At 27.0% G+C, this 97,320-nt stretch carries 86 protein-coding genes and 1 other annotated feature; of the genes, 73 read left to right on the top strand and 13 right to left on the bottom strand.

Annotation, left to right across the window (positions count from 1 at the left end; all coding sequences use genetic code 11):
* Positions 1-290: 290 nt before the first annotated feature.
* The 5 genes from RGC78_RS04715 to RGC78_RS04695 all read left to right on the top strand — a co-directional run bounded on the left by RGC78_RS04715 (position 291) and on the right by RGC78_RS04695 (position 7,639).
* The gene (locus tag RGC78_RS04715; RefSeq protein ID WP_252213165.1) at positions 291-902 is read left to right on the top strand and encodes a hypothetical protein; all 612 of its coding nucleotides are present in this window, start codon (positions 291-293) and stop codon (positions 900-902) included.
* 256 nt (positions 903-1,158) lie between these two features.
* Positions 1,159-2,121 (top strand): UV DNA damage repair endonuclease UvsE, encoded by a 963-nt coding sequence (uvsE, locus tag RGC78_RS04710; protein ID WP_309556130.1) that lies wholly within the window; start codon positions 1,159-1,161, stop codon positions 2,119-2,121.
* 267 nt (positions 2,122-2,388) lie between these two features.
* Positions 2,389-5,607, top strand: a complete 3,219-nt coding sequence (locus RGC78_RS04705) for a ligand-binding sensor domain-containing protein (protein ID WP_309556129.1) — start codon at positions 2,389-2,391, stop codon at positions 5,605-5,607.
* 43 nt (positions 5,608-5,650) lie between these two features.
* Positions 5,651-6,334: an RNA pseudouridine synthase gene (locus tag RGC78_RS04700; protein WP_252226120.1), complete on the top strand. Its 684-nt coding sequence runs from the start codon at positions 5,651-5,653 to the stop codon at positions 6,332-6,334.
* 141 nt (positions 6,335-6,475) lie between these two features.
* Complete coding sequence (locus RGC78_RS04695; protein ID WP_252226119.1) at positions 6,476-7,639, top strand: iron-containing alcohol dehydrogenase; 1,164 nt, start codon at positions 6,476-6,478, stop codon at positions 7,637-7,639.
* 115 nt (positions 7,640-7,754) lie between these two features.
* Here RGC78_RS04695 and RGC78_RS04690 read toward each other — a convergent pair whose 3' ends face one another.
* A complete protein-coding gene (locus RGC78_RS04690; protein ID WP_252213170.1) occupies positions 7,755-8,153 on the bottom strand; it encodes a GtrA family protein in 399 nt (132 codons plus the stop codon).
* A gap of 9 nt (positions 8,154-8,162) precedes the next feature.
* Positions 8,163-9,134: a glycosyltransferase family 2 protein gene (locus tag RGC78_RS04685; protein ID WP_252226117.1), complete on the bottom strand. Its 972-nt coding sequence runs from the start codon at positions 9,132-9,134 to the stop codon at positions 8,163-8,165.
* A gap of 234 nt (positions 9,135-9,368) precedes the next feature.
* Here RGC78_RS04685 and RGC78_RS04680 point away from each other — a divergent pair, with 234 nt between their 5' ends.
* The 6 genes from RGC78_RS04680 (at position 9,369) to RGC78_RS04655 (ending at position 18,182) form a co-directional block, all read left to right on the top strand.
* A complete protein-coding gene (locus tag RGC78_RS04680; RefSeq protein ID WP_309556128.1) occupies positions 9,369-10,229 on the top strand; it encodes a S66 family peptidase in 861 nt (286 codons plus the stop codon).
* 211 nt (positions 10,230-10,440) lie between these two features.
* On the top strand, positions 10,441-10,797 hold the full coding sequence (locus RGC78_RS04675) for a nucleotidyltransferase family protein (RefSeq protein WP_252213173.1): 357 nt from the start codon (positions 10,441-10,443) through the stop codon (positions 10,795-10,797).
* Positions 10,798-11,372: 575 nt separating this feature from the next.
* The gene (locus RGC78_RS04670) at positions 11,373-14,015 is read left to right on the top strand and encodes a valine--tRNA ligase (RefSeq protein ID WP_252213174.1); all 2,643 of its coding nucleotides are present in this window, start codon (positions 11,373-11,375) and stop codon (positions 14,013-14,015) included.
* Between the two features lie 364 nt (positions 14,016-14,379).
* Entirely contained in the window at positions 14,380-14,700 is a 321-nt protein-coding gene (locus RGC78_RS04665) for a putative heavy metal-binding protein (RefSeq protein ID WP_252213175.1), read from the top strand.
* Positions 14,701-14,856: 156 nt separating this feature from the next.
* Entirely contained in the window at positions 14,857-16,170 is a 1,314-nt protein-coding gene (locus tag RGC78_RS04660; protein ID WP_252213176.1) for a bifunctional folylpolyglutamate synthase/dihydrofolate synthase, read from the top strand.
* 47 nt (positions 16,171-16,217) lie between these two features.
* On the top strand, positions 16,218-18,182 hold the full coding sequence (locus RGC78_RS04655) for an HIRAN domain-containing protein (protein ID WP_309556126.1): 1,965 nt from the start codon (positions 16,218-16,220) through the stop codon (positions 18,180-18,182).
* A gap of 42 nt (positions 18,183-18,224) precedes the next feature.
* Here the strand turns inward: RGC78_RS04655 and RGC78_RS04650 are convergent, their stop codons facing one another.
* Entirely contained in the window at positions 18,225-18,473 is a 249-nt protein-coding gene (locus RGC78_RS04650; RefSeq protein WP_252226099.1) for a TIGR03905 family TSCPD domain-containing protein, read from the bottom strand.
* Between the two features lie 164 nt (positions 18,474-18,637).
* Here RGC78_RS04650 and RGC78_RS04645 point away from each other — a divergent pair, with 164 nt between their 5' ends.
* Positions 18,638-19,531 (top strand): YncE family protein, encoded by an 894-nt coding sequence (locus RGC78_RS04645; protein WP_252226096.1) that lies wholly within the window; start codon positions 18,638-18,640, stop codon positions 19,529-19,531.
* On the opposite strand, the gene RGC78_RS04640 is transcribed toward RGC78_RS04645, so the two are convergent.
* Positions 19,515-20,048 carry a DUF4364 family protein gene (locus tag RGC78_RS04640; protein ID WP_252213180.1) on the bottom strand — a complete coding sequence of 178 codons (534 nt, stop codon included), beginning with the start codon at positions 20,046-20,048 and terminating at the stop codon, positions 19,515-19,517. The genes RGC78_RS04645 and RGC78_RS04640 overlap by 17 nt on opposite strands.
* A 128-nt stretch (positions 20,049-20,176) precedes the next feature.
* Between RGC78_RS04640 and RGC78_RS04635 the strand changes: the two genes are divergently transcribed.
* Positions 20,177-20,938, top strand: a complete 762-nt coding sequence (locus RGC78_RS04635) for a polysaccharide deacetylase family protein (RefSeq protein ID WP_252213181.1) — start codon at positions 20,177-20,179, stop codon at positions 20,936-20,938.
* Positions 20,939-21,036: 98 nt separating this feature from the next.
* A complete protein-coding gene (locus RGC78_RS04630; protein WP_252213182.1) occupies positions 21,037-21,687 on the top strand; it encodes a single-stranded DNA-binding protein in 651 nt (216 codons plus the stop codon).
* A 61-nt stretch (positions 21,688-21,748) separates the two neighbouring features.
* Here the strand turns inward: RGC78_RS04630 and dapD are convergent, their stop codons facing one another.
* Entirely contained in the window at positions 21,749-22,459 is a 711-nt protein-coding gene (gene dapD / locus RGC78_RS04625) for a 2,3,4,5-tetrahydropyridine-2,6-dicarboxylate N-acetyltransferase (protein ID WP_252213183.1), read from the bottom strand.
* Positions 22,460-22,698: 239 nt separating this feature from the next.
* Between dapD and RGC78_RS04620 the strand changes: the two genes are divergently transcribed.
* The 7 genes from RGC78_RS04620 (at position 22,699) to RGC78_RS04590 (ending at position 32,233) form a co-directional block, all read left to right on the top strand.
* Positions 22,699-23,838 carry a pyridoxal phosphate-dependent aminotransferase gene (locus RGC78_RS04620; RefSeq protein ID WP_309556125.1) on the top strand — a complete coding sequence of 380 codons (1,140 nt, stop codon included), beginning with the start codon at positions 22,699-22,701 and terminating at the stop codon, positions 23,836-23,838.
* Positions 23,839-24,265: 427 nt separating this feature from the next.
* Positions 24,266-25,939, top strand: coding sequence for a peptide ABC transporter substrate-binding protein (locus tag RGC78_RS04615; protein ID WP_252213185.1), 1,674 nt, complete (start codon positions 24,266-24,268; stop codon positions 25,937-25,939).
* A gap of 553 nt (positions 25,940-26,492) precedes the next feature.
* On the top strand, positions 26,493-27,419 hold the full coding sequence (locus RGC78_RS04610; protein WP_012424500.1) for an ABC transporter permease: 927 nt from the start codon (positions 26,493-26,495) through the stop codon (positions 27,417-27,419).
* Positions 27,420-27,439: 20 nt separating this feature from the next.
* Positions 27,440-28,384, top strand: a complete 945-nt coding sequence (locus RGC78_RS04605) for an ABC transporter permease (protein ID WP_252213186.1) — start codon at positions 27,440-27,442, stop codon at positions 28,382-28,384.
* A gap of 12 nt (positions 28,385-28,396) precedes the next feature.
* The gene (locus RGC78_RS04600; RefSeq protein WP_252213187.1) at positions 28,397-29,407 is read left to right on the top strand and encodes an ABC transporter ATP-binding protein; all 1,011 of its coding nucleotides are present in this window, start codon (positions 28,397-28,399) and stop codon (positions 29,405-29,407) included.
* The gene (locus RGC78_RS04595) at positions 29,407-30,387 is read left to right on the top strand and encodes an ABC transporter ATP-binding protein (protein ID WP_252213188.1); all 981 of its coding nucleotides are present in this window, start codon (positions 29,407-29,409) and stop codon (positions 30,385-30,387) included. The genes RGC78_RS04600 and RGC78_RS04595 overlap by 1 nt, the downstream gene beginning before the upstream one ends.
* Positions 30,388-30,580: 193 nt before the next feature.
* Positions 30,581-32,233, top strand: a complete 1,653-nt coding sequence (locus RGC78_RS04590; RefSeq protein WP_252213189.1) for a peptide ABC transporter substrate-binding protein — start codon at positions 30,581-30,583, stop codon at positions 32,231-32,233.
* Between the two features lie 65 nt (positions 32,234-32,298).
* Here the strand turns inward: RGC78_RS04590 and dapB are convergent, their stop codons facing one another.
* From dapB to RGC78_RS04575, 3 genes are read right to left on the bottom strand one after another with little or no spacing between them, the layout of a single operon-like run.
* Positions 32,299-33,057 carry a 4-hydroxy-tetrahydrodipicolinate reductase gene (gene dapB / locus RGC78_RS04585; RefSeq protein ID WP_252229252.1) on the bottom strand — a complete coding sequence of 253 codons (759 nt, stop codon included), beginning with the start codon at positions 33,055-33,057 and terminating at the stop codon, positions 32,299-32,301.
* Between the two features lie 9 nt (positions 33,058-33,066).
* Positions 33,067-33,945, bottom strand: coding sequence for a 4-hydroxy-tetrahydrodipicolinate synthase (gene dapA / locus RGC78_RS04580; protein ID WP_252213191.1), 879 nt, complete (start codon positions 33,943-33,945; stop codon positions 33,067-33,069).
* Between the two features lie 16 nt (positions 33,946-33,961).
* Positions 33,962-34,954 (bottom strand): aspartate-semialdehyde dehydrogenase, encoded by a 993-nt coding sequence (locus RGC78_RS04575; protein WP_252213192.1) that lies wholly within the window; start codon positions 34,952-34,954, stop codon positions 33,962-33,964.
* Positions 34,955-35,226: 272 nt separating this feature from the next.
* On the opposite strand from RGC78_RS04575, the gene RGC78_RS04570 reads away from it, so the two are divergent.
* The 3 genes from RGC78_RS04570 to hslO all read left to right on the top strand — a co-directional run bounded on the left by RGC78_RS04570 (position 35,227) and on the right by hslO (position 37,298).
* The gene (locus RGC78_RS04570; protein ID WP_252213194.1) at positions 35,227-35,496 is read left to right on the top strand and encodes an alpha/beta-type small acid-soluble spore protein; all 270 of its coding nucleotides are present in this window, start codon (positions 35,227-35,229) and stop codon (positions 35,494-35,496) included.
* A 162-nt stretch (positions 35,497-35,658) separates the two neighbouring features.
* Positions 35,659-36,396: a class I SAM-dependent DNA methyltransferase gene (locus RGC78_RS04565; protein ID WP_252213196.1), complete on the top strand. Its 738-nt coding sequence runs from the start codon at positions 35,659-35,661 to the stop codon at positions 36,394-36,396.
* A gap of 17 nt (positions 36,397-36,413) precedes the next feature.
* The gene (gene hslO / locus RGC78_RS04560) at positions 36,414-37,298 is read left to right on the top strand and encodes an Hsp33 family molecular chaperone HslO (protein ID WP_309556122.1); all 885 of its coding nucleotides are present in this window, start codon (positions 36,414-36,416) and stop codon (positions 37,296-37,298) included.
* 167 nt (positions 37,299-37,465) lie between these two features.
* On the opposite strand, the gene RGC78_RS04555 is transcribed toward hslO, so the two are convergent.
* The gene (locus tag RGC78_RS04555; protein WP_252213200.1) at positions 37,466-38,170 is read right to left on the bottom strand and encodes a DUF6873 family GME fold protein; all 705 of its coding nucleotides are present in this window, start codon (positions 38,168-38,170) and stop codon (positions 37,466-37,468) included.
* Positions 38,171-38,322: 152 nt separating this feature from the next.
* Between RGC78_RS04555 and ytxC the strand changes: the two genes are divergently transcribed.
* The 12 genes from ytxC to RGC78_RS04495 all read left to right on the top strand — a co-directional run bounded on the left by ytxC (position 38,323) and on the right by RGC78_RS04495 (position 51,576).
* A complete protein-coding gene (gene ytxC, locus RGC78_RS04550; RefSeq protein ID WP_252213201.1) occupies positions 38,323-39,231 on the top strand; it encodes a putative sporulation protein YtxC in 909 nt (302 codons plus the stop codon).
* Positions 39,232-39,387: 156 nt separating this feature from the next.
* On the top strand, positions 39,388-39,909 hold the full coding sequence (infC, locus tag RGC78_RS04545) for a translation initiation factor IF-3 (protein WP_252213202.1): 522 nt from the start codon (positions 39,388-39,390) through the stop codon (positions 39,907-39,909).
* 21 nt (positions 39,910-39,930) lie between these two features.
* Complete coding sequence (rpmI, locus tag RGC78_RS04540; RefSeq protein ID WP_003373773.1) at positions 39,931-40,128, top strand: 50S ribosomal protein L35; 198 nt, start codon at positions 39,931-39,933, stop codon at positions 40,126-40,128.
* A gap of 28 nt (positions 40,129-40,156) precedes the next feature.
* On the top strand, positions 40,157-40,516 hold the full coding sequence (gene rplT, locus RGC78_RS04535) for a 50S ribosomal protein L20 (protein ID WP_003369926.1): 360 nt from the start codon (positions 40,157-40,159) through the stop codon (positions 40,514-40,516).
* A gap of 148 nt (positions 40,517-40,664) precedes the next feature.
* Positions 40,665-42,014: a TrkH family potassium uptake protein gene (locus RGC78_RS04530; RefSeq protein WP_252213203.1), complete on the top strand. Its 1,350-nt coding sequence runs from the start codon at positions 40,665-40,667 to the stop codon at positions 42,012-42,014.
* 13 nt (positions 42,015-42,027) lie between these two features.
* Positions 42,028-42,696, top strand: a complete 669-nt coding sequence (locus RGC78_RS04525) for a potassium channel family protein (RefSeq protein WP_252213204.1) — start codon at positions 42,028-42,030, stop codon at positions 42,694-42,696.
* Positions 42,697-42,710: 14 nt separating this feature from the next.
* Positions 42,711-43,490, top strand: a complete 780-nt coding sequence (locus RGC78_RS04520; RefSeq protein WP_252213205.1) for a TrmH family RNA methyltransferase — start codon at positions 42,711-42,713, stop codon at positions 43,488-43,490.
* A gap of 56 nt (positions 43,491-43,546) precedes the next feature.
* Positions 43,547-43,771, top strand: a binding site (T-box leader).
* 52 nt (positions 43,772-43,823) lie between these two features.
* The gene (gene pheS, locus RGC78_RS04515; protein WP_252229235.1) at positions 43,824-44,843 is read left to right on the top strand and encodes a phenylalanine--tRNA ligase subunit alpha; all 1,020 of its coding nucleotides are present in this window, start codon (positions 43,824-43,826) and stop codon (positions 44,841-44,843) included.
* A 34-nt stretch (positions 44,844-44,877) separates the two neighbouring features.
* Positions 44,878-47,253 carry a phenylalanine--tRNA ligase subunit beta gene (gene pheT / locus RGC78_RS04510; protein ID WP_252226083.1) on the top strand — a complete coding sequence of 792 codons (2,376 nt, stop codon included), beginning with the start codon at positions 44,878-44,880 and terminating at the stop codon, positions 47,251-47,253.
* Between the two features lie 127 nt (positions 47,254-47,380).
* Complete coding sequence (locus tag RGC78_RS04505) at positions 47,381-48,298, top strand: S66 peptidase family protein (protein WP_252213208.1); 918 nt, start codon at positions 47,381-47,383, stop codon at positions 48,296-48,298.
* A gap of 301 nt (positions 48,299-48,599) precedes the next feature.
* Positions 48,600-49,541 (top strand): ComEC/Rec2 family competence protein, encoded by a 942-nt coding sequence (locus RGC78_RS04500; protein WP_252213209.1) that lies wholly within the window; start codon positions 48,600-48,602, stop codon positions 49,539-49,541.
* A gap of 340 nt (positions 49,542-49,881) precedes the next feature.
* Complete coding sequence (locus RGC78_RS04495) at positions 49,882-51,576, top strand: putative bifunctional diguanylate cyclase/phosphodiesterase (protein WP_309556119.1); 1,695 nt, start codon at positions 49,882-49,884, stop codon at positions 51,574-51,576.
* An 88-nt stretch (positions 51,577-51,664) separates the two neighbouring features.
* Here RGC78_RS04495 and RGC78_RS04490 read toward each other — a convergent pair whose 3' ends face one another.
* Positions 51,665-52,912 carry an MFS transporter gene (locus RGC78_RS04490; RefSeq protein ID WP_252226079.1) on the bottom strand — a complete coding sequence of 416 codons (1,248 nt, stop codon included), beginning with the start codon at positions 52,910-52,912 and terminating at the stop codon, positions 51,665-51,667.
* 212 nt (positions 52,913-53,124) lie between these two features.
* Between RGC78_RS04490 and RGC78_RS04485 the strand changes: the two genes are divergently transcribed.
* The 13 genes from RGC78_RS04485 (at position 53,125) to RGC78_RS04425 (ending at position 71,387) form a co-directional block, all read left to right on the top strand.
* Positions 53,125-53,271, top strand: coding sequence for a hypothetical protein (locus RGC78_RS04485; RefSeq protein ID WP_252213212.1), 147 nt, complete (start codon positions 53,125-53,127; stop codon positions 53,269-53,271).
* A gap of 303 nt (positions 53,272-53,574) precedes the next feature.
* Complete coding sequence (zapA, locus tag RGC78_RS04480; RefSeq protein ID WP_252213214.1) at positions 53,575-55,191, top strand: cell division protein ZapA; 1,617 nt, start codon at positions 53,575-53,577, stop codon at positions 55,189-55,191.
* A 214-nt stretch (positions 55,192-55,405) separates the two neighbouring features.
* Entirely contained in the window at positions 55,406-57,751 is a 2,346-nt protein-coding gene (locus tag RGC78_RS04475) for a U32 family peptidase (RefSeq protein WP_309556117.1), read from the top strand.
* Positions 57,752-57,764: 13 nt separating this feature from the next.
* The gene (locus RGC78_RS04470; protein ID WP_252226072.1) at positions 57,765-60,122 is read left to right on the top strand and encodes an endonuclease MutS2; all 2,358 of its coding nucleotides are present in this window, start codon (positions 57,765-57,767) and stop codon (positions 60,120-60,122) included.
* 374 nt (positions 60,123-60,496) lie between these two features.
* Entirely contained in the window at positions 60,497-61,222 is a 726-nt protein-coding gene (locus RGC78_RS04465; protein ID WP_252226070.1) for a 2-thiouracil desulfurase family protein, read from the top strand.
* Positions 61,223-61,388: 166 nt separating this feature from the next.
* A complete protein-coding gene (locus tag RGC78_RS04460; RefSeq protein ID WP_252213222.1) occupies positions 61,389-63,116 on the top strand; it encodes a phospho-sugar mutase in 1,728 nt (575 codons plus the stop codon).
* Between the two features lie 99 nt (positions 63,117-63,215).
* Positions 63,216-64,304 carry a tetratricopeptide repeat protein gene (locus RGC78_RS04455; RefSeq protein ID WP_252213223.1) on the top strand — a complete coding sequence of 363 codons (1,089 nt, stop codon included), beginning with the start codon at positions 63,216-63,218 and terminating at the stop codon, positions 64,302-64,304.
* 485 nt (positions 64,305-64,789) lie between these two features.
* The gene (locus tag RGC78_RS04450; protein WP_309556116.1) at positions 64,790-65,503 is read left to right on the top strand and encodes a WecB/TagA/CpsF family glycosyltransferase; all 714 of its coding nucleotides are present in this window, start codon (positions 64,790-64,792) and stop codon (positions 65,501-65,503) included.
* 5 nt (positions 65,504-65,508) lie between these two features.
* Positions 65,509-67,041 carry a murein biosynthesis integral membrane protein MurJ gene (gene murJ, locus RGC78_RS04445; protein ID WP_252213225.1) on the top strand — a complete coding sequence of 511 codons (1,533 nt, stop codon included), beginning with the start codon at positions 65,509-65,511 and terminating at the stop codon, positions 67,039-67,041.
* 11 nt (positions 67,042-67,052) lie between these two features.
* Positions 67,053-68,336: a glycosyltransferase family protein gene (locus RGC78_RS04440; protein WP_252226066.1), complete on the top strand. Its 1,284-nt coding sequence runs from the start codon at positions 67,053-67,055 to the stop codon at positions 68,334-68,336.
* Positions 68,337-68,341: 5 nt separating this feature from the next.
* Positions 68,342-69,505 (top strand): glycosyltransferase, encoded by a 1,164-nt coding sequence (locus RGC78_RS04435; RefSeq protein ID WP_309556114.1) that lies wholly within the window; start codon positions 68,342-68,344, stop codon positions 69,503-69,505.
* Entirely contained in the window at positions 69,486-70,724 is a 1,239-nt protein-coding gene (locus RGC78_RS04430) for an O-antigen ligase family protein (protein WP_309556112.1), read from the top strand. Before RGC78_RS04435 ends, RGC78_RS04430 begins: the two co-directional genes overlap by 20 nt.
* Positions 70,725-70,736: 12 nt before the next feature.
* Positions 70,737-71,387, top strand: coding sequence for a cyclodeaminase/cyclohydrolase family protein (locus tag RGC78_RS04425; protein ID WP_252226062.1), 651 nt, complete (start codon positions 70,737-70,739; stop codon positions 71,385-71,387).
* A 326-nt stretch (positions 71,388-71,713) separates the two neighbouring features.
* Here the strand turns inward: RGC78_RS04425 and pdaA are convergent, their stop codons facing one another.
* Positions 71,714-72,637 (bottom strand): delta-lactam-biosynthetic de-N-acetylase, encoded by a 924-nt coding sequence (pdaA, locus tag RGC78_RS04420; protein ID WP_252226140.1) that lies wholly within the window; start codon positions 72,635-72,637, stop codon positions 71,714-71,716.
* A 363-nt stretch (positions 72,638-73,000) separates the two neighbouring features.
* On the opposite strand from pdaA, the gene ychF reads away from it, so the two are divergent.
* The 3 genes from ychF (at position 73,001) to RGC78_RS04405 (ending at position 76,574) form a co-directional block, all read left to right on the top strand.
* Positions 73,001-74,098: a redox-regulated ATPase YchF gene (gene ychF, locus RGC78_RS04415; protein ID WP_252213234.1), complete on the top strand. Its 1,098-nt coding sequence runs from the start codon at positions 73,001-73,003 to the stop codon at positions 74,096-74,098.
* Positions 74,099-74,248: 150 nt separating this feature from the next.
* Positions 74,249-75,085 (top strand): TerC/Alx family metal homeostasis membrane protein, encoded by an 837-nt coding sequence (locus tag RGC78_RS04410; RefSeq protein WP_252213238.1) that lies wholly within the window; start codon positions 74,249-74,251, stop codon positions 75,083-75,085.
* A 151-nt stretch (positions 75,086-75,236) separates the two neighbouring features.
* Complete coding sequence (locus tag RGC78_RS04405) at positions 75,237-76,574, top strand: FAD-dependent oxidoreductase (RefSeq protein WP_252213241.1); 1,338 nt, start codon at positions 75,237-75,239, stop codon at positions 76,572-76,574.
* Positions 76,575-76,692: 118 nt separating this feature from the next.
* Here the strand turns inward: RGC78_RS04405 and RGC78_RS04400 are convergent, their stop codons facing one another.
* Both RGC78_RS04400 and RGC78_RS04395 read right to left on the bottom strand, forming a co-directional pair.
* Entirely contained in the window at positions 76,693-76,992 is a 300-nt protein-coding gene (locus RGC78_RS04400; protein WP_252213244.1) for an AzlD domain-containing protein, read from the bottom strand.
* Positions 76,993-77,739 (bottom strand): AzlC family ABC transporter permease, encoded by a 747-nt coding sequence (locus tag RGC78_RS04395; RefSeq protein WP_252213247.1) that lies wholly within the window; start codon positions 77,737-77,739, stop codon positions 76,993-76,995.
* Positions 77,740-77,933: 194 nt separating this feature from the next.
* Between RGC78_RS04395 and RGC78_RS04390 the strand changes: the two genes are divergently transcribed.
* The 21 genes from RGC78_RS04390 (at position 77,934) to RGC78_RS04290 (ending at position 96,797) form a co-directional block, all read left to right on the top strand.
* Positions 77,934-78,215, top strand: a complete 282-nt coding sequence (locus RGC78_RS04390) for a hypothetical protein (RefSeq protein WP_252213250.1) — start codon at positions 77,934-77,936, stop codon at positions 78,213-78,215.
* 169 nt (positions 78,216-78,384) lie between these two features.
* A complete protein-coding gene (mraZ, locus tag RGC78_RS04385; protein ID WP_252213253.1) occupies positions 78,385-78,813 on the top strand; it encodes a division/cell wall cluster transcriptional repressor MraZ in 429 nt (142 codons plus the stop codon).
* A 12-nt stretch (positions 78,814-78,825) separates the two neighbouring features.
* Positions 78,826-79,758 carry a 16S rRNA (cytosine(1402)-N(4))-methyltransferase RsmH gene (rsmH, locus tag RGC78_RS04380; protein ID WP_252229192.1) on the top strand — a complete coding sequence of 311 codons (933 nt, stop codon included), beginning with the start codon at positions 78,826-78,828 and terminating at the stop codon, positions 79,756-79,758.
* Between the two features lie 37 nt (positions 79,759-79,795).
* Positions 79,796-80,308, top strand: coding sequence for a cell division protein FtsL (locus RGC78_RS04375; RefSeq protein ID WP_252226048.1), 513 nt, complete (start codon positions 79,796-79,798; stop codon positions 80,306-80,308).
* A 165-nt stretch (positions 80,309-80,473) separates the two neighbouring features.
* Positions 80,474-82,732: a stage V sporulation protein D gene (locus RGC78_RS04370; RefSeq protein ID WP_252213262.1), complete on the top strand. Its 2,259-nt coding sequence runs from the start codon at positions 80,474-80,476 to the stop codon at positions 82,730-82,732.
* Between the two features lie 123 nt (positions 82,733-82,855).
* On the top strand, positions 82,856-84,310 hold the full coding sequence (locus RGC78_RS04365) for a UDP-N-acetylmuramoyl-L-alanyl-D-glutamate--2,6-diaminopimelate ligase (RefSeq protein ID WP_252213265.1): 1,455 nt from the start codon (positions 82,856-82,858) through the stop codon (positions 84,308-84,310).
* Between the two features lie 19 nt (positions 84,311-84,329).
* Positions 84,330-85,691 carry a UDP-N-acetylmuramoyl-tripeptide--D-alanyl-D-alanine ligase gene (locus RGC78_RS04360; RefSeq protein WP_252213268.1) on the top strand — a complete coding sequence of 454 codons (1,362 nt, stop codon included), beginning with the start codon at positions 84,330-84,332 and terminating at the stop codon, positions 85,689-85,691.
* A 40-nt stretch (positions 85,692-85,731) separates the two neighbouring features.
* Entirely contained in the window at positions 85,732-86,706 is a 975-nt protein-coding gene (mraY, locus tag RGC78_RS04355) for a phospho-N-acetylmuramoyl-pentapeptide-transferase (protein WP_252213271.1), read from the top strand.
* A gap of 142 nt (positions 86,707-86,848) precedes the next feature.
* Positions 86,849-87,973, top strand: coding sequence for a stage V sporulation protein E (spoVE, locus tag RGC78_RS04350; protein ID WP_252213274.1), 1,125 nt, complete (start codon positions 86,849-86,851; stop codon positions 87,971-87,973).
* A 439-nt stretch (positions 87,974-88,412) separates the two neighbouring features.
* Positions 88,413-89,078 carry a cell division protein FtsQ/DivIB gene (locus tag RGC78_RS04345; RefSeq protein WP_252213277.1) on the top strand — a complete coding sequence of 222 codons (666 nt, stop codon included), beginning with the start codon at positions 88,413-88,415 and terminating at the stop codon, positions 89,076-89,078.
* A 15-nt stretch (positions 89,079-89,093) separates the two neighbouring features.
* Positions 89,094-89,822: a DUF881 domain-containing protein gene (locus tag RGC78_RS04340; protein WP_252213280.1), complete on the top strand. Its 729-nt coding sequence runs from the start codon at positions 89,094-89,096 to the stop codon at positions 89,820-89,822.
* A 20-nt stretch (positions 89,823-89,842) separates the two neighbouring features.
* The gene (locus RGC78_RS04335) at positions 89,843-90,181 is read left to right on the top strand and encodes a small basic family protein (RefSeq protein WP_003371191.1); all 339 of its coding nucleotides are present in this window, start codon (positions 89,843-89,845) and stop codon (positions 90,179-90,181) included.
* Between the two features lie 13 nt (positions 90,182-90,194).
* Entirely contained in the window at positions 90,195-90,926 is a 732-nt protein-coding gene (locus RGC78_RS04330) for a DUF881 domain-containing protein (RefSeq protein ID WP_252213283.1), read from the top strand.
* Between the two features lie 104 nt (positions 90,927-91,030).
* Positions 91,031-91,705: a YggS family pyridoxal phosphate-dependent enzyme gene (locus RGC78_RS04325; RefSeq protein WP_252213286.1), complete on the top strand. Its 675-nt coding sequence runs from the start codon at positions 91,031-91,033 to the stop codon at positions 91,703-91,705.
* Entirely contained in the window at positions 91,705-92,166 is a 462-nt protein-coding gene (locus RGC78_RS04320) for a cell division protein SepF (protein ID WP_252213289.1), read from the top strand. The genes RGC78_RS04325 and RGC78_RS04320 overlap by 1 nt, the downstream gene beginning before the upstream one ends.
* 8 nt (positions 92,167-92,174) lie before the next feature.
* A complete protein-coding gene (locus RGC78_RS04315) occupies positions 92,175-92,441 on the top strand; it encodes a YggT family protein (RefSeq protein ID WP_252213292.1) in 267 nt (88 codons plus the stop codon).
* A 2-nt stretch (positions 92,442-92,443) separates the two neighbouring features.
* Positions 92,444-93,208: a YlmH family RNA-binding protein gene (locus RGC78_RS04310; protein WP_252213295.1), complete on the top strand. Its 765-nt coding sequence runs from the start codon at positions 92,444-92,446 to the stop codon at positions 93,206-93,208.
* Between the two features lie 13 nt (positions 93,209-93,221).
* On the top strand, positions 93,222-93,842 hold the full coding sequence (locus tag RGC78_RS04305; protein WP_252213298.1) for a DivIVA domain-containing protein: 621 nt from the start codon (positions 93,222-93,224) through the stop codon (positions 93,840-93,842).
* A 281-nt stretch (positions 93,843-94,123) separates the two neighbouring features.
* A complete protein-coding gene (locus tag RGC78_RS04300) occupies positions 94,124-95,032 on the top strand; it encodes an RluA family pseudouridine synthase (RefSeq protein WP_252213301.1) in 909 nt (302 codons plus the stop codon).
* A 28-nt stretch (positions 95,033-95,060) separates the two neighbouring features.
* A complete protein-coding gene (gene pyrR / locus RGC78_RS04295) occupies positions 95,061-95,603 on the top strand; it encodes a bifunctional pyr operon transcriptional regulator/uracil phosphoribosyltransferase PyrR (protein WP_252213304.1) in 543 nt (180 codons plus the stop codon).
* Positions 95,604-95,636: 33 nt separating this feature from the next.
* Complete coding sequence (locus RGC78_RS04290; RefSeq protein WP_252213307.1) at positions 95,637-96,797, top strand: THUMP domain-containing class I SAM-dependent RNA methyltransferase; 1,161 nt, start codon at positions 95,637-95,639, stop codon at positions 96,795-96,797.
* Positions 96,798-97,320: the final 523 nt, after the last annotated feature.

Here is a 97,320-nt window from a genome sequence, read left to right as displayed (position 1 = left end):
TATGTTTTAGCAGAGTGTTGATATATGCATAAGCAAAGTGGACTGAGTAATTGAACTTAGGAATGCTAAAATGAGTATAGTCCAATTACAATGCCACTTTACCTATTGTATATATCAACACGCATTTAAAACAGAGCCATAAATTAAAATAAAGTATCAAATATAATAAGGAGGTAGTTTATTTAAATATTGTACAATATTTTAAGTGAAATTTTTAAGTTTATGAGTAATATGATATGATTATATTTAAGTAAAACTAGTAAATAATAATATGCAGAGGATGACGTAATATGGAAGAAGTTATAATGTTAGAAGGATTAAGCGCAAAAGAAATATGGGAAAAGATATATAATAAAGAATTAGATTGTAAGAAAAATGTATTAGACTATATAGAAAAAATGAGAATACTTAAAAAATCAAATGTTAATGAAGAGCAAATTCAAGATACTTATAATTTTATTTATGATAGCATAGATGCTATGGCTGATAAAATAAAACCAAACACTATTATGTATTTAAAAAATCAACTTAAATCACAGCTTGGGAAGTATGTTTCAATAAAAGATCCTAAAAAAGAAAATGGATTTATAACATTTTTTAAAAAAGCTTACCCAGAAAAGAACAGAAGAAAAGATTTCACATGGGTATTAATGGATATAAATAAAATATCGGAAGAACAAATTTGGACTACATTAACTTATATAAATAGAGAATGTCTAAAAAATAACTGTAAAATAACTGAAGACGAAAAATCTGATATTATTAAAATAATAGAAAAATTAATTGCAAAGAATAACATAAAATATATAAATCAAGTTAAAAGTTTAGAAAAACTTCTTAATGTTTTAAAGATTAGAGTTGTGACTGTAAAAGATAGGTATAGCATTAAGTCTATAAATTAAGTTTATTATATAGATGATAATAAAAAGATAACACTATATTAGATATGAATAAAAAGTAATCTTGCTTAAAAGAATAAATATATCTAAAATAACACATCCTTATAAAATAAGAATAAAGTTTATAAGGATGTGTTAATTATGCCTTGGTATATAATTTTAGTAATATTTATTATAGTATGTTTAATAGGAATATGGATAGCTAATTGGTACAAAAATAAAAGATAGGTAATTCTTTTGATAATATAGGAGAATATTTATGAAAGTAAGATTAGGATATGTTTCAATAGCAATGAATTTAGGAAAAAAAGTTACTAGTTCTAGTACAGTAACTTTTAAAAATTATAGCAAAATAATAGAACAAGAAAAGAAGAGTGAAAAATTAAAATCAGTTGCATTATCTAACTTAAATGACTTAATAAAGATACTTGAATATAATATAGAAAACAATATACATTTCTATAGAATAACATCAGGTCTGATTCCTCTAGTCACTCATCCAGAAGTGGGGTACTGGGGTCATAGAGAGATGTTTAGAAAAGATTTTAAATATATAGGGAATCTCATAAAAAATTATAATATGAGGGTAGATACTCACCCAGATGAATTCAATGTTATAAATAGTATAAATCCTCAAGTTGTTAAAAATACAAAATTAAATTTAATACGTCAAGCAGAGTGGTTTGAAGACTTTGATTATAAAGAAGGAAAAATGGTAATACATCTTGGTGGAGCTACAGGAGGAAAAGAAGAGGGGATTAAAAGATTTATTAAAAATTTAAAAGAGTTTCCCACAGAAATAACGTCTAGATTAATTATAGAAAATGATGATAAAACTTATACTGCAAGTGAAATTTTAAATATATCTAAAGAATTAAAAGTACCTATGGTATTAGATGTTCATCATCATAATTGTAATAATTCTGGAGAAAACATAATGGAGTTAATTGAAGGTATTTTTAATACTTGGAATGAAGAGTCATTACCACCTAAAGTTCATTTTTCTAGCCCTAAGGATCATGAAAAAGATAGAAAACACTCAGAATTCATAAATGCAAATGATTTTGTAGAATTTATTGAAAAAACTAAAGTTATAGATAGAGATTTTGATGTTATGCTTGAATGCAAACAAAAAGATATAGCATTATTTAAATTAGTAGAAGAAATAAAAGAAATTAAGCCTAATTATAAATGGATTGATCAAAGTACTTTTGAGGCTTAACCAAAAATGGGGCTGTTGCAAAACTAACTTGAAAGTTAGTTTTGCAACAGCCTCTTAAAATAGATATTTTTATATAGATAGAAAATATTATAATAATTGGTTTTACTAAAAGGTGATTTTTTACTTAAATTATGTAAAAAAATTTAAAATATTTAAAAATAAAATAAAATTAACTAGGAATATTAAACTATTAATATAAAATATTGTATTAAAAAATAGTATTGTAGTATAATTATTTATATAAATATTGTCGAAAAGGGAGAAATTATGAAAAAGAGATTAATATTGAAAAAAATAATGATTGTAGTAATATTTTTTAGTTTCTTAATAATAAATACTCAAAATGATGTTAAGGCATACAATAATATTAATTTTAAAAGTATTAGTATAGATGATGGATTATCTCAATCTAGTGTAGAAGACATTTTTCAGGATAGCAGAGGATATATTTGGATAGGTACTCATGATGGATTAAATAAGTATAATGGAAAAGAATTTAAAGTTTATAAATATGAAGAAAATTCAAATAATAGTATTTCAAGTAACAGCATAACAGTAATTAAAGAAGACAAATCAGGTAATTTATGGGTTGGAACAGCAAATGGATTGAGTAAGATTAATTTAAAAGATGATACTATTGAGAACTATTATGATAAGGAATCACAAGGAAATTTATCTAATTATAACATTTGTGATATTTTAATTACTAATGACCAAAAAATATTAGTTGCTACAGCTGATGGGTTAAATATTTATAATGAAAATGAAGACAAGTTTGAAAGAATTTTATATAGTAATAATCAACAAGTTCTTACTAATCAGGTTATATATAGTTTAGATGAAGATGAAGATAATAATATATGGATTGGAACTGAGAATGGATTAAATAAAGTAAATATGAAAACTAAAGATATAGAATTTTTATATAATACTAATAATGACTATAAAAACTCTATACATAAGGTATATTCAGATAAGAATGGACAAGTATGGGTAGGAACATCTGGAGCTGGATTATTAAAGGTAGATATAAAAACAAATAATATAGTTAAATATAAAACTGGAAGTTTTGAAGGAAAAAGAGAATTTGAAAAAGGAAAATTAAAGGGTGGAGTAGTTAAAGATATTTTAAAAGACAGTAGGGGAGTAGTATGGGTATGTACAGATTATGGACTATCTATGTACAATGAAGATGAGGATAATTTTACTACTTATATAAATAGAGTATATGATAAATTTAGTTTAATAAACAAAAGCACTTTTTCTATAATGGAGGATTCTACAGGATTAATGTGGGTAGGTACATCTTCTGGAATTAGCACTTTTGATCCTAGCAATGGAATAAAACATTATAAATATGATCCTTTTTTAAAAAACACGATAAGTGACAACTCAATACAAGGGATTTATGAAGATAGTGAAGGATTAGTTTGGATAGGTACTATTAATAAGGGATTAAATATAATGAATCCTAAAACTGAAAATGTAACAAGAATAAATTCTAAAAATAGTGATCTTATAAGTGACAAAATTAAATTTATAACTGGAAGAAAAAATGAAATTTGGGTAGCTACAGACAATGGTTTAAATAAAATTGATAAAAATACTAATGAAATTAAAGTGTATACAACTGAGAATGGATTAACTAACAATAAAATAAGAACTTTATTTATAGATAATAAAGATTGCTTATGGATAGGAACAGCAGATGGAGTTAATGTTTTAAATTTAAAAGATGATACTGTAGTAGATATGACATATATTTTAAAAAACAATAATATAGTAGATACTTATGTTGATAGTATATATCAGGATAAAGAAGGAATGTACTGGATAGGGTTATATATGAACGGAGGATTAGTAAGATTAGATCCACGGGATATGACTATAAAAAATTATACTAAAGTTGAAGGCGATAACAATGCTATAAGTTGTAATGCTATAGTTTCAATAGTAGAGGACAGAAAAAATAATATATGGATAGGCACTAAATACGGACTAAATAAATTAGATAAGAATACAGAAAAATTTACAAGATACACAGAAAAAAATGGACTTGCTAATAATAATATTTATGGAATTTTAATAGATGATTATGATAATCCTTGGGTAAGTACTAATAATGGAATATCAAAATTAGATATAAGTAACAATACATTTACTAATTTAAATATATCAAATAGACTTCAAAGCAATGAATTTAATGGAAATAGTTATTTTAAAAATAGTAAGGGAGAATTTTTATTTGGAGGTATTAATGGATTAAATATATTTAATCCATCAGAAATAAATAAAAACAGAAGTTTACCTAAAGTTTTTTTTGAAGCATTTGAAGTAAAGGGAAAAAAATATAAAAATATAGATGGATTAAAATTTAATTCAGATGAAAATATGGTTAGAGTTAAAATGTTTGTTCCAGATTATAAGAATAGAGATGCTATAAAGTATTTTTATAAGTTGGAGGGGATAGATAGTGATTGGAATATGGGAAATTCTAATGAATTTACTTATAATAATATAAAATCAGGGAATCATATATTAAAAGCAAAAGTTGAAATGCCGGATGGGAGTCTAAGTGATGAAAGCCAAATTACATTTACTATAAAACCACCATTATGGAAAAGTAAACAAGCAATAATACTATATTTAATTATATCTATACTAATAATTTATTTAAGTCTTAATAAAATGAAGAATCTTGATAGAATGGTTGAAAAAAGAACTAAGCAGTTAAGGGAAGAGATGGACAAAAATAGCAAATTATTAAATAAAGTTATTGACTTAGAGCGAAATAAGAATAATTACTTTGTTAATCTTTCTCATGAACTTAGAACACCTTTAAATGTTATTTCATCTACAGAACAGCTTATATCAGAATTAAACAAACAAGATGATGGAATAGATAAAGAAAAGTTAAATTATTATATGAAGATAATAAAAAGAAATTCAAATAGATTATTAAGGTTAATAAATAATATAATAGATACAAATAAAATTGAAAGTGGAAGATATGAAACAAATTTTAAAGAAAATGATATAGTATATTTAGTTGAGGAAACATCTTTGAGTTTAAAAGATTATATTGAAAATAAAGGAATACACCTAATTATAGATCCGGAAGTTGAAGAAAAAGTTATAATGTGTGATAGTTATGAAATTGAAAGATGTATAGTTAATTTAGTAAGTAATGCAGCTAAATTTACACCAGAAGGCGGAGAAATAAAAGTAACTTTAAAAGATTTAAATAATAAAGTCATAATTAAAGTTAAAGATACTGGAATAGGAATAGATCCTAAATATCATAAAGCTATATTTGATAGATTTAATCAAATTGTAGATGCAAATTCAGAATCAAAAGGTGGCAGTGGATTAGGATTAACTATAACCAAACATATTATAGATTTACATAAGGGAAAAATATATATTAATAGTGATATTGGAAAAGGCTGTGAATTTGTTATAATATTACCTACTAATATAGAGTAGAATTTATATGTATCATTAAGCTTGTAAGGTTGGGATATAAAATATGAGAATAAACAAACTTTTTAGTAATTTAGGTATTTGTTCAAGAAAAGATACTAGTAAGCTCATTGAAGAAAATAGAATAATTGTAAATGGAATTCCATGTATACAAGGACAATGGGTAGAATTAGAGGATGAAATTCTTCTTGATAACAAGACTCTTCCAATAAAGAAAAAAATCTATATAGCATTAAATAAACCAGTAGGAGTAACCTGTACTGCAGCAGATGAAGTTGAAAATAATATAATAAATTTTATGGATTATCCTGAATATATATTTCCTGTAGGTAGATTAGATAAAGCATCTCAAGGATTAATATTGTTAACTAATGATGGGGATTTAGCTAACAATATTTTAGAATCAGAAAATGAACATGAAAAAGAATATATAGTTACTTTAGATAGACCTTTTAATAATGAATTTATTTTAGGAATGACAAGTGGTGTTGAAATATGTAATGTAAAAACAAGACATTGCAAAGTAAGAAGAATTTCGGAAGATACATTTAACATTGTTTTGACGCAAGGTCTTAATAAACAAATTAGGAGAATGAGCAAAGTTTTTGGATATAATGTTAAAAAATTAGAAAGAATAAGAATTCTTAATATTGAACTTGGAAATTTAGAATATGGTAAATGGCGTTATTTATTAGAAGAAGAAATAGAAGGGTTAAAAAATTCTAAGTAACAAAAATTTTTAGACAATATATACATATAGGGCTATATTTTACTACAATTCCATTTTACCTATTGCATATATCAATATATGTTTAAAACATAGCCAAATATAAAATATTTTAATTAAATATATCGTAAGGAGAGATTTTATATGGAAAATTTTAATTATTCAATACCTACTGAAATTTACTTTGGAAAAGGTCAAATAAAGCATTTAGGAAATGCTATAAAAAAATATGGAAGCAAAGTTCTTGTTGTATATGGTGGGGGAAGCATTAAGAGAATAGGTTTATATGATGATATGATGAAAATATTAAAAGATAACAATATATCATATGTAGAACTTTCTAATATAGCTCCAAATCCTAGAATAGAGTCCGTTAGAGAAGGCGTAAAACTTTGTAGAGATAATGATATAGAAGTTGTTTTAGCTGTTGGAGGAGGAAGCACAATAGATTGTGCTAAAGTTATTGCAGCAGGAGTAAATTATGATAATGATCCATGGGATATTGTATTAGATCCAAGCAAAATAACTAAGGTGTTACCTATAATTACCACTTTAACTTTATCAGCAACAGGTTCAGAAATGGATCCATATGCAGTTATATCTGATATGAGCAAAAACCAAAAAATAGGTACAGGTCATGATAAGATGAAACCTAAAGTATCAATATTAGATCCAGAGTATACTTACTCTGTTCCTAAAAATCAAACAGCAGCAGGAACTGCAGACATTATGAGTCATATATTTGAAAATTATTTTAATAATACTAAAGGAGCATTTATCCAAGCAAGAACTGCGGAGGGACTACTTAAAGCATGTATGAAATATGGAAAAATAGCAATACAAGAGCCTAATAATTATGAAGCAAGAGCAAATTTAATGTGGGCATCTAGTTTGGCTATTAATGGTTTAATATCATATGGAACAGCTGGAGCATGGTCAGTACATCCAATGGAACATGAACTAAGCGCATTTTATGATATAACTCATGGAGTTGGTTTAGCGATTTTAACACCTCATTGGATGAGATATGTTTTAAATGATGATACGTTATATAAATTCGTTGAGTATGGAGTTAATGTGTGGAATATAGATGAGAGTTTAGATAAATATGCTATAGCTAATACTGCAATAGATAAGACTGCAGAATTCTTTAAAGAATTAGGAATTCCATCAACATTAAGAGAAGTCGGAATTGGAGAAGAAAATTTTGAAATTATGGCACAAAAAGCAGTAAAATCAGGATTACAATATGGATTTAAACCGCTTACGCCAAAAGATGTAGCGAACATTTATAAAGCTGCATTATAAATATTTATTTAAAACTTGTGTTAATAATTAAAAATAAAAAGACTGGTGTACAATAAATTTTTATTCATTGTACACCAGTCTTTTTGCATAATTTATATAAAAAAGATTTATATTATTAATGCTTAAATGCAAAAAATTTCATTAATACAAATGTTACAGGAACTCCAATTATAGCTGCTAAAACATAAGCTATAAGCTTGTGTAATCCCATCATGTTAAATACTATAAGAACAACTATATTTTGTATAATAAAATTTGGTATATATGAAATTGCAAATTTTATAAATTTATTAAAATCTAAAGCTTCTTTAAATGTAAAGAAACTGTTCAATAAATAAGATATAAATAATCCACAAATATATCCTACCACAAAAGCTATGTTCTCATTTAAAAAGCTTGAAAATATATATGAAAATACAACCCCAATAAATGTGTTTATAAGTCCTATAGTTACAAAAATAAAAAATTGTTTTGTAAAAAATGTATTTTTAAATTTTAGTATAAGCTTATCCAATATAGTCACCTACATATTAGTTTTATTTTCATCAGTTTTTATTAATTTATCAGCGATAATAAAACGAGGTCTTTGTTTTGTTTCATTATATATTTTCCCTATATATTCTCCAATTACTCCTAAAGATAAAAGTTGTATTCCACCAAGCATCCAAATAGATAAAGTTAATGAAGTCCAACCTGTAACTGTTTCACCTAAGAATTTAACTATAAGAGAATAGATTAAAGCTATAAAACTAACAAAAAATATAAAGAATCCTAATCCAGTAATTATTCTTATTGGTTTTATACTAAAAGATGTAATACCATCTAATGCAAAAGCAAGCATCTTTTTTAAAGGATATTTTGATTCTCCAGCAAATCTTTCATGACGCTCATATTCTACAACAGAGTATTTGTATCCAATTAAAGGAACAATACCTCTCAAGAATAAATTCACTTCTTTAAATTGACTTAATCCATCTAAAGCTCTTTTACTCATAAGTCTATAATCAGCATGATTGTACATAACATCTACACCAAGAGCATTCATAAATTTATAAAATCCTAAAGCAGTTGTTCTTTTAAAGAAAGTATCTGTTTGTCTAGATGATCTAACACCATAAACAACATCACTGCCTGAATAATATTCTTCAACAAACTTATCAATTACTTCAATATCATCTTGGAGATCAGCATCTAGTGATATTGTTATATCAGCATAATCTTTAGCAGTCATTAATCCAGCTAATAAAGCATTTTGATGTCCTTTATTTCTAGATAAATTTACTCCACTGAAAATTGGATTTTGAGCATGAAGCTCTTCAATTATATCCCATGTCTTATCTTTTGAACCATCATTAACAAATAAAATTTTACTATCATTTGATATAAAATCTTTATCTATCATGGAATTCATTTTTACTAATAATCTCTTTGCTGTTTCGTGTAATACAGCTTCTTCATTATAACAAGGAATTACCAAGTATAGGCAACCTTTCATATTATACTACCTCCAAATTGTCAATATATACGTTATGAAATATATGTACCAATGTTTCATAACGTATAAAAATACAAAAATCATTATAATCCATAATATTCAAATTGTAAACAAAACTCTGAGTTAAAGCAAGTGTATATAGGAAAAAACTTATCATTGACCATTAATAAATGAAAAAATATAATTAATTTAGATAAAGTATGTAACTTAAGAAAATATTAAAAGGAGAATTTGATGAAGTTATTAGATAAAGGTGATAAAGTTGGAATTATAGCATGTTCTAATGGGATTAATAAAAGCATGAAATTAAAGATTAACGAATTGGAAAGAATTTTAAAATCTATTGGTTTAAATGTTGTTTTTTCTAATACAATATATAAAAAATATTCTGTATTTAATGGAAGTGGAAAAGAGAGAGCTGATGAACTTATGAAATTTTTTGAAAATAGTGGCATAAAAGCTGTTTTTGATATTTCAGGTGGAGATTTAGCTAACGGAATCTTAGAATATTTAGATTTTAACACTATAAAGAAAAATCCTAAATTATTTTTTGGTTATAGTGATTTATCAGTAGTTATAAATGCATTATATACTAAAAGTGATATAAAAACGTATCTTTATCAAATAAGAAATCTAATTGGAGATAATTCTGAAATTCAAATTAAAAATTTTAAAGAAACATTTATGGAAGGTAAAAAGAGTCTTTTTGATTTTAAATATGAATGGATACAAGGAAAATCTATTGAAGGAATAGTGGTAGGTGGAAATATACGTTGTTTTTTAAAACTTGCTGGAACAGAATATATGCCTAAATTTAAAGATAAAATTTTGTTATTAGAGAGTTTCAGTGGTGATGTGGCAAAGATGGCTACATATTTAACTCATTATAAGCATTTAGAAGTGTTTAAAGAGATAAAAGGTATAATATTAGGCAATTTTACAGAGATGGAAAATAAGCAGTATAGACCTAGTATAATTGAATTAGTAAAAGAAATAGTAAATGATGAGAATATGTCTATAGTAAAAACAAGTGAAATTGGTCATGGCTCAGACTCAAAATGTGTTATTATAGGAAAGAATATATTATTAAAGTAATTAATATATTATTATTTGATTTAATGATAATTGTAGCTGCATTTAAGAATTTTAAGGTATTAGATTTTATGTAATGAATATAAGGAGAGAGGATTAAAATATTTGAAAATATTTACGCTTTATAATATTACAGGACTTGTTTTATTTACAATAGTCATTAAGTTGTTATAAAATAGTATAATAATTCAGAATTAAGATGGGATGAATTTAAATGAGAAATGATGTTGATTATTCACTAGATGAGAATTTAAGAAGCAGTATAATTAAAGCTAGAGATGTTATTTTAGATAAATTATATAATGCTAATGTATATCTTTTTGGTTCAATATCTAAAGGGAGATATTCAAAACAAAGTGACATAGATTTACTTGTTATAATTGACGAAAATAAATCAACTAAAGAATTAAGGTTATTAAGACATGAAATTGAAGATGCAATAGATGACATTAAGTTAGAAAAGGATGTAGATATTAAGTTATATAGTAAGATAAGGTATGATAAGCTTTGCAAAACACCATGTTTTGAGCAAGCAATACTTGAAGATTTAGTTAACATAGGAGGCTGGTAAAATGGTAAATAAGGATATGTTTTATTTTGCTGATATCGATGAATGCTTTATTATGGAATAAAATTTCATTAAACTACGATTATTGACAAAACATGACCATTAATATATTATAAAATAAAGAAAATATAAATTAATAATAAAGGCAATGAAAAAGAGGAGTAAAAACTGAAAGTATTATAAGGAAACTCGTTTTTATAAGATGAGAAGTACGGTTCTTTTAAGCTAAACTGTAGATTTAGAAAGAACAAAAAAGAGAGAGGGAATAGGTGAAAGCCCTTATATGGAAGGTTTTGAAGGTAGCTTTTGAGCTTCTTTGGTGAAATAACAGTAGCTAAAGACGGTTTTTCTAAATCGTTAACTAATTAAGAGTCCATTAAAGCATTATATGTGCTTATGTGGAAATAAAGGTGGTACCGCGAGTCTTCGTCCTTTTATGGATTGAGGGCTTTTTTTATTGCAGAAAAACAATAATTAATTAGCTTTAAATAATAGCTCTGTTTTAAATATATCAACACCATATTAAAACATAGTCTACAAACAACAAGAGCTAATTTAAATAATAGGGAGGAAAACAAATGTCAGAAACAAAAAATATTGCGACAACTTATGATCCAAAAGAATTTGAAGACAGAATTTATAAGACATGGGAGGAAAAAGGTTACTTTACTCCTGTAGTAGATAAAAAGAAGAAACCATTTACAATAATAATGCCACCACCAAACATAACTGGTGAATTACATTTAGGTCATGCATTTGATGATACTCTTCAAGATATGCTTATAAGATTTAAAAGAATGCAAGGTTATGCAGCACTATGGTTACCAGGTGAAGATCATGCATCTATAGCAACAGAAGTTAAAGTTGCTAATGAACTTGCTAAGCAAGGTTACAATAAAAAAGAAATGGGAAGAGAAGCATTCCTTGAAAAAGTTTGGGAATGGAGTGACGATTATAGAGCAAGAATAAGAAATCAAGTTAAAAAACTTGGAGTTTCTGCTGACTTTACAAGAGAAGCATTTACAATGGATGAAAATTTAAGTGCAGCTGTAAAGCATGTATTTGTTAAGCTTTATAATGAAGGTCTTATTTATCAAGGAAATAGAATAACTAACTGGTGTACTCATTGTCAAACAGCACTTTCTGATGCAGAAATTGAATATGAAGAACAAGCAGGTCACTTCTGGCACATCAACTATCCATTAGCTGATGGAAGTGGAGTTTTAGAAATTGCAACAACAAGACCTGAAACATTACTTGGAGATAGTGGTGTAGCTGTTAACCCTAACGATGAAAGATATAAACACCTTATTGGTAAAACTGTAATATTACCACTTGTAAATAGAGAAATTCCTATAGTTGGGGATGACTATGTTGATTTGGAATTTGGAACTGGTGCAGTTAAGATGACTCCAGCTCATGATCCTAATGACTTTGAAGTAGGAAAGAGACACAATCTTGAAATCATAAGAATCATGGATGATAAAGGTATCATCAATGAAAAAGGTGGAAAATATAAGGGCTTAGATAGATACGAAGCTAGAAAATCTATAGTTAAAGATTTAGAGGAAGCAGGACTTCTAGTTAAAATTAAAGATCACTCTCATAATGTTGGTACGCATGACAGATGTGGTACTACAGTAGAACCAATAATATCTAAGCAATGGTATGTTAAGATGGAAGATTTAGCAAAACCTGCTATAGAAGTAATTAAGACTGGAAAAACTAAATTTGTTCCAGAAAGATTTGATAAGACATATTTCAACTGGATGGAAAACATTCAAGATTGGTGTATTTCAAGACAATTATGGTGGGGACATAGAATACCAGTTTACTACTGTAAAGATTGTGGTGAAATGATGGTACTTGAAGAAGCGCCAACTAAATGCTGCAAATGTGGATCTAAAAATATAGAACAAGATAATGATGTACTTGATACATGGTTTAGTTCAGCATTGTGGCCTTTCTCAACATTAGGTTGGCCAAATAAAACAGAAGACTTAGAATATTTCTATCCAAACAATGTTTTAGTTACTGGACATGATATAATCTTCTTCTGGGTTGCTAGAATGATATTCTCAGGACTTCATTGTATGGGAGAAACTCCATTTAATACTGTATTAATACATGGACTTATAAGAGATTCTCAAGGTAGAAAGATGAGTAAATCTTTAGGGAATGGTGTTAATCCATTAGATGTAATAAGTGAATATGGTGCGGATGCATTAAGATTTATGATTGCAACTGGTAATGCTCCAGGAAATGATATGAGATACTATCCTGAAAGAGTTGAAGCTTCAAGAAACTTTGCTAATAAGATTTGGAATGCTTCAAGATTTGTTATGATGAACCTTGATAAGGAAATCATGAATAAATACAAAGATTGCAAAGAATATTCATTAGCTGATAAATGGATATTATCAAAAATGAATACATTAGTTAAAGAAGTTACAGAAAATATGGATAAATATGAACTTGGAATTGCAATGCAAAAAGTTTATGATTTCATGTGGACTGAATTCTGTGATTGGTATATAGAACTTGTTAAACCAGTATTCTATGGTGAAGATGAAAAAGCTAAGGGAGTGGCATACAATGTATTAAATACTGTATTAGTTACAGGATTAAAATTATTACATCCAGCTATGCCATTTATAACAGAAGAAATCTTTACTCACTTAACAGATGAAGAAACAATTACAACATCTGTTTGGCCTGTATTTCATGAAGCTCTAGTAAATGCAGAATCTGAAAATGATATGGCATACATTATTGAAGCTATTAAGGGATTAAGAAATGTAAGAGCTGAAATGAACGTACCACCATCAAGAAAAGCTAAGGTTATTTGTTATATTGCAGAAGATGCAAAACAAGCATTTACAGCAGGTAAAGCTTACATGGAAAAATTAGCATCAGCTTCAGAAGTTGAATTCATAGCTGATAAATCAATTGTTCCAGAAAATGCAGTTTCATTAGTAGTTAAGGGTGGAGAATTATTCATACCATTACTTGATTTAGTAGATAAAGATAAAGAGCTTGAAAGACTAAATAAAGAACTTAAGAAACTAGAAGGCGAAATCGAAAGAATAGATAAGAAATTAGGAAATGCAGGATTCGTTGCTAAAGCTCCAGCCGCTGTTGTAGATGGAGAAAAAGCAAAAAGAGAAAAGTATGTTGAAATGCTTGATGCTGTTAAATTAAGAATTGAATCTTTAAATTAATTATATAATTAAGATGTGATTTTAATGAGAATTGTACACATATTTGAATGTGTGTACAATTCTTTTATTATATATGGAAAAGTATAGAATTTTTAAAGCATGAAAAGCAAATAAAATATAGTGAAAAGCAAATAAAAGGTGAGAATTAAAAGTTAAGAAAAAAATCATTGATGGAAGTTTTAGTGTCTAAAAAGTAGAAACAAGTAGATTTCACTAAAGGGGTAAAATAATAACTTTGTTATTTTAATCTTAAAATAATTTAAAAACATGGTTTAAGGTTAAATTATATATTATAATCATTTTAATAATAAATAGATAAAAGTTAATAATTACAAATAAAATTAAGTATAAAGGAGAGTTTTACATGATTATAACAACAACACCATCTATAGAAGGTAAAAATATTTTAGAATATAAAGGAGTGGTATTTGGGGAGGTAATCTCAGGTGTGAATTTTATAAAAGATTTTGCAGCTGGATTATCTAATTTCTTTGGGGGACGCTCTAACACTTATGAAGGTGAATTAATTGAGGCAAGAGAAAAGGCTATGAAGGAAATGGAAAATAGAGCTATACAAATGGGAGCTAATGCAGTAGTTGGAGTAGATATTGATTATGAAGTACTAGGAGCAGATAATGGAATGCTTATGGTAACAGCATCAGGTACTGCTGTTTATTGTGAATAATATTAGAAATTTTTAATATCACTAATATATATAAGTAAAGAGTAATTAAATAATTTAATATAATAAGTATATATTAAAAAAAGTAAAATAAATATTAATACAGTTGGTTATATAAGCTAAATAAGCAAATTTTACAGATAATTAAAGGGGAAGCAAATGAAAATGAATTATGAAGAAGCAATGAATTATATAAGTAGTGTAGGTAGGTTTGGATCTAATTATGGCTTAAAGAGAACTTATAGATTATTAGAGATATTAGGAAATCCTCAAAAAAAATTAAAATTAATTCATATAGCAGGAACTAATGGCAAGGGTTCTACAACTTCAATGATAACTTCAATTTTAATTGGTATGGGATATAAAGTTGGAATGTATACATCACCTTTTTTAGAAGAGTTTGAAGAAAGAATTCAAATTAATGGTGAAAATATACCTAAAGAGAAATTAACTTATTCAATTAATATAGTAAAAAAAGCTGTAGATAAAGTTATAGAAGAAGGATATGATCATCCAACTGAATTTGAAATTTTAACAACAGTTATGTACCTATACTATTATAATGAAAAAGTTGATTATGCTGTAATTGAAGTAGGACTTGGAGGTGAGTTAGACTCTACAAATGTAATAACTCCAATTGTTAGTGTTATTACATCAATTAGTTTTGATCATATGAATATTTTAGGAAATTCTTTATATGAAATTGCTATGCAAAAGGCTGGAATAATAAAGAAAGATATTCCAGTAGTAGTTTATCCTCAAAGTAATGAAGCTATGAAAGCGATAAAAGAAAAAGCTGAAATAGAAAAGAGTAAGGTTTATGAGATAGATAGTAAGAGTGGAACACTTTTAAAGATAACTTTTAATGAAAATTTATATCAAGAAGTTAAAATTAAGACTAGAAATAATTTATATGAAGTTAAATTACCATTAATGGGTGAACATCAAATTTTAAATTTAAGTGTGGCTTTAAATACAATAGAGGTATTATGTGAAAGAGAGGGGTTAATAATTAATAAAGAGATAATGGAAAAATCTATTGAATCTGTAAAGTGGAAAGGTAGATTGGAAGTATTAAATAAAAATCCTTTAATTATAATTGATGGTGCTCATAATATAGAAGGCATAAAGATGCTAAGGAATAATGTAGAAAAATACTTTAGATATAATAAGATTTATCTATTATTAGGAATTTTAGCAGATAAGCAAGTAGAAGAGATGGTTAAAGAGATAACTAAAATAGCACATAAAATATATGCATTGACGCCTCATAGTGATAGAGCAGAACTGAATACAGAATTAAAAAGTGAGATATTAAAATATAATAAAAATACTATAGCTTTAGATAGTTATGAGCAAGCAATTAAGCAAGCATTGAACGAAGCAAAATCAGAAGATTTAATATTGATAAGTGGGTCATTATATATGATAGGGGATATGAGAAAAATAATAACACAAAAAATAAAGATATAGAAAAAGTTTTTATATGTTTTTTGTACTTAGAAGGGAATGAGAATTTAATGTTTGATTTTACTAATAAATGTGAAAAAACAACAATATATGAGGAATTAAATAAGTTTTATAGTAAAACCCCAGATTTACCATATAGTTATCAGGATTTTGAAATAACAGGATTAAGAGAGTTTAAGGTTTTATATAATAAAATAAAGCCATTAAAAAAAAATCAAAGAGTAAAATTAGCTAATGAGCTTATTGAGTTATTGGTAGATTATACAAAGGAAGAGAAAGAAGAGATTTTTGAAAATATAAGAGGATATATGGCCCTTAATCCAATAAGTGATTATTATGAAGAATTTATAAAAAATTTTAGAGCATTTATAGAAGCATTTATAGAATATAAAGAAGACTTAACTAATCTTTTGAAAAAATTAATACTAGAAAGTAATTCTCATGATGAAATAAAGCTTGGACTTATGATGTTATGTGTTCTAAAAATTGATGATATAGAGAAAGTATTGAAAGTATTATCAATCAATAATGAATATATTTTTTATGTAATACAAGTATATGAAACTATGAAAAATTCTAATGAAAGAGTATTTAATTTAACTAAGCATTCTATAGGATATGGGAAAGCAATATGTATACATGAATTACAGCCTGTAAGCGATGAAATAATTGAATGGTTAATATTAGATGGATTAGAACAAAATTTTGGCTATTTGGATTCATTAGAGTATACAATGTTATCAGTAAATCTTCTTAAGTTTTTAAAATCAGGGAGAATAAATAAAGATAATATTAAACTACTATCTAAGTCATTTGGTGAACTGTTTTCAGAGTATACAATTAATAACATAGATAATGGTTTTAATGTATGTTTTGAATACTTTAAATTAGTTGATAAGTATGGATATGATATATATAGTTTATATGGGGTTATAAGTGGAATATATTCTATAGATACTTTTATATTTGAAGAATATGGTGATGATAGAGTCGATAGGATAACATCTTTAATACCACAGTATGAAAAACTTTCTAATTTTGCTGATGAAATATATATAAAAGATATTTGGAAAGATGTTATTTTAAAAGAGTTAAGTAATATAGATTTAGAAATTGAAGTTTTGATAGATGCAATGGAAAAAACCGAGTTTCAGATTTCTAACGAAGAATTTATAGGACTTATAGAAAGAGATCATATGAATCCAGCATTATATAGATATGGACTTGAAAAAGGAAATAAAGAATTAAAAGAATGTATATATAATATAGCATATGATAAACTTCCAATTATAAAAATTTTAAATAGAAATAAAGAAATTATAGATTTAGATGATCTTATAATTAAGCCAATGTATCATCTATGTTTCTATTTTTTAGTTAAGGGAATTAAATATAATGAATTTCCTGAAGAATATAAGAAAATAAATTTTGATGCTTTAAATGCTAGTTTGGTAGAAACTCGTAATAAAGCTATTAACAATCTTATGTTAATTAAAAATGAGTTTTCAGATGATGATAAAAAAATAATAGAACAGCAATTAACGGAAGAAACTTTAAAAAAATCATTAACATCTTTATTAGACAATTTGCCTAATAAAAAGAAAGAATATTTAGAATTAAATAAAGAGGAAATAATACCTCATGTTAAGGATATATATGTTATGTCAACATATATTGCAGATACTAAATATAGAGATTTAAGTGTTATAGATAATAATTACTTAGAAGATGAGATACTATATTTAATTAGAGAAAAAGATAGTAAGTATGATGAAAATGCTATAAATATAGTTACAGGTAAGGGGTATGTATTAGGGTATGTACCTAAATCGGATAGTTTAATATTGAAGAATATGATTGATAATGGAAAATATTTTTATGGAGTAATTGAAAAGATAAGTGAAAATTTTGATAGAATTGATATTATGATTTATATGAGTTATAAAGATGTTATAGACGAAATAACCAACACAATATCATTATTATATAATAAGGATGGAAAGTATTTACAATAGAAAAAAGGGTGTATCGAATTTTTTACGATACACCTTTTATTTTTAACAACTCACTTTCCATTCTATTAAGGCCTTAGCTAATTGATCAGGGCAAGAAGTTTCTTTAATTCCGCATTTAATTCCTCTTAATTTTTCAATTGCCATATCAACATCCATATTTTTAACTAATGCACCAATACCTAAAAGATTTCCTGCACAGCCACCAATGAAATTTACAGATTGTATTTTATTATCTTCAATTTCAATATTTATAGTAGTGGAACAAACACCTTGAGTTTTATATGAAAACATATTAACTTTCACTCTCCTTATTATTAATAAAAATAAACTAATATTTTTATTATAGTAGTATTTTGTCAAGAAATAAAGATATTAGAAAAAAATAGTAGTACCATTAATATCTTTTGAGAATATATTATAAATACAAGAATGATTATCCAAGGGGGGAGAAAGAGATGAAAAAATCAATTATTATATGTAATACAGGATCAAATACATTAAGTAAAATTGATGTTGAAAATTTAGGGATTGAAACTTTGAATTTATCTCTAGAAGGGAAAGAGATAGGACCTCATGGATTGTCATTATACGATAAAAAAATCGTAGTAGCCAACAATTATAGTAATACTATATCATTAATAGATGCAGATAAATTTAAAGAAGAAGAAAATATATATATAGGAGCACATCCAAATGATTTAGCAATTTACAATAATAAGCTATATGTCTTATGCGGTGAAGCAAATTCTCTTATAATATATGACTTGTTTAAAAGAGACATTGATTTAGAACTACCAATGGGAGTATTTCCTCATAGTATAGTATTTTTTCATGAAAAAAATAGAGCATTTATAAGTAATATGGGTGATGACACTATATCAATAATTGATTGTATTGAAAATAAAGAGATAAAAAGAATAAAATGTAATAAATATCCGACTAAAATAGTCATATCTAATAACAGAAAGCATTTATATATATGTGAAAGTTATATAGGTTATGCTACAAGCGGAAGTATATCTATAATATCCTTAGAAGACTTATCTTTAAAAGCAACTATAAAAGTAGGGAATGGTCCAGTTGATTTTTGGGAAGAAGAAGGATATATTTATGTTTCTAATTTTGTAGAAGGATCCATTAGTGTTATTAATGTAAATAAATTAAAAGAAGAAAGTAAAATATTTATTTCAGGTATGCCAAGAGGAATTATTAAAGTTAATGAAAAAATTTTTGTTGGAGATTATCTAAATGGAAAATTGAAGGTTATTGATTTAAAAGGTAGGATGATAAAAAACATAGCAATAGGAAAAGAACCTAATGCTATGCTTTTAGTTAAGAATCTTCACTAAATAACATATTTATTATATTATTATAAATATTTGATGGATTATCTTTCCATTTATTGCAAAGGAGAATAGCTTGTTTTTTCGTTGGAACTGTTAGTTTTAATTCCATAAGCACACCTTCATTTTCTATAGCTTTTAGGTGTACTAAAAAATTATCATTATTATCAAGTGTATAATCACTATGTATAGTAAGCTCTTTTTTTATAAGTTCTAATTTTTCTGTTATATATTGTTGTACAATTGAAATCTTTGAAGGGGATATTCTATCTTTAAATAAAGTTAGAACAGTATCTCCTTTTTTTGTTAAGCATAATAATTTCTTATCATTATTCTCTTTGTAAACAACAAAATCAGCACTTTCTAATTCAGATAAATATTGTTGAAGTGTGAAGTAATTAATAAAATTATTTTGAAGTACTATTTCTGTTAACTGAGTATTAGATATCGGGTCTTTTATTGCTTTTAATACATAGAGTATTAATAATTTATTCTCCGCTAATTCTGCTGAACTTTCGTACATAAACTAAACCCCCATGATCGTTTAAATAATATATATATTATATCATAAAATATGATTTATTGAATATAGTTAATATTAATAATAATTAAGTAGAATGAAAAATTATAAAATATAAGGAGAGTTTAGGGATGAAATGGAGAAAAACACGGATATTTTTGGATTTAATTTTAATAATTATAGTAATTTTCATATCAATAGAGTCTAATAAAAATGTAAATGCTATTTGTGTAAATCTATATGAACATCCTATATATTCTGTTGATATAGAAGAAAAAGCAATTAGTCTAACTTTTGATATAAATTGGGCGGAAAAGGATAATCTTCAAAGCATATTACAAATATTAAATAAATACAATGTAAAAGGAACATTTTTTATAATGGGGGGATGGGTTGATTATAGTAGTGAAAACGTTGAAAAGTTAAAGAAAATTAAAGAAGGGGGGCATGAAATAGGTAATCATAGTTATAAACATCCTGATTTTGCAAAGATAAGTGAATTAAAAATAGAAGAACAGCTTAAAAAGACAGATGAAACTATAGAAAATAACATAGGAGAAAAAACTAAACTTTTTAGGTTTCCTAGTGGGTCATACAATAAACAAGCAATTCAAAAAGTAAAAAGTTTAGGGTATATTCCAATTCAATGGAATGCGGATTCTGTTGATTGGAAAGAATTAGGACAAGAAAGTGAATATAATAGAGTTATGAAAGGGGTAGCGCCAGGAGCAATAGTACTTTTTCATAATAATGCAAAATATACTCCAAACAATTTGGAGAGAATTATAAAAGAGTTAAAAACTCAAGGATATGAATTTAAAACAGTAGGAAATTTAATATATTCTGATGAATATTATATAGACGAAAATGGTATTCAGCACAAAAATAAATAATAAAGATTGAAAATAAACCAGGATTTGTATTATAATGGTAATAAGTGCTAGTGGGAGTACTGTTTACCAAATTATTAACAGTAGAGAGAGGGGTAACAATGGATAATTTAATGTTAAATAACAAGATTTATCTAGAAGGTAAAATAGCATCTGGATTAGAATATAGCCATGAAATGTATGGGGAGGGTTTTTATACTTTTAATTTAGATGTTATGAGATTAAGTGATTCGGTTGATAGGTTAAATATAACTATATCAGAAAGATTAATTGCAAATATTGATTTAAGTATTGGAACAGAAGTTATTGTTGATGGTCAATTAAGATCATACAATAAATTTATAGATGGATCTAATAAACTTATACTTACTGTTTTTGCAAGAAATATAGAGCCATGTTTAGAAAGAAGTAAAAACCCAAATGAAATATTCTTAGATGGTTATATTTGCAAAGAACCAGTTTACAGAACAACACCTTTTGGCCGAGAAATTGCAGATGTATTACTTGCTGTAAATAGAGCATATAATAAATCTGATTATATTCCAACAATTGCATGGGGAAGAAACTCAAGATTTTGTCAAAGCTTAAATGTTGGAGATAATATAAGAGTATGGGGTAGAGTTCAAAGCAGAGAGTATCAAAAGAAAGTTTCTGATACTGAAACTATAAAGAAAATTGCTTATGAAGTATCTATATCAAAAATGGAAAAAGTAGAGGGTGACAATTCTTCAAACGAAGAAGGAGCAGTTTAAAATAATTAATATATAAATAAAAAGGGGATTTCTTAAATTAGAAATCCTCTTTTTATATGTATTATTTTCTTAAATCCTCTAATAATTGAGTTTTACCTTTTGTTTTATCATCAACTGATTTAATTATTTTTGCCGGAGAACCAGCAACAACAACGCCTTCAGGAACATCTTCTGCAACAACAGAACCAGCTGCAACAACAGAACCAGCACCAATTTTAACTCCTTCTAAAATAACAGAGTTAGCACCAATTAAAACATTGTCTCCTATTGTACAAGGTTCTTTACTTGGTGGTTCTAGGACACCAGCAACAACAGCGCCAGCACCAAGATGGACATTTTTACCTAGCTTACCACGAGCACCAATTACAGCGTTCATATCTACCATAGTACCATCACCTATCTCAGCACCAATGTTTATTACGGCACCCATCATTACTACAGCATTTTTTCCTATAGTTACTTTATCTCTAATAATAGCACCAGGCTCTATTCTAGCTTCCACTTCAAGTAAATCAAGCATAGGAATTGCAGAGTTTCTTCTATCATTTTCTAATCTAAAATGTTTTATAAGATGTTTATTATCTAATATGATTTTTGCTACTAAATCAGATTCTCCTATTAATATGTAAAAGCCATTTGCTCCATACCATTCAATATCATCCATTAAAGCATTGCTTAAATCTCCATTAACATATACTTTAACAGGAGTAGATTTTTTTGATTCTTTAATAAATCTAGCAATTTCATAAGGATCTGTTAAATTATAAGACAAGTATATCACCCTTTCATTAATTACAATTACTTTAATTATAATAAAAAAACAAGATAAATGAAAGAGAAACATTGAAAATAGAAAAGTTTGAATACTATTATTTAATAATGTAGAATGATTTATAAGAAAATAATAGATATACTATGTTATAGTATCAATATTTTAATAAATAATAATGTTAATATCAATGTTCATTTAAAACAGATCATAAAATAAAAGTAAAAAAAAGGAGAATAATGATGAATAATAGGGTAGAAAAAATACAAATTTCGGGAATAAGAAGATTTTATGAAAAAGTTCAAAAAGTTGAAGGTGCAATATCTTTAACAATAGGGCAACCGGATTTTAATGTTCCAATTGATATAAAAAAGGCAATGATAACTGCAATAGAAGAAGATAAAACTACATATACTTCTAATTCTGGTATTGAATCTTTAAGAGTGGAAATAAGCAAGTATTTAAAGAAGTTTAATATTAATTATAATAAGGAAGAAATATGTATAACAGTTGGTGGTAGCGAAGGGTTATATTCAGTATTATCTGCAGTTATTAATGAAGGTGATAAAATATTAATACCATCTCCTGCATATCCAGCTTATGAAAGCATATCTAATATAATAGGAGCTGATGTAGTAAATTATTCTTTAAATGATGATTTTACATTAAATATAGATGAAATTAAAAAAAATATAAAAGAACAAAATATTAAATACTTATTAATCTCATTTCCATCTAATCCCACTGGAGCAATACTATCTAAAGAAAACAGAGATGAATTAATAAAACTTATAAAAGAAACTAATATTACTGTAATAACAGATGAAATGTATTCAGCTATAATATTTGATGAATATTATTCTGTTGCTCAAGATGATGAAATATTAGAAAAAGTTATATATGTAAGTGGATTTTCAAAAATATTTTCAATGACAGGACTTAGAATAGGATATTTTGCATGCAAAAGTGAATTTATGAAAGAAATAATAAAAGTACATCAATATGCTGTTTCTTGTGCTCCATCTATAGTACAATGGGGTGCTTTAGAAGGATTAAAAAAATCACTTGATGATGTAGAGACGATGAGGAAATCTTTTGAACTAAGAAAAAAATATTGTATTAAAAGATTAAATGATATGGGGATAGAAGTTGTTGAACCTAAAGGAGCATTTTATATATTTCCATCAATTAAGAAATTTAATATGACATCAGAAGAATTCTGTACTAGACTTTTAAATGAAGAAAAGTTAGCTTGTGTTCCAGGAACGGCTTTTGGAAAATTAGGTGAAGGATACATGAGAATATCTTATTGCTATAGTAATGAAATTTTGTCACAAGCTTTTGACAGATTAGAAAAGTTTATAAAAAAGTTGTCTAAATGATTATCAACTATAGAATTTTTATGTTTATCGATAAGAAGAATAAATCTTAGTTTTATATATAGTTACTTAATATATTTTGCTTGTAATTAAAAGCTTTAATGGAAATTGAAAAAATAGTTAAAAATATTCTAACGTCAAATATTTATTTAAAATATTTGACGTTTTTTCAAAATATACTAAATTATCAAAAAAAACTAAAAGAAATATCAAATATAAGTAAAAAAAAAATTAACAATATGATTTATTAATAAATTCGTATTATTAATGTGTTAATTAATAGCCTTGAAAAGAGAGCATTGTTTGACAAAAACATAAAATATTATATAATTTAATAAATATTAATAAATAAAAATTAAAAAATGATATTAGTGTGTTGCAATAAGTACGCTATTATGTCGTTTATAAAAATAAGGGGGATAATATAATTATGAAAAAGAACAAACTTAAAAAGTTATTTGCTGTAACTTTAGCTTTAACTTTAGGGATATCAGTTTTGGCAGGTTGTGGCAAATCATCTACTAATACAGCAAAAGCAGATGGACAAGTTATGACTTATAACTTGAACGCAGATCCTAAAACTTTAGACCCAGCATTAAATAATGCAGTTGATGGGGCAATAATGCTAGTAAATACATTTGAAGGTCTATGTAAATTAGATGAAAATAATAAAGCTATTCCAGGAGTAGCAGAAAAATGGGATGTTTCAGATGATGGAACAGTATATACATTCCATTTAAAAGATACTAAATGGTCAAATGGAGAGACTGTTACAGCTCAAGACTTTGAATATGCATGGAAGAGGGTAATAAATCCTAAAACAGCAGCAGAGTATGCATATCAAATGAGTTATTTAAAAAATGCTACTGAATATAATCAAAACAAAGATGTTGATGGAGATGGTAAAGTAGCTACAGCAGATGAAGTTGGTGTTAAAGCTATTGATGATAAGACATTAGAAGTAACTTTACATGAGGCATGTCCGTACTTTTTAGAATTAACATCATTTCCATGCTACTTCCCAGTCAACAAAGCTTTAGTTGAATCAAATCCAACTTGGGCAAATACGGCTGAAACATATGTATCAAATGGTCCTTTTAAAATGACTAAATATGCAATAAAGGATGAAATAGTATTAGAAAAGAATGAAAATTATTATGATACAAAGAATGTTAAACTTGATAAACTTAATGTAAAATTAGTTACAGAAGAAACTTCTGCCTGGGCAAGTTATCAATCAGGTGAATTTGATATGGTAGATGTTGTTCCATTATCAGAGATTCAAACTGCTGTTAAAGATGGTAGTGCTAAAATATTTGAACAATTAGGAACTTATTTCTATTGTGTAAATGTATCTGAAAAAGCTAAAACTGTAAATCCAGAAGCAGCAAAAGCATTATCAGATGCAAAGGTAAGAAAAGCTTTAGCTTTAGCTATTGATAGACCTTCATTAGTTAAAAATGTTACTAAAGCTGAACAAATACCAGCATATAGCTTTGTTCCAGAAGGTATTTTAGATAAAGATGGAAAAGACTTTGCTAGTAAAGAGTATTTCAAACCAGAAGGTAATGTTGAAGAAGCTAAAAAATTATTAGCTGAAGCAGGATATCCAAATGGTGAAGGATTCCCAGCGATAGTATTAACTTTTAATCCAGAAAAAGGACATGGAACTATTGCTCAAGCAGTACAAGATATGTGGAAAAATAATTTAGGTGTAAATGTAGAGCTTCAAAGTCAAGAATGGAAAGTATTCCAAACAACTAGAGATAATAAAGATTATTTAATTGCTAGACATGGATGGGTTGGAGATTATGTTGATCCTATGACATTCTTAGAAATGTGGATTAGCACTTCTGGACAAAATAATGCAGGATATAATAATCCTAAATATGATGAATTAATAAAGAAATCAAAGACAGAAAAAGACGATGCTAAGAGAATGGAAATATTACATCAAGCTGAAAATATATTAATGGAAGATATGCCAATAATTCCAGTATATTATGAAACTCAAGCAAAAGGTGTAAAAGATTATGTGAAAGATGTTAGAGTTTCACCATTAGGATTTATATATTTTGATAAAGCTTATATAGACGGAAAGTAGTTTTATTATTGAAATTGCTTCAAATGTATATGGATTCTAATCTATATACATTCTGAAGCAATTTTTAATTCTTTAGGAGATTATAAAAATCTTAAATATAAAGATATCGTACATAATTTTTATTTGTTTATATATATTTGAGAAAAATAGTAGTTTATTATTTAACAATGTCGTTTTTATATAATTGCAATCTATTTTATTTTATATAATATCAATATTTTTAATGGAAATTAATTAGCAAAAAGCAATATTATTAACGATATATCAGTGAAAAACTATATATATTAATATAAAAATAAAAAAACAAGAAAATAAAATTACATTAATAAAAAAATATGTAAAAAAATATGTAATCAACATTTAAAAATACAAGTGTTTTTGAACGAAATACAGGCTTAGAGGAGGATAGAATATATGGAAAATATATATTAAATTATTAATTAATCAATAGAAATGGTTCTAATTTATTGACAAAAATTAATATTATTATATAATTATTAAATAAATTGATATGATTATAAATATCGAATTTTGTAAAAAGGGAGAGGGAAAAATGCTAAAATACATTGGAAAAAGATTATTAGCAAGTATATTAACAATATGGGTTGTCATAACTTTAACATTCTTCCTTATGAGACTTATGCCAGGTGGGCCTTTTGATAGTGAAAAATTAACACCTGAAATTAAAGCTAATATGGAAGCAAAATATGGAATGGACAAACCATTAGGAGAGCAATATGCATTGTATATGAAAAACCTAGTTAAAGGGGATCTTGGTGAATCAATGGTATTTAAAGGAAGAAGAGTATCAGAAACAATATCATATTCATTCCCAGCATCTGCAAAAATTGGTTTAGTGAGTGTGGCTTCATCAGTTCTTGTAGGAGTAGGATTAGGGATAGTAGCAGCATTAAAAAAAGGTACATGGGCAGATTCACTTATCATGCTCTTAGTTACTTTAGGAATTACTATACCAAGTTTTGTAATAGGAGCTGTATTAATTTATTTCTTAACTGTTGAGCTTAGATTATTACCAGCAACAGGATTTAGTAGTTGGAAGCACTATATAATGCCAGTAATAGCATTATCACTAGGATCAATGGCTTTTATTACAAGACTTACAAGAAACAAATTATTGGATGTGTTAAAATCTGATTATATAAGAACAGCAAAAGCTAAAGGATTAAGTAAAAGAAAAGTTATATTAAAACATGCACTTAGAAATTCATTAATACCAATAGTAACTTATGTTGGACCATTAATAGCAAGTATTTTAACTGGTAGTTTCGTTGTAGAAAAAATATTTGCAATTCCTGGATTAGGTAATGAATTTGTTCAATCAGTTACAAATAGAGATTACACTATGTTACTTGGAGTTACAGTATTTTTTTGTACTTTACTTATAATGTTCAACTTTATAGTTGATATTATGTATGTAGTAATTGATCCAAGAATAAAATTAGAAGATGCAGAAGTTTAGTAGGGAGGAGAAAAAAAGTTATGGAACAAGAAGTTAATTTAGAAAAGGACTTATTTACTCCTCTAACTGAAGAAGAAAAAAAGATAGAGGTTATTGTAAGACCAAGTATTGGTTATTGGAAAGACGCATGGAACAGACTTAAGAAGAATAAAATGGCTATAATATCTTTAATTGGAATAATAATTATTACAGCAGCAGCAATTTTAGTTCCTATGACATCACAATATACTTATGATTCAAATTCTTTATCTGCTGTTAATTTAAAACCATCAGCAGAACATTGGTTTGGAACAGATCAATTAGGTAGAGATATATTTGTAAGAGTATTTTTTGGTGCTAGATATTCATTAATGATAGGTGTAGCAGCAGCATTTATTAATTTATTTATAGGTGTATTATATGGTGGTATAGCAGGATTTTGCGGTGGAAAAATAGATAATTTAATGATGAGAATCGTTGATGTATTATATTCAATCCCATTAATAATATATGTAATCATTTTAATGACTATATTAAATAAACCAGGAAGTGGTGGTAGTGGTCTTTCAACTATTATATTAGCACTTTCAATATCTTATTGGATTGGAATGGCAAGAATAGTAAGAGGAGATGTTTTACAATTAAAACAACAAGAGTTTGTTCTTGCAGCAAAAGCTTTAGGAGCATCTAATACTAGAATACTTATAAGACATTTAATACCAAACTGTATTGGATCAATAATGGTTACATTGACTTTGCTTATACCACAAGCGATATTTACAGAAGCATTTTTAAGCTTCATAGGATTAGGACTTGTTCCTCCTAAAGCATCTTTAGGAACTTTAGCTAATGAAGCAATGAAAGCAATATATCAATATCCTTATCAATTGCTATTCCCAGCATTAGCAATTTGCTTAATAATATTAGCATTTAATCTTTTCGGAGATGGATTAAGTGAAGCACTAGATCCTAAGAATAAGAGATAGGAGGAAGATATAATGGAAAGACTATTAGAAGTAAAAGATTTAAAAACTTCCTTTAAAACTAATGTAGGAGAAGTGCATGCAGTAAGAGGTGTTTCTTTTTACTTAGATAAAGGAGAAGCTTTAGGTATAGTTGGAGAATCAGGTTGTGGTAAAAGTGTTACTATGATGTCAATTATGAGATTACTTGCTGACAATGGAAAATTAGCAGGTGGAGAAATTGAATTTGATGGTAAAGATTTATCAAACATAAAAGAATCAGAAATGGAAAGTATAAGAGGAAATGATATTGGAATGATATTCCAAGATCCTATGACATCATTAAATCCTGTTTATACTATAGGAGATCAATTAACAGAACCATTAATGAAACATACTGGTATGAGTAGATCAGAAGCTAAACAAGAAGCTATAAAAATGCTTAAATTAGTAGGAATACCGAGCCCAGAAAAAAGAATAAAACAATATCCACATGAATTTTCAGGTGGTATGAGACAAAGAGCTATGATTGCAATGAGTTTAATTTGTGAACCAAAACTTATAATTGCTGATGAACCAACAACAGCATTAGATGTTACAATTCAAGCACAAATTTTAGATTTAATGAAGGAGTTAAAAGAAAAACTTAATACTTCTATTATATTAATTACTCATGATTTAGGAGTTGTTGCTGATCTTTGTTCAAGAATTAATGTAATGTATGGTGGAATTGTAGTTGAAACAGGTACTACAGAAGATATATTTTATAGAGGAAAACATCCTTATACTTGGGGTCTTTTACGAAGTGTACCAAATCCTAAGGAAAACTCTAAAGAAAAACTTAGACCAATTGAAGGACAACCACCAGATTTATTAAAACCACCAGTAGGATGTCCTTTTGCAGCTAGATGTGAATATGCAATGAAGGTTTGTCTTCAAAAACAACCTCCACAATTTGAAATAGGAGAAAATCATAAGGTATCATGCTGGCTATGCCATGAAAATGCTCCTAAAGTAGAGTCACCTATAAAGAGGAGGGAAGAATAATGGAAAAAGATAAAGAAGTAATTTTAGAAGTAAAAGATTTATGTAAATACTTCCCTGCTAGCAAAGGTTTATTCAAAGGAAAAAGTTATGTTAAAGCTGTTGATAGAGTTTCTTTTACAATAAATAAAGGGGAAACTTTAGGACTAGTAGGAGAATCAGGTTGTGGTAAAACAACTACAGGAAGAACAATATTAAAATTATACAATCCAACAGCAGGAAAGATAATTTTTAAAGGAAAAGATATTACTGATTACTCAGTAAAAGATATGATATCTTTAAGAAAAGATATGCAAATGATTTTCCAAGATCCATATGCATCATTAGATCCAAGAATGACAGTAGGGGATATTATAGGAGAAGCTATTGATATTCATGGATTATATAAAGGTGAAGAAAGAACTAATAGAATAAGAAGTCTTTTAACTAAAGTAGGTCTTGCTAGTGATCATATAAACAGATATCCACATGAATTTTCAGGTGGACAAAGGCAAAGAATAGGTATTGCTAGAGCATTGGCAGTTCAACCATCTTTAATTATATGTGATGAACCAATATCTGCACTTGATGTTTCAATTCAGGCTCAAGTTATAAATATGCTTGAAGAGCTTCAAGAAGAGTTAGGATTAACTTATCTTTTTATAGCACATGACCTTTCAATGGTTAAACATATATCAACTCATATTGGAGTTATGTATTTAGGTAGAATGGTTGAAAAAGGAGAAAGTAATGCAGTATACTCGGAGTCAATGCATCCATATACTCAAGCACTTCTTTCAGCAGTGCCAATACCTGACCCTGATGAAGCTAAGAATAATCAAAGAATAATATTAGAAGGAGATATACCATCTCCAATTGATCCACCTCCAGGATGTAGATTTGAAGGTAGATGTAGATATGCTAAACCAATTTGTAGTGAAATTGATCCTGAATTAAAAGAAGTTAAGCCAGGACATTTTGTAGCATGTCATTTATATGATTAATAAATATCTTTAATTAGATATTTATAATAAAATAGGATTATAAGTTTTCAGGTGAAGTTAAAAAGCTTCATCTGAAACTTAAAGTCCTTATCTAGGGTGCTGCAATCGTTATCTTTTTGCTTATTATGGAAGTAAATAATGATTGTTAGTTTGCAAGATAAATTTGACAGAATTGTTAAGGGGGAAATTTTTAATGAAAACTAGTAAAATTAAAAAGTTGTGTGCAATAACATTGGCATTAACTTTAGGTTTTTCAACTTTAGTAGGCTGTGGTGGAGGATCAAGTAAGAATGATCCTAATGCACAAATTATAACTTATAATTTAAATGCAGATCCTAAAACTTTAGATCCAGCATTAAGTGAAGCTGTAGATAGTGCAACTATTATAGTAAATGCATTTGAAGGATTGTATAAATTAGATGAGAATAACAAGGCTATTCCTGGAATTGCTGAAAAATGTGATGTTTCAGAAGATGGAACAGTTTATACTTTTCATTTAAGAGATGGTGTTAAATGGTCTAATGGAGAATCAGTTACAGCAAATGATTTTGAATATTCATGGAAGAGAGTATTAAATCCAGCAACAGCATCAGGATATGCATTCCAAATGTCATATATCAAAGGTGCAGAAGCTTATAACCAAGGAAAAGGAACCGTAGAAGAAGTAGGAGTTAAAGCAATTGATGATAAAACTTTAGAAGTAACATTAGCTGCTCCATGTCCATATTTCTTAGATTTAACAGCATTTACTTGTTATTTACCAGTAAATAAGGCTACAGTTGAAGCTAATAAGGATACTTGGGCTCTTAATGCTGAAACTTACGTTTCAAATGGACCTTTCAAGATAACTAAATATGGTATGAAAGATGAAATAGTATTAGAAAAGAATGAAAATTACTATGATATTAATAATATAAAACTTGATAAGTTAGATGTAAAATTAGTTACTGAAGATACATCTGCTTGGGCTAGCTTTAAAACAGGTGATTTTGATATGGTAGATATTGTGCCAACATCAGAAATAGAAGGAGCATTAGCAGATGGAACAGGAAAGAACTTCCCATTACTAGGAACAGGATTTTATGTAATAAATGTTTCTGATTCAGTAAATGCAATTGATCCTAATGCTACAAAAGTATTACAAGATAAAAGAGTTAGAAAGGCTTTAAATCTTGCAATAGATAGACCTTCAATAATTAAAAATATATTAAAAGGTGGTCAAACACCAGCAACAGGATTTGTAGCACAAGGAATTAAAAACCCAGATGGATCAGATTTTGCTGATAAAAAATACTTTAAAGCAGAGGGTGATTTAGAAGAAGCTAAGAAATTATTAGCAGAAGCTGGATATCCAAACGGAGAAGGATTCCCTAATCTTGTAGCACTTATTAATCCAACTAATCCAAATGGAGATATTGCTCAAGCGCTTCAAGATATGTGGAAAACTAATTTAGGAATTAATGTTGAACTTCAAAGTCAAGAATGGAAAGTATTCCAAACTACAAGAACTGCAAAACAATATGAAATTGGATTCCATTCTTGGGTAGGTGATTATATAGATCCAATGACATTCTTAGATATGTGGGAAAGTACATCAGGCCAAAACTGTGCAGGATATAATAATCCAGAATATGATAAGTTAATAAGAGCTGCAAAGGTTGAACAAGATCAAACTAAGAGATTTGAAATGTTACATCAAGCAGAAGATATATTAATGGAAGATATGCCTGTAATACCATTAAATTATCAAGTTAAAACTAAAGGGATTAAAGACTATGTAAAAGGTGTTAAAGTATCACCATTAGGATTCATATACTTTGATAAGGCATATGTAGAAGGAAAATAAAATTTAAATAAAAAAGAGGGGATTTTAAAAATCTCCTCTTTTTTGAATTTAAATATCCAAAAGAATTATTTAGTTATACCGATAACGTCATCCATAGTGTATAAACCTGGATTTGATATATTACCCATGTATTCACAAGCTTTTAAAGCTCCAATAGCAAATACTTCTCTAGAAATCGCTTTATGAGATAATTCTATTACCTCTCCAACTCCAGCAAAGATTACATCGTGATCTCCAACTATAGAGCCACCTCTAATAGCATGAATACCTATTTCATTCTCTTCTCTTTTAGATGCTCCAGAACGTCCATAAACGAATTTTGTTTCATCATTTATAGATTCCTTTATTGTATCTGCAAGTAAAACTGCAGTACCACTAGGAGAATCTACTTTTTGATTATGATGTTTTTCTATGATTTCAATATCATAATTACCATAAAGAAGAGGTGTTACTTTTCTTAATAGAGAATTTATTAAATTTATTCCAAGAGACATATTAGCAGAACGGAATAATGGAAGAGTTTTACTCTTTTCCTCTATTAAAGTTAAATCTTCATTAGAAAATCCAGTTGAACAGATTACTAAAGGTTTCTTAGTTTTTTCAGTTAGATTTAATAATCCTTTTAAAGCACCAGCTCTTGAGAAATCTAATAGTACATCATAATCTAGATCTAAGTCTTCAGGCGTTTCAAATATAGGATAAGATGTTTCATGAGGGAACTTATCTATACCAGCAATAATTTTTAAATTATTAAATTTGCTAGCACATTCAGTTATGACTTTACCCATTTTGCCACAGCAACCGTTTAATACTATTTTTATCATTTAATCACCTTATATTAATTTATTTTCCTTTAAAATAGTCTTTAATGTTTCTAAATTACTATCTTCCATTTCGCATAGTGGAAGTCTTAAAGAGCCAACTTCAAATCCCATAAGATTCATAGCTGTTTTTACAGGAATAGGATTTGTTTCTATAAATAAAGCATTTGTTAATTTCAATCTGTTTAATTGAATGTCTAAAGCTTCATTAAATTTTCCTTCTAAACACTTTTTGGTAAGTGTGTGAACTTCATTTGGTATAACATTAGCTGAAACTGATATAACGCCTTTGCCTCCAAGAGACATTATTGGAACTATTTGATCATCATTACCAGAATAAATATCTATTTTATCTTTACATAATGATTTCATTTCCATAATTTGGCTTATATTACCACTTGCTTCTTTTATAGCAACTACATTATTTAACTCTGCTATTTGTACTAAAGATTTAGGTGTTATATTTACACCAGTTCTACTTGGTACATTATAAAGAATTATAGGAATATTTACAGAATCATTTACTGCCTTAAAATGCTTAAATAATCCTTTTTGTGAAGTTTTATTATAATAAGGAGTAATTACAAGTATAGCATCAACTCCAACACTTTCAGCGTATTTACTCATTTCAATAGCAGAAACAGTGTTGTTTGAGCCAGTACCAGCAATTACTGGTATCCTTTTATTTATTGTATCAACTGCAAATTTGATTACAGCTTTTTTTTCGCTTTCTGTCATAGTAGTTGCTTCACCAGTAGTTCCACAAATAATTATAGAATCTGTTCCTTCTTTAACGTGCCATTCTAATAAATCCTGTAATTTATCATAATCTATTCCGTTATCATTAAAAGGAGTAACAAGTGCTACACCAGAACCTTCAAATACTGACATTAAAATTCCTCCATTTTTAATTGTTAGATTGGATCATTATTTCAGCAATTTGAATAGCATTAAGAGCTGCTCCTTTTCTTATATTGTCTCCAACAACCCATAGGTTTAAGCCATTATCAATACTAAAGTCCCTTCTGATTCTACCAACATAAACATCATCTTTTCCTGATACCATAAGAGGGGTAGGATATTTTAATTCTCTTACATCATCATATACAGTTACACCATTAGTGTTTCTAAATAATTCAAAAATATCTTCCACTTCAAATGGAGAATTTAATTCTACATTTATACTTTCACTATGCCCATTTAATACAGGAACTCTAGCTGTAGTAGCTGTTATTCTTAAATCAGGACAATTAAGTATTTTTCTTGTTTCATTAATCATTTTTTCTTCTTCTTTAGTGTATCCATTATCTAAAAAGACATCTATATGAGGTAAAACATTACCTGCTATAGGATAAGGAAATTTTTTTGGTGCAATTCCTTTAACGCCATCTTCTAAATCTTTTATGGCTTGAATTCCGGCACCTGATACGGCTTGATAAGTTGAATATACTATTCTTTTGATTCCATATTTATCATTTAATGCTTTCACTATAGGCATAGCCTGTATAGTAGAGCAGTTTGGATTAGCAATTATTCCTTTATGAAGTTTTATATCTTCAGGATTTACCTCTGGTACTATTAAAGGTACCTCAGGGTCCATTCTCCAAGCACTACTATTATCAATCACTACAGCTCCATATGAAGCAAATATAGGTGCAAATTCTTTACTAGCATCTCCACCTGCTGAAAAAAGTGCATAGTCTATTTTTTTACTTTTTATATTCTTTTCACATGTTTCTTCAACAATAAAATCCTTTCCTTTAAACTTTAAAGTTTTTCCTTCGGATCTTTTAGATGCAAAAAGATATAAATTTTTTACTGGAAAATCTCTTTCTTCTAGAATTTCTAAAAATTTTCTTCCTACATTTCCAGTAGCCCCAACTATTGCGACATTATACACATTAATCCCTCCTAATTATTTTTATAAGTATAATTTATTTTAAAAAATTATCTAATATACAAATACTATAGTTAAATATAATGAAAATATCAAGTGCATGTATAAAATAAGTGAAAATTTTTCATATAATAGCTATGTTTTATACATACTAATAGTATATTCAGAACATATTATTAGTGAATAATGATATAAAACAAATTAAGAAAATAATATACACTTTATTAGATATTATATAGTCTTAATAATTTGTTTTTTGAAAGGAGTGCGTAACTGTGAGTGGTACACCATTAAAAAAAATAATAAAATCCAAAATAAAATCTAATAAAGAACTTACTGAAGCAGAAAAAATGAGGGAAAAATTAAAATATGAAATTGCAGAAGAACTTGGCTTAAGTGATAAAGTTGATAAAGAAGGTTGGGGTGGACTTTCTGCAGAAGAGACAGGTCGTATAGGAGGTCTTATGACAAAAAGAAAGAAAATACTTAATATGCCAACTAATAATCAAATATTACAAAATTTAAATTATAATAAGAAAATATAATTTAAAGTATAAAATCTATATGGCTATAGTCTAATATTTATATGTAGTAAAGGAAATATATATGATAATGTGATTATATTCTATTAAAGTTGACGAATTACTTATTAAGATATAATATAATTGTTGGAAATATATATGATATTTTAAGGATGGGTAATATTTATGGCTTATGGCGAATTTGCAAATATTTATGATAAGTTAATATATGAAGATATAAATTACGACTTAGTAGGCAATAGAATTATAGAACTATGTAAAGAAAATAATATAAAATATGAAGACTACTTAGATTTAGCATGTGGGACAGGTAATGTATCAATAAATGTAGCTACATATTTTAAAAATACATATGCTGTTGATTTGTCAGATGATATGTTAAATATAGCATTTGATAAATTCAAAAAAAATAAAATTAAAGCAAAAATAATATGTCAAGATATGTGTGAGCTATCATTAAATCATAAATTTGATTTAATAACATCTGTTCTTGACTCTACAAATTATTTAACAGAATATGATGAGTTAATAAGTTATTTTAATAGAGTACATGAACATTTAAAAGATGACGGAATATTTATATTCGATATAAATTCTTATTACAAATTATCAACTATATTAGGTAATAATATTTATACATATAATTCAGATGATGTATTTTATACATGGGAAAACGTATTTGAAGAAGAAGTACTTAATATGTTTTTAACTTTTTTTGTTAAAAGTAAAGAAGAATTATACGAGAAATTTGAAGAGCAACACATAGAAAGAGCTTATAAAGAGGTTGAATTAGAAAAAGCTTTAAAAGACTGTGGTTTTAAATTAGTAGGTAAGTTCGATAGTTACAGTAATAAATCTGTATTTAAAGAAAGTGAAAGAATAGTTTATGTTGTAAGTAAATAATGGAGGGCGATATTTATATGAAAGATAAAATAGTTAGAGCAACGGCTAAAAATGGGATGGTTAGAATAATAGGAGGAATCACTACAAACTTAGTTGATGAGGGTAGTAAGATTCACGAATGTACTTCAGTTGCAGCAGCAGCGTTAGGAAGAATGCTTACTGCAGGAACTTTAATGGGAACTACATTAAAAAGTGAAAAAGAGTCTTTAACTTTAAAGATAAATGGTGGAGGAGAAGCAAAAGGAATAACAGTTACTGCACATAATGATGCAAGTGTGAAGGGTTTTATAGGGAATCCATATGTTACTAGGGAATTAAACGCTAAAGGAAAGTTAGATGTTGGTGGTGCTATAGGTAAGGATGGACTTTTATATGTAATTAAAGACTTAGGTTTAAAAGAACCATATGTAGGTCAAGTTCCAATATATAGTGGGGAAATAGCAGAAGACTTTGCTTATTATTTTACAGTATCTGAACAAACACCATCAGCAGTATCTTTAGGAGTGCTAGTGGATAAAGATATATCTATAAAAGCAGCAGGAGGATTTATAGTTCAAATGATGCCTGATGCAGATGAACTTTTAGCTGATTTAGTAACATATAGATTAGAAGAGATACCACCTATAACTACACTTATATCAGAAGGAAAAAGTATAGAAGAAATATTAGAATTTATATTTGAGGGCATGGATTTAAATATACTAGATTCTATTGAACCTAAATATAGATGTGATTGTTCAAGAGATAAAGTAGAGAAAGCATTAGCATCTATAGGTAAGAAAGAGTTGCAAGAAATATATGATGATGGTAAAAATGAAGAAATAGTATGTAATTTTTGTAACACTAAATATGCATTTACAACTAAAGATATTGGTGAGTTATTAAATTCTACAAAAAAATAATAGTAAAATTTACAACTAAATTATAATCTTAAGCAGTAAGTAATAAAAATGTACTTTGACTTTTAAGTTAAAGTACATTTTTTATATTAGAAAAATATTAATATAGGAACAGAAAAAAAATAAAATCATATTATTAATAGTGGATGTGATAAATTTACAAATTAGGTTTAAAGCACAAGTAAGCTACCTCTATCTATTAATTTACCTTTTCTTAAATAAATAGGAGAAACATCATATTTATATAAAAACTTATTCACTTCATTTCCCCACGTATAATGACTTAATTCACCAAAGAAAGCTATCTTATTATCAGAAATTAGCCCTCCAGTACCTCCAATAAATCCATAATTTAAATTTGGAAGAAGTATATCACCCGGAGGAAGCAAAAGGACATCAAAATCATAATTTATTAGTGTGGAATAAATTCCTACATCACTTGTTATAAGTGCTTTGTTTCTAACAGGTAGTACAGAGCATTTTGTATATCCTTGAGATACATTGATATTTAACTTAGATGATTGAGAATTTAAGAGAGTATTGTCACTATATTTTAAGTTGTGAATAAAATAATCATCTAAAATTAAAGAATTTAAAATAATATCTTTAGGGTATGTATTAGACAAGTTAGAATTTGAAAGAATATATTTTATATTCTTACTATCCAATAGTTTTATAAATTCTAAAGGGATATCTTTATGAATAATAATTTGATTTTCAGATGAATTGTTTAATATATTCATTTGAATATCAGGATGACCATTTATTGAGTCATATACATTATTAGATTTAGGAACTAAAATGGGTTCAATATTAAGTTTGTGTAAATTATTAATTTCTTCTTTTGTTGCTCTATAGTCAATAAAACAATACATAGTAATACTCCTTTAATATAGTAATTTATAATAAGAAATTACTACAAGATTAAAAAAAAAACAATAGGATATGAAAATCTAAAATTTAGTATTTTTATAAGTATAAGAGTTTTAAGTTTATTACATACTAATGTAAGAAGGGAGTGAAATCCATGCTTGTTTTGAAATTAGCTTATAATGATGAATTAGATTTTGTTGGTGAATTACAAGATTTAAGAGAATTGCTAAAGAAAAAAAATATAATAATAGGATTAGTAGAAAGCATAGAAGATAAGACTCATATTATAAAAATTATTTGTGAAGAAGAACATTATAATGAAAAGGTAAAAGATATTATTAATTTATATGTAAGTAATATTTTATATAAAGTTGTTATTGAAAATTATAGACAAAAAGAAATGTTTGAATTTTTAACAGAAAATTATTTTTTCTTAAAACAAGATGAAATATTAGAAATAGAAGATGATATTGTTAAAGTATTAGAATGTGAAAGTGGATTAAAAGATGGTAACTCTATTTATTATTTAAATAAGATGAACGGAATTATTGAAGAGATAAAAGATTGCATAAAAGAAAAGCAAGAAATTAATATAAATGGATTTATAACATTTAGAATGAAGAAACTTAGAGGCGATATAGAGAAAATAATACAAAAAGTAGTTGAAAATTATATTGTTGAAAAGGAGTATAAGGAATTTGTTAAGTTATTAAAGTATTTTGTTGATATACAAGATTGCAAGATAGAACTGATAGATATATCTATAGAAGAAAATGGTAACTATATAGTAACTGATAATTATGGAACAGATTTATTAAAAACATTTAAGGAAGAATTTTCGGATTGTAAGAAAATGAGCGATGTTAGTACAGAAGATATATTAATAAGTGGATTAATTACAAACACTCCTAAAAAAATAATAATTCATAATAAAGAGAATTCTATTAATAGAGAATTTTTAGATACTATTAATAATGTGTTTGAAGAGAGGGTCGAATATTGCACAGGATGCATGAAATGTGAAAATAAAAAAATAATAATAAAAAGTATTGACACATTATGAAATGCTTGATATAATTTAGTTCGTAAAGAAGAAACATAGCCGTTTCTCACCATACAGTTGTGAAGTACTAGTGTGGTTATATCTCTAGATTTTATCAATAGTGATAGTGTAAGACGGCTTATGGCCGTCTTTTATTATGTATAAAATTCCTCGGAGGTGAAAAGTATTAGTAAAGATTATTTTATTAATGAAGAGATAAGACAAAAAGAATTAAGAGTAGTTGCAAATGATGGAGAACAATTAGGTGTAATTTCTTCAAGAGAAGCTATGAGAATAGCAGAAGAACAAGAGTTAGATTTAGTTATGATTTCACCAAATGCAAACCCTCCAGTGTGTAAAATAATGGACTTTGGTAAGTTCATATATGAACAATCTAAAAAAGAAAAAGAAGCTAAGAAGAAACAAAAGGTTGTAAGTGTTAAAGAAGTAAGAGTAAGTCTTACAATAGAAGAACATGACATTGCTATAAAAGCAAAGAATGCCAGAAAATTCTTATTAGACGGAGATAAAGTTAAAATCACTGTTAGATTTAGAGGTAGAGAGATGGAATTGACTCATATTGGAGCAAGAATTCTTGATAACTTCGCAAAGAAATTGGAAGATGTCTGCCAAATAGAAAAGCATCCAAAAAAAGAAGGCAGAAACATGACAATGGTTTTAGGCCCTAAAAAGGGATAACTTGAGAGGAGGATTTTATTTATGCCAAAAATGAAAAGCCACAGAGGTGCAGCAAAGAGATTTAAGAAAACAGGTACAGGAAAGCTTAAGAGAGCGAAAGCATTCAAAAGCCATATATTAACAAAGAAGAGTCCTAAAACTAAGAGAAATCTTAGAAAAGGTGGATACGTATCAAAATCAGAAGAAAAAGTAATGAAAAAATTATTACCATATCTATAATTTGAAGAGGTTACAGGAGGTTTAAAGCATGGCAAGAGTAAAGAGAGCAAAAAACGCTCGTAAGAATCATAAAAAGGTTTTAAAACTTGCAAAAGGATACTACGGTGGAAAGAGTAAGTTATTTAAAACAGCTAACGAATCAGTAATTAGAGCATTAAGAAATTCTTATGTTGGAAGAAAGAATAAAAAGAGAGATTACAGAAGATTATGGATTGCTAGAATAAATGCAGCAACAAGAATCAATGGTCTTTCATATTCAAAATTCATGAACGGAATTAAATTAGCTGGTATCGATATAAACAGAAAAATGTTATCAGAAATCGCTATAAATGATGCAAAAGCATTTGCTGATTTAGTAGAAGTAGCTAAAAAACAATTAAACGCTTAATAAAATGCGACCTAGGTCGCATTTTTATTATATATTGAAAAATATTATAATATAAAAATTATTTATATATCTTTAGTTTACATAAAATTTATATTAAATAGGTAAAATAAAATGAAGTAATTTTAAATTAACCTTTTGAGGTGAGTATATGGGAAAAGTTCTGACAAAAAAATCAAGACTTAATGCAGTTCAAGTGCTATCTATAGGTTTTGCTATAGTTGTTTTAATAGGAGCACTTATATTAACTTTACCTATTTCTTCTGTCAGCGGTGAAAGTACAAATTTTATAGATGCCATTTTTACATCTACATCAGCAGTATGTGTTACTGGGTTAGTTACATTAGACACAGGAACTCACTGGAGTACTTTTGGTCAAGTTATAATTATAATGTTAATAGAAATTGGTGGCATGGGCTTCATGTCTTTTACTACATTTATTGCAATATTATTAGGAAAAAAGATAACTTTAAGGGATAGATTATTAATGCAGGAAGCTATGAACACTTTCAATATTGAAGGTTTAGTAAGAATGGTTCAATATGTTTTTGCATTAACATTTTCAGTTCAGTTTTTTGGCGCCTTATTATTATCAACTCAGTTCATACCGCAGCTTGGATTTTCAAAGGGATTATTTTATAGTATATTTCATTCTATTTCAGCATTTTGTAATGCAGGGTTTGATTTATTTGGAAATTTTAATAGTTTAACTGGTTATTCTAGTAATATAGTAGTAATATTAAGCATAAGTGCTTTAATAATAATTGGTGGTTTAGGTTTTACAGTATGGCTTGAAATATATAATTATAATAAAAGTTCTAAAAGATTATCTCTTAATTCTAAGGTGGTATTATTAGTTACTATATTTTTAATTATTTTTGGATTTATATGTATATTTTTATTTGAATATAAGAATATGCAAACTATAGGTGGGATGTCTTTTAAAGACAAAATATTAAATTCATTTTTTGCATCTGTATCTCCAAGAACAGCAGGATTTAATAGTATTTCTACTGATGATATGACGATGTCTGGTAAATTAATTACTATAATATTAATGTTTATAGGAGGATCATCGGGTTCAACAGCAGGTGGTTTAAAAACTGCTACATTTGGTGTTCTGATTTTAACAGTAATTTCTGTTTTAAAAGGAAGAGAAGATACTGAAGCATTTGAAAAAAGATTTTCAAAAGATTTAGTATATAAAGCATTTACTTTATTTTTTATTGCAATGATGCTTGTGATGATAGTGACAATGATTCTTACCATAGTGGAACCAAATCAATCTTTTATAAATTTACTTTATGAAGCAACTTCAGCTTTTGGTACAGTAGGATTAACTACTGGAGTAACGCAACAATTATCATTTACAGGAAAGATTGTAATAATGCTTACTATGTATTGTGGTAGAGTTGGTCCATTAACTGTAATTTTAGCATTGTTAAATAGAAAGAAAAAAAAGGGATATAGATATCCAGAAGGTAAGATATTGATAGGATAGGAGTGACTTAGTTTTGGTAAACAAACAATTTGTGGTGATTGGGTTAGGTCGATTTGGTGCTTCTGTTGCTAAGACTTTATATGACTTAGGAAATGATGTTTTAGTAATAGATAAAGACGAAGATATAATTCAAGATATTTCTGATAATGTAACTCATGCAGTTCAAATGGATTCTACTGATGAGAATGCATTAAGAACATTAGGACTTAGAAATTTTGATGTTGCAATTGTAACTATAGGATCTAATATACAAGCAAGCATTATGGCAACATTACTTGTTAAAGAATTAGGTGTTAAATATATAATTGCAAAAGCTAATAATAAGATACATTCTAAAGTTTTGTATAAAATTGGTGCTGATAGGGTAATATTACCAGAACAAGATATGGGGGTTAGAGTTGCTCATAATTTAGTTTCTTCTAGTATATTAGATTATATTGAATTATCTTCAGACTACAGTATAATGGAAATTGAAGCTTTAGATGAATGGGATGGAAAAAGTCTAAGGGAAATAAAATTAAGAAGTCAGTATGGAATAAATGTTATGGCAATTAAAGAAGGCGAAGATATAAATATATCACCTTCAGCTGATCACATTGTAAAAGCTAAAGATATAATAGTAGCTATTGGTTCAGCAGAAGATTTAAGTAAACTTGAGGGTATGATAGTAAGATTAAAATAATTGAGGTGTAGACTTTGATTTTTATTGAAAGTAAAGAAAATACTATATATAAAGAAGCTAAAAAACTCAAAGAGAGAAAAAATAGAAATAAAATTAATAAATATGTAATTGAAGGATTTAGACTTGTTAATGAAGCAATAAAAGCAAATTTAGATATAGATTATTTAATATTAACTGAAGTAGGGTATGAAAAATTAGATAATTATATAGATAAAAACAATATAGAAAATAAAAAGGTTTATTGTATTGCTGATAATTTATTTAAAGATTTAACATCAACAGAAAATCCTCAAGGAATAATTGCTATAGTTAAAATGGAGAATAAAAATCTAGATTTTCAAGGGGATTTTTATTTGTTTTGCGATAAAGTACAAGATCCAGGAAATCTAGGAACTATAATAAGAACTGCTCATGCAGCAGGTGTAAATGGAATAATATTATCTAAAGGAACTGTAGACATATATAATGAAAAAACAATAAGATCAACAATGGGATCATTGTTTTATATGCCTATATATTATGATGATGATTTTTCATTAATAAAATCATTGAAAAAAGATGGATTTAAATTAATAGTTACGTCATTAGAAAGTAGTAAAGATTTTTTTAAAGAAGATTTAAAAGGAAAGACTATACTTACAGTTGGCAATGAAGGAAATGGTGTATCTGATGAAGTGTTAGACTTAGCCGATAGAAGAGTTAAAATACCCATGCCAGGTGGAGCAGAATCTTTAAATGTAGCTATAGCGACATCCATTATAATTTATGAAAAAGTAAGACAAAATTTTAATTGAATTTTTAGTATTGAATTTTAATTAGTTTATTTGTATAATTATAGGGAATTAAATAATTATAAACTGTGAATGAGAGAGTAGATATTAGAAAGTTTTTAGGGAGAATAAGTCATAGACTGGAAGCTTATTTAAATGAAATAATGTTGAAGTTCACTCAGGAGTTCTAGCTGTGAAATTAAGTAGTAGCTAGCGGTCAATGCCGTTAAATTTTAAGTTGGATTCTTATAATATATTTTTATAAGTTTCAATTAGGGTGGTAACGCGGATAATTCGTCCCTTTTATAGGGGGACGATTTTTTATTGTACATAAAAATGTTTGAAAGGAGAAAAAACATGAAAGAAAAACTTAAAGAATTGCAAGAACTTGCATTAAAGCAAATTGAAAATTCAATGAAAAGTAATGAATTAGAAGAAATTAGAGTTAAGTTCTTAGGAAAAAAAGGGGAACTTACTACAATATTAAGAGGTATGGGGGCATTATCTGCAGAAGAAAGACCTTTAGTAGGAAAGCTAGTTAATGAAGCTAAAGCTAAAGTAGAAGAAAAATTAGAGACAGCAATAAAGAAAATAAAAGATAAAGAGAAAACAGAAAAACTTGCTAGTGAAACTATAGATATTTCACTTCCAGGTAAAAAGAAGGTTATAGGAAAGAGACATCCATTAGAATTAACACTTCAAAATATGGAAGATATATTTGTATCAATGGGATTTACAATTGAAGAAGGTCCAGAAGTTGAATATGATCACTATAATTTTGAAGCATTAAATATACCTAAAAATCATCCGGCTAGAAGTGAACAAGATACATTATATATAAATGATAATATAGTTCTTAGAACTCAAACTTCACCAGTTCAAGTTAGAACTATGGAAAATCAAAAGCCACCAATTAAGATGATTTCACCAGGTAAAGTTTATAGATCAGATTCAGTGGATGCAACACATTCACCTATATTCTATCAAATGGAGGGTTTGGTTATAGATAAAGGAGTTACTTTTGCAGATTTAAAAGGAACTTTAGAATTATTTGCTAAGAAGATGTTTGGCGATAAAGTTCAAACTAAGTTTAGACCACATCACTTCCCATTTACAGAACCATCAGCTGAAATGGATGCAACTTGTTTTGTATGTGGAGGAGAAGGCTGTAGAGTATGTAAAAATAGTGGATGGATAGAACTTTTAGGTTGTGGTATGGTTCATCCAAATGTACTTAGAAATTGTGGAATAGATCCAGAAGTATATAGTGGATTCGCTTTCGGATTTGGTGTTGATAGAATGGTAATGCTTAAGTATGGTATAGATGATATAAGATTACTATACGAAAGTGACATGAGATTCTTAAATCAATTTTAATAAAGAATTTAAAGGTAAATGAGGAGGAAAAAATATGAAAGTACCATTTAGTTGGTTACAAGATTATGTTGATATAAATGTTAGCCCTAAAGAATTAGGAGATAAATTAACTTTAACAGGATCACAATTAGAAGAATTAATAATTCAAGGTGATGTTATAGATAAAGTTGTTACAGGAAAAATTACTGAAATAGAAAAACATCCGGATGCTGATAAACTAAGCATTTGTCAAGTTGATATTGGAACTGAAACTATTCAAATAGTTACTGCTGCAACAAACATGAAAGAGCAAGACGTAGTACCAGTAGCTTTACATGGTTCAACATTGGCAGATGGAACTAAGATTAAAAAAGGTAAGCTTAGAGGGGTACCATCAAATGGTATGTTCTGTTCTGAAGAAGAACTTGGAATTGCAGGAGATGAACCCGTTCATGGATTAATGATTTTACCTACAGATACTAAACTTGGAGTAGAACTTAAAGAATTATTAAAGTTAAATAAAGCTATTTTAGATTTTGAAATAACTTCAAATAGACCTGATTGTTTAAGTATAGTTGGTATGGCTAGAGAAACAGCAGCAGCTTTAAGAACTACTTATAAGATGCCTAATTTAGAATATAAAGTTTCTGGTGAAGGCAATGTAGATAATGAACTAAAAGTTGAAGTAAAAGATGATTTGTGTTTAAGATACATGGCTAGAAAAGTTAAAAATGTAAAAGTGAAACCATCACCAGGTTGGCTTCAAGAAAGACTTCTTGAAGCAGGAATAAGACCTATAGATAATATAGTTGATATTACAAACTTTGTAATGCTTGAATTAGGTCAACCGATGCATGCTTATGATGCTAGAGAAATATCTACTAATAAAATAGTAGTTGAAAGAGCTAAACAAGGTGAAAAATTCACTACTTTAGATGAAGCTGAAAGAGAATTAGATGACTCTATGCTTTGCATAAAAGATGACAATAAAATAGTTGGATTAGCTGGAATAATGGGTGGATTAAACTCAGAAATAAAAGAAGATACAACTGAAGTTATTTTCGAATCTGCAAACTTTGATGGTACTAACATAAGAGTTAATTCTAAGAAGTTAAACTTAAGAAGTGAAGCTTCTGGAAGATTTGAAAAAGATATAGATCCTAACTTGGCTAAACTTGCAATTGATAGAGCATGTGCTTTAATTTGTGAATTAGGTGCTGGAGAAATTGTAGAAGGAACAATAGATATATATAATAAAAAGAAAGAAACTGGAAAATTAGTTGTTGATTTTAACTGGGTCAATAAATTCCTTGGAACAGATATTTCTAAAGAAGAAATGAAAAAATGCCTAGATAGTGTTGATTTATTTACAGAAATCCATGGAGACAATTTAAATGTAACAGCTCCAACATTTAGAATAGATATAGCTATTAAAGAAGATATAGCAGAAGAAATAGCTAGAATATATGGATATGATGTTATTCCTGCTACAATATTTAGCGTAGCTACATCAAGAGAACCTAAATATAGAAAGAGATTATTAGATGATAAAGTAGTAATGCTTGCTACAGGCAGTGGATTAAATCAATCTATAAGTTATTCATTTGTATCTCCAAAGGTATTTGATAAAATTAATGTACCAGAAGATAGCGAGCTTAGAAATGTAGTTAGAATTAAAAATCCATTAGGTGAAGATTATAGTGTTATGAGAACTTCCACTATACCTTCAATGATGGAATGTTTAGGAAGAAATTACTCAAGAAATAATGACTATGTTAGACTATTTGAAATGGCTAAAGTATATATTAAAAATGAAGATGAAACTAAGATTCCAACTGAAAGAAACATATTAACTATTGGTATGTATGGAGATTGCGATTATTTAGATCTTAAAGGCGCAGTTGAAAACATAATAGATGGTCTTGGAATAAAGAATTCTAAATATGAAAGAGAAAGTGAAAATGTAAGTTATCATCCAGGAAAAACTGCAAAACTTGTTATAGGTAAGAATGTAGTTGGTACTTTAGGAGAAGTTCATTTAGATATAACTGAAAATTATGGTATTGATGTACCTTGCTTTATTGCAGAACTCAACTTAGATGCATTATATGAAAATGCTGACATGGATAAAAAATATAAAGCATTACCTAAATTCCCTGCGGTTACAAGAGATATTGCGTTACTTGTAGATGATAGTATACTAGTTCAAGAAATTGAAGAGTGCATAAGAAAAGCTGGCGGAAATTTAGTTGAAAAAGTAGAATTATTCGATATATACAAAGGAAAACAAATTCCTGATGGTAAGAAGAGTATAGCTTATGCTATTTGCTATAGAGCGGATAAAACATTAACAGATAAAGAAGTTAATAAAGTACATGATAAGATATTAAGATCTTTAGAATATAAATTAGGTGCTACTTTAAGAGACTAATTAAATTGAAATTAAAAATGACTGGATTTTATAATTTAAAATCTAGTCATTTTTTTATACTTTAAGGATAAATAAGTTTAAGTTTAAATATATTGATATTAAAGTAATTATAGAGGATGGAAATATATTGAGAAGACCTAAACCATTAAAAAAAGGAGATAAAATAGCTCTTGTAGGATTATCTAGTCCAACAACTGAAGAAAGATTAGAATTATCTATTAAAGCAATGAGAGAATTAGGATTTGAAGTTGTAGTTGGTGAAAGTTGTAAAGCCCATTATGGTTATTTATCTGGAAGTGATGATATGAGAGCTAATGATTTAAATACTATGTTTTCTGATAAATCAATATCTGGAATTTTTGCAATAAGGGGAGGGTATGGATCAACAAGGATTTTAGATAAGCTAGATTATAATATGATAAAAAAGAATGCTAAAGTATTTTCAGGATATAGTGATGTTACAGCTATTCATAATGTAATAAATAAGAGGTGTAATTTTATTACATTTCATGCACCTATGCCAGCAACAGAAATGTATAAGGGACTAGATAAGTACACTGAGTATTATTTTAAAAAGAGTATATTTACATTAAAGCCTTTAGGAAAATTAAGAAATATAGAGAGCACAGAAATTAAAACTTTATTTGAAGGAGAAGCAGAAGGAAGATTAGTTGGAGGAAATCTTTCAGTAATTTGTTCAACACTAGGAACAGATTATGAAATAGATACTAAAGGAAAAATATTATTTTTAGAAGAGATTGATGAATATCCATACAAAATTGATAGAATGATTATGCAATTAAAACAATGCAATAAATTAAAGGATGCAAGTGGGATAATTTTAGGGAAATGGACTGATTGTTTACCACCAAAGGGTAGAGAAAGCTTGTCATTAATGCAAATATTTGAAGAGTTAATAGCATCAGAGGGGAAACCTGCATTATATGATGTTTATTGTGGACATTGTTTACCAACACTTACCCTTCCTTTAGGTGCTAAAATAAAAATTAATGCAGATAATCAAGAGATAAATATATTAGAATAAAGAAATTAAGCAATAAAGTTCAATTACAATGCCCTTTACCTATTGCATATTTAAAATATAGACATAAATAATATGATTTAGATAAAGTTATCAAATAAAGGTCTTTATTTGATAACTTTATTAGTTTATACTATAAATTAGCGAACATATGTTTTGAATGATAGTTTATATTTTAGTAGCGTGTGGACATATCCAATTTTCCTATTGAATATATCAATACATATTTAAAACATAGTCTTAGTTAAAAGCAGTTTAACTAAGAGATGAAAAGAATTTTAATTATTAAGATGGAGGAAATAATTTGAGTAATAATAATGACAAACTAAAAAAAGCTTTTAAAAAGAGTATGAAAAAAAATAAAGGTAATAAAAAGGCGCAATTCATAACAATAATACTTTTTGCTATTATAGGACTTATGAGCTTTGTTTTTGGAAATGATTTTAATTCTAATACCCCAGAAAATTTAGGAAATGTAAGTGGGAACTTAGAAGTTTCTTATTTGGATGTTGGACAAGGTGATGCTGCATATATAAGAGTTAATGATTTTGATATATTAATAGATGCAGGTCCAAGAAGTGAAGCAGATCATTTATTAAAGCAATTAGAAGAAAAAAATATAGATGATTTTGAAATGGTAATTGCGACTCATCCACATGAAGATCATATAGGTGGAATGACAAAAATATTTCAAAAGTATAAAGTAGAAAATTTTTATATGCCTAAAGTTACTCATACAACAAAAACATTTGAAAATATGTTAAATGCAGTTTCAAATGAAGGGATTAAGATTCAAACGATAAAAGAAGGTATGAAATTTGATTTAGGTTCTGGTGCTAAAATAGATGTATATTCTCCAATAAAAGAAAGTTATGAGGAGTTTAATAATTACTCACCTATAATGAAATTAACATTTGGTGATAAAAAGTTAATGTTTACTGGGGATGCAGAAACACTTGTAGAACAAGAAGTTTTGTCTAAATATTCAAAAGATCTTAAAGCAGATGTATTAAAGTTTGGTCATCATGGGTCAAGCACATCTTCAAGTAATGAATTTATACAAGCTGTATCACCACAATATGGGATAATAAGTTGTGGCACAGATAATAGTTATGGTCATCCTCATAAAGAAACCATGAGTAAGATTTCTAAAAATGGAATAGAAACTTATAGAACAGACTTACAAGGTGAAATAACAGTAACATCTAATGGAAAGACTATATCAGTTAAAACAAAAAAGAGTTAAATATAACCATTTTAAGAGAAAAAACAATAAATAATTATAAGTAAAAAATAACAGAAATTATCTTAACCCTAGTAAGTGGTTCTGGTAGGTTCTGTTTTTTTTATTAGTTGCTTTTTAAAATAGAAGTTTTATAAAAATAATACGAATATATAAGTAGATAATTGTTAAATTTGTAATTTACTTAATTGTGGTTTATATATATTCTATTAACAAAAATAGATATTTTTTGACAAATTTATATAAAAATATTCCATAACATGATATAATATGTTTAAAATTATTATTTTGTTATAAAAGTGTTTATAATTTAAGTTTAATATTCTAGAAAGAAGTGATATAGGTGAAGCATAAGTATAATTCGAAAATTATAAATTTTGAACAAGCTTCCACAATATACAAGTTAATAGATAACAGTACTGATGATTATGTATTTATTTGGGATGTTAATAGCAATGTATTTAAAATATCATCATCTATTTTATGTGATTTTGATTTAGATGGTACAACAACTAGTGACATAGAAGAATATTGGTCTAAAATTATATATAATGATGATAAAGATATATTTTTGCATGGAATAAATAAAATAAAATCAGGACTTTCAAATATTAATATTTTTCAATGCCGTTTTGTAAATAAAAAAGGTGAAGTGATATGGATTTCTTTTCGTGGAAGTTTATTAAAAGATGAAAATGAAAACGCTATAATTGTATTTGGACATATAACTGATATGAATAAAGATACAAAAATAGATTTTATAACAGGAGTGCTAAATAGAAGTAAATTTCAAGAAGATATGATGAATTTTCTTGATAATAAATCTGAAATTGTTTCTGCAGTTATAGTTATGGGAATTGATAATTTTAAAAACATAAATGAGAAACATGGTTATTTATTTGGTGACATGGTTATTAGAGATGTGGCTCAAAAAATCACTTTAATGCTACCTAAGAATATGAATATATATAGAATTGATGGAGATAAATTTGCAATTTTTTATAAGGACGCAAATTATAAAAAAGTAGAAGTATTATTTAATAACATTAAGGACTATATGAATGTACAACATGAAATTGATGATAAAAAATATTTTTGCACTTTATCATGTGGAGTAGCATTATATCCTAATGATGCACTTTCATGTATGGAACTATTTCAAAGGGCTAATAGTGCCATGGAATTTGCCAAAATAAGTGGAAAAAATAGATTAGAATTTTTTTCAGAAGAATTATATAATAAGAAAATACGTTTCCTAACACTTCAAGAGCAATTAAGAGAAAGTATAAGAAATAATTTTGATGGATTTGAATTGTATTATCAACCACAAGTTAAGGCGTCTAATCATGAATTAAAGGGTGCAGAAGCACTACTTAGATGGAATTCACCTGAACTAGGAGAAATATCTCCTTTAGAATTTATTCCGTTTTTAGAAGAGAGTGGTTTAATTGTAAAGGTTGGTAAATGGGTTATTAGGGAAGCATTAAAAATGTGTATGAATTGGCAAAGTATAATCGAAGATTTTAAAATGAGCATAAATGTTTCATATATTCAATTAAAGGAAGATAATTTTAATGTGTATTTAGATGAATGTATAAAAGAATTCGGAATAAATAAAAATTCTGTTATACTAGAATTAACAGAAAGTTGTTGGGCACCAGATTTTAAATTTTTAATTAAAAAATTTGCTGATTTTGAGGAATATGGCATAAATATGGCTATAGATGATTTTGGAACAGGATATTCTTCATTAAATTATCTTAGAAATTTACCAGTAAATATTGTAAAGATAGATCGTTCTTTTGTAAGACATCTTACGGAAAAAAGTTATAATTTTACATTTATAGAGTATGTAATAAAACTTATGCATAGCATTAATATTAAAGTATGTATTGAAGGTATTGAAACTGTAGAAGAATTTGAAATTATAAATAAAGTAAACCCAGATTATATTCAAGGATATCTATTTGGAAAACCTGAGAGCACAGACATGTTTTATCGAAAGTTTATAGATGCTAAAGAACAATTATTAGTATAAGTTTAAAAATTCAATTAGTGCATATATATACATATATTTAAAACAGAGATATTTTTAAAAATTAAGAAGTAGTAAGAATACAGTATTACTACTTCTTATTATATGAAGATATATTAATATAATTAAGAAGATACATTAACATTCCACCTATTCCAACGATTAAGCTAACAATTAACCAAGCCTGTCTTATTCCAACTACAGAAATCATTCTACCCATGATTATAGGTCCAATACCATTTCCTGTACCATACAATAAAGGTAAAATTGAATTTATTCTTCCTCTATGTGATGAAGGACTAAGATTTGCTATAAAAGTTTGAGAATTTGTAGCAATTGATATTTCGCCTATAGTCATTATAGTAACAATGATAAAAAATGAAAAAATATTAGAGGCAAAGCTACAAAGGCCAAAGGCCAATGAATACAGAAGTCCTCCAACTGAAATGATAGAAAGTATTCTATATTTCTTTGTTAGAACTGTTATTATTGGAGTAAATAGAATTACTATTAATCCATTGAAACTACTCAAAACCCCAAAGTATCTAGCACCATTAGTGCTAAATATATCATTTAATTGTATTGGTACTGCAAATCCCCACTGAGAATAAGCAAAATGAAATGTTAACATTAGTAAGGAATAATAAATTAGAATAGGACGTTTAAGAAATATTTTAAATACTGAACAATTTTCAGCTTTCTCGAAAGAACTCTTATTTTCGTTAATGGAACCTTCTAATAAATTAGGTTTAATATCTTTTATAAAATATCCTATTAATAAAAGATAAATCAATGTTGTAACACCATCACCTATAAATATTAGACTTAAATAATTATTAAATAATAAGCCACCTAATAGTGGTCCTATTGCAAATCCTAAATTTAATCCTATATATATAAGTGAAAAAGAATTTTTTCTATTTTCAGAAGTTGTGATATCTGAAACTAGTGCATCATAAGCAGGCAAAGATACCGATGAAAAACAAGATGCTAATAGTATAAAGTTAGTTAATGTATTAGATAAAGGTAAAAAACCACAAATTATAAATGTACAAGCTGACAATCCTTGAAAAACAAGTATTACTTTTTTTCTTCCTATAGAGTCAACTAGTTTACCTCCTATTAATACACAGGGGGCTTGAAGAATAGCTAAAAAGGTTACAAATTCACCAGCTTGGCTTATAGATAGACCTATTTTTTGAATAAGTATTAGTGATAACAATGGATAAATAAAAGATCCTATACAATTTATTATTTTACCTAGAAAAAGTATATAAATTTCTTTAGGGAGTCCTGAATATGGGGAAAATATAAGTATCAATTTATTTTTTAATTTCATCTTAAATCTCCTTTTATTAATATTTAAAACAGAGCTAAATATAAAAATAATTATTAAATTATACCCTTAAATACTAAAAAATTCAATTTATTTTAAATAAATGAATTTGAAATTTGTGAATTGATAAAAAATATAAATATTATTTATAATATTTATATTTTTACACAAACTTATAAGTGTATAAATTTATTTTTGAAAGGAGAAAATGTATCATGGAAAAATTTGGAGAAGAAATAAAAGATACTGCTAGAAAAATGAAGACAGAAATAAAAGAAACTGCAAGGGAAATAAAAGGTAAGATGACAGAACAAGGTGAAATTATAAAGGAACATGCTAATAATTTAAAACATAAGTTATAATGTTTTGTATTAAATAAAGATTATAAGAACCAAGAAGTGAATTATTTGAATTTATCTCTTGGTTCTTATAATTTTTATATAGCATAAATATTACTAATATTAAAAATTGAGAATTTAGTATCAATTATTCGACTACAAAAATTATTAAATTTTAATGTTAGATATAAAGAGACTTTTAATATTAAAAAAAGTAAGAAAAAAGTAAATATTTTTATATCATAAGTATGTATCAATATAATTGTGTTATGAGTGAATATAGAATATAATTAAACAATGAGAAAGAAATTTTAAGAGGTGTAATTTATGATTAAGGTAACAGTTAATATAAATGGTATGGATTACAACTTAAAAGGTGATAAAAATGAACAATACTTAGTTGATTTAGCTGATTTTGTTGATAGTAAAGTAAAAGAGATAATGAGTAAAAATTCTAGATTAAGCACGAGTGCTGCAACAGTACTTGCGGCAGTAAATATAGCAGATGAACTTTACGAATGTGATTCTAATTTAAGAAATGCCATTAATAAGAAGAAAAATATAGAAACTGAAAAAAGTGAATTGATTCAAAAAGTAGACAAGTTAAATGAAGATTTAAAAACAACATTAGTAGAGAAAACAAAACTTCAAGAACAATTAGTAAATGGTGAGCAATCTTTAAAAGAAAAATATTTAGAAATAGAAGAGACACTTACTAATTTAAAAGAAGAGGCAACTAATCTAGAAAAAGAAAAGGGCCTATTATTAGAGAAGAATAATAAGTTGGAAAATAATTTAAAAGAAATTAGTAATTTAAATGAAGTATTAAACAAAGAAGTTGTAGAAATAAAAGAGAAAAATAAGTTCCTTTATAAAAAAGTAGATGAATCTAAAGGAAAAGAAGTAGAGTTAAGAAATAAATTACAAGTTTCAAGTGGAAATGTTAAAGAATTAGAAAATAAAGTTTCTTTTCTAGAAAACAAATGTACTAACTTAGGTAAAAAGTTTGATGATTTAAATACTTTAAATACAGAAAATTCATTAGAACTTGAAAGAATGATTAAAGTTAGAGCTAGTTTAGAAGAAGAAAATTCTATCTTGATTGAAAAAAGTAAGTCTTTAGAAGACAATTGCTTAACTTTACAAAGTAAGATAGAAGAATTAACATTATTAATATCAAATGAAAAGAGCAATAAACGAGTTCTTCAAGAAGAATATACTAAATGTAAAGAAGAGCTTGAAAATATCAGTGATCTTTATTATGAAACTGATAAAGAAGTTACAATTTTCAAACAAAAAATTGAAGAAGTCAATAGAGAAAATGAAAAATTAAATTCTAAAATAAACGTGGAAATAAAAAATAAAAAAATATTAGAAGATAATATTCAAAAATTAAATAATAATATTAATTCAATAAATAATGAAAAAAATAAAATAAAACAAGAGAATTTAAAAGTAAATGAGGAACTTACAAGCTTAAGAGATAAGTATTCTAAGTTAATTGTCAATGAAGATAATAGTAAAAAGACAATAAATATAAAACATAAAGAAATAGAAGAATTAAGAGATGATTTAAGCAATAAAGATAAATCATTAATAGATATAAAAAATATCTTAGAGTGCAAAGAAAAGTCATTAGAAAAATTAAAAGATAACTTAGATGAAAAAGAGAAAAACTTAGAGGTATTAAAAAATACTTTAAGTAAAAAGGATGCTTCTGTAGTAGAATTAGAAAATAAAGTTGAAGAATTAAATAAGCATAAGAGTAAACTTATGGAAAGAAGCAAAACTGTAAATAATAATCTTAGAACATCTAAGTATAAAGTTATGGAATTAAAGGATAAACTATTAAATGTAGAAATAGAATTAGCAGCATTAAAAAGCCAACAATTTTTAAATGGTAAAACAAAAAAAGTTATAGGACCACTTTCACATAAAAAGTAGGATAATATTAATAGAATTATAATAATTTTTTAAAAACTGCTATTTTTAATAGCAGTTTTTAAAGGTTTTTAAGAATAATAAAAGTATGATGTTTTGTTTTTAAGATAGTATTCATATTGTCGTATAAGCGAATTTCAATGTCACTACGCCTTTATACTAAAATATTAATATTAATTTAAAACAAAGATAAGTATAAATACTTAGGAGGAAATTAATGAAAAAAATAGAACTGTTAGCACCAGCAGGTAGTATGGAAAGTTTAATAGCGGCTATAAATAGAGGCGCTGATGCTATTTATTTAGGAGGAAATAAATTTTCTGCAAGGGCATATGCATCAAATTTTGATAATGAAATGATGATGAAAGCTGTAGATTATGCACATGGTTATGGAGCTCGGGTATATGTAACTATAAATACCTTATTAAAAGAAAATGAAATAAAAGAAGCTTTAAAATATGCAGGATATCTTTATGATATAGGGGTAGATGCTTTAATTATACAAGACACGGGACTTATTAATTTAATACAAAAAACATATACAGATTTTGAATTACATGCATCAACTCAAATGACAGTACATAATGGTGAAGGTGCAATGTATTTTACAGAAAAGGGATTGTCTAGAATAGTTTTATCTCGAGAGCTTTCTTTGAATGAAATTAAGTATATATCAAAGGATTTAGGTATAGAAACAGAGATATTTGTACATGGAGCACTTTGTGTATGCTATTCAGGACAATGCTTAATGAGTTCTATGATAGGAGGAAGAAGTGGCAATAGGGGAAGATGTGCTCAACCTTGTAGAATGGAATATACAATACAAGGAGAAAATACTTCACCTAAAAAGGCATATTTACTTAGCCCAAAAGATATGTGCTTAATTGATGATGTAGAAGAATTAATAAAAAGTGGAACATCATCTTTAAAAGTAGAAGGAAGAATGAAGAGACCTGAGTATGTATCAGGAGTTGTAGATACTTATAGAAAAGCAATTGATAGAGTAACTTGTAAACAAAAATTTGATTTAAAAAAGGGAAGAATTCAATTAGCTCAGTTATTTAATAGAGAAGGATTTTCTAAAGCATATCTTTATAAAAATACAGGAAAAGATATGATGAGTTATAATTTTCCTAAAAATACTGGTATTCCTATAGGTAAGGCTGTTGATAAAAATGAAATTATATTAGATGGAAATATAAGCATTGGAGACGGAATAAGATATAGGAATGACGGATTTGTATTAGGTAAAATATTACTTAATGGCAAAGAAGTAAAGGAAGCACTTAAAGGGGATAAAGTTAAATTAATACCTAGTGGTTATAAAAAAGGTGATTTAATATACAGAATGTCTGATAAAAAGTTATATGATGAATTAAAGGACTATGTAAAACCATATAAAAGAAAAGTATTATTACAAGGTGAATTAGAATTTAGAGTTGGTTTACCTTTAAAATTAAAAACTAAATTCAATGGAAAAGAATATGAAGCTTTAGGCGATACAGTTGAAGTAGCAGAGAAGTCACCATTAGATATAAAAAGAGTAGAAGAATGTTTAATGAAATCTGGAGAAATACCATATAAGTTCGAAAAAGTATTATTTAATGCTTTTGAAGACGGATTTATAAGAATAGCTTCTTTAAATAACTTAAGAAGAGAATTATTTGAAAAAATATTAAAAGAAGAAGCTTCTTCTTATAGGCGTAAAAGATTTAAGGCTGATACTTTAGGTGAAAACTTGAAATCAGGCGAACGTTTAGGTTATATTTATAGTTGTATAAATAAAGAACAATTGAAAGCATTATTAGAAGATCATACTGTTAAAAACATAGCATTAGATATATCTTATACTAAGCATAAAGGTGCGTTAAATATAAGTGATTTTAAAAATGTAGAAAATAAAAACTTATATTTTATGACTCCTAATATAATAAAAGAAGAATTTAAAAATGTAGTTAAACAAATAGATGAAGTTATTCCATATATAAAAGGATTAATAACTTCAAATGTAGGAATACTTAATTTATATAAAGATAAATTATTTATAATAGGTGATTATAAATTAAATCTGTTTAATAAAGAAGCTTTAGATTTTTATAGGAAAGATATTGAGATTCCAACATTAAGCTTAGAATTAAACAGAAAAGAAATTAAAGAAATAATGAAAAGTGTTAATTATAATGTTGCAGTTGGTGTTTATGGAAAAACAGAATTAATGGTTAGTGAGTACTGTCCAATAGGAAGTACATTTGGAAATAAATCTACTTCTAAAGAGTGTAATGGAGTTTGTATGAGAGATGAATTCACATTAGTAGATAGAAAAAATGAAACATTTAAAGTATTAGGTGATAATAGCTGTAGAAGTCATATATTAAATTCACTTTCTTTAAATTTAATAGAAGAAATTGAAGAGTTAAAAACATTTAATATATCTACGTTTAGATTTGACTTTAAAGATGAAACTTATAATGAAGTTAAAGTGATATTAGAAGAAGTGAAAAAACTTAAAAAAAGTGAAAATAGAATCTATACTAAAGGTCATTATAAACGTGGTGTAGAATAGAGGGGAACTATAAATGAACAAGAGATCTTTAAGAGTTTTAGAATTTAATAAAGTAAAGGAAATACTTAAAAAGTATGCATATAGCAGTTCTGCTAAGAAATTAGTAGATGAACTTGTACCTTATGACAATACATATGAAATAAACAATGGATTAGAAGAATCTAATGAGGCACTTGAAATATTAATGAAGAAGGGTAATCCTCCAATAGAAGGTCTTTGTGATATAGGAGATATACTTCAAAGAGCGAAAAAAGGAGGTACATTAACGCCAGAACAATTATTAAAGGTATTAGGAATGCTTACAGCAACTAGAAGAATGCAGGAATTTTTTAAAAGAGAAGAACAAGAAGTATCTTTTCCTAAGTTAGAAGATTTAGCGTATATATTAGCACCTATTAATGACTTGGAAAAAGAAATTGAGAGATCTATTTTATCAGAAGATGAAGTTAGTGATAATGCTAGCACTACTTTATATAATATAAGAAGAAGTTTAAAAGAAAAGAATTCTTCAGTAAGAGAAAAAATAAATTCAATAGTTAGAAGTAATTCAAAGTATTTACAAGACTCTTTATATACAATAAGAGGTGATAGATATGTAATTCCAGTAAAGGCTGAATATAAGGGTTCAGTGCCAGGGCTTGTACATGATCAAAGTTCAACAGGAGCTACTCTTTTTATAGAACCTATGGGGTTAGTTAATTTAAATAATGAAATAAAAGAACTTATGTTAAAAGAAAAGGCTGAAATAGATAGGATACTTTCAGCATTGTCATTAAAAGTAAAAATGAATGCAGAACACTGCGAGAGTAATTTTAAAATACTTACTAATTTAGATTTTATTTTTTCAAAGGGTAAATATGCATGTGAATTAAATGCAATAAAACCTATGGTAAGAGATGACGGAATATTCAACATAATGTCTGGTAGACATCCTTTAATTGAAAAAGATAAAGTTGTACCTTTAGATGTAAATTTAGGTGATGAATTTGACACTTTGATGATAACTGGACCTAATACAGGTGGTAAAACTGTTACATTAAAAACAGTGGGATTGCTTCATATAATGGCATTGAGTGGACTGCTTATACCTGCAAGTTCTAATTCATCAGTATCATTCTTTAAGGAAGTATTTGCTGATATAGGAGATGAGCAAAGTATTGAGCAGAGTTTATCAACTTTCTCATCTCATTTAACTAATATAGTAAATATCATGGAATATGATAATAGACAATCACTTATTCTATTTGATGAATTAGGTGGAGGAACTGATCCAGCAGAAGGTGCAGCACTTGCAATAGCTATTATAGAAAATTTAAGTAGTAAAGGTGCAAAATTAATAGCAACAACTCACTATAGTGAATTAAAGGCATATGCATTAAATAAAGAGAGAGTTGAAAATGCATCTGTAGAGTTTGATATTAATACATTAAGACCTACATATAGATTGTTAATTGGAGTTCCAGGAAAATCCAATGCATTTGAGATTTCTATAAGAATAGGACTTGGAAAAGAAGTTATAGATTGTGCAAAAAATTATATGTCTAAAGAAAATTTAGAGTTTGAAGGCTTAATAAGAAATCTTCAAGAAAAGAGTATTATAGCTAAAAAAGATGCAAGAGATGCAAAAGTCATTAAAGATCAAGCGGAAGAATTAAAGAATAAATATGAACAAAAGCTTGAAAGACTTGAAAAAGTTAAAGATAAGGCTTATATGGAAGCAAGAGAAGAGGCTAAAAAGATAGTATCTAATGCAAAAGACGAAGCAGATGATATATTAAAAGCTATGAGAGAACTTGAAAAACTTGGTATTTCAAGTGGTGGAAGACAAAGACTAGAAGAAGAACGTAAAAAACTTAAAGATAGTTTAGAAGAAAAAGAAAAGAATTTATATAAAATGAAAGAAAATGATGGTGAAGTACTTGAAAAAGTAACATTAGGTATGGAAGCGTTTTTGCCATCTTTCAATCAAAATGTGATAGTGATTTCTATGCCTGATAATAAAGGGGAAGTACAAGTTGAAGCTGGGATTATGAAAATTTCAGTTAAGTTAAAGGATCTTAGAAAAACTAAACAATCTAAAGTTGAAAAGGTAAAGAAAAAGAGAGAATTAAAATTAAATTTAAGTAAAGTTGAAAATCGTATAGATTTAAGAGGGTTAGATGCAGAAGAAGCTTGTTATAGAGTAGATAAGTATTTAGACGATGCTTATATGGGCAATCTTGGAGAAGTAACAATAGTTCATGGAAAAGGTACTGGAATTCTTAGAAAAGCAATAAATGACATGCTTAAGAGACATATACATGTTAAAAATTATAGATTAGGTGGATATGGTGAAGGTGGAGATGGTGCAACAATAGTCGAACTAAAATAATGTGATGTTTTGAAATATTGATCTTTTGTATAAAGCTCGTGGACAGAGAAATTTGTTTTAAGAACTCTAAAATAAAGATTAGTCCAATTAATGCATGCTCCCAATGAAACATTGTACTGTGTGAAAGTTCGTGTTTTCAAATATGAAATTTGGACACTTACTTTTGACAAGCAATTAATTGTAAGGCTAAAAGGAAACTCAACTCAAGTACATTCGCTGAGTAAGTAAGAGTAGCAAAATATAAAATTTTGACTCTTACTTAAGAGTTCTAGAAAAGTAAATTTCAATGCCACTTCGCCTTTATAACAAAAGATCAACATATTTAAAATAGGGTAGAATAAGAAATAAATATGAAGAAATTTTGAGGTGAGTGCATGTATATTATAAGTGCATGTTTATGTGGAGTTAACTGTAAATATAGTGGGGAAAATAATTTAAATGAAAAGTGTGTTGAGTTATTTAGAAGAGGAAAAGCTATTTTGGTATGTCCTGAACAACTTGGAGGATTAAGTACTCCTAGAACTCCAGTAGAATTAAAAAATTCTGCTCAGGATATACTAGAAGGGCATGGAATAGCAATTACAAAAGATGGTTTAGATGTTACAAATCAATTTGTAAAAGGTGCATATGAAACATTAAAGATAGCTAAAGAAGTGAATGCTACAAAGGCTATTTTAAAAGAAAAAAGTCCATCATGTGGTGTTAATAAAGTATATGATGGAAGCTTTCAAGGAAACAAAATAGATGGAATGGGACTTACTGCATACTTATTGCAAAAAGAAGGAATAGAAGTATTTTCTGAAGAAGATATAGAACCTAATAATGAAAAATTAATATATTTAAATGAATATTTTGAAAACAAATTAAAAAGAAAAAAATTTTTAAACTTAGAGGAAGATGATTATGATGAGTCATTGGATTTGACAGAATGTTTAGATGAATTTTCTGATTTGCCAAGTCGAGTTAAGGATAATGTAAAAAGACTAATAATATCTTTAGCAGAAGATCTTATGGGATTTACTGAAATAGATGAAATATCAGAAGCTACAGGGCTAACAATAGAGGAAATTAAAACTATAAAGAATGAACATGAAAAATAAGAAATGTTAGTAATTGGAAAAATTTATTACTAAATACTATAAAATATTAAAAAAACTATTTTTTATTATGGATAAGTATTGTATAATAATAGAAGTATTAAGTAAAATTTTGTTAAGTTAGTATAAATGTTTAACAAATGATTTATACAAATGGGAGGGAACATATATGGATTATAAAGAAAAATATAACTCATGGCTTAATTCTGAGAGTATAAATGAAGAAACAAAGAATGAATTAAAAGCTATATGTGATGAAAAAGAAATAGAAGATAGATTTTATAAAGATTTAGAGTTTGGTACAGGTGGATTAAGAGGTGTAATTGGTGCAGGAAGCAACAGAATGAATGTATATAGTGTTTCAAAAGCCACTCAAGGTTTTGCTAATTACTTAAATGAAAACTTTAACAAACCAGCAGTTGCAATTGCATACGATTCTAGAAATATGTCAAAGGAATTTGCTAAGGCAGCAGCACTTACATTATGCGCTAACAATGTAAAAGTATACTTATATGAAAGTTTAAGACCAACACCAGTGTTATCTTTTGCTACAAGAGAATTAAAATGTAGTGGTGGAATAGTTGTAACCGCTTCACATAATCCAAAACAATATAATGGATATAAGGTTTATGATGAATTTGGAGGACAAGTTACAGATGACAAAGCTAACAAAATAATAACTTGTGTTAACCAAATTGAAGATTTTTCACAAATTAAAATTATAGATGAAAAAGATGCTTTAGAAAAAGGTTTACTTGAATATGTAGGTGAAGAATTAGATAAAGTTTATATGGAAAAAGTAAAATCTTTAACTATTAGAAAAGAATTAGTTAGTGAAAAAGCTAATACTTTAAATGTTATATATACTCCAATTCATGGATCAGGCAATGTTCCAGTTAGAAGAGTATTAAAAGAATTAGGATATACAAATGTAGAAGTTGTAAAAGAACAAGAAGCTCCAGATGGAAACTTTCCAACAGCATCTTATCCTAATCCAGAAAATCCAGATGTATTTAAATTAGCTTTAAATATGGCACAAAGCACAAATCCAGATATCATATTTGGAACAGATCCTGATTGTGATAGAATTGGTGTTGTTGTAAAAGACAGCAAAGGTGAATACAAAGTTTTAACTGGTAACCAAACTGGATTATTATTAACTCATTATATGTTAAGTTCATTAAAAGAAACGAATAAGTTACCTGAAAATGGAGTAGTTATTAAGACAATAGTAACTACAGAAGGTGCTAAAGCAATTGCTGATGATTTTAATATAGAAATATTAGATGTACTAACTGGATTTAAATATATAGGAGAAAAGATAAGAGAATTTAAAGAATCAGGAGAACATACTTACTTATTTGGATTTGAAGAAAGTTATGGATATCTTGCAGGAGACTTTGTTCGTGACAAAGATGCAGTAATAGCTTCAATGTTAATATGTGAAATGTGTTTATATTATAAAGAACATGGAAAGAGTTTATATGATGCTTTAATAGAATTATATGAAAAATATGGATACTTTAAAGAAACTCTTGTATCTTTAGAATTAGCAGGAAAAGAAGGTCAAGAAAAAATAGCTTCTTGTATAGATGCTATGAGAAATAGTAAAGTAAGTGAAATTAATAATGTAAAAGTAGTCAGAAAATTAGATTATAAATTAAGTATGGATGAAGATGTAGAAAACGGAAGTAAGGTAGCAATTGATTTACCAAAATCAAATGTATTAAAATTTATACTTGAAGATGATTCTTATTTTGTAGTGAGACCGTCAGGAACTGAACCCAAAATGAAAGTTTATTTATCTATTAAGGGAAATAGCTTGACTGATGCTGAAAAGCAAATATCAGAATTCAAAGAAAATGTCATGAAATTAATTAATGAAAAATTAAACTAAATTAATTCTACAAATAAGCTGTTTTAAGTGATATAATAATCATTTGAGACAGCTTTTGTTCTTAAATACTATCAAGATAAAATTAGGTGGTGTAACATAATGGATTATAAAACAATGTTGAAGGAAAAATTAAGTAAGATATTATTTTTAGAAATGGATATAGAGGGATTTAAAAAGACTGTAAATATTCCGGAATATGTGACATTTAAAAATAAAGATTTATATATGCCTATAAGTTCAGAATATATAACATCTAATGTTAATGATGAAATAAAAATGAAGAACTTACCTATATATTATTTTATTGAAGGAATGTTTATATGTTTTGCATGTGATGAAAAATTAAGATTTAATGATGATTATGGAATTATTTTAACTTATATTGCTAATGCCGAAGAATCTATAAAAAGTCTTATAGCTAATAGAATTAAAGAAGAAAGATTAGAAGAAGCTTATATATTATTAAAAGGATTATATATATATAATAGAGAAGAAGAGGTTTTTAAAAATCTATTATTGACAGGGGAAGCCTTGAGAGAAAAGGATTCTAAATTCAAATCAATACTATTACAAGATATTGAAGAAGGAAAGATAAAGTTTAAAAATATGCCAGAACCTTACTTGTATAATGCACTTATATTAAGAGATGATGGAGACTTTATAAATGCTAAAGAAGAAATTAATAGCTACCTAAATAAAGGCGGAGTAAAGAGCGGAGAGATAGATCAAATAATCAACGATATTAACAATGTAAGTCAATATGAAAAAGCAATAGAGCTTTTAAATGAAAAGCCAGAAAAAGCAATAGAAATGTTATTGCCATTAGTTGACCAATTTGAAACAAATCCACTTTTATATTATTACTTAGCAGTTGGATATAGAAATTTAGAAAACTATGAAAAAGCTATATACTATTTAAATCAAAGTTTAAGTATTGAATCAGGTATATTAGAAGTAGTTAATGAACTTGGTATAAATTATGCTTGTCTTGGTAATTATGAAGAAGCAATAAAATACTTTAAAAAGGCTTTTGAGGCTTCAAGAGATGTTGAAATTTGTACTAACATAATAATGTGTTATATGAATTTAGGCGATAATGAACAAGCAAAACTTCATTTAGAAATTGCTAAAAAATTAAAACCTGAAGATGAAATTGTAAGTCAATTAGAAAAAGCTTTAACTAAATAGTTAATTTTATAATTTTAGTATAAAGCTCGTAGACAGGGAAATTTCCTTTAAGAACACTAAAACAGATATTAGTCTAATTAATGCATGCTCCCAATGAAACATTGTGACAAGCAATTAATTCAACAAATATCTATTAAGAGTTCTAAAAAGTAAATTTCAATGCTACTGCGCCCTTATACTAAAATTATGAACACTATTTTTAAATAAAGGGTTTTATTTCAGCACTATCAAAATAGCATTAGATATTTTGTTAGTGCTTTTTATATATAGGAAAAGATGTTTTAATATGCATATATCAACACGTTGCTAAAACATAGCAATTTTAAAAAATTATTATTTTAATACATAAAAAGGGATTTATTATATGATATAATAGTCTAATCAATAATAAGTATTATATTTATGAAAATACTACATAATGAAAGGAGAAACTACTTTAAATTATATCTAAATTTTTAACTTTGTAATTTTAAGTAGCGAATTTTATGTTTACAGATATACTTAATTTTAAAATATTTAATGGCAACAAAAAAGAACTGATGAAATACATAGAGAAATTTGAAAAGATAAATATTATATCAGGAAATCCAGAGATATTATTTAATGGATTAAATGATAAAATACTTAATAGATGTTTTAAAGAAGACAACTCTGTAATTATTCCTGATGGGGTAGGGACAGTTCTTGCTTCTAAATTGTTAAAAAATCCAGTAAAAGAAAAAATAGCTGGAATAGAGGTTATGAAAGATCTTTTATCAAAAGCTAATTTAGAAAATAAATCTATTTATTTATTAGGAGCAAAAGAAGAAGTAATTCAAAAATGTGCGGAAAATATTAAAAATGAATTTAATAATTTAGATATATGCGGTTTACATAATGGATATTTTGATTTAGATAGTTGTGCTGAAATAATAGATGAAATAAAAGAGAAAAAGCCTTGGGCTATTTTTATTGCTATGGGATGCCCAAGACAAGAATATTTTATTGAAAAATATATGGATATATTACCTTGTAATATATTTATGGGTGTTGGAGGAAGTTTTGATATATTTTCAGGAATTTCTAAAAGAGCACCTAAATGGATGATAAATTTAGGACTTGAATGGCTTTACAGGGTGACAAAGGAACCTTGGAGAATAACAAGACTTACTTCTATACCTAAGTTTTTAATAAAAGTATTAAAGTATAATAAAAGGTGATAAATATGAAGAAGAATACTTTATTAAAATCTACTTTAATAATAATGATAGTATCGTGTATAAGCAGAGTTATAGGTTTTGTTAGAGATATGCTTATTGCAAATAATTTTGGAGCTGGTATGTATACAGATGCATATAATATTGCTGTTACTGTACCGGAAACTATATTTATGCTTATAGGCCTTGCAATCTCTACATCATTTTTACCAGTACTAAGTAAGATAAAAGCGAAAAAAGGCAAAAATGAAATGTATTATTTTGCTAATAATGTGATTAATATATTATTTATTATTTCAGTTATATTTTTTGCTATAACTAGTATTTTTTCAAAAGAAATAGTTATGGCTTTGGGAAAAGGGTTTGATACAGAAACAACTATTTTAGCAATTAGATTAACTAGAATTACACTGATTAATTTATTATTTATGTCAATTAACGCATGTTTTACATCATTATTACAAGTTAATGAAGATTTTGTTATACCATCAATATTAGGTTTGTTTTTTAATTTACCTATGATAGTGTATTTACTATTTTTTAGAAGTTATGATATTATTGGATTAACTATAGCTAATGTTATAGGAAACTTTTTTAGAGTAGTAGTTCAAGTACCATCGTTAGTATCACATGGGTATAAATATAAATTTTTTGTTAACTTAAAAGATGAAGGATTAAGAGCCATTTTATTCTTAATAATTCCAGTGGTTATAGCAGCGGGTGCAAATTCTCTAAATATGATAGTTGACAAAAGAATTGCATCATCATTAGAGATCGGATCTATTTCAGCATTAGGTTATGCAGAAAAGCTTATATTTTTTATAAATAGTATAATAACAACATCTATATCTAGTGTTGCATATCCTATGATGGCTAATGCTAGGAATGCAAAAAAAATAGATGAGTTTGTAGAATTATTAAAAAAATCTCTTATATATTTAGCTCTAATTTTAATACCAATTACAGTTGGAGTTATAATATTTAAAGAAGATATTGTAAGTATTATATATGAAAGAGGAAAATTCACAGAATATGCAGTAAAATTAACAAGTTTAGCTTTACTTGGATATACAGTTGGAATATTTTTTACTGGAATGAGAGATATATTAAATTCTACTTTATTTTCTATGGGAAAAACTAAGATTACAACTGTAAATGGAATTATAGGAGTAATCATAAATATATGTTTAAGCATAATATTATCAAAAACTATAGGAATATATGGAGTAGCATTAGCATCTTCTATAGCTATGATGATAACTTCGATTTTATTATTTATTAGTATTACAAAATTAGAACGTAATTTTACTTATAAAGATTTATTTGTTAAAATATTCAAGATAATTATTAATTCAATTTTAATGGGATTAGTCATTATTACATTTATAAATTTTATGGATGAAATAATACCAAAAATAATGATTATTATTTTTGGAACTATTATTGGTATCATAAGCTATTTTATATTATGTAATTTATTTAATATAAAAGAGGTACAGGAGATAAAAAATTTATTTTTAAACAAAGTAAAGAAGAAATAATAGGAGGACATATGAAAATATTATTTATAGCTTGTTATTCTCCATTAATAAATAATTCAGCTGCAATAGAAACTTTGCAGTATTTAAATAAATTAAGCGAAATTCCAGGAAATGAGATACATTTATTAACTGTTAATTTTCCTAAAAATTCAATATATTATGATGAATATTTATTTTCTATGATGGATAGCAAAATAAAATATCATTTAATTGATGGTGGAGTAATATTTAAAAAATTTATTCCTAGAAAGCAAAGTGTATCTAAGATAAATAAAGAATCTATAAAAAATAGAAAAATTTTAAGAAGGATTAAAAATGCACTTGTAATACCTGATATGTATTATGGATGGGCTAAAAAAGCAGCAAAGTATGGAATTCAACTTATGCAACAAGAAAAATTTGATGTTATATTTTCAATGCATGAGCCGCCATCTTCTCATTTGTGTGCATACTATATAAAAAGAAAATTCAAAAATATACCATGGATTACATATTGGAGTGATCCTTGGCTTAAGGATTCAACACGTCAAAATTCTTTTATATTAAAAAAACTAATCGAAAAGAATATGGAAAAGAAGGTTGTTGAATTATCAGATAAATTTATTTTTGTAACTGAAGAAAATAGAAAAGATTACTTAAATCAATACAAAGTTGTTGAAGCTAAAAGCGATTTTACTTATATATTAAATAGAGGATTTGATAAAGAATTATATAATAAATTATCATTAGAAAATACTCCATCACTTATACAAAGCAATAAAATTAACATGGTTTATACAGGAGAAATATTTACTAAATTAAGAAATATAAATCCTTTCATTGAAGCGTTAGAAGAGATTAAAAATGAAAATAAAGATGACTATGAATTACTTAATATTTTATTTTTTGGCAACATAGATGATATTGAAGTTAAAAGAAAATTAAGTAATCTAGAAATAGCAAAAGTTTCATCTAGAATACCTTTTGATGAAGCACTTAAGTATATGTTAAATTCAGAAATATTAATTTTATTTGGTAATAAAAATTCTAAACAAATACCTGCAAAAATATATGATTATTTTGGAACGGATGCAAGAATTTTTGTTATTTATGGTGATGATAATGATCCAATTAAAGATATAGTTGAGAATAATGAAAAGTGCATTAATGCTAGTAATTCTGTTAAAGAAATAAAAGATAATATATATAGGTTAATAGGCTTATATAAAAGTAATAATATAAAGTCAGAACCAGATTATAGATATGAATGGAATAGCATAGTTAAGAAGCTAAATACTATATTAGAAGAGAAGTGATAAAAATGCATATTATGGTAATACCATCGTGGTATTCATCACCAAGAAATAAAGTTCATGGAAGCTTTTTTAAAGAACAGTTTAAAGCATTATCTAATAGTGATGAAAAAATTACGGTGGCTTATAATGAAATTTGGCCACTTACGTTAATTGGTAAAATAAAAGAAAAAAGAAAAATTAATTTTAGTATAGAAGATAACCTTAGAACTTATAGATATAAAGATTTCAATTATTTTCCTAAGAACCCATTAATGTTTAAAAGCTTTAATAAGAGAATGGATAAATTATATAAAGAAATAGTTAAAAAAGAAGGTAAAGTTGATATAATACATGCCCATTCTGCAATGTGGGGTGGAATTTCTGCAGCTTATATAAGTAAAAAATATAATATACCATTAGTTATAACAGAGCATTCATCACTAAAGTATGCAAAATATTTAAAAGATAGTTATAGAAAACATATTTATAAAGCTTATGAAAGTTGTGATTCATTAATAGCAGTAGGTAATGGCTTAAAAAAGGAACTTAACACATATGTAAATAGAGATATAGAAGTTATTCATAATATGGTTGATTTATCTTTATTTAATATGGAAGCAGAGTGCAATAAAAACGCAAAGAATAATACGCTTACTTTTTTCTCATGTGCTTTTCTTGAAGAGGGAAAAGGTATGGAGTTGTTAATAAAATCTTTTAAAGAAGTGTTTATTAATGAAAATGTGGTACTTAAAATAGGGGGAGACGGGTCTCTAAAATCTTCATTAGAAGAATTAGTTAAAAGTATAGGTATGGAAAAACAGATATTTTTTTTAGGGGCGTTATCAAGGCAAGAGGTAGCTAATGAAATGAAAAATTGTGATATATTTGCATTACCATCAGAACATGAAACCTTTGGCGTTGTATATATAGAGGCTTTAGCTTGTGGCAAACCTGTTATAGGCGCTAAAAATGGTGGCGCTGAAGATATAATAACTAAAAAAAATGGAATTATTGTTGAAAAAAACAATGAAGAACAATTAATATCTGCATTGAAATATATGAAAGAAAATTATAAAAATTATAATGAAAGCAATATTAGAGATATGACAGTTAAAAATTATTCAGAAGATTTATTGGTAAAGAATTTGAAGGGAGTGTATAAAAAAGTAAATGAAAGAGGTATTAAATAAAATTTACAATTTTATAGGTAACAGATTATATTTTAGATTACTATATATATTAGTCAGCTTAGGTTTTGCAACTATTTTTTTATATGTTCCAGCAATAAAAAAATTAAATACTATTGTTTTAGCATGGGGTATTTTACTAATATTAATTATGATATTTAAAGATTATAAAACAAGAAAGATATATAAATTTGATATTCCAATAATTTTATTTATAATTTTTACTTTAGCACTTAACATATTTGCTTATAGGACTACGGAAAACATCAAAATATGGATAGTTAATTTAATAATATTTACATCTTTATATACAATAGATGTATTTAAAAGCAAAAGGCAAAATATAAAAGAAATGAATATTATATCATGTTTTTATATTGTTTTAATGTTACCATTATCAATAGTATCATTATATGTGGACTATAAGAAGATAACTATACAAGCAACTGATATGGTATTTGGAACAGGTCGATCATTTGGGATTTTTGTAAATCAAAATGCTTTATCTATAGCAGCAGGATTAGCAGTTGTATTAAGTATATATTTAATGTTAAAAAATAATAATATTAAGATGAAAATATTATTACTTCTAAATGTTATTATACAAGGTATTACAATGGTAAAAGCAAATGGAAGAAGTTCATATTTGCTTATAATTGCTGTAATATATTTATTTATATTTGTATATTTAAAAAGTAAACATTTAAGAATAGCATTATTAATAATTCCATTATTATGTTCAAGTGTATTATTAACTTTTGATGAAGACAGACTACATAGCTTTACAAGTGGAAGAAATATTTTATGGAAATCAGCTAGTTTTGTTATAAAAGACAATCTGTTGCTTGGAGTAGGAAATTCAGATTTAATAGAAGCAGTAAGAAATGCTAGAATAGTTGAATATTTACCAGGAATAGAATATGGTGGACTTCATAATATTTATCTTCAAATAGCAACTGTAAATGGAATTATTTCATTAGCATTAATTTTAATTTTTCTAATAAGTATTATGGTATTTATAATAAAGAGATTAGATAAGCTGAAGGGGAAAGAAAAGCTTCAAATGACTACAATATCTTCCATGTTACTTGGAATATTAGCAGTAAATGCATTTGAAAGTAATTTAGTTTATATAATAAGTTTTATATCTATTATGTTCTGGATATATCTTGGATATATAATATCTATATTAGATAATAAAAATATAAGCAATAATAAATAAGGGGGATTTTTAATGGAATTTTATAAACAAACAATTAAAGAATTTATTGGGGATGTAGAAAGTGATAAAGCATCACCAGGTGGCGGAAGTGTAGCAGGGCTAATAGGTGCATTATCAGGTGCACTGAATTCAATGGTATATTCTTTAACAGTAGGTAAGAAAAAATACCAACAATTAGATGAAGAAATTAAAACTATGATAGATGATTTTAGAGAAAAATCTAAAGGATTTACATATAGAAGCCTAGAACTTATGGAAGAAGATCGAAATGGATTTTTAAAGTTAATGGATTGCTACAAACTTCCTAAAGATACAGAAGAAGAAAAAAGCAATAGAAATAATGCTATAAAAGAAGGTACAAAAGAAGCTATGTTACCACCATTAAAATTAGCAAGAGAATCTTTTGAGTTTTATAAAAATTTAGATGTTATGAGTAAGTATGGTAACAAAATGCTTTTATCAGACTTAGGCATGTCAGCAATATTATTACACTGCACTATAGAGAGTGCAATAATGAATGTCAAAGTTAATTTAAATGGCTTAAGAGATGATGAAATATTCTTTAATGAAATAAAAGAAGAATTAGATGATTTATTTAATAAATCTAAAGATAAAAAAGAAGAGATTGTAGCACAAGTAAATTCAGTTATATTTCAAGAATAATAATTAAAAACAAAGATATGTTTTAGCAGAATGTTGAGATATGCATAAGTAAAGTGGACAGAGTAATTGAACTTAGGAATACTAAAAATGATTATAGTCCCATTTTAGCTTGCTCCAAATATAAAATTGAGACAAGCAATAAATGTGACAATACTCATTAAGTATTCTCAAAGTCCAATTACAATGCCACTTTACCTATTGCATATCTTAACATAGATTTAAATTATAGTCTTAAATAGAAAAGGGACTATGTATAATGAATAAAAATTATGCATAGTTCCTTTTTATATATTTAAAAGCATTGTTTAAGAATAGTCTAAATAGCTTTATTCTGTTGGAAGTTCATTTAAGGATTTAAATTCATATCCATCATCTTGTAATTTTTTTATAACAGTATCTAATATTTTAGCATTAGTATCAGATACAGCATGAAGAAGCATTATACATCCAGGATGAGCACCGTTAGTTATCTTATTTATTGCAAAACTTTCAGCAGGTTGATTTTTTACTAACCAATCTTTATAAGCAAAACTCCAAAATACAGATTTATATCCTAAGTCTTTTGTCATTTTTAAAGAATCTTTTGAATATTTACCCATTGGTGGTCTAAAATATTTTGGCATATCTTTCCCTACAACCTTTTTATAAGCTTCCTCTACTTCAGTAAATTCTGATTCAAATTTAGCTTTATCATGAATTGATGCCATTGAAGGATGATGTGATGAATGATTACACACTAAATGTCCCTCATCAACCATTCTTTTAATTAAATCTGGCTCAGTATCAATATAAGGTTTAACAACAAAAAAGGCAGCAGGTACATTTAATTTTTTTAATGTATCTAATATTTTACCTGTATTACCATTTTCATATCCTTCATCAAAAGTAAGATATATTACTTTTTTAGATGTATCTCCTAGATAACAAGCATCATTTTCTTTTAGGAAATCTACTGACTCTTTTGGCCCTTCAGCTACATTATCTTTACCTTTACCTACATAATACCAATTTAGTTCTCCTTGATCGGAAAACAATGAAAATATATCTTTAACTTTATTTTCTTCAAATTCTATAAATTGCTCCATTTCATCTTCCTTGGGCTTTTTGGATTTGGCATTAATAGGTGTAGCAAGAGAATTTATAGTTAACACTGAAACTAATAAAGCTAAAATTGATTTTTTATAATATTTTTTCAAATTTCCACCTTCTATCTTAAAATTATTTATTTTAGCTATATTTAAAAATAACATTGATGTTGTAGTATAAAACAAACTCCAATTTTATTTAGCATATATACTAAAGCACCAATAGTGGCTTAAAATATAGCTTATTTTACATAACGTTTTCTAAATATTATATAGAATAATAAATTTCTACAGATTTAGAATATGTTCATATAAAATATTGTTTGTATTTTATCAAACTATTAATCATGGTAATTTCTATTAAATATAGATTTTTATTTAAGTAACTATTTATTTTAGGTGTGTTAAAGCAAAAATCTCTGCCTACAAGCTTCATACTATAACATCAAACATATTTAGTTGAAAAGAAAGACGTTCTAGAGTATAATTTTTAAAGGTGTATTAAATGTTAGAAAGGACTGTACATAAATGAAGTTAGGAATTGTAGGATTGCCGAATGTAGGTAAAAGTACATTATTTAATGCGATAACAAAAGCTGGAGCAGAATCAGCTAATTACCCATTCTGTACCATTGAACCAAATGTGGGAGTAGTTAGTGTTCCAGATAAGAGATTAGATGTCTTAGAAAAGATGTATAACACAAAGAAAAAAATATATACAGCAATAGAATTCTATGATATAGCAGGATTAGTTAAAGGAGCTTCAAAAGGTGAAGGTTTAGGAAATAAATTTTTAGCCAATATTAGAGAAGTTGAATCAATAGTTCACGTTGTAAGATGTTTTGATGATGAAAATGTTGTTCATGTTGAAGGTACTGTTGATCCAATAAGAGATATTGAAACTATAAACTTAGAATTAATTTTTTCAGATTTAGAAGTTTTAGAAAGAAGAATGGAAAAAGGTATAAAACTTGTAAGATCTGGTGATAAAACTGCTAAGTTTGAATATGGAATTATGGAAAAAATTAAAGAACAATTAGAATCTAATAAACCAGCAAGAACTTTAGAATTTACAGATGAAGAGCAAGCTTTTGTAAAAGGATTATTCTTAATTACTTCAAAGCCTGTTTTATATGCTTGTAATATTTCCGAAGATGATGTTATGGAAGGAAACTTCGAAAATAAATATGTGAAAACAGTAAAAGAATATGCAGCATCTGAAAATTCAGAAGTAATAGTTGTAAGTGCTAAAATAGAAGAAGAATTATCTGGATTAGAAGATGATGAAAAAAATGAAATGTTAAGAGAATATGGATTGGAAGAATCTGGTCTTGATAAGTTAATTGAAGCAAGTTATAAATTATTAGGACTTATGAGTTTCTTAACAGCTGGAGTTCAAGAAGTTAGAGCTTGGACTATTAAAAGAGGGACTAAAGCTCCACAAGCTGCTGGTAAAATCCATACTGATATTGAAAGAGGATTTATCAGAGCTGAAGTTGTTGGATATGATGATCTAGTTGAATGTGGATCAGAAGCAGCAGCAAAAGAAAAAGGTAAGTTCAGACTTGAAGGAAAAGAGTACATAATGGAAGATGGAGATGTAGTTAACTTCAGATTCAATGTATAACATATTTTTTAATACTAAGAGGAACCTTTGATTAAGGTTCCTTTTTTCTTTAAAAAATTATATTTTTAAAATTAAACTTTTATTATGTAAGGATATATTTAGAAGAAAAATAATATATATACTTTAAGAATGTTAATAAGGAGTTATTTTATGGAAACAAAAAAATCATTACGTAATTTAAGTTTTTGGATAATTTTATCTATAATATTTAATCTATTTATTTTTCATTTTAAGGGAGAAAGTGCTGCAATTGAATATTTTGGAGGCTACATAATAGAAATGTCTTTAAGCTTGGATAATTTATTCTTATTCTTAATGATATTTTCAAGCTTTGGAATAAGAGAAGAATATCAAGAAAGAGTTTTATTATATGGAGTTATTGGAGCTATGGTACTACGTCTTATATTTATTTTACTTGGTGTTACTATAGTAAATAAATTCCATTGGATTCTTTATATTTTTGGAGTGGTATTATTATTCAGTGGATTTAAAATGTTGTTTTCTAAAGAAGATAATATACAATTTCATGATAATTTTGCTGTTAAATTATTAAGGAAGGTTATGCCCGTAAGTAATACAATTAATAATAAGAAGTTTTTTGAAAGAAAAAATAAAATTCTTTATGCAACTCCATTATTTGTTGCTTTATTAGTTATAGAATTTTCAGATGTAATATTTGCTTTGGATTCAATACCAGCAATATTCTCAATAACTACAGACACATTTATAGTGTATACATCTAATATATTTGCAATACTTGGATTAAGAAGTATGTATTATGTACTAGCTAAAATGAATAGCATGTTTAGATTTATGAAATATGGAGTTGGATTTATATTAATGTTTACAGGAATAAAGCTTATAATAATTCAATTTGGAATTGAGATATCAGTTGTAAATTCAGTACTAATAATAATGATAATATTACTTACAAGCATTTTATTATCATTATTATTTGATGGTACAAAGAAAGAAAATAGATGCTAAATTATAAGTATATACCTTGTAGTAAAAGGGTAAAATTAATTAAAAATATTTAAATGGTATTTACCTTTTTAAACATAAGGTGTATTATATATTAAAAGATAATTATTATTTTTTAATAAAGAATATTTATAATTTAAAGGGGAAATATATTATGAAAATTGTTGTAATAGGATGTACTCATGCAGGAACAGCTACCATTGTTAATTTAAAGGAACGCTATCCAGAAAGTGAAATAACAGTTTATGAAAGAAATGATAACATATCGTTTTTATCATGTGGTATTGCTTTAAGTATAGGAGGGGTTGTTACTGAAACAGAAAAGCTTTTCTATAATTCACCAGAAAATTTAAAATCTCTTGGAATTTTAACTAATATGAAACATGATGTTTTAGATATAGATTTTGATAATAAAAAAATTAAAGTTAAAAATTTAGATTCAGAAAAAATTTTTGAAGATAATTATGATAAATTAGTTCTTACTTTAGGATCTTGGCCAATAGTACCTAAATTCGAAGGTGGAGAATTAGAAAATATTATTTTATGCAAAAATTATAATCATGCAAAAGTTATTGAAGCAAAATGTAAAGATGCAAAAAATGTAGTTATAATAGGGGCAGGATATATTGGTGTTGAACTTGCAGAAGCTTTTCAAATGAAAAATAAAAATGTTACTTTAATTGATGCAGAAAAAAGGATAATGGCTAAATATTTAGATGAAGAATTTACTGATATAGCAGAAACAGAATTTAAAAATCATAATGTAAATCTAGTTTTAGGTGAAAAGGTAAAATGTTTTAAAGGTGAAAATGGTAAAGTAACACATGTAGTAACTGATAGTGGAACTTATGAAGGGGATTTAGTTATATTATGTATTGGCTTTGCACCTAGCGCAGCATTAGTAAAAGGAAAATTAGAAACATTACCTAATGGTGCAATCATAATAGATGAGTATATGAGAACAAGCAAAGAAGATGTTTTTGCAGCTGGAGATTGTTGTGTAGTAAAATATAATCCAGCAGGTGATACAAGATATATTCCACTTGCAACAAATGCTGTTAGAATGGGAACATTAGTTGCAATGAATATAGAAAATCCAACATTAAAGTATATGGGTACTCAAGGGACATCAGGTATTAAGATATACGAAAAGTGTATAGCTTCAACTGGACTAACAGAAGAAGTTGCAAAAAGTACAACTTCATTTAATGTAGAATCAGTAGTAGTTAAAGATAATTATAGACCAGAATTTATGCCAACTTTTGAAGAAGCATGCTTAAAATTAGTTTTTGATAAAGAAACAAGAAGAGTTCTTGGTGGCCAAATAATATCTAATTTAGATTTAACACAATTTATGAATACACTTTCAGTAGTTATTCAAAATAATATGACTGTTGAAGAACTCGCAATGACAGATTTCTTCTTCCAACCACATTTTAATAAACCTTGGAGCTTATTAAATATAGCAGCTTTAGAAGCTATGAAAAAATAATTTAAAAAAGTATAGTTAATATTAAAAAATATTAACTATACTTTTTTTATGTAGGAAATTGTGGAATTTTTTATTTCCACTTTCAACTAATAAAATATGGTACAACTATTTTGTTCTTCTATACAAAGATATTTAAACAATAAATAACTAAGACTGAAGAAACTGCAACAATAAGCAAATCTTTTTCAAAATATGCTAAAACTATAGCAGCTAAAGTTCCTACAGTTGAATATAACATGTTTTCTGTACTATAAAATATACTAGGAAATGTCATAGCACCTAAAACAGCATATGGAATATAATTCAAGAGAGATTTAATAAATATTGAGTTTATTTTTTTGTTAAATATAGTTAATGGAATTACTCTAGGTATGTAAGTAACTACAGCCATAATTATTACACAAACAATTATATACATTTATAAAACCTCCTTTATAGGAAAAAGATAAGCACCAATTGCAGAAGAGACTATTGATGCAACAATAACAACAAATCCAGAAGAAACTCTATTTAAACAAGGAATATATCTAAAGATACAACTAATTGTAACAGCAATAATAACCACTACTAATATAGGCTTGGACTTTTTAATTTGTGGTATTATTAAAGCAATAAACATAGCGTATAAGGCTATACCTAAAGAATCTTGTAAAGAAGCAGGTAATATTTTAGTAGTTACAGCACCTATAAAAGTTCCTAATGCCCAACCTAAATATGGAAGAGTCATTAATCCTAACATAAATTCAGAACTTAATTCATCTTTTTCAAGTGATGCAAGTGTAAATGTTTCATCTGTTACACCAAAGGATATTATAAAACGTTTAAACAAAGGTATTTTATATTGCATTTTTTGAGATAGAGATAATGACATAAGCATATACCTAATATTTATAACAAATATAGTTAAAGCTATTTCCAAATAAGAAGCAGAAATAAATATTAGGTTAATACCAGCAAATTGACCTGCTGATGTTAAGTTAGTCATTGATATTAATATTGCAATCCATGGACTAAGGCCTCCCCGTACAGCCATCATTCCAAAGGTAATAGAAACAGATAGATATCCAAGTGCAATTGGAATCCCTTTCTTTAAACCATATTTATAATCATCTAAATTATAAATTCTTCTTGTGTTTATAGTTTTTAATTCAATGTTTTTTTTCAAGAATAAGCCCTCCGCAAAAATAAGCAAAAATTTTTATAAATAAAATTATATCAAAAATATATTTGAAAATATATACATTAAAGTAATAGTACTGTAAATTAAAATTTTATTTTAATTTTTTTTATTTATTTAAGATACTTTTAACTAAATTTAAATAAGTATATATTAAGAAGAATTAAATCAGGAGAAATTTTATGAATTTAGTATTAGTGTTTTTAATTACAGCAATAATTGTTTGGAAAAGTATATATACAGTTAAGTTAATTGTAAAATTTACGATAGAAAAAAATAAAAAGGAAAAATATATTAATATAGTTTTATTTAATGGTTATGTCATATATTTTTATTTTTTATACAAAGCTGCTACAAATTCATTAGAATCTCCAATTGAAGGTCCAATTTGGTTAATATTAATTTTTATATTTCTTATATTTGGAAATTTACTCTATGATTTTAGAAATGGAAAAAAAAGATAAAAATTTTATTATTTGTTTAAAAAATTTAATTAAATTTCAAAAAAACTAAGTATATGGAAGGAAATATAATATTTATATAGAATAAATATTATAAAGTGGTTTAAAGTGGTTTAAAGTGGATTGAAATAGAGCTTAAATTGCTGTAAATTATTAAGGTGAGGGTAAATTAATGTTTATTGGAGAATATCAACATTCATTAGATTCTAAAAACAGAATGATTGTTCCAGCAAAGCTAAGAGAAGACTTAGGAGATAAGTTTGTAATAACCAAAGGTCTTGATGGATGTATTTATGCTTATACAATTAATGAATGGGGAATTTTGGAGAATAAGCTTAAAACCTTACCTTTGACAAATAGAGATGCAAGAGCATTTGTAAGATTCTTTTTTTCTGGTGCATGTATAGTAGAATTAGATAAGCAAGGAAGAGGATTAATTCCACAAAATTTAAAAGAATATGCAGGCATAGAAAAGGACATAGTAAGTATAGGGGTATTATCTAGAGTTGAGATTTGGAGCAGGGAAAAGTGGATTAATTACAATGAATCAGATATAGATTATGATCTGATTGCAGAAAAAATGAATGATTTAGGAATATAAGGAGTTTTTAATATGGAATTTAAACATATTTCAGTTTTACTAAACGAATGCTTAGATGCATTAGATATAAAGGAGAATGGAATTTATGTTGACTGTACACTAGGTGGAGCAGGACATTCATCTCATATATTAGAGCGTTTATCAAAGGACGGGGTATTAATAGGAATAGATCAAGACAGGGATGCTTTAAAAGCAGCAAAAGAAAGATTGAAAAGGTTTGAAAATGTAAAATATGTTCATAGTAATTTTTATGACATAGATAATATTCTTCAAAATTTAGATATACCTAAAGTGGATGGAATATTGATGGATCTTGGAGTATCTTCTTACCAATTAGACGAAGGAGAAAGAGGCTTTAGCTATATGAAAGATGCTCCTTTAGATATGAGAATGAATAGAGATAATGATTTTTCAGCTTATGAAATCGTAAATGAATATAGCGAAGATGAATTATACAAAATAATAAAAAATTATGGTGAAGAAAGATTTGCAAAAAGAATTTCAAACTGCATAGTAAATAGAAGAAGCGAAAATCCTATAAAAACTACTATGGAGCTAGTTGACATAATTAAAGCAGCTATTCCAGCAAAAGCGAGAAGAGAAGGTCCACACCCAGCAAAGAGAACTTTTCAAGCTATAAGAATAGAAGTAAATTCAGAACTTAAAATACTTAACCAAACTATTGAAGATGGTGTAAATAGATTAAATCCAGGTGGAAGAATGGCAATAATAACTTTCCATTCTTTAGAAGATAGAATAGTTAAGCTTAAATTTAGAGAACTTAATGACCCATGCACATGTCCAAAGGAATTTCCAATGTGTATTTGCGGTAAAAAACCTAGTGTAAAGTTAGTATCTAGAAAAGGAATAGAACCTACTAAAGAAGAGGTTGAAGAAAATCCAAGAAGTAGGAGTGCGAAACTTAGAATAATTGAAAAGTTATAAAATTTAATTTTTATTATGTTATAAATTAAGCGGGGATGTGAATAAATTGGAAGGAAAAGAATATGATTATATTAAAGGTAGTACAGCAGTAAAACCATCGAGAAAAAGAATAGTAAGTAGACCCAAGAAAAGTAAACAAAATTTACGAAAAGTTAAAAAGAACAAGAGCATTAAGATAAAAAATGAAAAAATAGAAGCAAGAAAAAGTACTCTTATAATATCTATATTGATAGTTTCATTAGGACTTATGACTATTGCAGGAGATGCTAAGGTTTATAATATGCAAAAGAATTTAGGGAAAATAAATAGTGAAATTAATAATGCTGAGGAAACAAATGAAGCATTAAGAGTTAAACTTTTAAAATTTGGATCTTTACAAAATATACAAGAAACTTCAGAAAAGCAGTTATCAATGATGTTACCTACTAAAGATGACATAGTAAAGATAGATTTTTCTGAAAATTATTTTGCAAATTTAGAAACAAATACTGATACTGAGGTTAACAAAAAACAGAGCTTTATATCTAAGTTTATAAGCAAATTCAGATAGTAACTTTTTATTAATTTAAAATAAGTAGTAAAGTTTAAGTGCTTAATAGCTTCATATTCTTAGATAAGTATTTTTTAGACTAATTATAAGGGGATTTTTAATTACATTACAGTTTAAAAAAGAGACACTTAATCTAATAGAAATTATATGGAGGAGTTATAAGTAGTGAAAAAACTAAATTATAAAGATAGAGCAAAAATGCGCAAAAGAATGACTGTAATTATTGCAGGATTGAGTTGTGTGTTTTTAGTGCTAAGTATTAGACTATCTTACATAATGATAGCTAAAAGGCAAGAATATGCAGCAAGAGCGGAAGAACAATGGACAAGCGAAGTAAAAATAGATGCAAGAAGAGGAAGAATATTAGACAGAAATGGCAAAGAATTAGCTGTATCTGCTAATGTGTATAGAGTTGACTTTGATTTAAATTCTATAAGATCTTTTTTAAGGCAAGATTTAACTGAAAAAAGACGAGAAAAGCTTAGTAGTGTTGGAATTAATGTAAAACCAGGACAGGAAGCCTTAACAACTGCTGATATTGCTCCTGTTATTGCAAACGCTCTAGATTTAGATTCAGAAAAGGTAAAAGAAAAATTAGAAACTAAGCTTCCAAGTGGAGCAGATGCTGGTTCAGCAACGCTTATAAGAAGAATTGAAAAAGATGCTGCTGATAAGGTAAGGGATTTAAACATTAGTGGTGTTTTGGTATCACCAGATACTAAAAGATATTATCCGAATAATAATTTTTTATCACATGTTCTCGGAAGCACTAATATTGATGGTCAAGGGTTAACTGGAGTAGAAGTACAATATAATAGTTATTTGTCCGGAGTACCTGGAATGAAAATTTCAGAATTAGATAGAAATAGTGGAGAATTACCTTATACAATATCACAATTCACACCTCCAGTAGATGGAAAGGATATAACTTTAACAATTGATGAGAATATTCAATTCTTTGCTGAAAAAGCAGCACAGCAAACATATGAAGATAATAAAGCTAAAGCAGTATCTATATTAGTTATGGATCCTAAAAGTGGAGAGGTTTTAGCTATGGTTAATAAACCTGATTTTAATCCTAATGTTCCATATGAAGGCACAGAAGATTTTGAAGGTGCAAATGAATCAGAAAAATTACAAAAGATGTGGAGAAATAGACTTGTAAATGATATGTTTGAACCAGGCTCAATTTTTAAAGTTATAACAGCAATTACTGCATTAGAAGAAAATATTGCAAATGCAAATACTGATTTTACATGTGGTGGTGGCTTACATTTTGGAAATAGATATATAAAGTGTTGGAGAACACAAGGCCATGGAGCTCAAAAGTTTCCAGATATAATTCAAAATTCATGTAATGTTGGATTTATGAAGCTTGGAGAAATGATAGGAAAAGAAAAGTTATGTGAATACATTGAAAAGTTTGGATTTGGAAAAGTAAGCGGTATTGATTTACCAGGAGAAACAAGAGGCATTGTTAAAAAGGTTGATAAAATCTCAGAAACAGACTTAGCAACTATAGCTTTCGGGCAAACTAATACTGTAAATTCAGTTCAATATATGACAGCTTTTAATGCTGTTGCAAATGGTGGTCAATTAATACAACCACATGTTATGAAGGAAATTACTCATAGTGGTGAAAATGGAGTTAAAATAGTTGATGAATCATTTAATTCTAAAGTAACGGATGTAGCAACTAAGGAAAAAACAGCAGAACTTAGAAGTTATCTTGAAAGAGTTGTAACTGGTGGATCTGGTGCAGGAACCTTTATGGAAGGGTATCATATTGGTGGTAAAACAGGAACAGCTCAAAAGGTGAATCCGGAAAATGGTACTTATGGTTCAGGACAATATATATCATCTTTTGTTGGTATGGCACCAGTAGATGATCCTAAGATAACTGTAATGGTAACAGTAGATGAACCAAGCAATGGTTCATATTATGCAGGTCAAGTATGTACACCAGCAGCTAAAATGCTATTCTCTGATATATTTAATTATTTAGATAGTAAGTTTTCTGATGAAAATTTAAGTCAAATATCTAGAGATATTATTATTCCAGAGGTTAGAGGAATGAAAGTTGATGAAGCAAAGAAAGTGTTAAAAGAATCTAAGTTAAATTTTTCTATAGATGAATCAGGTGATACTGTTATAGATATGAAGCCATATCCAGGATATGCAGTAAAGGAAGAATCTGAAATAAATCTTTACACAGGTAACAGTGGGTCTTATAATAAAAATGTTGTGATGCCTGATGTAAGAGGATATTCTAAAGATGATGCTAATCAATTATTAACTAGTATTGGAATAACACCAATCTTCCAAGGTGGAGGTATGGTAATAGAACAAAATGTTAATCCGGGAGAAGTTATAACCAAGGGCACATCGGTTAAATTAACTTTAAATTCAGATTATAAAGACTAATTAGAATACTTAAGTTAAAATTTAGCATGTGGGTTTTGCTCACATGCTAAATTATTGTAAAATAATCTTTTATAGAGTATTTAAATAACATAATAAGCATATTATTTAAGGAGATGGTTAAAAATGAACCTTAAAGATATTTTAAAGGGAATAGACTATAAACTTGTACAAGGAAGTTTAGACAAGGAAATATCTTCAATTAATTATGATAGTAGAAAGGTTAATAAGTCCGATATTTTTATTTGTATAAAAGGATATGCTACAGATGGACATAAATATATTCAAAAAGCAATTGAAAATGGCGCGTCTGTTATTATAATACAAGATGATATAGAAATATTAAATAAGAATATATCTGTTATTAAGGTAAAAGACACTAGAAAAGCTTTGGCTCTTATTGGAATAAATTATTACGATAATCCAAGTAAAAAAATGAAGATTATTGGTATAACAGGTACTAATGGCAAAACAACAACTGCATTTATGATAAAATCAATTCTAGAATCCAATGGTAAAAAGGTAGGGCTTATAGGAACTATAGCTAATTACATTGGAAATGAAAAGCTTCATACGGAAAGAACTACACCAGAATCATTAGAATTACAAGAATTATTTAATAATATGGTCAATAAGGGTGTAGAATATTGCGTTATGGAAGTATCTTCTCATTCTCTTGAATTAGATAGAGTATATGGAGTTGATTTTGAGGTTGGAATTTTTACGAATTTAACAAGGGATCATTTAGATTTTCATAAGACTTTTGAAAATTACTATAATTCTAAATTTAAATTATTTAAGAGAAGCAATATAAGAATAATTAATAATGATGATAATTATGGAAAACAAGTAATAAAAGATTTAAATAAACTAAAAGCAAAAAATATATATGATTATTCTATAAAGGAAGACTCTAATTTTAAAGCCTTTGATGAAAAATTGGGAAGTAAGAACATAAGATTTAAAGTTAATTTAGAAAAAGATGAAGAATTTATATTATCAATACCAGGAGAATACAATATATATAATGCTTTAGGTGCTATAGGAGCATGTTATAAGTTAAATATACCAATGGAATCTATAAAAGATGGAATTAACAAAGTTATAGTTCCAGGTAGATGTGAAAGAACAGCTACTAATTATAATTTACCTTATGACATAATAATAGATTACGCTCATACTCCAGATGGATTACAAAACATCTTAGAAACTGCAAGAGGATTTACGCAAGGAAGATTAATTGCTATCTTTGGATGTGGAGGGGATAGAGATAAGGTAAAACGTCCTCAAATGGGTAAAATAGGAACTGAGATAGCAGATATAGCTATAGTAACTTCAGATAACCCAAGAAGCGAAGAGCCTATGAGAATAATAGAGGATATACTAGTAGGAATAGAAAAAGAGAATTATGAAGTTATAGAAAATAGAAAAGATGCTATAAAAAAAGCAATGGATATAGCTAAAGAAAATGATGTGATAGTAATAGCTGGTAAGGGACATGAAACATATCAAATTTTAAAAGATAAAACAATACATTTTGATGAAAGAGAAGTTGTTAAACAAATATTAGATGATAAATAATAAGAGGTGAGATTGTATTATGGATTTAACTCTAAATGAAGTACTAAAAGCAATTAATGGTGAATTGCTAATAAAAAATAATGAAGGAAATTTTGAAAAAATTTCAACTGATACAAGAAAAATTGATAAAAATAGTTTATTTATAGCATTAAAGGGTAATAATTTTAATGGAAATAATTATGTGGTTGAAGCAATAAAAGGTGGATCAACTGTTGCAATAATAGATGAAGTGAATTTTAAGTTAGAAGAGTTAAATGACAAAGGAACAGTTATTAAAGTAAATGATACAAAATCAGCATTAGGAGCTTTAGCAAAATACTATAGAGAAAAATTAGGGATAAAGGTAGTAGGTATAACAGGATCTACAGGTAAAACATCTACTAAAGATTTAGTAGCAGCCTTTTTAAGTGGAAAATATTCTGTATTTAAGACAAAAGGAAACTTTAATAATGAAATAGGGTTACCACTTATGATTTTTGAATTAGATTCAAGTTATGATATTGCAGTTCTTGAAATGGGAACAAGTAACTTTAATGAAATTCATAGATTAACTAATATTGCAAGACCTGATATGGCTATAATTACTAATGTAGGAGTATCTCATATAGAATATTTAAAGACAAGGGAAAATATTCTTAAAGAAAAATTTAGCATAACAGACTTTTTTAAAGAAAATAATACTTTAGTAATAAACTATGAAAATGATATGCTTCAAAAAGTAAATGAAGATAATAAATTTAAAATTGAAAAAATTGGATATGATAAAGAATATGATTTATATGCAGAAAACATAGAGTTAACTGAAGAAAGTACTTCTTTTGATGCAGTTAATAGTAATGGAGAGCGTCATAGATTTAAATTAAATATGGTGGGAGAACATAACATATTAAATGCGCTTTTAGGAATAAGAATATCAGAAAACTTTGGTATTACATTTGAAGAAATGGAACTAGGACTAAATAACTTTGAAGCTACTTCTATGAGATTAGAGTTTATAAAGAAAAATAATTTTACAATAATAAATGACTGCTATAATGCTAGTCCAGATTCAATGAAATCTGCTTTAAGTGTTTTGAAAACATATAGTGGAAGTAGAAAAATTGCTGTGTTAGGAGATATGGGAGAGCTTGGAGATCATGCTAAGTCATCTCATGAAATGGTAGGTCAAGATGCAATAGGAAAAGCAGATATTGTTTTAACAACAGGTGAGTTTAGAGAAGATTATAAAAGTGGTTTTGGAAAAGATGCAGTGACTTTTAACTGTAAAGAGGAATTACAAAATTATTTATGTAATTTAATAAAAGATGGAGATGTTATTTTAGTTAAAGCATCAAGATCAGCAAAATTTGAAGATATAGTAAAAAATATAGAAGCTTTATAGTATAACAAAGGAGGTGAACTGCCAAAAAAGGCAGTATAAGATGGGGGATACAATAAAAGAATTATTAAATCCAACAGTTTTATCAGCATTATTAATGGGATTTGCGTTTTCAATGGTTTTAGGACCGATATTTATACCTATGCTGCATAAATTAAAATTTGGTCAAAACATAAGAAGTGATGGTCCTAAAAGCCATCTGAAAAAATCAGGTACTCCAACTATGGGAGGTCTTATATTCTTTATCTCAGTGAGCGTAACAATGCTTATTATAGGATATAAACCAACTGATGAAGGTATGATAATATTATACTCATTGATTGCATTTGGTGTAATTGGGTTTTTAGATGATATATTAAAAATAATTCATAAAGATAATTTAGGGCTAAGAGCTTATCAAAAGATGATTTTATTATTACTATTTTCTATTGCGTTAGCTTATTATGGATATACTAATATAGGAACAGATATTATAATTCCATTTATGAATTCTAAATTGAATTTAGGAATTTTCTATATACCATTAGTAGTTGTATATTATGCAGCAACAACTAATGCAGTAAATCTTACAGATGGAATAGATGGTCTTGCGTCATCAGTAACCGTTATAGTTTTAACTTTCTTTGCAATAGTAGGTTTTAAAACAGGACATTATCAAGTTGGAGTGTTTTCAATTGCTCTTGCAGGTGCGTTATTAGGATTTCTTAAGTTTAATGCTTTCCCAGCAAAAATATTTATGGGGGATACTGGATCATTAGCTCTTGGAGGTGCAATAGGAACAATAGCTTTAATACTAAAAATGCCATTATTCATAATAATAGTTGGTGGAATATATGTAATAGAAACATTGTCTGTTATAATACAAGTAACATCTTTTAAGACGACAGGTAAAAGAGTATTTAAAATGGCTCCTATCCATCATCATTTTGAACAATGTGGATGGAGTGAGGTTAAATTAGTTACAGTCTTTTCAATAATAACATTAATACTATGCATCATAGGCTTTATTGCACTTTAATTAATTGAAAGTAAATAATTGAAAGGTTATGTTTTAAATGAATGCTGATATTTTAGTATAATATCAACACTGCCTTAAAACAAAGCTTAATACGATAACATTATTTTAATTAACTTAGTAATTAAGTTTGGAGGATTTGTGTATGAGAGTTAGTAAACTCAAAAAAAAGAATATGGGTCAAATAGACTATGGGATATTCTATAGCGTAGTTTTACTATTGGCAGTTGGAGTTGTTATGGTATACTCTGCAAGTTCTTATTATGCTATGTTTAAAAACAATGATAGTATGTACTTTTTAAAAAGGCAACTTGTTTGGGCTGTTTTAGGAATGATAGTTTTAGGGACAACGATGTCAATTGATTACCATAAAATCAAAAGATATACATTATGGCTTATGATAGGGTGTATACCCCTATTGCTAGTTGTGTTTTTATTTCCAGGAGTAAATGGAGCTCAAAGATGGATTCAGATAGGTCCATTATCATTTCAACCATCTGAACTAGCCAAATATGTAGTAGTTCTATTTTTAGCTAAGAGTATAGAAATGAAAGGTGATGGAATAAAGAATTTTTCAACTGGTATAGTACCATATTTATTTGTTTCAGGAATATATGCGGCTTTAGTATTAGCAGAGAAAAACTTAAGTATAGCATCCGTAATAATGATAGTTACATTTATTGTTCTTTTTTCAGCTGGTGGAAGAATAAAACATCTATTTGGAATAGTTGCTCCACTCATGGTAGCGGCAGCGACTATATTTACTTTAGGAGAAGGCTATAGAAGAGCAAGAATGTTAAACTTTATAGATCCATGGAAAGATCCAACAGGAAATGGATATCAATTAATTCAATCTTTTTATGCATTAGGTGCAGGAGGCATTACAGGTCTTGGGTTAGGGCAATCAAGACAAAAAACATTATATATGCCAGAACCACATAATGATTTTATATTTGCAATAATAGGAGAAGAATTAGGACTCATTGGTTGTTTGTGTATAATAATGCTTTTTGTAGTTTTTATATGGAGAGGTATAAAAGTTGCTATGAGTGCAAAAGATACTTATGGAACTTTATTAGCAATTGGTATAACATCTGTTGTCGCAGTACAATCTTTAATAAATATTGCAGTTGTAACTGGTTCAATGCCTGTTACAGGAGTACCATTGCCGTTTATAAGTTATGGAGGAACGTCCCTCGTAATAAATATGGCAGCTATGGGAGTCCTCTTAAATATATCGCGTCAGACAGAAGGAAAAAAGGATAAGTAAATTAAGTTATTCTTTAAAATTATATGTTGATATATGCAATAGGTGAAGTGGAATTGTAATTGGACTTTGAGAATATTTAATTAGTATTTATAAGTTTAATTACTAAACTCACCTTTACTTATACATATATCAACACACTCCTAAAACATAGCCTTAAATAAAAATAAGAGTCATAATTATTTTAAAATTATGACTCTTATTTTATTAAGTTTTTCTTATTATGTAAAATCTATTAAAAAGTTGATGAAAATTTTCAAACAAAGTGGTATTATTATATAAGAAATTTATTAAAAAATTTTATTTTAAGATAAATTTTAAATATATATTATTAAGTAGAGAAATAGGGATGGGCATGGTAAAAAAAACAAATAAATATATTATAAAGTCTAAGCGTAAAAGATTCATAAAGAAAATAATAATAACGCTTCTTTTTTTAATTATGGGAATAATAATATTTATTACTAAATCAAATATTTTTATAGTAAAAAAGGTAGCAGTTACAAATAATCCAATAATAACTGGTGAAGATGTAAAAGAGAGATGTGAAAAGGTACTTGGAGAAAATATTTTTTTTGTAAGTAAGTCTGATTTGACAAATGAAGCTAAAAAAAATCCTTATGTTGAGTCTGTGACAGTAACAAAAAAATTTCCTAAACAAATAAATATAAATATAGTGGAAAAAGAGGGAATTTACTATATAGATGAAGGTAAAAATAAATTAATTTTAAGTAATAGATTAGTTTTACTTGAAAGAACTGATGACTTAAAAGGAAGAAATTTAGTAGAAATAAAAGGTATTGAATATAAAGAAGGGGAAGTTGGAGAAAAAGTCTTAGATGATGATAGAATTAGTGAAATATTAACTACTTTCTATGATATAGTGAGAAACAATCCAACAGAATATAATATTAAATCTATTGATCTCCAGGATTTAACTAATATTAAAGTATATATAGGGGAAGTAGAAGGAAGACTAGGAAATGATGAAAATTTATTAGATAAAATGAATAAAGTAATCCATATTGTGTCAAGTCCAGAAGTATCAATGACTAAAGGATACATAGATGTTAGTTTTGAAGGTGCACCTGTATATTATCATGAATAGGAAAGGTAGGTAAAAATGAAGATATCTAAATCACAAATTTTTGTAGCACTGGTATGCGCACTTTTAGGTTTTTTATTGGCATATCAATTTAAGATGTTATCAAATAAAAATGGTCCAACGGAAATAAGCAATTATGATAAAAATAATATTATTGCAGAACTAGAAAACTTAAGAAAAGAAAAAGAGGAATTACAAAAGTCAAATAGTGAATTATCAGAAGAACTTAAGGTACTAGAAGAATCAGCTGCTAAAGAAGGCGATTTAGGAAAAGAAATTAAAAATAAGTTAGATACTTCAAGAATGAATTTGGGTATAATTGACGTTAAAGGACCAGGAGTAGTAATTACAATAACTCCTAAAACATCAATATTTGAATCTAACACTGGAGTAAGTGGGGTAAGTTTAGGTGAAGAAGAACTTGTTCATATTGTAAATTTACTTTGGTATTCAGGAGCAGAGGCAATTTCTATAAATGATATACGAATAACACCACAAACAGGAATAAAAATAGCAGGTAATGGTATATCTATAGGTTCATCAGGCAGAATATATCCTAATGATAAAATAACTATAAATGTTATTGGAGATAAAGGAAGATTAAATGTAGGTATATCCTTTCCAGGGTCTTTAGATTATGGAGCACTTCCTAATTATAATTGTGAAGTTAAAACAAGTGATGATATATTGATTTTAAAAACAACTCAATCTATAAAGAATGAGTTTATAAAAGCAGTTAAAGAATAGAATTATAAGGAGGAAAAAAGTTGATTGCAATAATTGGTCTATTAATAGGAGTCATATTAGGTTTTGTATTTGATGTTAATATTTCTGAAAGTTTTTCACCATATATGTCGGTTGCAATACTTGCATGTTTAGATTCAGTCTTTGGTGCAGTAAGAGCAAATTTATCTAAGAATTTTCAAACAGATATATTTATATCAGGATTTTTTGGTAATGCATTGCTTGCGGCAGGTTTAGCATATCTTGGAGATAAACTTGGAATTCCTATATACATAGCGGCGGTAATAGTATTTGGTGGAAGAATTTTTAATAACTTTGCAATAATAAGAAGACTCCTATTGGAAAAATTAAAATCGCGCTAAAGTAGGTGAGATTGTGAATAAAAGTAAGCAGACATTCCTTATTTTTCTTACAACTTTAATTTTAGGAATTTTAATTTCAACAAATATTAATCTTGGAGAAATACAGTCATTTGTAGAGTTAAATGCTAAACAATATAAAGATGCTATAGAAGAAAGAGCTAATTTGTATAAAGAAATAGGAAATCTAAAAGAAAATAATAGTGAAATTAAAGATAAAATTAATGACTATATGAAAGAAGATGAAAAGAACGATAAAATTCTTGAAGATATGAAAGCTCAAATTTTAGATTATGAATTATTTGTAGGCTCAAGTCAAGTTGAAGGTCCTGGAATAGTATTAAAAATAAATGATGCAAGCATTAATTTAGAACAAGACTCACAGTTTGAAGTGACGGATAAAATATTTCATGATAATGATATGGCATTAGTTTTAAATGAGCTGCGAAAAGCAGGAGCAGAAGCTATTAGTGTTAATAATCATAGGGTAGTCCCATGTACAGGGGTAATATGTAATTGGGCTTTTATAGGATTTGATGATAATACTATGGAGTCAGCTCCATTTAGTATATATGCAATTGGAGATCCAGAAAAGCTAAAGACTGCATTGTTAGAAGATGGAAGTCACGTAAAAGAACTTATAATTAGAAATCTTTATGTAGAAATAGAAGAAAAAGATAAAATAACATTGCTCCCAAGTAGAGCTGCTAATGAGATTGAATTTATGAAAAGATACGAAAATAATTAAAAAAAATTAAAAAATTTTAATTTTAATATACTTTATTAAAGGAAATTTAATTTTTATAGAGAATAATATTAAAGATAGAGAATAATAAGTAAAAGGAGTAGACTATGAGCATTAAGGAAAATATAGAAAAGCTAAAATTAGAAATTCCTAAAAATGTAGAGCTCCTGGCTGTTTCTAAAACCAAACCTATAGAGGATTTAAAAGAAGCATACGAAGCAGGAATTAGAGATTTTGGTGAAAATAAAGTACAAGAACTTGTTAATAAGGAAGAAAATCTTCCAAAGGATATAAGATGGCATTTAATAGGTAAACTTCAAACTAATAAAGTAAAATATTTAGTGAATAAAGTTCACTTAATACATTCTTTGTCTAGTATAAAACTTTTAAATGAAATTGAAAAAGTTTTTGAAAAAAATGATACAGTGGCAAATGTATTAATTCAAATAAATATTGGTAGAGAAGAAAGTAAGAGTGGAATATTAAAAGAAGAACTACCAGACATAATAGAAGCTATTGAAAATTGTAATCATGTATTAGTTAAAGGCATTATGGTTATTATTCCTAAAGGTGATGAAAAAAATAATAGAAAATACTTTAAGGAAACGAAGGAAATATTCGATTATTTAAAGGTAAGGGAATATAAGAATATAAAAATGGAAGTACTTTCTATGGGAATGACTCATGATTTTAATGAGGCAATAGAAGAAGGTTCTACCTTGGTGAGAATTGGACAGGGGATATTTGGAGAAAGAAATTATAATACAGGAGGAGAAAAATAATGAGTAATGTATTAACAAAAATGAAGTCATTTTTAGGATTAGGGGACGAAGAATATGATGAATATGATGAATATGATGAAAATTATGAAGATTCAGAAGATGATGATGTAGAAGACATGATAGAACCTGTTATTACAAATAAAAAAAATAGCAAGGTTGTAAATATTCATACATCGCCAACAACAAAAGTAACAATAACAAAGCCGGTTGATTACGAAGAAGCAACAGAAATTTGTGATGCTTTAAAAAATAGAAGAATAGTTTTAGTAAATACCACTTTGTTAGAATTAAAAATAGCACAAAGATTATTAGATTTTATAAGTGGTTCTTGTTATGCTTTAGGCGGGGAACTTCAACAAATAGAAAAAGGTGTTTATATCCTTTCTCCATCAAATGTAGAAGTAACTAATGAGTTAAAGAATGAATTAAGTTCAAAAGCTTTATTTAATTGGTCAAAATAGGAGGAGACATGGCATTTATTATTGGGAATTTTATTAGTATACTTTTTAGAATAATAGAATTAGCTATACTAATAGAATGTATATCTTCTTGGATTTCTCCAGGAAAGCAAAATGAATTTCTTAATATAATAAGTAGCTTCACTTATCCAGTACTAGAACCATTTAGAAAGCTTCAATATAAGTTTATGCCAAATATGATGATAGATTTTTCACCTATTTTTGCAATCTTTGCATTAGATATAATTAAGGCTGTTATATTATCTATAATTTATTAATTATGAAAGAAAAAATAATAAATTATTTTTCAGAAGATGATAAAATTGAGGCATTAAACTTATATGAAAAATATATGCTAGCAGTAGATAAAGATATACCTGTTTTTGGGAATTGTTTTTATTCACCAAAGGTATGGAAATGGTTTAAGAAAAATTGTGAAACTAGCAAATTTAAAGTTACTTGTGAAGGTATTTTTAAGGATTCAGAAAGAAAAATGATTTCATTTAATAATATTTATGATAGTCCTTTTCCTATAAGGTTACTTAAGGTTGAAGGAAAATCTAAGTTTTCCAATTTAGAGCATAAGGATTTTTTAGGTGGAATCTTATCACTAGGAATAGAAAGAAATAAAATTGGAGATTTAATAGTTGAAGATAATGTATGTTATTTGCCTATACATGAAGACGTATTAAATTTTCTATTATCTAATGTTGATAAAATTGGAAAGACTCCCTGCCGTATTACTGAAATACAAAATGAGGGAGACTTTCCTGAAATAAAATTTAAAGAGGATGTTATTTTAGTTTCATCTTTAAGAATTGATGGGATTGTTTCAAAAATATCGAAGTTATCTAGGGCAAAAGCTCAAATGTTAATAGATCAAGGTCAAGTTTTAATTGAGTATAATAAGATTAAAGATAAAAGTTATGAAGTTAAAAGTGATGAGAGAATTGTTATAAGAGGAATTGGAAAATTCATTGTAGGAGAAGTTATTGGAAGCAGTAAAAGCGGAAAATATAAACTGATTATAAAAAAATATACATAGTTGAGGTGAGTTTATGAAGTTAACACCAATGGATATAACAAATAAAGAATTTAAAAAAGGATTAAGAGGATATAACGTAGAAGAAGTTGATGAATTTTTAGATGAAATAGTAGAAAATTATGAAGAGCTATATAAAGAAAATTCTAATTTAAAAGAAAAGTTAACAAATATGCAAGAAAAAGTTGATCATTATTCACAAATTGAAACAACAATTCAAAATACATTAGTTTTAGCACAAAATGCAGCAGAACAAGCTAAGAGTAGTGCACAAAAAGAAGCCGAATTAGTACTTAAAAATGCAAATGAAACTGCTCAAAAAGTTCTTGATAAATCTCATAATGATGTTATTGGCATTAATGATGAATATGAAAGAGTTAAACAAGAATTTATTAAATTTAGAGCAAAATACAGAAATTTCATGAATACTCAACTTGAAACTTTTGATGATTTAGAAAAAGATTTTATAAAAAATTATAACGTTTCAGAACCTATTGATGATGGAGACATGAAAGAAAAGGATATTGTTGATCAAGAAGTAGAAGTAGAAATTTCAGATGATGATTTGATTGATTACGATAAAAATTCACTTACTGAGGATTTAAGTGAAATAAAAAGCTTTTTTGCTAAGGAGTAAAATTTATATTATGTAAGTTTATTTACCTTTAAATTGTTATGCATAATTACAGTTTAAAGGTATTTTTATTTATTTGATTAAAACATAATTTAATGATAAAAAGGAAAAAGTATTTAAATGATAAGGGATAATATATTACAATGAAAAATTTTTATTGTATGGGTAAAAAAATCGACAATCATTATAGTACATTTAGTGATTTATATATATATATTTGTTGAGTAATATATAGGATTATATTATAATATTGAGAGAATATTTACAGAAAGGCTATTATTTTTATGGAAGAAAATATTTTAACAGTAAGCAAAGAGAATGAGGGAACTAGAATAGATAAATATTTAAGCGAAATGTTAAATGGAAAATCTCGTTCTTTTGTTCAAGGCCTTATTGAAAAAGAAAACATTAAGGTAAATAGTGAATTAATTAAAAGCAATTATAAATTAAAAGCTTGGGATGAAATATCAATAACAATACCAGAAGCTGAAACTTTAAAAGTTGAATCTGAAAATATAGATTTAGATATATTATATGAAGATAAGGATATAATAGTAGTTAATAAAGAACAAGGAATGGTTGTTCATCCAGCACCAGGTAATTACAATGGAACGCTGGTAAATGCATTATTATTTCATTGTACTGACTTATCTAGTATAAATGGAGTTATAAGACCAGGAATAGTACATAGAATAGATAAAGATACTTCAGGTGTATTAGTAATAGCTAAAAATGATGAATCTCATAATAAATTGGCTTCTCAATTAAAAGATCATTCAATGAATAGAGAGTATTATGCCTTAGTAGAAGGCATATTTAAGAATGATTCTGGAATCATAGATAAGCCTTTAGGAAGAGACAAGAAAAATAGGCTAAAAATTGCAATAACTCAAGATGGAAGAAGAGCGGTAACTCATTATGAAGTTTTAGAAAGATATGATTTAGGATATACGCTTATAAAATGTAAACTTGAAACAGGTAGAACACATCAAATAAGAGTACATATGGCATCACTTAATCATCCTTTAGTTGGAGACCCTATTTATGGATTTAAAAAACAAAGATTTAAATTAAAGGGACAAATGTTACATGCTAAAAAATTAGGATTTATACATCCAACTAAAAATGAATACATGGAATTTTCAACAGAATTACCACAATATTTTGAAGAAGTATTACAAAAATTAAGATAAAATATAGTATTAATAGGGGGAAGAAATTATGGAATTAAAATCAACTTTATTAGATGATAAAGCGATAAAAAGAACATTAATTAGAATTTCTCATGAAATAATTGAAAGAAATAAAGGTGTAGAAGATATAGTCCTTATTGGTATAAAAAGAAGGGGATATCCATTAGCAGAAAGAATAGCAGAGCAAATTGAAGGCATTGAAGGTAGGAAAGTAGATGTTGGATATGTTGATATAACTTTATATAGAGATGATCTTACTATCGTTGAAAAAGATCCAAAAGTTAAGAGTATCGATATAGAAACAACTATAAAGGATAAAAAAGTAATATTAGTTGATGATGTATTATATACATGCAGAACAGTTAGAGCAGCCATTGATGCAGTTATGGACTTAGATAGGCCAGAAGGAATACAATTAGCTGTTTTAATAGATAGAGGTCATAAGGAATTACCTATAAGAGCAGATTATGTTGGTAAAAATATACCTACATCTAAAAATGAAGTTATAAAAGTTATGTTAAATGAAATTGATGGAGAAGATTCTGTAAAAATATATGATTCTATTAATTAGTATAATAGATGAATTTTATAAAAGGAGCAAACTATGTATAATTTAATTGCAACAAGTACTTTTGGTATAGAAAGCATAACAGCAAAAGAATTGAGAGCGCTTGGTTATGAAGATCTAGAAATTGAAAATGGGAAAGTAACATTTGAAGGAGATGAAATGGATATAGCTATAGCCAATGTCCATTTAAGAACTGCTGATAGAGTATTAATTAAAATGGCTGAGTTTGAAGCAAAATCTTTTGAGGAACTTTTTCAAGGAACTAAGAATGTGAAATGGCACGAAATAATACCTAAAGATGGAATTATGCATGTTGTAGGGAAATCTGTAAAATCAACACTACATAGTGTACCTGATTGCCAATCTATAGTAAAAAAAGCTGTAGTTAGCAGTATGAGTGAACATTATGGAATTGAAACTTTTAGTGAAAGTGGTTCTACATATAAAATCGAAGTTGCTATTTTAAAAGACAAAGTAACATTAACAATAGATACTACTGGTCCTGGATTACACAAAAGAGGATATAGAGAACTAGCAGGAATAGCACCATTAAAAGAAACATTAGCAGCATCAATGCTTTTACTTTCAAGATGGAATGATAACTTTGAACTTGTAGATCCATTTTGTGGATCAGGAACTATACTTATAGAAGCTGCTATGATAGCATTGAATATAGCACCAGGATGTAATAGAAACTTCGTGGCAGAAGAGTGGTCTGATGACATAAGAAACACATTTGCCATGGTTAAAGATGGAGCTAAAAAAGCAGTTAAAGATAAAGAAATAAATTTAATAGGATATGATATAGATTATAGAGTTTTAAAAGTTGCTATGGATAATGCTGAAAAAGCAGGAGTTTCTAAGTATATAAAATTCCAAAAGAGAGATTTCATGAGCTTTTCAAGTTCTAAAAAGCATGGGTTCATAATATCAAATCCACCATATGGTGAAAGAATTGGTGAAAGAGAAACATTAGAGCCTCTTTATAATTATATGGGCCAAATGAAGAGAAAACTTAATGAGTGGGACTTTAATATTTTAACGTCTATTGAAGGATTTGAAAAATTGTTAGGAATAAAATCTACTAAAAATAGAAAGTTATATAATGGAACAATCAGATGTTATTATTATCAATATTTTGATAATATAAAAATTAAAAATCCAGGAGATACATTAATAAATGAATTAATGGATTAAACATATACTTTAAATAAAGGTTATGTTAAAAAAATGTTGATATATGCAATAGGAAAAGTGGCATTGTAATTGGACTTTGAGAATTGTTAAGTGAGATTTGAAATTTTATATTTCGTTCATTGAACTTACTCAGCGACTATATAGGAGTCGAGTTTCTTTTTATATTCATATTTACTGCTTGTCAAAAGTAAGTGTCCAAATTTTACATTTGGAAACACGAACTTTCACACAGTACAATTTTATATTGGGAGCAAGCTAAAATAGGACTATACTCATTTTAGTATTCCTAAGTTCAATTACTCAGTCCACTTTGCTTATGCATATATCAACACTTTGCTAAAATACAGCATAAGTAAAAAAACGATAATTCAAAGTTAATTTTTGGTTATCGTTTTTTTTGTTTATGAAATTGTAGAATTTTTGAAGACTTTTAATTAAAAGGCTATGTTTTAAAACAGTGTTGATATTGTAGTATAAAGCTCATGGACAGAGGAATTTACTTTAAGAACTCTAAAATAAAGCT

Source organism: Clostridium aquiflavi (genome assembly GCF_031344075.1).
Classification (GTDB): Bacteria; Bacillota; Clostridia; order Clostridiales; family Clostridiaceae; genus Clostridium; species Clostridium aquiflavi.
This window is presented reverse-complemented; position numbering and strand designations above follow the sequence as displayed.

What these genes read in the sequence shown, in the direction of transcription:
- RGC78_RS04715 (WP_252213165.1), top strand. Translation starts at nt 291, where the DNA reads ATGGAAGAAGTTATAATGTTAGAAGGATTAAGCGCAAAAGAAATATGG.
- uvsE (WP_309556130.1), top strand. Translation starts at nt 1,159, where the DNA reads ATGAAAGTAAGATTAGGATATGTTTCAATAGCAATGAATTTAGGAAAA.
- RGC78_RS04705 (WP_309556129.1), top strand. Translation starts at nt 2,389, where the DNA reads ATGAAAAAGAGATTAATATTGAAAAAAATAATGATTGTAGTAATATTT.
- RGC78_RS04700 (WP_252226120.1), top strand. Translation starts at nt 5,651, where the DNA reads ATGAGAATAAACAAACTTTTTAGTAATTTAGGTATTTGTTCAAGAAAA.
- RGC78_RS04695 (WP_252226119.1), top strand. Translation starts at nt 6,476, where the DNA reads ATGGAAAATTTTAATTATTCAATACCTACTGAAATTTACTTTGGAAAA.
- RGC78_RS04685 (WP_252226117.1), bottom strand. Translation starts at nt 9,134, where the DNA reads ATGAAAGGTTGCCTATACTTGGTAATTCCTTGTTATAATGAAGAAGCT.
- RGC78_RS04680 (WP_309556128.1), top strand. Translation starts at nt 9,369, where the DNA reads ATGAAGTTATTAGATAAAGGTGATAAAGTTGGAATTATAGCATGTTCT.
- RGC78_RS04675 (WP_252213173.1), top strand. Translation starts at nt 10,441, where the DNA reads ATGAGAAATGATGTTGATTATTCACTAGATGAGAATTTAAGAAGCAGT.
- RGC78_RS04670 (WP_252213174.1), top strand. Translation starts at nt 11,373, where the DNA reads ATGTCAGAAACAAAAAATATTGCGACAACTTATGATCCAAAAGAATTT.
- RGC78_RS04665 (WP_252213175.1), top strand. Translation starts at nt 14,380, where the DNA reads ATGATTATAACAACAACACCATCTATAGAAGGTAAAAATATTTTAGAA.
- RGC78_RS04660 (WP_252213176.1), top strand. Translation starts at nt 14,857, where the DNA reads ATGAAAATGAATTATGAAGAAGCAATGAATTATATAAGTAGTGTAGGT.
- RGC78_RS04655 (WP_309556126.1), top strand. Translation starts at nt 16,218, where the DNA reads ATGTTTGATTTTACTAATAAATGTGAAAAAACAACAATATATGAGGAA.
- RGC78_RS04650 (WP_252226099.1), bottom strand. Translation starts at nt 18,473, where the DNA reads ATGTTTTCATATAAAACTCAAGGTGTTTGTTCCACTACTATAAATATT.
- RGC78_RS04645 (WP_252226096.1), top strand. Translation starts at nt 18,638, where the DNA reads ATGAAAAAATCAATTATTATATGTAATACAGGATCAAATACATTAAGT.
- RGC78_RS04640 (WP_252213180.1), bottom strand. Translation starts at nt 20,048, where the DNA reads ATGTACGAAAGTTCAGCAGAATTAGCGGAGAATAAATTATTAATACTC.
- RGC78_RS04635 (WP_252213181.1), top strand. Translation starts at nt 20,177, where the DNA reads ATGAAATGGAGAAAAACACGGATATTTTTGGATTTAATTTTAATAATT.
- RGC78_RS04630 (WP_252213182.1), top strand. Translation starts at nt 21,037, where the DNA reads ATGGATAATTTAATGTTAAATAACAAGATTTATCTAGAAGGTAAAATA.
- RGC78_RS04620 (WP_309556125.1), top strand. Translation starts at nt 22,699, where the DNA reads ATGAATAATAGGGTAGAAAAAATACAAATTTCGGGAATAAGAAGATTT.
- RGC78_RS04615 (WP_252213185.1), top strand. Translation starts at nt 24,266, where the DNA reads ATGAAAAAGAACAAACTTAAAAAGTTATTTGCTGTAACTTTAGCTTTA.
- RGC78_RS04610 (WP_012424500.1), top strand. Translation starts at nt 26,493, where the DNA reads ATGCTAAAATACATTGGAAAAAGATTATTAGCAAGTATATTAACAATA.
- RGC78_RS04605 (WP_252213186.1), top strand. Translation starts at nt 27,440, where the DNA reads ATGGAACAAGAAGTTAATTTAGAAAAGGACTTATTTACTCCTCTAACT.
- RGC78_RS04600 (WP_252213187.1), top strand. Translation starts at nt 28,397, where the DNA reads ATGGAAAGACTATTAGAAGTAAAAGATTTAAAAACTTCCTTTAAAACT.
- RGC78_RS04595 (WP_252213188.1), top strand. Translation starts at nt 29,407, where the DNA reads ATGGAAAAAGATAAAGAAGTAATTTTAGAAGTAAAAGATTTATGTAAA.
- RGC78_RS04590 (WP_252213189.1), top strand. Translation starts at nt 30,581, where the DNA reads ATGAAAACTAGTAAAATTAAAAAGTTGTGTGCAATAACATTGGCATTA.
- dapB (WP_252229252.1), bottom strand. Translation starts at nt 33,057, where the DNA reads ATGATAAAAATAGTATTAAACGGTTGCTGTGGCAAAATGGGTAAAGTC.
- dapA (WP_252213191.1), bottom strand. Translation starts at nt 33,945, where the DNA reads ATGTCAGTATTTGAAGGTTCTGGTGTAGCACTTGTTACTCCTTTTAAT.
- RGC78_RS04565 (WP_252213196.1), top strand. Translation starts at nt 35,659, where the DNA reads ATGGCTTATGGCGAATTTGCAAATATTTATGATAAGTTAATATATGAA.
- hslO (WP_309556122.1), top strand. Translation starts at nt 36,414, where the DNA reads ATGAAAGATAAAATAGTTAGAGCAACGGCTAAAAATGGGATGGTTAGA.
- RGC78_RS04555 (WP_252213200.1), bottom strand. Translation starts at nt 38,170, where the DNA reads ATGTATTGTTTTATTGACTATAGAGCAACAAAAGAAGAAATTAATAAT.
- ytxC (WP_252213201.1), top strand. Translation starts at nt 38,323, where the DNA reads ATGCTTGTTTTGAAATTAGCTTATAATGATGAATTAGATTTTGTTGGT.
- rpmI (WP_003373773.1), top strand. Translation starts at nt 39,931, where the DNA reads ATGCCAAAAATGAAAAGCCACAGAGGTGCAGCAAAGAGATTTAAGAAA.
- rplT (WP_003369926.1), top strand. Translation starts at nt 40,157, where the DNA reads ATGGCAAGAGTAAAGAGAGCAAAAAACGCTCGTAAGAATCATAAAAAG.
- RGC78_RS04530 (WP_252213203.1), top strand. Translation starts at nt 40,665, where the DNA reads ATGGGAAAAGTTCTGACAAAAAAATCAAGACTTAATGCAGTTCAAGTG.
- pheS (WP_252229235.1), top strand. Translation starts at nt 43,824, where the DNA reads ATGAAAGAAAAACTTAAAGAATTGCAAGAACTTGCATTAAAGCAAATT.
- pheT (WP_252226083.1), top strand. Translation starts at nt 44,878, where the DNA reads ATGAAAGTACCATTTAGTTGGTTACAAGATTATGTTGATATAAATGTT.
- RGC78_RS04490 (WP_252226079.1), bottom strand. Translation starts at nt 52,912, where the DNA reads ATGAAATTAAAAAATAAATTGATACTTATATTTTCCCCATATTCAGGA.
- RGC78_RS04485 (WP_252213212.1), top strand. Translation starts at nt 53,125, where the DNA reads ATGGAAAAATTTGGAGAAGAAATAAAAGATACTGCTAGAAAAATGAAG.
- zapA (WP_252213214.1), top strand. Translation starts at nt 53,575, where the DNA reads ATGATTAAGGTAACAGTTAATATAAATGGTATGGATTACAACTTAAAA.
- RGC78_RS04475 (WP_309556117.1), top strand. Translation starts at nt 55,406, where the DNA reads ATGAAAAAAATAGAACTGTTAGCACCAGCAGGTAGTATGGAAAGTTTA.
- RGC78_RS04470 (WP_252226072.1), top strand. Translation starts at nt 57,765, where the DNA reads ATGAACAAGAGATCTTTAAGAGTTTTAGAATTTAATAAAGTAAAGGAA.
- RGC78_RS04465 (WP_252226070.1), top strand. Translation starts at nt 60,497, where the DNA reads ATGTATATTATAAGTGCATGTTTATGTGGAGTTAACTGTAAATATAGT.
- RGC78_RS04460 (WP_252213222.1), top strand. Translation starts at nt 61,389, where the DNA reads ATGGATTATAAAGAAAAATATAACTCATGGCTTAATTCTGAGAGTATA.
- RGC78_RS04455 (WP_252213223.1), top strand. Translation starts at nt 63,216, where the DNA reads ATGGATTATAAAACAATGTTGAAGGAAAAATTAAGTAAGATATTATTT.
- RGC78_RS04450 (WP_309556116.1), top strand. Translation starts at nt 64,790, where the DNA reads ATGTTTACAGATATACTTAATTTTAAAATATTTAATGGCAACAAAAAA.
- murJ (WP_252213225.1), top strand. Translation starts at nt 65,509, where the DNA reads ATGAAGAAGAATACTTTATTAAAATCTACTTTAATAATAATGATAGTA.
- RGC78_RS04440 (WP_252226066.1), top strand. Translation starts at nt 67,053, where the DNA reads ATGAAAATATTATTTATAGCTTGTTATTCTCCATTAATAAATAATTCA.
- RGC78_RS04435 (WP_309556114.1), top strand. Translation starts at nt 68,342, where the DNA reads ATGCATATTATGGTAATACCATCGTGGTATTCATCACCAAGAAATAAA.
- RGC78_RS04430 (WP_309556112.1), top strand. Translation starts at nt 69,486, where the DNA reads ATGAAAGAGGTATTAAATAAAATTTACAATTTTATAGGTAACAGATTA.
- RGC78_RS04425 (WP_252226062.1), top strand. Translation starts at nt 70,737, where the DNA reads ATGGAATTTTATAAACAAACAATTAAAGAATTTATTGGGGATGTAGAA.
- pdaA (WP_252226140.1), bottom strand. Translation starts at nt 72,637, where the DNA reads ATGTTATTTTTAAATATAGCTAAAATAAATAATTTTAAGATAGAAGGT.
- ychF (WP_252213234.1), top strand. Translation starts at nt 73,001, where the DNA reads ATGAAGTTAGGAATTGTAGGATTGCCGAATGTAGGTAAAAGTACATTA.
- RGC78_RS04410 (WP_252213238.1), top strand. Translation starts at nt 74,249, where the DNA reads ATGGAAACAAAAAAATCATTACGTAATTTAAGTTTTTGGATAATTTTA.
- RGC78_RS04405 (WP_252213241.1), top strand. Translation starts at nt 75,237, where the DNA reads ATGAAAATTGTTGTAATAGGATGTACTCATGCAGGAACAGCTACCATT.
- RGC78_RS04400 (WP_252213244.1), bottom strand. Translation starts at nt 76,992, where the DNA reads ATGTATATAATTGTTTGTGTAATAATTATGGCTGTAGTTACTTACATA.
- RGC78_RS04390 (WP_252213250.1), top strand. Translation starts at nt 77,934, where the DNA reads ATGAATTTAGTATTAGTGTTTTTAATTACAGCAATAATTGTTTGGAAA.
- mraZ (WP_252213253.1), top strand. Translation starts at nt 78,385, where the DNA reads ATGTTTATTGGAGAATATCAACATTCATTAGATTCTAAAAACAGAATG.
- rsmH (WP_252229192.1), top strand. Translation starts at nt 78,826, where the DNA reads ATGGAATTTAAACATATTTCAGTTTTACTAAACGAATGCTTAGATGCA.
- RGC78_RS04365 (WP_252213265.1), top strand. Translation starts at nt 82,856, where the DNA reads ATGAACCTTAAAGATATTTTAAAGGGAATAGACTATAAACTTGTACAA.
- RGC78_RS04360 (WP_252213268.1), top strand. Translation starts at nt 84,330, where the DNA reads ATGGATTTAACTCTAAATGAAGTACTAAAAGCAATTAATGGTGAATTG.
- mraY (WP_252213271.1), top strand. Translation starts at nt 85,732, where the DNA reads ATGGGGGATACAATAAAAGAATTATTAAATCCAACAGTTTTATCAGCA.
- spoVE (WP_252213274.1), top strand. Translation starts at nt 86,849, where the DNA reads ATGAGAGTTAGTAAACTCAAAAAAAAGAATATGGGTCAAATAGACTAT.
- RGC78_RS04345 (WP_252213277.1), top strand. Translation starts at nt 88,413, where the DNA reads ATGGGAATAATAATATTTATTACTAAATCAAATATTTTTATAGTAAAA.
- RGC78_RS04340 (WP_252213280.1), top strand. Translation starts at nt 89,094, where the DNA reads ATGAAGATATCTAAATCACAAATTTTTGTAGCACTGGTATGCGCACTT.
- RGC78_RS04325 (WP_252213286.1), top strand. Translation starts at nt 91,031, where the DNA reads ATGAGCATTAAGGAAAATATAGAAAAGCTAAAATTAGAAATTCCTAAA.
- RGC78_RS04320 (WP_252213289.1), top strand. Translation starts at nt 91,705, where the DNA reads ATGAGTAATGTATTAACAAAAATGAAGTCATTTTTAGGATTAGGGGAC.
- RGC78_RS04315 (WP_252213292.1), top strand. Translation starts at nt 92,175, where the DNA reads ATGGCATTTATTATTGGGAATTTTATTAGTATACTTTTTAGAATAATA.
- RGC78_RS04310 (WP_252213295.1), top strand. Translation starts at nt 92,444, where the DNA reads ATGAAAGAAAAAATAATAAATTATTTTTCAGAAGATGATAAAATTGAG.
- RGC78_RS04305 (WP_252213298.1), top strand. Translation starts at nt 93,222, where the DNA reads ATGAAGTTAACACCAATGGATATAACAAATAAAGAATTTAAAAAAGGA.
- RGC78_RS04300 (WP_252213301.1), top strand. Translation starts at nt 94,124, where the DNA reads ATGGAAGAAAATATTTTAACAGTAAGCAAAGAGAATGAGGGAACTAGA.
- pyrR (WP_252213304.1), top strand. Translation starts at nt 95,061, where the DNA reads ATGGAATTAAAATCAACTTTATTAGATGATAAAGCGATAAAAAGAACA.
- RGC78_RS04290 (WP_252213307.1), top strand. Translation starts at nt 95,637, where the DNA reads ATGTATAATTTAATTGCAACAAGTACTTTTGGTATAGAAAGCATAACA.